This window comes from Puniceibacterium sp. IMCC21224 (assembly GCF_001038505.1).
GTDB lineage: Bacteria > Pseudomonadota > Alphaproteobacteria > Rhodobacterales > Rhodobacteraceae > Puniceibacterium.
In genome coordinates, this window is the sequence record NZ_LDPY01000001.1 from 691026 (window position 1) to 804673 (window position 113648).

The 113648-nt window shown below is 60.0% G+C and carries 104 protein-coding genes, 3 tRNA genes, 3 rRNA genes and 4 pseudogenes (2 of these 114 cut by a window edge); 60 read left to right on the forward strand and 54 right to left on the reverse strand.

The features are described from left to right. From IMCC21224_RS03115 to IMCC21224_RS03125, 3 genes are all read right to left on the reverse strand, one after another. A protein-coding gene (locus IMCC21224_RS03115) for an MBG domain-containing protein (protein WP_082135113.1) crosses the window boundary here: on the reverse strand, window positions 1-1587 show its 5' end (the start). 4116 nt of this gene lie to the left of the window's left edge; only the first 1587 of its 5703 coding nucleotides appear in the window; it begins with the start codon at window positions 1585-1587; its stop codon lies off the left edge, out of view. Then, entirely contained in the window at window positions 1538-3289 is a 1752-nt protein-coding gene (locus IMCC21224_RS03120; protein ID WP_082135114.1) for a ShlB/FhaC/HecB family hemolysin secretion/activation protein, read from the reverse strand. The genes IMCC21224_RS03115 and IMCC21224_RS03120 overlap by 50 nt, the downstream gene beginning before the upstream one ends. A gap of 248 nt (window positions 3290-3537) precedes the next feature. Beyond that, window positions 3538-4272, reverse strand: coding sequence for an IclR family transcriptional regulator C-terminal domain-containing protein (locus tag IMCC21224_RS03125; protein ID WP_197089237.1), 735 nt, complete (start codon window positions 4270-4272; stop codon window positions 3538-3540). 123 nt (window positions 4273-4395) lie between these two features. Here IMCC21224_RS03125 and IMCC21224_RS03130 point away from each other — a divergent pair, with 123 nt between their 5' ends. The 7 genes from IMCC21224_RS03130 to IMCC21224_RS03160 all read left to right on the forward strand — a co-directional run bounded on the left by IMCC21224_RS03130 (window position 4396) and on the right by IMCC21224_RS03160 (window position 11661). After that, window positions 4396-5103, forward strand: a complete 708-nt coding sequence (locus IMCC21224_RS03130) for a 3-oxoacid CoA-transferase subunit A (protein WP_047994108.1) — start codon at window positions 4396-4398, stop codon at window positions 5101-5103. Then, a complete protein-coding gene (locus IMCC21224_RS03135) occupies window positions 5100-5774 on the forward strand; it encodes a 3-oxoacid CoA-transferase subunit B (RefSeq protein ID WP_047994109.1) in 675 nt (224 codons plus the stop codon). Before IMCC21224_RS03130 ends, IMCC21224_RS03135 begins: the two co-directional genes overlap by 4 nt. Before the next feature lie 9 nt (window positions 5775-5783). Then, window positions 5784-6986: a 3-oxoadipyl-CoA thiolase gene (pcaF, locus tag IMCC21224_RS03140; RefSeq protein ID WP_047994110.1), complete on the forward strand. Its 1203-nt coding sequence runs from the start codon at window positions 5784-5786 to the stop codon at window positions 6984-6986. A gap of 126 nt (window positions 6987-7112) precedes the next feature. Next, window positions 7113-8633, forward strand: a complete 1521-nt coding sequence (gene gpmI / locus IMCC21224_RS03145) for a 2,3-bisphosphoglycerate-independent phosphoglycerate mutase (RefSeq protein ID WP_047994111.1) — start codon at window positions 7113-7115, stop codon at window positions 8631-8633. Further along, window positions 8630-9751, forward strand: a complete 1122-nt coding sequence (locus tag IMCC21224_RS03150) for a murein hydrolase activator EnvC (protein ID WP_047994112.1) — start codon at window positions 8630-8632, stop codon at window positions 9749-9751. The genes gpmI and IMCC21224_RS03150 overlap by 4 nt, the downstream gene beginning before the upstream one ends. Window positions 9752-9758: 7 nt before the next feature. Further along, window positions 9759-11096, forward strand: coding sequence for a S41 family peptidase (locus tag IMCC21224_RS03155; protein WP_047994113.1), 1338 nt, complete (start codon window positions 9759-9761; stop codon window positions 11094-11096). 82 nt (window positions 11097-11178) lie between these two features. Further along, window positions 11179-11661 carry an RNA pyrophosphohydrolase gene (locus tag IMCC21224_RS03160; protein WP_047994114.1) on the forward strand — a complete coding sequence of 161 codons (483 nt, stop codon included), beginning with the start codon at window positions 11179-11181 and terminating at the stop codon, window positions 11659-11661. A 25-nt stretch (window positions 11662-11686) separates the two neighbouring features. On the opposite strand, the gene IMCC21224_RS03165 is transcribed toward IMCC21224_RS03160, so the two are convergent. From IMCC21224_RS03165 to zapE, 3 genes and pseudogenes are all read right to left on the reverse strand, one after another. Then, on the reverse strand, window positions 11687-12952 hold the full coding sequence (locus IMCC21224_RS03165) for a lytic murein transglycosylase (RefSeq protein WP_082135115.1): 1266 nt from the start codon (window positions 12950-12952) through the stop codon (window positions 11687-11689). Window positions 12953-13017: 65 nt separating this feature from the next. Further along, on the reverse strand, window positions 13018-13725 hold the full coding sequence (locus IMCC21224_RS03170; protein WP_047994115.1) for a YafY family protein: 708 nt from the start codon (window positions 13723-13725) through the stop codon (window positions 13018-13020). 704 nt (window positions 13726-14429) lie between these two features. After that, window positions 14430-15484, reverse strand: a pseudogene (zapE, locus tag IMCC21224_RS03175) (cell division protein ZapE). A 146-nt stretch (window positions 15485-15630) separates the two neighbouring features. Between zapE and IMCC21224_RS03180 the strand changes: the two are divergent. Next, complete coding sequence (locus IMCC21224_RS03180) at window positions 15631-16869, forward strand: MFS transporter (RefSeq protein ID WP_047994116.1); 1239 nt, start codon at window positions 15631-15633, stop codon at window positions 16867-16869. A gap of 101 nt (window positions 16870-16970) precedes the next feature. On the opposite strand, the gene IMCC21224_RS03185 is transcribed toward IMCC21224_RS03180, so the two are convergent. Together IMCC21224_RS03185 and accD are read right to left on the reverse strand one after the other, a co-directional pair. Further along, on the reverse strand, window positions 16971-18248 hold the full coding sequence (locus IMCC21224_RS03185) for a folylpolyglutamate synthase/dihydrofolate synthase family protein (protein ID WP_047994117.1): 1278 nt from the start codon (window positions 18246-18248) through the stop codon (window positions 16971-16973). After that, window positions 18245-19177 (reverse strand): acetyl-CoA carboxylase, carboxyltransferase subunit beta, encoded by a 933-nt coding sequence (gene accD, locus IMCC21224_RS03190; protein WP_047994118.1) that lies wholly within the window; start codon window positions 19175-19177, stop codon window positions 18245-18247. The genes IMCC21224_RS03185 and accD overlap by 4 nt, the downstream gene beginning before the upstream one ends. 189 nt (window positions 19178-19366) lie before the next feature. On the opposite strand from accD, the gene ilvD reads away from it, so the two are divergent. The 6 genes from ilvD to IMCC21224_RS03215 all read left to right on the forward strand — a co-directional run bounded on the left by ilvD (window position 19367) and on the right by IMCC21224_RS03215 (window position 24139). After that, window positions 19367-21100 (forward strand): dihydroxy-acid dehydratase, encoded by a 1734-nt coding sequence (gene ilvD / locus IMCC21224_RS03195; protein WP_047994119.1) that lies wholly within the window; start codon window positions 19367-19369, stop codon window positions 21098-21100. 2 nt (window positions 21101-21102) lie between these two features. Then, window positions 21103-21441: a hypothetical protein gene (locus IMCC21224_RS26355; protein ID WP_053078877.1), complete on the forward strand. Its 339-nt coding sequence runs from the start codon at window positions 21103-21105 to the stop codon at window positions 21439-21441. A gap of 77 nt (window positions 21442-21518) precedes the next feature. After that, window positions 21519-21815 carry a hypothetical protein gene (locus tag IMCC21224_RS26360; protein ID WP_053078878.1) on the forward strand — a complete coding sequence of 99 codons (297 nt, stop codon included), beginning with the start codon at window positions 21519-21521 and terminating at the stop codon, window positions 21813-21815. 127 nt (window positions 21816-21942) lie between these two features. Further along, window positions 21943-22716: a DUF6478 family protein gene (locus IMCC21224_RS03205; RefSeq protein WP_047994120.1), complete on the forward strand. Its 774-nt coding sequence runs from the start codon at window positions 21943-21945 to the stop codon at window positions 22714-22716. A gap of 16 nt (window positions 22717-22732) precedes the next feature. Next, entirely contained in the window at window positions 22733-23110 is a 378-nt protein-coding gene (locus IMCC21224_RS03210) for a hypothetical protein (RefSeq protein ID WP_047994121.1), read from the forward strand. 114 nt (window positions 23111-23224) lie between these two features. After that, window positions 23225-24139 carry a DMT family transporter gene (locus IMCC21224_RS03215; protein ID WP_047994122.1) on the forward strand — a complete coding sequence of 305 codons (915 nt, stop codon included), beginning with the start codon at window positions 23225-23227 and terminating at the stop codon, window positions 24137-24139. Between the two features lie 5 nt (window positions 24140-24144). Here the strand turns inward: IMCC21224_RS03215 and IMCC21224_RS03220 are convergent, their stop codons facing one another. The 5 genes from IMCC21224_RS03220 to IMCC21224_RS03240 form a co-directional block, all read right to left on the reverse strand. Beyond that, entirely contained in the window at window positions 24145-25467 is a 1323-nt protein-coding gene (locus IMCC21224_RS03220) for an FAD-binding oxidoreductase (protein ID WP_047994123.1), read from the reverse strand. Next, window positions 25464-26282: an ABC transporter permease gene (locus IMCC21224_RS03225; protein WP_047994124.1), complete on the reverse strand. Its 819-nt coding sequence runs from the start codon at window positions 26280-26282 to the stop codon at window positions 25464-25466. The genes IMCC21224_RS03220 and IMCC21224_RS03225 overlap by 4 nt, the downstream gene beginning before the upstream one ends. 85 nt (window positions 26283-26367) lie before the next feature. Continuing rightward, entirely contained in the window at window positions 26368-27258 is an 891-nt protein-coding gene (locus IMCC21224_RS03230; protein WP_047994125.1) for an ABC transporter permease subunit, read from the reverse strand. A gap of 3 nt (window positions 27259-27261) precedes the next feature. Beyond that, window positions 27262-28386: an ABC transporter ATP-binding protein gene (locus IMCC21224_RS03235; protein ID WP_047994126.1), complete on the reverse strand. Its 1125-nt coding sequence runs from the start codon at window positions 28384-28386 to the stop codon at window positions 27262-27264. Window positions 28387-28447: 61 nt separating this feature from the next. Continuing rightward, the gene (locus IMCC21224_RS03240) at window positions 28448-29533 is read right to left on the reverse strand and encodes a polyamine ABC transporter substrate-binding protein (protein ID WP_047994127.1); all 1086 of its coding nucleotides are present in this window, start codon (window positions 29531-29533) and stop codon (window positions 28448-28450) included. Between the two features lie 156 nt (window positions 29534-29689). Between IMCC21224_RS03240 and IMCC21224_RS03245 the strand changes: the two genes are divergently transcribed. Both IMCC21224_RS03245 and IMCC21224_RS03250 read left to right on the forward strand, forming a co-directional pair. After that, complete coding sequence (locus IMCC21224_RS03245) at window positions 29690-30379, forward strand: GntR family transcriptional regulator (RefSeq protein WP_047996839.1); 690 nt, start codon at window positions 29690-29692, stop codon at window positions 30377-30379. Window positions 30380-30430: 51 nt separating this feature from the next. After that, complete coding sequence (locus IMCC21224_RS03250; protein ID WP_047994128.1) at window positions 30431-31834, forward strand: aspartate aminotransferase family protein; 1404 nt, start codon at window positions 30431-30433, stop codon at window positions 31832-31834. Between the two features lie 115 nt (window positions 31835-31949). On the opposite strand, the gene IMCC21224_RS03255 is transcribed toward IMCC21224_RS03250, so the two are convergent. The 4 genes from IMCC21224_RS03255 to pgsA form a co-directional block, all read right to left on the reverse strand. Further along, window positions 31950-32720: an FCD domain-containing protein gene (locus IMCC21224_RS03255; RefSeq protein WP_047994129.1), complete on the reverse strand. Its 771-nt coding sequence runs from the start codon at window positions 32718-32720 to the stop codon at window positions 31950-31952. An 81-nt stretch (window positions 32721-32801) separates the two neighbouring features. Next, window positions 32802-33245, reverse strand: a complete 444-nt coding sequence (locus tag IMCC21224_RS03260; RefSeq protein ID WP_047994130.1) for a molybdenum cofactor biosynthesis protein MoaE — start codon at window positions 33243-33245, stop codon at window positions 32802-32804. Window positions 33246-33249: 4 nt separating this feature from the next. Continuing rightward, window positions 33250-33495 carry a molybdopterin converting factor subunit 1 gene (gene moaD / locus IMCC21224_RS03265; RefSeq protein WP_047994131.1) on the reverse strand — a complete coding sequence of 82 codons (246 nt, stop codon included), beginning with the start codon at window positions 33493-33495 and terminating at the stop codon, window positions 33250-33252. Further along, complete coding sequence (gene pgsA / locus IMCC21224_RS03270; protein WP_047994132.1) at window positions 33495-34160, reverse strand: CDP-diacylglycerol--glycerol-3-phosphate 3-phosphatidyltransferase; 666 nt, start codon at window positions 34158-34160, stop codon at window positions 33495-33497. Before pgsA ends, moaD begins: the two co-directional genes overlap by 1 nt. A gap of 160 nt (window positions 34161-34320) precedes the next feature. On the opposite strand from pgsA, the gene IMCC21224_RS03275 reads away from it, so the two are divergent. After that, the gene (locus IMCC21224_RS03275; protein WP_231582006.1) at window positions 34321-34686 is read left to right on the forward strand and encodes an META domain-containing protein; all 366 of its coding nucleotides are present in this window, start codon (window positions 34321-34323) and stop codon (window positions 34684-34686) included. Here the strand turns inward: IMCC21224_RS03275 and recO are convergent. The 13 genes from recO to folK all read right to left on the reverse strand — a co-directional run bounded on the left by recO (window position 34664) and on the right by folK (window position 44612). After that, complete coding sequence (gene recO / locus IMCC21224_RS03280; RefSeq protein WP_047994134.1) at window positions 34664-35395, reverse strand: DNA repair protein RecO; 732 nt, start codon at window positions 35393-35395, stop codon at window positions 34664-34666. The two genes, IMCC21224_RS03275 and recO, sit on opposite strands and share 23 nt — an antisense overlap. 69 nt (window positions 35396-35464) lie before the next feature. After that, a complete protein-coding gene (locus tag IMCC21224_RS03285) occupies window positions 35465-35803 on the reverse strand; it encodes a DUF1491 family protein (RefSeq protein ID WP_047994135.1) in 339 nt (112 codons plus the stop codon). Then, window positions 35796-36704: a GTPase Era gene (gene era, locus IMCC21224_RS03290; protein WP_047994136.1), complete on the reverse strand. Its 909-nt coding sequence runs from the start codon at window positions 36702-36704 to the stop codon at window positions 35796-35798. Before era ends, IMCC21224_RS03285 begins: the two co-directional genes overlap by 8 nt. Before the next feature lie 80 nt (window positions 36705-36784). Further along, complete coding sequence (locus IMCC21224_RS03295) at window positions 36785-37654, reverse strand: DMT family transporter (RefSeq protein ID WP_047994137.1); 870 nt, start codon at window positions 37652-37654, stop codon at window positions 36785-36787. Next, a complete protein-coding gene (gene rnc / locus IMCC21224_RS03300; protein WP_156178095.1) occupies window positions 37651-38340 on the reverse strand; it encodes a ribonuclease III in 690 nt (229 codons plus the stop codon). Before rnc ends, IMCC21224_RS03295 begins: the two co-directional genes overlap by 4 nt. Continuing rightward, window positions 38337-39173, reverse strand: coding sequence for a signal peptidase I (gene lepB / locus IMCC21224_RS03305; RefSeq protein ID WP_047994139.1), 837 nt, complete (start codon window positions 39171-39173; stop codon window positions 38337-38339). Before lepB ends, rnc begins: the two co-directional genes overlap by 4 nt. Window positions 39174-39340: 167 nt before the next feature. Further along, a complete protein-coding gene (acpS, locus tag IMCC21224_RS03310; RefSeq protein ID WP_047994140.1) occupies window positions 39341-39763 on the reverse strand; it encodes a holo-ACP synthase in 423 nt (140 codons plus the stop codon). Then, window positions 39760-39954, reverse strand: a complete 195-nt coding sequence (locus IMCC21224_RS03315) for a hypothetical protein (RefSeq protein WP_047994141.1) — start codon at window positions 39952-39954, stop codon at window positions 39760-39762. The genes acpS and IMCC21224_RS03315 overlap by 4 nt, the downstream gene beginning before the upstream one ends. Then, a complete protein-coding gene (locus IMCC21224_RS03320) occupies window positions 39951-40703 on the reverse strand; it encodes a pyridoxine 5'-phosphate synthase (RefSeq protein ID WP_047994142.1) in 753 nt (250 codons plus the stop codon). Before IMCC21224_RS03320 ends, IMCC21224_RS03315 begins: the two co-directional genes overlap by 4 nt. A 73-nt stretch (window positions 40704-40776) precedes the next feature. Then, window positions 40777-41430 carry a DUF2062 domain-containing protein gene (locus IMCC21224_RS03325; protein ID WP_047994143.1) on the reverse strand — a complete coding sequence of 218 codons (654 nt, stop codon included), beginning with the start codon at window positions 41428-41430 and terminating at the stop codon, window positions 40777-40779. Between the two features lie 20 nt (window positions 41431-41450). Continuing rightward, the gene (locus tag IMCC21224_RS03330) at window positions 41451-43589 is read right to left on the reverse strand and encodes a bifunctional (p)ppGpp synthetase/guanosine-3',5'-bis(diphosphate) 3'-pyrophosphohydrolase (protein ID WP_047994144.1); all 2139 of its coding nucleotides are present in this window, start codon (window positions 43587-43589) and stop codon (window positions 41451-41453) included. A gap of 34 nt (window positions 43590-43623) precedes the next feature. Further along, complete coding sequence (gene rpoZ / locus IMCC21224_RS03335; RefSeq protein ID WP_047994145.1) at window positions 43624-43977, reverse strand: DNA-directed RNA polymerase subunit omega; 354 nt, start codon at window positions 43975-43977, stop codon at window positions 43624-43626. A 74-nt stretch (window positions 43978-44051) separates the two neighbouring features. Continuing rightward, entirely contained in the window at window positions 44052-44612 is a 561-nt protein-coding gene (gene folK / locus IMCC21224_RS03340; protein ID WP_047994146.1) for a 2-amino-4-hydroxy-6-hydroxymethyldihydropteridine diphosphokinase, read from the reverse strand. Window positions 44613-44755: 143 nt separating this feature from the next. On the opposite strand from folK, the gene IMCC21224_RS03345 reads away from it, so the two are divergent. From IMCC21224_RS03345 to IMCC21224_RS03365, 5 genes are all read left to right on the forward strand, one after another. Further along, window positions 44756-45328, forward strand: a complete 573-nt coding sequence (locus IMCC21224_RS03345) for an NYN domain-containing protein (protein WP_047994147.1) — start codon at window positions 44756-44758, stop codon at window positions 45326-45328. A gap of 240 nt (window positions 45329-45568) precedes the next feature. Next, window positions 45569-46519 carry a 4-hydroxy-3-methylbut-2-enyl diphosphate reductase gene (gene ispH / locus IMCC21224_RS03350; protein ID WP_047994148.1) on the forward strand — a complete coding sequence of 317 codons (951 nt, stop codon included), beginning with the start codon at window positions 45569-45571 and terminating at the stop codon, window positions 46517-46519. A gap of 52 nt (window positions 46520-46571) precedes the next feature. After that, window positions 46572-47165, forward strand: a complete 594-nt coding sequence (locus IMCC21224_RS03355) for a class I SAM-dependent methyltransferase (protein ID WP_047994149.1) — start codon at window positions 46572-46574, stop codon at window positions 47163-47165. Continuing rightward, complete coding sequence (rnhA, locus tag IMCC21224_RS03360; protein WP_047994150.1) at window positions 47158-47616, forward strand: ribonuclease HI; 459 nt, start codon at window positions 47158-47160, stop codon at window positions 47614-47616. The genes IMCC21224_RS03355 and rnhA overlap by 8 nt, the downstream gene beginning before the upstream one ends. Before the next feature lie 126 nt (window positions 47617-47742). After that, the gene (locus IMCC21224_RS03365) at window positions 47743-48366 is read left to right on the forward strand and encodes a trimeric intracellular cation channel family protein (protein ID WP_047994151.1); all 624 of its coding nucleotides are present in this window, start codon (window positions 47743-47745) and stop codon (window positions 48364-48366) included. A gap of 27 nt (window positions 48367-48393) precedes the next feature. On the opposite strand, the gene IMCC21224_RS03370 is transcribed toward IMCC21224_RS03365, so the two are convergent. Then, complete coding sequence (locus IMCC21224_RS03370) at window positions 48394-49572, reverse strand: MalY/PatB family protein (RefSeq protein WP_047994152.1); 1179 nt, start codon at window positions 49570-49572, stop codon at window positions 48394-48396. A 113-nt stretch (window positions 49573-49685) separates the two neighbouring features. Between IMCC21224_RS03370 and def (IMCC21224_RS03375) the strand changes: the two genes are divergently transcribed. From def (IMCC21224_RS03375) to IMCC21224_RS03405, 7 genes are all read left to right on the forward strand, one after another. Beyond that, complete coding sequence (gene def, locus IMCC21224_RS03375) at window positions 49686-50204, forward strand: peptide deformylase (RefSeq protein ID WP_197089159.1); 519 nt, start codon at window positions 49686-49688, stop codon at window positions 50202-50204. After that, window positions 50201-50698 (forward strand): peptide deformylase, encoded by a 498-nt coding sequence (def, locus tag IMCC21224_RS03380; RefSeq protein ID WP_047994154.1) that lies wholly within the window; start codon window positions 50201-50203, stop codon window positions 50696-50698. The genes def (IMCC21224_RS03375) and def (IMCC21224_RS03380) overlap by 4 nt, the downstream gene beginning before the upstream one ends. After that, window positions 50695-51189 (forward strand): peptide deformylase, encoded by a 495-nt coding sequence (gene def, locus IMCC21224_RS03385; protein ID WP_047994155.1) that lies wholly within the window; start codon window positions 50695-50697, stop codon window positions 51187-51189. Before def (IMCC21224_RS03380) ends, def (IMCC21224_RS03385) begins: the two co-directional genes overlap by 4 nt. 49 nt (window positions 51190-51238) lie before the next feature. Beyond that, window positions 51239-52150, forward strand: a complete 912-nt coding sequence (gene fmt / locus IMCC21224_RS03390) for a methionyl-tRNA formyltransferase (protein WP_047994156.1) — start codon at window positions 51239-51241, stop codon at window positions 52148-52150. A 3-nt stretch (window positions 52151-52153) separates the two neighbouring features. Further along, on the forward strand, window positions 52154-52393 hold the full coding sequence (locus IMCC21224_RS03395; protein WP_047994157.1) for a hypothetical protein: 240 nt from the start codon (window positions 52154-52156) through the stop codon (window positions 52391-52393). 62 nt (window positions 52394-52455) lie between these two features. After that, the gene (locus IMCC21224_RS03400; RefSeq protein WP_047994158.1) at window positions 52456-52692 is read left to right on the forward strand and encodes a GlsB/YeaQ/YmgE family stress response membrane protein; all 237 of its coding nucleotides are present in this window, start codon (window positions 52456-52458) and stop codon (window positions 52690-52692) included. A 112-nt stretch (window positions 52693-52804) separates the two neighbouring features. Then, the gene (locus IMCC21224_RS03405) at window positions 52805-53794 is read left to right on the forward strand and encodes a glutathione S-transferase family protein (protein ID WP_047994159.1); all 990 of its coding nucleotides are present in this window, start codon (window positions 52805-52807) and stop codon (window positions 53792-53794) included. 5 nt (window positions 53795-53799) lie between these two features. Here IMCC21224_RS03405 and IMCC21224_RS03410 read toward each other — a convergent pair whose 3' ends face one another. The 3 genes from IMCC21224_RS03410 to smc all read right to left on the reverse strand — a co-directional run bounded on the left by IMCC21224_RS03410 (window position 53800) and on the right by smc (window position 60162). Further along, a complete protein-coding gene (locus IMCC21224_RS03410; RefSeq protein WP_047994160.1) occupies window positions 53800-54165 on the reverse strand; it encodes a response regulator transcription factor in 366 nt (121 codons plus the stop codon). Between the two features lie 808 nt (window positions 54166-54973). Then, entirely contained in the window at window positions 54974-56572 is a 1599-nt protein-coding gene (locus IMCC21224_RS03415; RefSeq protein WP_047996840.1) for a DUF1217 domain-containing protein, read from the reverse strand. Between the two features lie 134 nt (window positions 56573-56706). Further along, window positions 56707-60162, reverse strand: a complete 3456-nt coding sequence (gene smc, locus IMCC21224_RS03420) for a chromosome segregation protein SMC (RefSeq protein WP_047994161.1) — start codon at window positions 60160-60162, stop codon at window positions 56707-56709. A 190-nt stretch (window positions 60163-60352) separates the two neighbouring features. On the opposite strand from smc, the gene IMCC21224_RS03425 reads away from it, so the two are divergent. Then, the gene (locus tag IMCC21224_RS03425) at window positions 60353-60820 is read left to right on the forward strand and encodes a GNAT family N-acetyltransferase (protein ID WP_047994162.1); all 468 of its coding nucleotides are present in this window, start codon (window positions 60353-60355) and stop codon (window positions 60818-60820) included. Here IMCC21224_RS03425 and IMCC21224_RS03430 read toward each other — a convergent pair. The 4 genes from IMCC21224_RS03430 to IMCC21224_RS03440 form a co-directional block, all read right to left on the reverse strand. After that, window positions 60808-61140, reverse strand: coding sequence for a hypothetical protein (locus tag IMCC21224_RS03430; protein ID WP_231582007.1), 333 nt, complete (start codon window positions 61138-61140; stop codon window positions 60808-60810). The two genes, IMCC21224_RS03425 and IMCC21224_RS03430, sit on opposite strands and share 13 nt — an antisense overlap. Before the next feature lie 123 nt (window positions 61141-61263). Further along, entirely contained in the window at window positions 61264-61971 is a 708-nt protein-coding gene (locus tag IMCC21224_RS03435; protein WP_369795987.1) for an HpcH/HpaI aldolase/citrate lyase family protein, read from the reverse strand. Window positions 61972-62239: 268 nt separating this feature from the next. Continuing rightward, a complete protein-coding gene (locus IMCC21224_RS27640) occupies window positions 62240-62395 on the reverse strand; it encodes a hypothetical protein (protein ID WP_156178097.1) in 156 nt (51 codons plus the stop codon). A gap of 194 nt (window positions 62396-62589) precedes the next feature. Beyond that, window positions 62590-63399: a division plane positioning ATPase MipZ gene (locus IMCC21224_RS03440; RefSeq protein ID WP_047994165.1), complete on the reverse strand. Its 810-nt coding sequence runs from the start codon at window positions 63397-63399 to the stop codon at window positions 62590-62592. Between the two features lie 329 nt (window positions 63400-63728). On the opposite strand from IMCC21224_RS03440, the gene IMCC21224_RS27645 reads away from it, so the two are divergent. Next, a complete protein-coding gene (locus IMCC21224_RS27645) occupies window positions 63729-65804 on the forward strand; it encodes a calcium-binding protein (protein WP_053078880.1) in 2076 nt (691 codons plus the stop codon). A gap of 62 nt (window positions 65805-65866) precedes the next feature. On the opposite strand, the gene IMCC21224_RS27650 is transcribed toward IMCC21224_RS27645, so the two are convergent. Next, window positions 65867-66025, reverse strand: a complete 159-nt coding sequence (locus IMCC21224_RS27650; RefSeq protein ID WP_156178099.1) for a hypothetical protein — start codon at window positions 66023-66025, stop codon at window positions 65867-65869. A gap of 142 nt (window positions 66026-66167) precedes the next feature. Between IMCC21224_RS27650 and IMCC21224_RS03450 the strand changes: the two genes are divergently transcribed. The 11 genes and pseudogenes from IMCC21224_RS03450 (at window position 66168) to IMCC21224_RS03515 (ending at window position 77131) form a co-directional block, all read left to right on the forward strand. Then, window positions 66168-67046, forward strand: coding sequence for a polysaccharide deacetylase family protein (locus IMCC21224_RS03450; RefSeq protein WP_047994166.1), 879 nt, complete (start codon window positions 66168-66170; stop codon window positions 67044-67046). A 745-nt stretch (window positions 67047-67791) separates the two neighbouring features. Further along, window positions 67792-69257, forward strand: a 16S ribosomal RNA gene (locus tag IMCC21224_RS03460). Between the two features lie 188 nt (window positions 69258-69445). Continuing rightward, window positions 69446-69521: transfer RNA gene (locus IMCC21224_RS03465), tRNA-Ala, on the forward strand. Between the two features lie 47 nt (window positions 69522-69568). Continuing rightward, window positions 69569-69645 (forward strand) — tRNA-Ile (locus IMCC21224_RS03470). Between the two features lie 430 nt (window positions 69646-70075). Next, window positions 70076-73547: ribosomal RNA gene (locus IMCC21224_RS03475) — 23S ribosomal RNA — on the forward strand. 131 nt (window positions 73548-73678) lie between these two features. Further along, window positions 73679-73793: ribosomal RNA gene (gene rrf / locus IMCC21224_RS03480) — 5S ribosomal RNA — on the forward strand. Together the 16S, 23S and 5S rRNA genes with 3 tRNA genes alongside form the textbook arrangement of a ribosomal RNA operon. 89 nt (window positions 73794-73882) lie before the next feature. Then, a tRNA-Met gene (locus IMCC21224_RS03485) sits at window positions 73883-73959 on the forward strand. 272 nt (window positions 73960-74231) lie between these two features. Further along, window positions 74232-74734: pseudogene (locus tag IMCC21224_RS26910) on the forward strand (transposase); the annotation flags it as partial. 70 nt (window positions 74735-74804) lie between these two features. Further along, window positions 74805-75892 (forward strand): IS3 family transposase gene (locus tag IMCC21224_RS03505; RefSeq protein ID WP_156178101.1). Its coding sequence is split into 2 segments (ribosomal slippage): window positions 74805-75066 and window positions 75066-75892, totalling 1089 coding nucleotides; the frame shifts between segments, so codons are not numbered across the junction. 40 nt (window positions 75893-75932) lie between these two features. Beyond that, window positions 75933-76520: pseudogene (locus tag IMCC21224_RS03510) on the forward strand (IS3 family transposase); the annotation flags it as partial. A gap of 110 nt (window positions 76521-76630) precedes the next feature. After that, entirely contained in the window at window positions 76631-77131 is a 501-nt protein-coding gene (locus IMCC21224_RS03515) for a MarR family winged helix-turn-helix transcriptional regulator (RefSeq protein WP_047996844.1), read from the forward strand. 113 nt (window positions 77132-77244) lie between these two features. Here IMCC21224_RS03515 and IMCC21224_RS26915 read toward each other — a convergent pair whose 3' ends face one another. After that, window positions 77245-80163 carry a calcium-binding protein gene (locus tag IMCC21224_RS26915; protein ID WP_082135116.1) on the reverse strand — a complete coding sequence of 973 codons (2919 nt, stop codon included), beginning with the start codon at window positions 80161-80163 and terminating at the stop codon, window positions 77245-77247. Between the two features lie 449 nt (window positions 80164-80612). Continuing rightward, a complete protein-coding gene (locus IMCC21224_RS03525; protein ID WP_047994170.1) occupies window positions 80613-81497 on the reverse strand; it encodes a LysR family transcriptional regulator in 885 nt (294 codons plus the stop codon). A gap of 97 nt (window positions 81498-81594) precedes the next feature. Here IMCC21224_RS03525 and IMCC21224_RS03530 point away from each other — a divergent pair, with 97 nt between their 5' ends. Further along, window positions 81595-82617, forward strand: coding sequence for a YeiH family protein (locus IMCC21224_RS03530; RefSeq protein ID WP_047994171.1), 1023 nt, complete (start codon window positions 81595-81597; stop codon window positions 82615-82617). 114 nt (window positions 82618-82731) lie between these two features. Here IMCC21224_RS03530 and IMCC21224_RS27655 read toward each other — a convergent pair whose 3' ends face one another. The 6 genes from IMCC21224_RS27655 to IMCC21224_RS03560 form a co-directional block, all read right to left on the reverse strand. Further along, window positions 82732-82941 (reverse strand): aldehyde dehydrogenase family protein, encoded by a 210-nt coding sequence (locus IMCC21224_RS27655; RefSeq protein WP_369795988.1) that lies wholly within the window; start codon window positions 82939-82941, stop codon window positions 82732-82734. Window positions 82942-83195: 254 nt separating this feature from the next. Further along, a complete protein-coding gene (gene flbT / locus IMCC21224_RS03540) occupies window positions 83196-83600 on the reverse strand; it encodes a flagellar biosynthesis repressor FlbT (RefSeq protein WP_047994173.1) in 405 nt (134 codons plus the stop codon). Continuing rightward, window positions 83597-83959, reverse strand: coding sequence for a flagellar biosynthesis regulator FlaF (flaF, locus tag IMCC21224_RS03545; protein ID WP_231582008.1), 363 nt, complete (start codon window positions 83957-83959; stop codon window positions 83597-83599). Before flaF ends, flbT begins: the two co-directional genes overlap by 4 nt. A gap of 106 nt (window positions 83960-84065) precedes the next feature. Next, window positions 84066-85427: a flagellin gene (locus IMCC21224_RS03550; RefSeq protein WP_047994175.1), complete on the reverse strand. Its 1362-nt coding sequence runs from the start codon at window positions 85425-85427 to the stop codon at window positions 84066-84068. 212 nt (window positions 85428-85639) lie between these two features. Continuing rightward, window positions 85640-86047 (reverse strand): flagellar protein FlgN, encoded by a 408-nt coding sequence (locus IMCC21224_RS03555; RefSeq protein WP_231582009.1) that lies wholly within the window; start codon window positions 86045-86047, stop codon window positions 85640-85642. After that, window positions 86040-86345 (reverse strand): rod-binding protein, encoded by a 306-nt coding sequence (locus tag IMCC21224_RS03560; RefSeq protein WP_047994176.1) that lies wholly within the window; start codon window positions 86343-86345, stop codon window positions 86040-86042. Before IMCC21224_RS03560 ends, IMCC21224_RS03555 begins: the two co-directional genes overlap by 8 nt. Window positions 86346-86520: 175 nt before the next feature. Between IMCC21224_RS03560 and IMCC21224_RS03565 the strand changes: the two genes are divergently transcribed. The 3 genes from IMCC21224_RS03565 to IMCC21224_RS03575 all read left to right on the forward strand — a co-directional run bounded on the left by IMCC21224_RS03565 (window position 86521) and on the right by IMCC21224_RS03575 (window position 91102). After that, a complete protein-coding gene (locus IMCC21224_RS03565; protein ID WP_197089160.1) occupies window positions 86521-89898 on the forward strand; it encodes a flagellar hook-length control protein FliK in 3378 nt (1125 codons plus the stop codon). Window positions 89899-89907: 9 nt separating this feature from the next. After that, window positions 89908-90588, forward strand: a complete 681-nt coding sequence (locus IMCC21224_RS03570) for a flagellar hook capping FlgD N-terminal domain-containing protein (protein WP_047994178.1) — start codon at window positions 89908-89910, stop codon at window positions 90586-90588. Between the two features lie 229 nt (window positions 90589-90817). Next, on the forward strand, window positions 90818-91102 hold the full coding sequence (locus tag IMCC21224_RS03575; RefSeq protein ID WP_047994179.1) for a hypothetical protein: 285 nt from the start codon (window positions 90818-90820) through the stop codon (window positions 91100-91102). A gap of 682 nt (window positions 91103-91784) precedes the next feature. Here the strand turns inward: IMCC21224_RS03575 and IMCC21224_RS03580 are convergent. From IMCC21224_RS03580 to IMCC21224_RS03590, 3 genes are read right to left on the reverse strand one after another with little or no spacing between them, the layout of a single operon-like run. Continuing rightward, window positions 91785-92780 (reverse strand): cyclodeaminase, encoded by a 996-nt coding sequence (locus tag IMCC21224_RS03580; protein WP_047994180.1) that lies wholly within the window; start codon window positions 92778-92780, stop codon window positions 91785-91787. Beyond that, window positions 92770-93789 (reverse strand): hydroxyectoine utilization dehydratase EutB, encoded by a 1020-nt coding sequence (gene eutB / locus IMCC21224_RS03585; RefSeq protein ID WP_231582010.1) that lies wholly within the window; start codon window positions 93787-93789, stop codon window positions 92770-92772. Before eutB ends, IMCC21224_RS03580 begins: the two co-directional genes overlap by 11 nt. Window positions 93790-93828: 39 nt before the next feature. Continuing rightward, window positions 93829-94791: an aldose epimerase family protein gene (locus IMCC21224_RS03590; RefSeq protein ID WP_053078881.1), complete on the reverse strand. Its 963-nt coding sequence runs from the start codon at window positions 94789-94791 to the stop codon at window positions 93829-93831. Between the two features lie 112 nt (window positions 94792-94903). On the opposite strand from IMCC21224_RS03590, the gene IMCC21224_RS03595 reads away from it, so the two are divergent. Further along, window positions 94904-96127 carry a CynX/NimT family MFS transporter gene (locus tag IMCC21224_RS03595; RefSeq protein WP_047994182.1) on the forward strand — a complete coding sequence of 408 codons (1224 nt, stop codon included), beginning with the start codon at window positions 94904-94906 and terminating at the stop codon, window positions 96125-96127. 19 nt (window positions 96128-96146) lie between these two features. Here the strand turns inward: IMCC21224_RS03595 and IMCC21224_RS03600 are convergent, their stop codons facing one another. Beyond that, window positions 96147-97070, reverse strand: coding sequence for a rhodanese-related sulfurtransferase (locus tag IMCC21224_RS03600; protein ID WP_047994183.1), 924 nt, complete (start codon window positions 97068-97070; stop codon window positions 96147-96149). A 106-nt stretch (window positions 97071-97176) separates the two neighbouring features. Here IMCC21224_RS03600 and pncA point away from each other — a divergent pair, with 106 nt between their 5' ends. The 7 genes and pseudogenes from pncA to IMCC21224_RS03635 all read left to right on the forward strand — a co-directional run bounded on the left by pncA (window position 97177) and on the right by IMCC21224_RS03635 (window position 105749). After that, entirely contained in the window at window positions 97177-97770 is a 594-nt protein-coding gene (gene pncA / locus IMCC21224_RS03605) for a bifunctional nicotinamidase/pyrazinamidase (RefSeq protein ID WP_047994184.1), read from the forward strand. 101 nt (window positions 97771-97871) lie between these two features. Then, on the forward strand, window positions 97872-100208 hold the full coding sequence (locus IMCC21224_RS03610) for a PAS domain-containing hybrid sensor histidine kinase/response regulator (protein WP_231582011.1): 2337 nt from the start codon (window positions 97872-97874) through the stop codon (window positions 100206-100208). Next, window positions 100145-101434 (forward strand): nicotinate phosphoribosyltransferase, encoded by a 1290-nt coding sequence (gene pncB / locus IMCC21224_RS03615; RefSeq protein ID WP_047996848.1) that lies wholly within the window; start codon window positions 100145-100147, stop codon window positions 101432-101434. The genes IMCC21224_RS03610 and pncB overlap by 64 nt, the downstream gene beginning before the upstream one ends. Window positions 101435-101510: 76 nt before the next feature. After that, a pseudogene (locus IMCC21224_RS03620) lies at window positions 101511-102753 on the forward strand (saccharopine dehydrogenase NADP-binding domain-containing protein). Between the two features lie 67 nt (window positions 102754-102820). Next, complete coding sequence (gene hisC / locus IMCC21224_RS03625) at window positions 102821-103909, forward strand: histidinol-phosphate transaminase (protein ID WP_197089161.1); 1089 nt, start codon at window positions 102821-102823, stop codon at window positions 103907-103909. Beyond that, window positions 103906-104841: a prephenate/arogenate dehydrogenase family protein gene (locus IMCC21224_RS03630; RefSeq protein WP_047994186.1), complete on the forward strand. Its 936-nt coding sequence runs from the start codon at window positions 103906-103908 to the stop codon at window positions 104839-104841. The genes hisC and IMCC21224_RS03630 overlap by 4 nt, the downstream gene beginning before the upstream one ends. Further along, entirely contained in the window at window positions 104841-105749 is a 909-nt protein-coding gene (locus IMCC21224_RS03635) for an extensin family protein (RefSeq protein ID WP_047994187.1), read from the forward strand. The genes IMCC21224_RS03630 and IMCC21224_RS03635 overlap by 1 nt, the downstream gene beginning before the upstream one ends. Before the next feature lie 557 nt (window positions 105750-106306). Here IMCC21224_RS03635 and IMCC21224_RS03645 read toward each other — a convergent pair. Further along, a complete protein-coding gene (locus tag IMCC21224_RS03645) occupies window positions 106307-106864 on the reverse strand; it encodes a TlpA disulfide reductase family protein (protein ID WP_047994189.1) in 558 nt (185 codons plus the stop codon). Between the two features lie 24 nt (window positions 106865-106888). On the opposite strand from IMCC21224_RS03645, the gene argH reads away from it, so the two are divergent. The 5 genes from argH to IMCC21224_RS03665 all read left to right on the forward strand — a co-directional run bounded on the left by argH (window position 106889) and on the right by IMCC21224_RS03665 (window position 111315). Continuing rightward, window positions 106889-108280, forward strand: a complete 1392-nt coding sequence (gene argH, locus IMCC21224_RS03650; protein ID WP_047994190.1) for an argininosuccinate lyase — start codon at window positions 106889-106891, stop codon at window positions 108278-108280. Continuing rightward, complete coding sequence (locus IMCC21224_RS28160; protein ID WP_197089162.1) at window positions 108277-108447, forward strand: hypothetical protein; 171 nt, start codon at window positions 108277-108279, stop codon at window positions 108445-108447. Before argH ends, IMCC21224_RS28160 begins: the two co-directional genes overlap by 4 nt. Beyond that, window positions 108447-108761, forward strand: a complete 315-nt coding sequence (locus tag IMCC21224_RS03655; protein WP_082135117.1) for a DUF2834 domain-containing protein — start codon at window positions 108447-108449, stop codon at window positions 108759-108761. The genes IMCC21224_RS28160 and IMCC21224_RS03655 overlap by 1 nt, the downstream gene beginning before the upstream one ends. A gap of 117 nt (window positions 108762-108878) precedes the next feature. Beyond that, window positions 108879-110117, forward strand: a complete 1239-nt coding sequence (locus IMCC21224_RS03660; protein WP_082135118.1) for an alpha-hydroxy acid oxidase — start codon at window positions 108879-108881, stop codon at window positions 110115-110117. A gap of 1 nt (window position 110118) precedes the next feature. Beyond that, a complete protein-coding gene (locus IMCC21224_RS03665; RefSeq protein ID WP_197089163.1) occupies window positions 110119-111315 on the forward strand; it encodes a LeuA family protein in 1197 nt (398 codons plus the stop codon). On the opposite strand, the gene IMCC21224_RS03670 is transcribed toward IMCC21224_RS03665, so the two are convergent. Next, a complete protein-coding gene (locus IMCC21224_RS03670; protein ID WP_047994192.1) occupies window positions 111272-112225 on the reverse strand; it encodes a LysR family transcriptional regulator in 954 nt (317 codons plus the stop codon). The two genes, IMCC21224_RS03665 and IMCC21224_RS03670, sit on opposite strands and share 44 nt — an antisense overlap. Before the next feature lie 52 nt (window positions 112226-112277). Between IMCC21224_RS03670 and IMCC21224_RS03675 the strand changes: the two genes are divergently transcribed. Beyond that, window positions 112278-113216: a LysR family transcriptional regulator gene (locus IMCC21224_RS03675; protein ID WP_156178103.1), complete on the forward strand. Its 939-nt coding sequence runs from the start codon at window positions 112278-112280 to the stop codon at window positions 113214-113216. A 22-nt stretch (window positions 113217-113238) separates the two neighbouring features. On the opposite strand, the gene IMCC21224_RS03680 is transcribed toward IMCC21224_RS03675, so the two are convergent. Beyond that, window positions 113239-113648: the end of a TauD/TfdA family dioxygenase gene (locus tag IMCC21224_RS03680; protein WP_047994194.1), read on the reverse strand. Its footprint extends 466 nt past the window's final position; the window shows 410 of its 876 coding nt (coding positions 467-876); the start codon falls outside the window, past its right edge; its stop codon occupies window positions 113239-113241.

A 113648-nucleotide genomic window follows, 5' to 3' on the forward strand; every position in this document is an offset into this window, starting at 1 on the left:
CGTGATATTGCCATCGCCGCCGAATTCGTCACCGGGGGCGCCGGTACTGACGGTGACATTGCCCATTTCGAGGTTCACCTCGAGGTCATTGACATTGATGAGGGCCGAGCTGGGCGCGCCGCAGCAATCATCATATGTCACGCCGGAGGGATCGAAATTGTTGCCGTTTTCCAATCCCGGGGTCGTGCCGTCGGAATCCTGGATTGTGACGTCCAGCGGGTCAAGCAGCAGCATGCCTGCATTGCCCTGTGGCGCACGGGTGTCGACCAGCCCGGCAAAGGCCAGCATCTGCTTGCCTGACACTTCGACAAAGCCGCCGTTGCCGCCAGCGTCGCCGCCGCGCGCTTCGATCAAGCCGTCGAACGCAGTGTGCAGGTCGGACCACAGGATGATCCGCCCGCCATCGCCATCCTGATCGGCATTCGCGGTGATGGTGGTGGTGGCATCTACGCTTAGCGTCTGGGCGGTAGGCAGAGCGCCGCCACCCTGATAGTCGCCGCCGATGCGGATCTGGCCACCCTGCGCGCCGCTTGCGTCGATCTCGGCCCCGGCGAGCGCGACATCCTCCCCGGTTATGGTGATGTCACCGCCAGTGGGGCGCAATTGCGGCCGCCGCGAGGTTTCGACCTGGATCCGCGCCCGTTGCGGTTGCGGCGCGCGGGCACGCGTTGTTACGCGGCCTGTGACCTGAACTGATCCGCCGCCGCCGCCCAGAACGATGGCACCATTCTGTACCGAGACCGAGCGCGCCTCGGCCACGCCGCTGAGGTTGATCGCCTGTCGCGCGGCATTGCGCGCGGTGGCCGCGCGCATTTCGATTAGCCCGCCATCCGCTGACACGGTGCCGGCATTTTCGATCAGCGCGCGCATGTCTGCGTCGTCAGAGGCAGACGGAATAGCCACCTGAAGGAACTGGTCGCCTGACACATCCAGCGTTACCAATTCACCCGCAGCAAACCCGATCCGTCCCAGCGGCACCGTCACGACACCCGAATTGCTGACCCGCCCGCCCATCAGCGCCGCATAGCCGCCGCGCCCGATGGTGATACGTCCGGCATTTTCGACCGGGGCTGAGGCACCGTTGCCGTCGAACCGCAGCCGTCCGGCCATGAAATCGTCGTCACTGGTGTCCAGTGTCGAGGCGACAAACCCGCCCCCAGCCGAGATATTGCCATTCGGCCCAATAAAGATGCCGTTGGGATTGACCACAAACACCTGGCCATTGGCCGTCAGGCTGCCGTGAATGCGGCTGTCCGCCGTACCGGTGACCCGGTTCAGCACAGCACTGTTCGAAGACGGTTGAACAAAGCCGACATGCCCACCTTGACCGATGGAAAAGCTTTGCCAGTTGATCACCGCGCGGTCGCTGTTCTGGGTGATGATCAGGCTTTGATTGACGGGCGTGCCGATGCTGGCAGACCCCTGCGCCACAGCGCCGCCGGTTGGCAGCTCGGCCTGGGCAAATACGCTGACAGGAAGCACCAGAATGCAAAGCCCGGTGATCAGGCCTGCCGGATAGATCAGGGGGACTGACCACTCAGAAACGGAAATTCCCCGAAATGCTGAATCGTGTCTCGTCCGAGCCATGATCCCTGTCTCCCTTGGCAAGTTCGATCCTGACTGAATTTGATCGAAATCTGGAATTGGTTTGTGAAATAAGATCGAGGCCGATGCCGTAGGACGAAGCGCCCTCGTGACCATGTTCGACCGCCGTAGTCTGTTCGATGCTGACCGCGCCGACACCTGCGAAAATATAAGGGCTTAGTACCATTGGCGTGCCAGCCATGGTGGTCGGAAACTGCGATGCCAGTTCTGCGCGCAGCAGCCAGCCGCTGTCACCGCGCAGCGACCCGGAATCAAAGGCCGACAAATCACGCGCCCCGGCAATGCTGATTTGTTCCGATGTGACCAGCGGATCGCCGAACGACGTTTGCACCCGCCCTGACAGCGACAGCATCAACCGATCCGCCAGCGACCGCTGATGAAAGCCTGACAGCGTGAGTTTGGTAAACTCGGCATCCGCGCCTTGCCGCGACAGGGGCACCGATCCGGCGGCATCCTCTTTGGTGCGTGCGCCAAAAGCATCGACGCCGTGCGACAGCACCATGCTGCCCTCGGAGACGGCATTGTCATCGTGAATATAGCTGATGCTGGCACTGGCGCGCAGGACGGTAATGTTGTCCTCGTAAATCGGGGTCTCGCTCCCGCCGACGATCAGCGCCTGGTCGTCCTGTTGCCGGTCCAGTGCAACCTGGGTCGTCAGATTGAACTGGCGCGACCGGATCCAGGGATAGATCAGCCGCAGCGACTGGCGGTCAAAGTTGGACCGGGTCGGCGCGGTGCTGTCGTCGGGTGTGGTGTCGCTGGTCGTCAGTTCGACATTCAGCGCCAGTCCCGACGGCCCCAGTGGCATCACGGCACCCACAGCGAAAATCCGGTAGCGGGGATCGGCATCGAGGATCTGATGCGGGGAGGCTGACATGCGGGCATAAAACGATTCGCCAAAGCCCAGCGGGCTGTTGAATTCGACCCCGGCGTTCAGAACGAAAGTGCCCAACTCCTCGGAGGCCAGATTGTCAAAGCCGACAAAGCCAGTGATGGTACGGTATTCGGCGTCCAGCATCACCACAGTGCCGCCGGGTTGCTGGCCCGCCGTCAGGGCCGATCCCAGTGCGACCCCAGCCACATCCCCAGCCAGCAGTAACTGCCGTTCCAGGTCGGGCAAGGCCACGCCCTTTTTGTCGACAAGCGGGGCAGTCAGCGTTGCGATCCGCGCGCGGACATTGTCGGGCAGGCCGGTCGAGTCGACGGTTTCGACAAACCCGTTCACAACTGCGACGCGCAACACTCCGCCATCGCGCAGGCTTTGTTGCGGCAGCACCACCCGCGCCAGAACATAGCCGGCATCGGCATAGGCGGCCTCAAGATCATTCACCGCGTTGAACAGTTCGGACACCGGGATTCGACCAGCCGTCAGGCGCGACTGAAGAGCGGCGTTGGCCGCAGCCATCTGTGGCAGCGGATCATCCAGTTTCACCCCCGACAGCGTAATGCCGATCTGCTCTGCGCCGGCGGGGGCCCGCGCCCCGGTAGCCCCGGAAAACACAATGGCACCGTCAAGGCGCTGTAACTGCGGTTGAAAACTGTCCGGCGTCACGGCGCTGGCACTTTGGGCGCTGGCACTGCCGGGCAACGCCAGACTTATGGCGACGCATTGGGCCAGCATCGTCGCGGCCATGACCGGGCGTCGCAAAACTGCGCGTTGGGGCTGTTGTGATCCGATCACCATGCGGTCGGCTCCATGCGGCAAAGACTTCAAACGTGCGTACTAAAATCGTCGGGACGGACCGCCAGGAATTCATACGGCCTTACGCAAGGCTAGGCGCGTCAATTGCCTTATTGCAAGGGTTTTTTCGGGACTCGTTCACATCGTGACAGTTGTGCCATCGGTCTGCGCACCGCGTCGGGACGATCCGGGCCAGAGTCACTATACTTCTGACCTTGCCGCGCCGTGTCATGGGTTCGGCGGCCTTTCGCCTAGCTTATGACCTGCCTCAGCTCGGTCTGAATTTCACGCAGCTTTTCCAGATAGAGCGATGCAAGACGATCCGCCTGCGCGCGCTGCGATGACAGTCCGATATTGAGTGCGGCAACAATACGACTGTGCGTATCTAACAGCGGAACTGCGATCGAAACCAGACCCGGCTCGACCTCTTGGTCAATCACCGCATAGCCCTGTTCACGCACGATTTGCAGTTCGGCGAATAACGCGTCGGCGGTTGTGATGGTGTTTGGGGTGCGGGCCGCCAGAGGGTGGGACAGGGCGGCAGTGATTGCAGAATCCGGCAGCGCCGCCAGCAAAACCCGTCCCATGGATGTGCAATACGCGGGTAGGCGCGATCCGGGGGTCAGGGAAATCGACATGACTTTGTGTTGCGCGGCACGTGCAACATAGACGATTTCATCGCCATCTAGAATTGAGACCGACAGGCTTTCGCCCAGCTCTTCTGACGATCGGTCCAGCCACGGCTGCACGATTCGGGGCAACGGCATCGTCGCAAGGCAGGCCGTCCCAAGACGCATGATCCTGGGTGTCAGGGTAAAGAATTTGCCGTCGTAATCGGCGTAAGCCAGTTGGGCCAGCGTCAGCAGGCATCGTCGCGCCGTCGCCCGGTCAAGGCCGCTGGCGGCAGCCACCTGCGAGATGGATTGGCGCGGGGTGTCGGCGGTGAATGTTTCGATCACCAAGAGTCCTTTGGCGAGGCCGGTCATGATGTCGCGTTGTTCCAAGGTAATCCCTTTTGTGCGATATGTAAACAAACATCGTATATCGCACAAAAGGGATTGCTGTCGAGCCGAACGTGACTTAACCCGTCGTAAAAGTAGGAGCACCCGATGGACAAAACCATTTCCAGCACCGCTGAGGCGGTGGCGAAAATTCCCGATGGGGCGGTCGTGATGATCGGCGGTTTCGGCGGGGCAGGCGCACCGATCGAGCTGATCCATGCGCTGATTGATCAAGGTGCCAAAGATCTGACTGTCATCAACAACAATGCGGGCAACGGTCGCATTGGAATCGCGGCGATGATTGATGCGGGTATGGTGGCAAAAATGATCTGCTCGTTCCCGCGCTCATCCAACCCGCGGGCGTTCAATGAAAAATACCTCGCCGGCGAAATTGAACTCGATCTTGTGCCGCAGGGCACCTTGGCAGAACGCATTCGGGCTGCGGGGGCGGGAATACCGGCCTTTTATACACCGACGGCTTTTGGCACCGAATTGGCCAAGGGCAAGATTGTGGCCGAGTTCGACGGTAAATCCTATGTGCAGGAACGCTGGCTCAAGGCGGATTTCGCGTTGATCAAGGCCGAGTTGGCCGACCGGCACGGCAACCTGACCTATAACAAGACCGCGCGTAACTTTAGCCCGTTGATGTGTGCCGCGGCGCAGACGACAATCGTTCAGGCGTCAAAAATCGTCGAACCCGGTGCCATCGACCCCGAGCACGTGGTCACCCCGGGTCTGTTCGTCGATCACATCGTCCATATTCCAGATCCGCAGCAGGAAGAAATGCTCATTCGCGCCGAGACTGTATACCCATGACCGAATACAAATTGTCCAACGCACAAATTGCCTGGCGCGCCGCGCAGGACATCGCCGATGGCGATTATGTCAACCTGGGGATCGGCTTTCCCGAAAAGGTGGCGCAATACCAGCCCACAGGACGGCAGGCGATCTTTCATACCGAAAATGGCATCCTGGATTTTGGCCCGTCCCCTGCCGAAGGCGAGGAAGACTGGGATCTGATCAACGCGGGCAAGCGCGCGGTGACGCTGAATCCGGGCGCGTCGTTCTTTCATCACGCTGACAGCTTTGCGATGGTGCGTGGCGGGCATCTGGATGTGGCCATTTTGGGCGCGTTCCAGGTTGCTCAGAACGGCGATCTGGCAAACTGGCGCGTCGGTGAAAAAGGGGTGCCCGCTGTCGGCGGCGCAATGGATCTGGTGCATGGGGCAAAACGGGTCGCCGTGATCACCGATCACGTGACCAAGACAGGCGATCCCAAGCTGGTTGAAACCTGTACCTTTCCGCTGACGGGACTGGCCTGTGTGACGCGGGTCTACACCAGCCTTGCGGTGGTCGACATCGAAGACGGGCGATTTGTCCTGCGCGAAAAGATCCCTGAAATCTCGCTCTCGGCGCTTCAGGATGTGACGGGCGCGACGCTGCATGTTAGCGATGCTGTGACCGACCTCATTACGCCCGAACTCTAAGGAATTCCCATGCAAGACGCCTATATTTGCGATTACATCCGCACCCCGATTGGCCGTTTCGGCGGAACTCTGGCGCCGGTGCGCGCTGACGATCTTGGCGCGGTTCCCCTTAAGGCATTGATGGCGCGCAACGCCGGTGTCGATTGGGATGCCGTCGATGACGTGATCTATGGCTGCGCCAATCAGGCGGGCGAAGACAACCGCAACGTTGCGCGCATGTCCGCCCTGCTGGCAGGATTGCCTGTGTCGGTGACGGGAACGACGATCAACCGCCTTTGTGGGTCGGGGATGGATGCGGTCATCATGGCGGCCCGGTCGATCAAAGCAGGCGAGGCTGAGCTGATGATCGCAGGCGGGGTCGAAAGCATGAGCCGCGCGCCATTTGTGATGCCAAAGGCCACAAGCGCCTTTTCCCGCAATGCCGAAATCTACGACACAACCATCGGCTGGCGGTTTGTGAATCCGCTGATGAAATCGCAATATGGCGTCGATTCGATGCCTGAAACCGGCGAAAATGTCGCCGAAGACTTCAACATCAGTCGCGCAGATCAGGACGTCTTTGCCTTGAACAGCCAAACCAAGGCGGCGCAGGCGCAGGCCAACGGGCGGCTGGCACGGGAAATCACGCCGGTCACTATCCCACAACGACGCGGTGATGCGGTGGTGTTTGAGGCCGATGAACACCCCCGTGCGACCACGTTGGAAAAGCTGGCTAAACTGCCGACGCCGTTTCGCGCCGACGGGTCGGTCACGGCGGGCAATGCGTCGGGTGTGAACGACGGGGCGGCCGCGTTGATTATTGCATCAGCCAGTGCTGCCAAAAAATACGGGCTGACGCCGATTGCCCGCGTGTTGGGCGGGGCGACCGCCGGCGTTGCGCCGCGCATCATGGGGTTCGGCCCAGCACCTGCGTCGCAAAAGCTGATGGCGCGGTTGGGGCTGACTCAGGCGGACTTTGATGTGATCGAACTGAACGAAGCATTCGCGAGTCAGGGCCTTGCCACCTTGCGCGATTTGGGCATTGCCGATGATGATCCGCGGGTCAATCCGAACGGTGGTGCGATTGCGCTGGGTCATCCGCTTGGGATGTCGGGGGCGCGTATCACCGGCTCTGCTGCGCTGGAGCTGTCTTTGACCGGGGGCACGCGGTCGCTGTCCACGATGTGCATCGGCGTCGGACAAGGGATCGCGCTGGCTCTGGAGCGTGTCTGAGGGCGGCCTGGCTGTTGGGATGACGTTGACGATATCACGGCGAAGGGGGCGAATGTCCTCTTAGACATCTCCTGTAACCTCTGCTAGACCGCGCCCAAACCCCTCATACCCCAAAGGGCGCTTCACATGACCACCCCCAGACCCGTAGTCCTCACCATCCTTGATGGGTGGGGGCTGCGCGAGGACACGACCGCCAATGCACCGGCGCTGGCGCGGACACCGACGATGGACTGGCTGATGGCCAACTGCCCGCATGCGCAGTTGATCACCCATGGACCGGATGTCGGTCTGCCGACCGGGCAGATGGGCAATTCCGAAGTTGGCCACACTAATATCGGCGCGGGCCGGGTGGTGGCGATGGATCTGGGGCAGATTGATCTGGCGATCGAAGACGGGTCGTTTTTCAAGAACCCGGCCATTCTTGAGATGATCCAGACCCTGCAGGACAGCAACGGCACCGCGCATCTGATGGGCGTGGTCAGTGATGGCGGGGTGCATGGACACCTGAACCACATCTTTGCGGCGGCCAAGGCGATTAGCCAGACCGGCGTGCCGGTGCTGATCCATGCGATCACTGATGGGCGCGACGTGGCCCCTAAATCGGCGGACGGCTTTATTGCCAAGCTGCAAAAACGTCTACCGCAGAATGTCGGCATCGCGACGGTGATCGGGCGGTACTATGCGCTGGACCGCGATAACCGGTGGGAACGGGTGCAGACCGCCTATGATGCCATCGTCAACGGCAAGGGTGATCACGCCGACACTGCCCGAGACGCGGTAAAACAGTCGTATGCCGCTGACAAGACGGATGAATTTATCCCGGCTACAGTGATCGACGGCTATGATGGTATCCGCGAGGGCGACGGCCTTTTCTGTCTCAACTTTCGCGCGGATCGTGCGCGCGAAATTCTGGCGGCCATCGGCGCGCCCGACTTTGACGGCTTCGACCGTGGGCCAAAACCGCCGCTGGCCTCACTTCTGGGGATGGTGGCGTATTCGGATGCCCACGCGGGCTATATGGCCACGGTGTTTCCAAAACGGGAACTGCACAACACGTTGGGCGAATGGGTGGCAAAGCAAGGCAAGACGCAATTCCGCCTGGCCGAAACTGAAAAATATCCGCATGTGACCTTTTTCCTCAATGGCGGTAAGGAAGCGCCAGAACCGCACGAGGACCGGCTGATGCCGAAATCGCCAAAGGTAGCGACCTATGACATGCAGCCCGAGATGTCCGCCGAAGATGTGACGCAAGCCTTTGTTGCGGCTGTAGAAAAGGGCTACGATCTGATCGTGACAAACTATGCCAACCCCGACATGGTTGGGCATACCGGCGATCTCAAGGCCGCGATCAAGGCCTGCGAAACCGTCGATGCCGGGCTGGGCCGGGTGTTAGAGGCGGTTCGTGCTGCGGGTGGCGCGATGATTGTCACAGCGGATCACGGCAATTGCGAAACCATGGTGGATCCCGAAACTGGCGGACCGCACACAGCGCATACGCTGAACCCGGTGCCCGTGGTGCTGTTCGGCGGGCCGAAAAAGGCCAAGCTGCGCAACGGGCGGTTGGCGGATCTGGCGCCGACGCTTCTGGCATTGATGGGGCTGGAACTGCCCGCGGAAATGACCGGAGTTAGCCTGCTTAAACCATGATACGCGTCGCCGCCCTGTTGACCCTGCTCGCCAGTCCGACGCTGGCGCAAAGCCCGGCCGAAGCCGCGCGTGCGGCAGCCGATCAGCTTGAGGCAGCCTCAATCAGGCTGGACGCGGCGGATTCGGCGCGCGACCGGGTTCGGGCGCTGACCGAAACGGTGCGCGCCTACGAAAGCGGGTTGGGCGCGATGCGCGACGGGTTGCGCGACGTAGCGATCCGCGAAACCGAACTGACCCGCGATCTGCGCAGCCGCGAGACTGAGGTGGCGCAGCTTTTGGGTGTGCTCCAAAGCCTTGGCCGGGCGCAGGTGCCCGAAACGCTGTTGCATCCTTCGGGTCCGCTGGGTACGGCGCGGGCCGGTATGCTGGTCGCGGCGGTCACGCCGGGCCTCGCGCAACAGGCCAGCGATCTGCGCGCGGATCTGGACGAAATCACGACCCTGCGAAAATTGCAGGAGGATGCGGTGCGTACCCTGCAAGAGGGGCTGAGCGGTGTGCAGGACGCGCGGACCGAACTTAGCCAGGCGCTGGCCGACCGCACCAACCTGCCCCGCCGTTTTACCGAAGATCCGGTGCGCACCGCGATCCTGATTGCCGGGACTGAAACCCTCGAAGGGTTTGCCAGCGGGCTGAGCCAGATGGCGACTGATGAGGCCGACGGCTCGCTCCCTTCTATAGACTCGCGCAAGGGCCAGCTGGCGCTCCCGGTCGCGGGCCAGATCCTGCGCCGCGCCGGGCAGGCGGATGCCGCCGGTGTGGAACGTCCGGGCATCGTCCTTGCCACCCGGCCCCGCGCGTTGGTGACCACGCCGACTTCGGCGACAATCCGGTATCGCGGGCCGTTGCTGGACTATGGTCTGGTCACAATTCTGGAACCGCAGACTGATTTGCTGTTCGTTCTGGCGGGCATGGACACCGCCTTTGGCGAGATCGGCGAGGTGCTTCCGGCGGGGTCGCCGGTCGGACTGATGGGGGGGGACGAGGCGGAAACCGGCGATATCCTGTCACCTGTCCGTGATAGGGCTGGAACTGTCCGACCGGAAACGCTCTATATAGAGGTCAGACAGGGTGATACGTCCGTGGACCCGCTGACGTGGTTCTCAACCGACAAGGGATAATACTAGCATGAAGAAATTCGTCATGGCCGCCGTGGGTGGCACGCTGGCCGGGATTCTCGCGACCACCCAGCTTGTGGGACCACTTCTGGCGCAGGAAAGCACGCGCACCACCAGTGTTTACGAACAGCTCGACCTGTTCGGCGATATCTTTGAGCGGATTCGCGCCCAATATGTCGAAGAGGTGGACGAAGGCGAACTGATCGAGGCGGCGATCAATGGTATGCTCACCTCGCTTGATCCGCATTCCAGCTATCTGTCGCCCGACGATGCCACCAACATGCGGGTGCAGACCCGTGGCGAGTTCGGCGGTCTGGGAATCGAAGTCACGCAGGAAGAGGGCTTTGTCAAAGTTGTTTCGCCGATCGATGGCACCCCGGCGGATGAGGCGGGGATCGAGGCGGGCGATTTCATCACCCATGTCGATGGAGAATCGGTTCTGGGCCTGACGCTGGACGATGCCGTGGATCTGATGCGTGGCCCGGTCGGGTCCGAAATCATCATCACCGTGGTCCGTGAGGATCAGCCCGAACCGTTCGACGTGTCGATCATCCGTGACACTATCAAACTGACGGCAGTGCGCACCCGGCTTGAGGGCGAGACGGTGGTTCTGCGCGTCACCACCTTTAACGATCAGACCACACCGAACCTGATTTCCGGGCTGGAGGAGCAAGTCGAGGCCGCCGGCGGCATGGATAACGTCAACGGCTTTGTTCTGGATCTGCGCAACAATCCCGGCGGTCTGCTGACGCAGGCGATCAAAGTCTCGGATACCTTCCTTGAAAAAGGCGAGATCGTTTCGACCCGTGGCCGCAACCCGGCTGATGGCGACCGCTACAACGCCACAAGCGGCGATCTTGCCATGGGCAAGCCGATTGTGGTGCTGATCAACGGCGGCTCTGCCTCGGCATCCGAGATTGTAGCAGGCGCGTTGCAGGATCATCGCCGCGCGATCGTTGTCGGCACCAAGAGTTTCGGCAAAGGGTCGGTCCAGACGGTGATGCCACTGCGCGGTGACGGTGCTATGCGCCTGACCACGGCGCGGTATTACACCCCGTCTGGCCGGTCGATCCAGAACCTTGGCGTGTCGCCCGATATCGTTGTGCAGCAGCCGCGCGCCAAGCTCGCCTCGGAAGAGGAAGAGCCCGGCACAACCCCCGCCACCCGGTCCGAGGCCGATCTGCGCGGAAGCCTGAACAACGACAGCCTGACCGACGACGAGATCCGCCAGATCGAGGAAGATCGCGCCAAGGTCGAAGCCGCCGCCGCCCTGCGCGAAGAGGATTACCAGATGGCTTATGCCATCGACATTCTCAAAGGTCTGTCGGCACTGGGTCCGAAAGAGTAAACCTGCACTTCGGGGCGGCCGCAGAAATGTTGCTGCCCCGACCGCATTTTCACGCCGCGACGACACCAAAAGGCTGCGACAGATGACGCCCCAGGAAATCGCCAAACTGCCCTACCGTAAATGCGTCGGTGTGATGCTGCTGAATGCCGATGGACATGTGTTTGTCGGTCAGCGGATCGACAACGACACCCCGGCCTGGCAAATGCCGCAGGGTGGCGTCGAAAAAGGCGAGGCGCCCCGCGATGCCGCCTTGCGCGAACTGTGGGAAGAAACCGGCATAGTCGCGGGTCTTGTCACGGTCGAGGCCGAGACCTCAGACTGGATTCCTTACGATCTGCCACATGATATTGTGCCCCGAATCTGGAAGGGGCGCTATCGCGGGCAGGAACAGAAATGGTTCCTGCTGCGGTTTCAGGGTCAGGATAATCAGGTCAACATCGCCACTGATCACGCGGAATTTTCCGAATGGCGCTGGCTGCCACCGACCGATCTGGTGGCCAATATCGTGCCCTTCAAACGCGAGGTTTACACCCGCGTTCTGGACAGCTTTGCTCCACATCTCTGAGGCTTTGGCAAAGCGGCGCTACGACCTAGCGTAACCGCGCCAGCAGTGATTGCGATGCGTAGCCGTCGGGCGCGACACCTTCGGATTTCTGAAACGCCCGCACTGCTGCGATGCTGTTAGGCCCGATCCGACCATCCACACCCTTGGTGTCGAATCCTCTTGCGGTCAGAAGACTCTGCAATGTTTGGCGGTCATCAAAATTAAGTGCGGGGTCGTCGCGCGGCCACTCGGCACGGATCGCTTCGCCGCCCCGAATACGATCGGACAAATGCCCGACACCGATGACATAGGCATCAGCCGCGTTGTATCGCGCAATCACCGAAAAGTTGGAAAAGATCAGAAACGCCGCCCCCCGCGCCCCGGCGGGCAAAAGGACCGACGCGGCGCCGTGATCGGCCACCGGCTTGCCGTCCATGTCGACAATCCCGTCTTTCGCCCATTCACTGGGAAGCCTGACGTTGTCGCGTCGGGCCTGGGCATAGTCAAACCCGTCCGGCAACTTCACCTCGACGCCCCAGGGCTGCCCCTGTTGCCATTTGTACCGCGCCAGATACGCGGCAGTCGAGGCAAGCGCATCGGTAGGATCATCCGACCAGATATCGCGTCGTCCGTCGCCGGTGAAATCCACCGCCAGCGCCTCGAACGAGGTGGGGATGAACTGGGTGTGCCCCATGGCACCGGCCCAACTGCCGGTCATGTTTTCCGGCGTGGTATCGCCGTTTTGCAGAATCTTGAGCGCAGCAACCAACTGCTGTTCAAAGAATGTGCCGCGCCGTCCGTCATAGGCCAGCGTCGCGAGAGAGCCGATGATCGGCAGGTCACCCCGGAATGATCCATAGGCCGATTCCATGCCCCAGATCGCGACGACGACCTCTTTTTCGACGCCATATTTTGCTTCGATGCGATCGAGAACGGCGCGGTACAGACGCAGCGCATCCTTGCCACCGGTGACACGGGATTCGGATGCGGCGCGGTCAAGATAGTCCCAGATCGACCGGGTAAATTCCGATTGGTTGCGATCACGTTCGACCACCTCGGGGTTGTATCTGGCGGTTCGGAAGGCGCGATCAAAGACCGTGGCACTGACGCCAGCGTCCAGCGCGCGACCCCGGAAACCACGCACCCAGGCGTCAAAACCGGGGTTCGGAACGGCCACCGGGACAACGGGTGTGGTGGTTTCCGCGCTGGGCCGGGGCAGTGGCCGGGTTGAGGTCTCGACCGTGTCGGCGCCACTGGTGCCGGAATACATCAGGGACGCGGCCACAGCCGCGGCGACAAAGCGAAATACCATATCAGTGACCTGCTGCTTTACCTGTTTTCCGCAGCTTACCCCGATTCCGCCTGTGTCGAAAGCTCTCAACCAGGTGGGTCGCAAGAACCCGCCATCGCTGAAATACTGTCCATATAGGTGCGAAGCAGCGGAATCCGCTGGGGTCGAAAACTGCGCCCCGTCAGCTTCAGATCGGACATCCGGTCTAGCCGAAAGGCGCGGAAATCCTGACGCAAGAGACAAAATGCCATCAGGCAATGACTGGCCTCGAACAGGGTGATCGAAAGCGGCTGCACCTCGCGCTGGGTCTTGCTGGCTGCGGCATCACTGTAGCCAAAGGCCACTTGTTCTTCGTCCCAGGCGGCGCGCCGCAGGGTGCGCACGTCAATATTCGGCGCGGCGGGTGGGACAAAGCGGTGAGCGTGCAGCACGGCGTGGCGCAGCCGATGGGCCTGCCGCGCAGGAAGGCGCGCGCGCAGTTTTGACATGGCGCTCGTGGCGGCTTCGGTCAGCGCAGCGTCACCAACGGCCTGAACCTCGCGCAGGCCCAGCACCAGGGCCTCGATTTCTTCGTCGTCAAAGCCGAGCGGCGGCAGGTGCGCGTCCTCGATCAGCGTGTAGCCAAACCCCGCCGCGCCGTCGATCACCGCCCCCAGCGCGCGCAAAGTGTCGATATCCCGATAGAGCGTCCGTTCGGACACCCCGGTTTCCATCGCCAGAGCCAAAGCCGTGGCCGGGGCAGGTAAACGCCGCAGCGCCTGCATCAGTTGAAAGAGTCGTTCGGTACGGGCCATGGTTGGACTATGATGCCTCATCCTGACGGTTTCTGACAGTACGAGCGTATCCTCAGCGTCAGATTTCGAAAGGAGTGGCACCGATGATGACGCTGCACACAGTTGGTCCGGGACGGGATGAACCCTCAATTAGCCAGTTCCACCTCAAAGCAGGGTGCTGGATTGTTCGATCTGGGCAACGATTTGACAACCTGGTTCCTCCTCGGCAGGAGTCCGGAGGGGGAAGATGCGTGAAGCAGATGAAACCAGAGGGTCCCGGTTCAGCGAGCTTGATCCTGAGGATTGCATTCCGGCCCCATTCGCTGCGCAAGATCCGGCAGGTGGTCGATGATGCGCTTGCCGATCTTTATGAAGATAGCACGTGTCGGCGTCGCCATGTCTGCTGCGATTGTCGCTGTCAGACTTAGAAAATCCGACCGCAAGTTCTACTGCGGATGTCTATTTGCATTCCTACAGGTTGGGGGCATCACTATATGTTGACGCAGCGTGCTTGTGCTGTCTATAAAAGTGGAAGTCCGCATATCAAGCTTTTTTCGACGCACCTATTCCGGTCATCTCAGCCGTTATCGGCACAGATGAAACCCCACTGGCACCCCGGTGCCAAGCACCGGCCGATACGGTAAACAGGCAGAACGCCACAAAAACGAGCAGCCATCTGGGGTCCTTCGGGACCCCTCTTTTTGCGGCGGTTATGCTCTGGGCGATCAGCGCCCCCAGCCGTCACTTTGCATTTCGCGCAATCGGCTGGCGGTACGGTCGAACTCAAACGCGCCCACCCCTTCGACATACAGCATTTCCGGATCTGCCGCCGCGCTTACGATCAGTCGAACGCGCGCCTCGTACAGCGCGTCGATCAGTGTCACGAACCGTTTGGCTTCGTTGAAATTCTGTCGCCCAAGTTGGGGGACATTCTCGATGATCAGCACCCGCACGGTTTCCGCCAGCTTGAGATAATCCGCCGGACCCAGCGCCCGACCGCAAAGGTCAAAGAACTGCGCCCGTGCCACGCCGTTGGAAAATTGCGGCAGCTCCACTTCGCGACCCTGTACATGCAACACCAACGGTTCCGCGTGCCCGTCTGACAGCGCCTGCCAGACGCGCCCGATTTCGGCCCGCGCCTCGGCATTGGCGGGGGTGAAATAGACCTGCGCACCGGCAAGTCTGTCCTGCCGGTGATCCTTGGGCGAGGCCAGTTCGCGTACCTCCAGCCGCTCTTTGACCAGTTCGATGAATGGCAGGAACAGCTGCCGGTTCAACCCGTTCTTGTACAGTTCGTCCGGCACCCTGTTTGAGGTTGTGACAACAACACAGCCAACCGAAAACAGCTGCTCGAATAGGCGTCCGACGATCATTGCATCAGTGATATCAGTGATTTGCATCTCGTCGAAGGCGAGCAGTCGAACAGATTCAGCCACCCGTTTGGCAACCGGTTTGATCACATCCTCGGTGCCTTTCTGGCGCTCCTGATGCATCTGGGCGTGCACCTCTTGCATAAAGGCGTGGAAATGCACCCGCCGGGCGGGCACGTTCAGGGTTTCAACGAACAGATCCATCAGCATCGACTTGCCGCGCCCGACCCCCCCCCAAAGGTAAAGCCCCTTGGGGGGGGCGGGGCCTTGCGAAACAGCCCCTTTTTGACCGGCTGGGCCAGCGCCGAGCGGATTCTCTCGAACGCGGGCAAAGCGGCCTCTTGCGCGGGGTCGCGCGCCAGCGCGCCGCTGGCGACGCGTGCCTCGTATTCTTTCTGAACAGTGCTCATGCGCATGGGATACCGCGCCCGCACGTCATTGTGTAGCGCCGCGGCGCGCTATTCATCAATTTCCCTGATGTGATACCCCACCAATTCCGAATTGACGCCACATGGCGATTGCGAAACAACCTACTCCTGACAAAAGGAGCCCCCGGATGCAGACCCGCACGCCATTGTTCACGCCTGTCCTGATCATGGGATGCGCGATCATCCTGGTATCCTTTGCCATTCGCGCCAGCTTTGGGGTGTTTCAAATCCCGATTGCCGAAGAATTCGGTTGGTTGCGGACTGAATTCAGCCTGGCCATCGCGATTCAGAATTTGGCCTGGGGGGTGGGGCAACCGATTTTCGGTGCAATTGCGGAAAAGATCGGTGATCGCAAGGCAATCTTTCTGGGTGCGCTGTTCTATGCCGCTGGCCTTGTCCTTTCGTCCAGCGCCGTCACCCCCGAAGGGCATCAATTCTACGAGATCCTTGTCGGGTTCGGCATTGCTGGCACGGGCTTTGGTATCATCCTCGCCATCGTGGGGCGCGCCAGTTCAGATGAAAACCGGTCGATGAGTCTGGCAATTGCGACCGCTGCGGGCAGTGGCGGGCAGGTGTTCGGTGCGCCGCTGGCGGAATGGATGCTGGGTTTCATGACCTGGCAATCGGTGTTTATTGTCTTTGCTGCGGCGATTCTGCTGGCCATGGCTGCGTTGCCGATGATGCGTGCGCCCCAAGCCAGCCGGGCCGAACTTGAGGAGACCCTGACCCAAATCTTGGGCCGCGCCGCCAAAAGCCCAAGCTATGCGTTGATCTTTATCGGCTTTTTCAGCTGTGGTTACCAGCTGGGCTTTATCACCGCGCATTTCCCGGCATTCGTGACCGAGCTGTGTGGCCCGATCGCGCCCGGCGGCATCCTGCACGGGCTGGGCATCACGACCACATCAGCGCTTGGCGCGGTGTCGATCTCGCTCATCGGGTTGTCAAATATCGTCGGAACGCTGACGGCCGGTTGGCTGGGTCAGCGGTATTCCAAGAAATACCTGCTTGCCGGTATTTATACTGCGCGGACGATTGCCGGTGCGCTGTTTATCCTGCTGCCGATCACACCGGCTTCAGTGATCGTGTTTTCGACCGTGATGGGCGCGCTCTGGCTGGCCACTGTGCCGCTAACGGCTGGACTGGTCGGGCAGATCTTTGGTCTGCGCTATCTCGCCACGCTGTATGGGATCGTGTTTTTCTCGCATCAATTGGGCAGCTTTATGGGCGTGTGGCTGGGTGGACGGCTCTACGATGCGACCGGCGGGTATGGCGCGGTGTGGTGGATCGGTGTTGGTGTCGGGGCGCTTAGTGCCATCGTGCATCTGCCCATCCGCGAGCGCCCGACAGCTGTGGCCGCGCCAGCCTGAGAGGTTCGGCGCGCAAAGCTGAGATGAGCCAAGCGCGCATTAGGCATGTGACAATCGCATCATTGCCAGTCTGTGGCCGATTGCGGTGCCGCCGACAGGGGCTATGCACCATTTTCGCGTAGGACATGGCCAGCCAGATAGAGCGATCCGCAGATCAGCACCCGCGCGCGTGGGGCGCGCGCGTTGATCGTGCTCAGCGCGTCACGCACGGACTTGGCCGTTTCGGCGGCAAAGCCAGCCTCTTGCGCAATCCGGGCGGTTTCTTCGGCTGGCAGAGTCGCAGCTTCGCCGGGGATCGAAACCGCGGTCAGGCTGTCCGCAACATGGGCAAGCGGGGACAGATAGCCGCGCACGTCCTTGGTGTTGAGCATGCCACAGATCAGATACGTGGGGCGGGCAGGCAACTGTGCCAGATGTGCGGCCAGCGCGTCGCCTGCGGCGGGGTTGTGACCGCCGTCAAGCCAGAGTTCCGCTTGCGGTGCCAGATCCGCCAGAGCACCTGTGCGCAGCCGCTGCATACGGGCGGGCCAGTCTGCGTGGGTTACAGCGGCTTCGCAGGCTTCCTCGGGCGCGCCAAGATGGCGCAGTGCCGCCAGTGCCGCGCCCGCGTTCATGTATTGATGCGCGCCGGGTAAGTTGGGCAGGGGCAGGTCCAGCAACCCGGTTTCGTCCTGATAGATCAGCCGCCCGCGTTCCTCACAGGCATGCCAATGCTGGCCATGCGCCAAAAGCGGCACACCAAGTCGGGCAGCCTGCGCCTCGATCACCGCCATGCCGTCGTCAGTTTGCGGACCGACGACGCAGGGTACGCCGCGCTTGAGGATCCCCGCCTTTTCAAAGGCGATCTTGGATACGGTGTCGCCAAGATAGCTTTCATGATCCATCGACACCGGGGTAATGATGGTCAGCGCGGGTTTGGCAACAACGTTGGTGGCATCGAGCCGACCACCAAGACCGACCTCAAGCAGCGTGTAGTCCGCGGGTGTGCGGACAAAGGCCAAAAGTGCTGCGCAGGTCGTGATTTCGAAATAGGTGATCGGGTCGGACCCGTTGGCGGCGTAACATTCGTCCAGTACATGCGCTAGGTCGGGCTCGGCAATCAGAGTCCCGGCCAGGCGGATGCGTTCGTGAAACCGTGTCAGATGCGGCGAGGTATAGGCGTGGACACGCAGATCCATCGCCTCGAGCCCGGCGCGGATCATCGCCTGTGTCGATCCCTTGCCATTGGTTCCGGCGATGTGGATGACTGGCGGCAGTTTTTGTTCCGGGTGATCCAGCGCCTCAAGCAGACGCCAGACGCGGTCTAGCGTAAGATCAATGATCTTGGGGTGCAGCGCCATCATCCGGTTCAGGATGTGGTCCGAAGAAAACACCGTCATTTTTGCGCTGGAGCAACCGACACTTTCGCCTCGTCGGCGTCATTGTCGGTGGGTGCAGGCAGATCACCGGCAATTGGCGGTGGCAGTCGCATCAGCATCCGAATGATCGAGATCAACTCGTCCCGCATTTTGCGCCGGTCGGTGACCCGGTCCAGCATGCCGTGTTCCAGTAGATATTCGGCGCGCTGGAACCCCTCGGGCAGCTTTTCGCGGATCGTCTGCTCAATCACGCGGGGACCGGCAAAGCAGATCAGCGCATTCGGCTCGGCAATCTGGACGTCCCCCAGCATGGCGTAAGAGGCGGTGACGCCACCAGTGGTCGGATGGGTCAATACGACGATATAGGGCAGGTTTGCTTCGCGCAGCATCTGGATCGCGACGGTCGAGCGGGGCATTTGCATAAGGCTCAGGATACCCTCCTGCATCCGGGCACCACCAGCGGCGGAAAAGAGGATGAGCGGACGCTTGAGCCGAACCGCCTCTTGCGCGGCCTTGACGATGGCGTTGCCCACATACATGCCCATTGAGCCTGCCATGAACGAAAAATCCTGCGCGGCCGCAACGATGGGCGTGCGCCCCATGTCGCCCGTGACGACCAGCATCGCCTCTTTTTCGGCCGTGGATTTCTGCGCGGCACGCAACCGGTCAGGATATTTCTTTTGATCGCGGAACTGTAGCGGATCGGCCAGCGGTTCGGGCACGGCGACATCGTGAAAAACGCCGCCGTCGAACAGGGCGAGGAACCGTTCGCGCGGGGTGATCGCCATGTGGTGCGCGCAGTTCGAACAAACCCAGAGATTGTCGCTGAGTTCGCGGTGAAACAACATCGTGCCGCATTCATCGCATTTCGACCAGAGGTTCTCGGGCACTTCGCGGCGCGAGAAAATCGAGTTGATGCGGGGGCGGACGTAGTTCGTGATCCAGTTCATGCCGTTCTTTCCCGGGTCGCCAGAATATGGCTGACTTAAGCGGGTGTCGTAGGAAATGCAATGCAGGCAAGGCGGTCTGGTCGCACCAGGGGCCACGCTGGTGGCGCAGGCAGTGTGATATCCGACTTGTGGTGACGGGGGGGCTTGGGTATTCCGGGGGGCACAACCGATTTTCAGGGAGGGCAGGCCATGCTCAAGCGTCCGTTCGACAAATCCAAATTGCCCAGCCGCCATGTGACCGAGGGTCCGGCCCGCGCGCCGCACCGGTCATATTACTACGCAATGGGCATGTCCGAGGCCGAGATTCATCAGCCTTTGGTCGGTGTCGCCACCTGCTGGAACGAGGCCGCGCCCTGTAATATTTCGCTCAACCGGCAGGCGCAGGCAGTTAAAATGGGGGTCAAGCAGGCCTTTGGCACCCCGCGTGAATTTACTACCATCACCGTGACGGACGGTATTGCCATGGGTCACGAGGGCATGCGCTCCAGCCTCGCCAGCCGCGAGGCGATTGCCGATACGGTCGAACTGACCATGCGCGGTCATTGCTACGACGCCATCGTGGGTCTTGCCGGGTGCGATAAATCCCTGCCAGGCATGATGATGGCCATGGTGCGACTCAACGTGCCATCGGTCTTTATCTATGGTGGGTCGATCCTGCCGGGGCGGTTGCATGGTAAGGACCTGACGGTACAGGATGTCTTTGAAGCCGTGGGCAAGCATCAGGCTGGCAATTTCTCGGATGAGGAACTCGAAGAGCTGGAGCGTGTCGCCTGCCCGAGTGCCGGAGCCTGTGGTGGTCAGTTTACCGCCAACACCATGGCCTGCGTTTCCGAGGCGATTGGTCTGGCGCTGATGAACTCATCGGGTGCACCGGCACCTTATGAAAGCCGTGATCAATATGGCGAGGCATCGGGCCGCGCCGTGATGGATCTGATCGAAAAGAACATCCGGGCGCGCGACGTCGTGACGCTCAAGAGCCTTGAGAACGCTGCGCGGGTTGTGGCCTGCACCGGTGGGTCGACCAATGCCGGGCTACATCTGCCGGCGATCGCGCATGAGGCCGGGATTGATTTCTACCTTGACGAAGTCTGCGAGATCTTCCGCGACACGCCCTATTTCGTCGATCTCAAACCAGGTGGCGCCTATGTTGCCAAGGATCTGTACGAGGCGGGCGGTGTGCCGGTCGTGATGAAGGAATTGCGCAAGGCCGGACTGCTGCACGAGGATTGCATGACCGCCTCGGGGAATTCCATCGGCGAAGAACTGGACCTGATCACGCGTGAGGCTGACGGCAAGGTAATCTATTCTGTCAGCGCGCCGATCAGCAAAACCGGCGGTGTTGTGGGCCTGAAGGGCAACCTTGCCCCGGCTGGGGCCATCGTCAAGGTCGCAGGCATGAGCGCGGAGGAGCAGGTCTTTACCGGCCCGGCGCGTGTCTTTGAATGTGAGGAAGACGCCTTTGAGGCCGTAAAGGCGCGGCAGTACAAAGAAGGCGAAGTTCTGGTGATCCGCAACGAGGGCCCTGCGGGCGGTCCTGGCATGCGCGAGATGCTGGCCACGACGGCGGCATTGTCGGGTCAGGGTGTCGGCAAAAAGGTTGCTCTGATCACCGACGGGCGCTTTTCCGGCGCGACACGCGGGTTCTGTGTGGGCCATGTCGGTCCCGAGGCGGCGCATTGCGGGCCGATTGCCCTGCTGAAAAACGGCGATGTCATCACCATTGACGCGGTCAAAGGTAACCTTTCAGTTGATCTGAGCGAGGAAGAGCTTGAGGCGCGCAAGGCGTCCTGGGCCGGACCGCGCGATACGATCTATGCCAGCGGTGCCCTGTGGAAATACGCGCAGCTCGTCGGAGAGACTTACAAGGGCGCAGTCACGCATCCCGGCGGCAAGGCGGAAAAGCACGTCTACATGGACCTCTGACCATGCGCTGGGCGGGCCCTGCTTTGGCGGCGGTTGTCCTGCTCGGGATGGCGGGCTGTTCTCCGGTGCCCGACAGTGGGGCTCCCAAAGCGGCGGCCCCGACTGCTGTGGTACAGGCCGCCGCACCCGCCAAGGGGTTTCTGGGCGGCCTGTTTTCACCCAAAAACCCCGAAGCCGACGCCCAAGGGGAAAGTCACAAAGGCGCGGTTCCCTTCGTCAGGGTGAAACTTGCCGGCGGTGCGGTCGTGCTCAGTGGTCCGACGGGCTATTGCATCGACCCGGCGACGTTGCAGGCGCGGGGGGGCGTGGTTTTGCGGTTCTGGCCAGTTGCCGGATTCTGAGCGGGGGCGAGGCCGGCCCCCCGGTTCCCCCAGTTCTGATCACCGTGACGGTTGGTGCGCGTGGTACAGGCACGGATGTGCCCGAGCCGCAGACCCTTGCTGCGGTGTCTGATGCGCCGCTTCTGTCCGGGAGTGAGAGTGACGGTCTAAGCCTGGCGCTGTTGGCCGAGGGGGGCGCGGACGTGTTTGAGGGTGGAGATCCGAAATTCTGGCGCGGGGCCTTTGTTCTGGGGAACCGGCTGGTCGCGCTGGCTCTTTATGCGCCGCAGGGCAGCGGGCTGACTGGGGACGCGGGTGGCGCGATGTTGCAACAAGTGCATTCCCGAATCCTGTCTGAAAGCCCAGGGGGCAAATCCAGGTCACCGGGCGGATAATCGGCGATAGCGCGGTTTGCTGGGGCAAAGACTTTTGTGACACTAATCCCTTGCCAAGACGAGGTCGGGCGCCAGACAATGTCGTCGACCTTGGCGACAGGCGGTTCACTGGGAAAGACAGGCACGGATGACGCGGCAAAGCGATGGTATGATCGAACGGTTGATGCGGCAGGGGGCGTTGCGCCGTTGGGCACGGGCCGCGCATGATGCCGAGTCAACGGATTTGCCTGACCTCGTGAACCAGCGCGACACGGCGCGCCAGCTTAGGGTCCATCTCGACAAACTGATCCACTTGGCCGATACGCGCCTCGCACAGCCACTCATCGGCACCCCATCGGTTTCGCAGCCGCACGGCGTCGACTGGGCGTGGCGGCCAGAGCTTTGGTGCGCACCACTGGCGCAGCAGGGCCTGTCCCCGGTTCCATCAAAATCTCGGCTTGGTGACGAGGTGACGCTGTTCCACGATTGCGGGTTTTGCGAACTGACGCTGCGCCAGATACGCAACGCGCGCGCGGCAGACCAGGCGGCCTATGGACTGTGCATGGATGTGTTCCATTTTGACGGATCGTATCTGTCGCTGTCTGTGGATCTGCCTATGGCGGCGTCGCTGGATCTGCGACGCCAACATTTGATCCGGATCGAGACAATTGTCGAGATGGAAGCGCCGCTCAAGGTATTTGCCAGGCTCAACATCCGGCACGGCCCGAATACCGAACAGATTGTGCGCGAACTGGCATTGAATGCGGCCGAAAATCAGGTGGAATTTGATCTGGCCTATAGCAAGCTGAACGAGAAACGCGCCGACCGGATGTGGCTCGATCTGATTTTTGAGGCACCGCAGATGAATCAGGTGGTGTTGCGGGATCTGACGTTCAGCCGCAGACTGCGTGCCGCGCTATGACTAGGGGAGCAGGGCGATGACAGGTTTCACACTGACCAAGACACGGTTTCAAGAAGGTGTCTGGCAGGGGCTTTTGGCGGCAGCGGACGCTCCCTGCGAGCCGCCTGAAATCACAGTCACCCTTCTGGATAAGCCGTTGCACGGTGTGATTGTGAACCGCACCCCTGAGGCAGGACGCTGGTTGGTCGAGGTTCCCGTACCGACAGAAGCAATCGGTGATGGTGCGCAGATCTTTGTGATCCGGGACGCTGCATCCGACGTGGTTCTGAACAGTTTCACATTGCTGTCAGGTGAAGGGTTGGCCGATGATCTGCGGCCCGAGGTCGATCTGCTGCGCGCCGAACTGGACATGTTGAAGCGGGCCTTTCGGCGCCATTGCAACGAGGCGGGATAGACTCCGCTTTCACATGGTGCGCCACGTTCCGCGCGATATTGTGCAATTGGTCGTAGACATTGACCATTTCGGGCGCGCGGTGCAGGGTGCGCGCATCCCTCTCAAGGAGCCCCCATGTCCCCGCTGCGTGGCATCAGCCTAAAGCTGACATCCGTTTTCTTGTTCATCATCATGGCGTCGCTGATCAAGGCCTCCTCGGACCGTATTCCAGCCGGTGAGGCGGTGTTTTTTCGCTCGTTCTTTGCCATGCCGGTGATCTTGTTCTGGTTGTTGATGCGCCATGATCTGAGCACCGGGTTGCGGGTTCAGAATCCGGTTGGGCATTTCTTGCGCGGTGTGATCGGGGTGTCGGCGATGGGTACCAGCTTTGCCGCGCTGGCGTTGCTGCCGCTGCCCGAGGTGACGGCCATCGGCTATGCCGCGCCGCTGCTGACAGTGCTGTTTGCTGCCGTTCTGCTGGGCGAACGGTTGCGGCTTTTCCGGTTGACGGCGGTCGGGATCGGACTCGTCGGGGTGCTGATCATCCTTTGGCCGCGTCTGACACTTGACGAGGTGAACACCGCCGCGCAAATCGGTGTCGCTTTGATCCTGTTTTCCAGCGTGCTGCGGGCGCTGGCGCAGATCCAGATCCGGCGGCTTGTGGCGACGGAACAGACATCGGCCATCGTGTTCTTCTTTTCGCTGACGGCGACGGGACTGTCACTCATAACCATACCGTTTGGCTGGGTGCTGCCCACGCCGGGCGAAGCCGCGATGCTGATCTCGGCAGGTCTGATCGGCGGTCTGGCGCAGATCATGCTGACCTCGGCCTACCGCGAATCCGAAGCGGCGGTTCTTGCGCCGTTTGACTACGCGTCGATGCTTTTTGCGCTTTTGATTGGCTATGTGGTCTTTGCCGAGGTGCCGACCCGGTCGATGCTGCTGGGCGCGGCGGTGGTGATTTTGGCGGGTGTGTTGATCATTTGGCGCGAACGGCAGCTGGGGCTAAAGCGCGGCAAGGCCCGTGCCGGACTGACGCCGCAGGGCTGACCCGGTTAACGATCCAGAAGGCCCGCAGCGACATAGGCTGGCGCCAGAAGTAGACGCCGGTAGCGTCCCAGCGGGAATCGTCCCGGCGGCGCCTGCATTGCCATCGGGTAGGGTGATTTGGGGTCTTGCCCCCGGACCAGATCGGCCAGAATACGCCCGGTCAGCGTCGCCATGGCCACGCCGTTGCCATGATATCCCAGCCCGGCAAAGACACCCGGAAGCGCGGGCACCGGTCCGGCAAAGGGTGTTAGATTGGCCATCAGGCAAACCAACCCCGACCAGTCGTGCGTGATCTCGATTTTGGACCAGGCGGGAAACATGGCATTGAATTCTACACGGATACGGCGGCGGATCGCGGCCTCGGCCCGTGGCGTGGCGCGCAATCCGCCGCGCATGCCGAACAGGAACCGATTGTCGGGCAGTCGACGAAAATAATGCAGCAGGGTGCGTGTGTCATAGGCCATTTGATCCGATGTCCAGCCTTGGGCCTCTTGTTCGGCCGGTTCCAACGGTCGGGTGACAAGCACGCTGGATTGCACTGGCAGGGTACGACTGCGCAGCCAATCTGGCACATCCTCTGAGGAATAGCCGTTGGTGGCAAGAATGACGCGACGGGCCGAAACGTTGCCTTGCGGTGTTGTCAGGATGGTTCGATCCCCGTCCTGACGCAACGCTTTCACGGCACTCTGGGCGTGCAGCGCGGCGCCAGCCTTTTGCGCGGCAGCGGCGACTCCCGAGTGATATTTGCGCGGGTTGAGGGCGAATCCGATTGGAATGGTCAGACCACCGTGGAATGTCCCGCCCAGCCCATATGCGCGCAGATCCTTGGCTTTGATAAGCGTTGGCGTCACACCGAAATCTTGCGCGATCTGATCCGCCTCGGCCCGCAATCCGGCCATGGCGCGGGGGGTGTGGGCAAGGATGGTTTCGCCATTCGAATGGGTGTCCGCGTCGATGTTGTGTGTACTCAGCAGATCGGCGACCAGATCAACCGCTGCGCGCTCGGCCATGTGCCATTCTGCCAGACCGGCATCGCCGAACCGGCGGCGCAATAGGGCGCGCGGGGCCTTGGCACCACCCAGGCAGCAAAATCCGCCATTGCGGCCTGAGGCTCCGAAACCGGGGGTCTCGGCCTCGAGCAATGTCACCTGAACACCGGCGTTGGCCAGATGCAGTGCCGCCGACAAGCCGGTGAATCCTCCGCCCACAATCGCGACGTCGGTCGTGGTACTGCCGGGCAGAACGGGCCAGTCGGGTTGCGGCGTTGTCTCTGCCCACCAACATCCCTGTTGCGATGCATACGCGGCTGGTTCGTAGATTCGCTTCATTGCGTGCGGGCTGCGGCCTGTTCGTCGCGTTGCTGCGCCACCGATGCGCGTTTGCTGATCAGCGATGCCGTGATGACGCCAACAGTGACAATGGCAATCATGATGGTGGATAGTGCGTTGATCTCGGGTGAGACACCAAGCCGGACAGCCGAAAAGATCTTGATCGGCAGGGTGGTGGCTGATGGACCCGTTGTAAAGCTCGCGATCACCAGATCATCAAGCGACAGGGTGAAGGCCAGCAACCAACCAGAAACGACGGCGGGCGCGATGATTGGAAGCGTCACCAGCCGGAAGGCGTCAAACGGCGAGCAGCCCAGATCCAGCGCGGCCTCTTCCAATGAGGTGTCAAAGCTGGTCAGGCGTGAAGATACGACGACCGACACATAGCACATCGCAAATGTGGTGTGCGCCAGCACGATGGTAAAGACACCGCGATCAAGGCCAATACCGATAAAGAGCAGTAAGAGTGACAGGCCAGTGATGACCTCTGGCATGACCAGCGGCGCATAGATCATGCCAGAGAACAGCGTGCGCCCGACAAATCGACCCGATCGTACCAGCACATAGGCGGCCATGGTGCCAAGGACGGTGGCGAGCGTGGAACTGAACACCGCGACCTTGATTGTCACCCAGGCGGCATCAAGAAATTCCTCATTGTGCAACAGTTCACCGTACCATCGTGTTGAGAACCCTGCCCAGACGGTCACGAGTTTAGAGGCGTTGAAACTGTAGATCACGAGTATGATCATCGGCAGGTAGAGAAAGGCGAAGCCAAGCGTCAGAGACGTTGCGTTGAACCAGGAAAAGCGTTTCATTGTGTCGCCTTTATCTGAACTTGGCGGGACCAAGAGTTTTGAAAAAACTCTTGGTAAAAGTTTTTGGCAAATTTTTGGGTGGCGTTCATCCCTCAGCCTCGCGCTGTTTCTGTTCGTTGCGTTGGAACAGGATGATGGGGATGATCAGGATCAGCAGCAGGATGATCGCGACCGCCGACGCCACCGGCCAGTCGCGGTTCGAAAAGAATTCTTCCCACAGCACTTTGCCGATCATCAATGTTCCCGAGCCGCCCAGAAGCGATGGGATCACAAATTCACCCAGTGCAGGAATGAAGACCAGGAAACAGCCAGCGATGATGCCATTCTTTGACAGCGGTATGGTCACCAGCCAGAACGCCTGTGCGCGCGAACATCCCAGATCCTCGGCCGCCTCTAACAGCGATTCATCGAGCTTTTCCAGCGCTGAATAGATCGGCAGGATCATGAAGGGCAGATAGGTGTAGACGATCCCGATATAGACCGCCGTGTCGGTATTCAGGATTGTCAGTGGTGTTGAAATCACCCCCAGCCCCAGCAACAACTGATTCAACAGCCCTTCGGTCGACAGAATCCCCATCCATGCGTAGACCCGGATCAGGAACGAGGTCCAGAATGGCAGGATGACCAGCATCAGCAGTGTTGGCCGCCATTCGGGCGCGGCGCGCGCCATGGCATAGGCCATCGGATAGCCCACCATCAGCGTCAGGACCGTCGACAGGGCAGCGATCTGAAGCGAACTGAGGTATGCCTTCCAATACAGGTCATCCGTGGTGAGGAACCAGAAATTTTCCAGGTCCAGATCGCCGAAAAAGGCGCGGACGCCCTCCCACCCGGCGGCAAGATCGAGTTGTGGCATATAGGGTGGGCGCGCCAGTGCCGTGTCCGACAGCGAAATCTTGAGGACAATCAGAAACGGGATCAGGAACAGGCACAGCAGCCACAGATACGGCAGTGCGATCAGAACAAAGCGGCGCATATCCTAGCGCTCCAACAGGACACCGGCGGTGTCAGTGAAGGAGAGCCAAACTTCATCCTCCCAGGTGATATCGCGGCGGGACAGGCGGCGGGTGTTGGCGGTTTGCGCCTTCATCATCGTGCCGCCGGGCAGTTCGACGTGATACGTCGAGAGGTTGCCGAGATAGGCGATGTCGATCACCCGTCCGGGCAGCACATTGGCCGCGTCGTTTGGCCGCTCGGTCGAAATAGTTACCTTTTCAGGCCGGATCGCAAAATGGCAGGTCTGACCTGGGGTGAAATGATGCGAGGTGGTGCCCTGAATCGGCGCCTGGCCCTCGGCCCAGGCGATGGCAACCTTGTCACCGGTCTGGCTGGCGGCACCTTCGATGATGTTCACGTCACCGATAAAGTCGGCAACATAGACCGATTCCGGCGCTTCGTAGATCACCGATGGCGTGGCAACCTGAATTAACCGACCCTCATCCATCACCGCCACGCGCGAGGCGACGGTCATCGCCTCTTCCTGATCGTGGGTGACGATGACAAAGGTAGTGCCGGTTTTTTCCTGGATGTCCATCAATTCGAACTGGGTGTCCTGGCGCAGCTTGGCGTCCAGCGCCCCCAAAGGTTCGTCCAGCAACAGCAGTTTGGGCGCTTTGGCGAGTGACCGGGCGAGGGCGACGCGCTGCCGTTGCCCCCCCGAAATCTGATGAGGTTTGCGTTTGGCGAATTTCGACAGCCGGGTGAGGCGCAGCATCTCTTCGACGCGCTCGGAAATCTCGTCCTTGGAGGCGTTTCCACGACGCAGGCCAAAGGCGATGTTGTCCCAGATCGACAGATGCGGAAACAGCGCGTAGCTTTGGAACATCATATTGACTGCGCGTTTGTTCGGCGGGATCGGGGCGATGTCCTGACCGGCCAGCAGAATGGTGCCGCTGGTCGGATTTTCGAACCCGGCAAGCATCCGCATCATTGTCGTTTTGCCGCAGCCCGAAGGACCAAGCAGGGCAAAGAACTCTTTCTCAAAAATATCGAGGCTAAGGTCGTTGATGGCGGTAAAATCGCCAAAGCGTTTGGTTACCCCCTTGAACTGGATCAGGGGTTTTTCGGCGGGATCGTCCCAGGGGGCAAATACCTTTTGGCTCATCACTCTATCCGGCAAAGAGAAAGGCCCGCGCGGGGTATCGCGCGGGCCGGAATGTATCGGCTTAGGTGCCGGATTTGACTCTGGTCCAAAGGCGCGTGACCACGCGCTGGATTTTGGGGTCATAGGGCGAGACGGTGTAGAGGTTCTTGATGGTCTCTTCGCCGGGATAGATCGCCGGATCGCCGATCACATCTTCGATCAGGAATTCCTGCGACGCTTTGTTGCCGTTGGCGTAGTAGACATAGTTTGATGCCGCCGCCATGTTCTGCGCGTCCATGATGAAGTTCAGGAACTTAAGCGCGCCATCAGGGTTCGGTGCATCGACCGGGATCGCCATTTGGTCGAACCACATCAGCGCGCCTTCCTTGGGCGCGTTAAAGACAACCTCGACCCCGTTGTCGGCTTCGGCGGCACGGTCGCGGGATTGAAGGATGTCACCCGACCAGCCGAACGCCACGCAGATGTCGCCATTGGCCAGCGCGTTGATGTATTCCGAACTGTTGAACTTGGTCACATATGGCTGAACCTTGACCAGGACTTCGCCGGCCAGCTCCAGTTTTTCGGGGTCCTTGCTGTCGGGGTCTTCGCCGATAAATTTCAGCGCGGCAGGGATCATCTCGGTCGGGGCATCAAGGAAATAGACGCCGCAGGTGGCCAGCTTTTCCATGTTTTCCGGGTTGAACACCAGCTCGAGCGAATCGAGCGGCGCATCTTCGCCCAGAACCTCGGTCACTTTGCTGACGTTGGCGCCAATGCCGGTGGTGCCCCACATATAGTTGATCGAATAGGCGTTGCCGGGGTCGTATTGGACGGTGCGCTGTTCGATATCGGCCCACATATTCGCGATATTGGGCAGCTTGGATTTGTCGAGTTCCTGGAACGCGCCGGCCATGATCTGACGCTGAAGGAAGGTGCCTGTCGGCACCACAACGTCATAGCCCGACCCACCGGCCAGCATCTTGGTTTCCAGCACTTCGTTGCTGTCAAACACGTCGTAGATCAGGTCGATCCCGGTTTCGGACTCGAACTTGGCCAGCAATTCTTCGTCGATATAGTCGGACCAGTTGTAAACGCGGACCTCTTCGGCCTGAACCGCCGCTGCGGTCAGGGCGAGGGTCGCTGTGATACTCAGCAGAGGTGTTTTCATCGTTTGCTCCCGTTGATCTGGGGATATTGTTCCCCTCTGATCTTGAATTTGATCAAATATTGCCGACTATGGCAACAACAAGATGTTTTCATGCCGCAGGGACCGGTGCAAGATGCAGGTTCACCAAGGTTAGGCGGCGCCGGTCGGGGTCATGTGATGAATTTGCGGGCAGAACACGAAGAGTCGGCCGACAGCGCGGGGGTCCCTGTGCATGAACAGGTCTACCGCGCCCTGCGTAAGAAAGTGCTGTTCGGAGAGTTGGAGCCGGGGCAGGCCGTGACGATCCAGGGACTGACACAAAGCCTGGATGTCGGCATGACCCCGGTGCGCGAAGCCTTGCGGCGTCTGACTGCCGAAGGCGCGCTGGAGTTTCAGGGAAATCGACGGATCTGCGTGCCTGTACTGGACCGGTCAGCGATTGACGAGCTTACCGTGGCACGCCGCGCGCTTGAACCTGAACTGGCGCGCATGGCTACGGCACGCATCACCAGCGCCCAAGTTGCGGCCCTGCGCGACTGTGATGCCCGGCTCGACAGGGCGATCGCGCGCGGCGATGTGCGTGGCTATCTCGAAGAGAATCACGACTTTCATGCGGCGATCAACGGCATAGCACAGGCCCCGATCCTGACCGCGCTCGTCGAAGGGCTGTGGCTGCGCTTTGGCCCGTCGTTGCGGGTGGTTTGCGGATTGTTTGGCACGCGAAATCTGCCCGATATGCACAAAGATCTGATCAATGCCTTTGAATTGGGCGACCCGGTGGCAGCCGCCCGCGCGATGGAGGGGGACGTGGTTCAGGGAATGGATCAGATCCGCGCCGGTCTGAGTGATTCGATTGACACGGAATAATTTGATCATATTCTGGCGCCAACTTCCCACTGATAGTGAAAGGCGCATGTCATGACGCTGATTTCGACCAATATGCCGACCGCAGAGTTGCAGGCGCTGGACACGGCCCATCACATGCATCCCTTTACCAATAACGCGGAACTGGGGGCCAAGGGTGCGCGGATTATCACCCGTGCTGATGGTTGCTGGCTGAACGACAGCGACGGAAACCGCATCCTTGACGGGATGGCCGGGCTGTGGTGCGTCAATGTCGGCTATGGCCGCAAAGAGTTGGTGGATGCCGCTGCACGTCAGATGCAGGAACTGCCGTTTTACAACACGTTCTTTCAGACCAGCCACGTGCCAGCCATCGCCTTGTCTGCCAAACTGGCTGAGCTTGCTCCGGGTGATCTGAACCATGTGTTCTTTGCCGGATCGGGATCCGAGGCGAATGACACCAATCTGCGGATGGTGCGCACGTACTGGGATCTGAAGGGCAAGCCGGGCAAGAACATCGTGGTTTCGCGTTGGAACGCCTATCATGGTTCGTCGGTCGGCTCTGGTTCGCTGGGCGGTATGAAGGGGATGCACGCCCAGGGTGGTATGCCGATCCCCGACATCCACCACGTCGGTCAACCGAACTGGTGGGCCGAAGGCGGCGACATGACGCCCGACGACTTTGGCCGGATGCGGGCCCGCGAACTGGAAACAGCGATCGAGGAATTGGGTGCCGACCGAGTCGCCGCTTTTATCGCCGAACCGGTCCAGGGTGCGGGTGGCGTGATTATCCCACCGACCACCTACTGGCCCGAAATCCAGCGCATTTGCGACGCACATGATATCCTGCTGATCGCGGACGAGGTGATCTGCGGCTTTGGCCGGGCCGGCAACTGGTTCGGTTCGCAGACCATGGGGATCAAACCGCATATCATGACCATCGCCAAGGGGTTGTCGTCGGGCTACATGCCGATTGGCGGTTCGATTGTCTGCGACGAGGTGGCCGAGGTGATCGGCAACGCCGAATTCAATCACGGCTACACTTATTCCGGCCATCCGGTGGCCTGTGCCGTCGCGCTCGAGAATCTGCGTATTCTGGAAGAAGAGCAGATCATCACCCGTGTTCAGCAGGATACTGGCCCCTATCTCAGGGAAAAATTCGAATCCCTGACAGAACATCCGATGGTCGGCGAGGCGCAGATTGTGGGCATGATGGGCTCAATCGCCCTGACCCCGGACAAGGCGTCGCGCGCGGTCTTTGAGGCCGAAGAGGGCACGGTTGGCTACATCTGCCGCGAGCGCTGCTTTGCCAACAATCTGATCATGCGCCACGTGGGGGACCGGATGATCATCTCTCCGCCGTTGGTCATCTCGAAATCCGAGATTGATACCCTGATCGAACGCGCCTGGAAATCGCTGGACGAAGCCTATGCGACGCTGCGCGAACGGGGGTTGTTCAAGGCGCGCCCGGCTGCCTGACCGGCGGTTGCATGACCCCTCTGGCGATGCAAGCCTGCGTCGCCAGATGTGCCAGATGCCTGGCCTGCGGGCGCATCGAAACAGCAACAGGGGCAACGCCACGACCGCTGAGCGCTTAGACGCGACCTTTGACCCTTTCATAGCGTTGGCGCGCAATCTCTTCGTGGCGCTCGGCCTTGCGATCCTCGGCCAGGGCGGTTTCGACATAGTCGAGATGGGCCTCGACTGCGACGCGTGAGGCGGCGGGATCGCGCGCCTGCAAGGCCACATTGATGGCACGGTGCTGGTCCAGAAGGGCGGATCGGGTGGTACGCTGTTTGAACATGATCTGGCGGTTGTAGAACACGCCTTCGCGCAGCAGCTGGTACATTGACCGCATCATGTGCAGCATGATCACGTTATGGCTTGCCTCGATGATGGCAAGGTGGAAATCGGCGTCCAGTTGGGCCTCGTCTGTCGGGTTGCGTTTGGAATGGGCAGTTTCCATTTGTTCAAACACGGTCTGGATCACCTGAAGGTCAGTATCAGACCCCATTCGCGCTGCGCGTTCCGCCGCCAGCCCCTCCATGTCGCGGCGAAAGGAAAGGTAGTCAAAGACGGCTTCGTCATGGGATGCGAACAGCGTTATCAGCGCATCGGAAAACGCCGACCCAAGGACGTCCGCGACAAAGATCCCGGCCCCCGCGCGGCTGGTTAGCAGGCCCCGGTCAGACAGGTCGGCCAGGGATTCGCGCAGTGAAGGGCGAGAGACGCCGAGGCGTTCGGCCAGTTCCCGCTCGGCTGGAAGGCGCTCGCCGGGGCGCAGAATGCCCCGCAGGATCAGCTTTTCAATCTGGCGGGTAACTGCAACAGAGAGCTTTTCGGGCTGGACACGATGGAACGGCATGACGGTATCCTTGCGGGCACATCAGGATTCATAGGATGTGCCCGGATTTTGTGCAAGCGTACGCCCCCCCGCGCACAGGCGCTACCAACGGTTCAGGGCGTCCTCGTCGTCGGCCTTGGCCGCGACCCAATCCGCGGCCTTGGTCCCGTGTTCCTTTTTCCAGAACGGCGCGCGGGATTTGAGGTAGTCCATCAGGAAATCCGCCGCTTCAAAGGCATTGCGGCGGTGCGGTGCGGCGGTGGCAACCATCATGATGCGATCGCCGGGGGCAAGCCGACCGTAGCGGTGAATCACCAGCACATCCCCCAATGACCAGCGTTGCACAGCCTCTTCGGCGATAGTGGTCAGGGCCTTTTGAGTCATGCCTGGGTAGTGTTCGATCTCCATCATGCTCAGATCACCCTGCGCCACGTCGCGCACCACGCCGGTAAAGGTCACGATTGCGCCCATGTCTGTGCGGGCGGCGGCGAATGTATTGGCCTCTGCGCCCAGATCGAACGGCGCCTCCTGCACGACAATCCGCATTCGTCTAACCCCCGGTCATCGGGGGGAAAAACGCCACTTCGCGCACACCGGCCAGCGACGCATCAAAATCGGTCAGTTCCTGATCGACGGCGACGCGTAACGCAGAGAGATCGCTGAACGCTGCGGCATAGCGGTCTTCGCGCGCGATCAGTTCAGTGACAAGATCAGCGACGGTGGCGGCTTGGGTGTCTATACGCTCTTTCGGGAGACCGATGCGTTCGCGCACCCAGGCAAAATACAAAACATCCATCAGTGATCCTCTCTCAGATAGGGGCGCGCCTTGAGCAGGTAGTCACAGCCGGTGATCAGCGTCAGCGCTGCTGCGATCCACAATAGCACCAGACCGACATGCCCGGCCCAGACCATGCCCAGTTCTTTCCACCAGAGGCCGTGCAGGTCCTCGACCCGGCCGGCCATAATATCCGTGAACATCTGGGGATCCATGCCCCAGGCGGACATACCCAGATAATGTTCGAACACCCCTTGGGCAAACAGAACGGCAATCGCGATCATCTGCAACGTGGTCTTCCATTTGGCCAGCTTGGTCACCTTGAGCGTGCCCGCGGTGTCGCCCAGGTATTCGCGCAGACCCGAAACAAACACCTCGCGGAACAGGATGAAGGTGGCGGGCAGGACCAGCCAGGGCGACATTGAGGAATAGCCGACAATGACCATCAGCGCGATCACCACCATCGCCTTGTCTGCGATGGGATCGAGCATGGCACCGACTTTGGTTTGTTGACTCCAGGCGCGGGCAAGGTAGCCGTCGAACCAGTCGGTGATTGCCGCGCTGACAAACAGCGTCAGGGCGAACCAGTCGGCATAGGGGCGTTCAAAATACAGGAACATCACGGCAACCGCCGGGGCCGCAGCCAGGCGAAGCGCTGTCAGGATATTCGGAACCGTCCATGTCATGAGACGTACCTAGCGCGTATCGCAGGCACAGGGAAGATAGTGCAGAAGCGTAGCCCCAGCCAACGGCGTAAGGCGGCTGAAACCAGTTTTCGCGGTTTCACATGGCCGGTTTAGGCGCTAGTCCTGCGCCATGTGGCGAGCCCTTTTCCTTTGTAGCCTGATGCTGTCTGCCTGCGCGGCGGACGAGACCGTGTTTTCCTATGGCGCCGGTGAGCGAACCTGGGAGTTGCAGGCCGTCAATGGGGCGCCGTTTCCGGCCAAGGTTGCGCTGATGTTTCCACGGCCGGGCCGAATCGAAGGTCAGGGACCGTGCAACAGGTTTTCCGCTGCGCAGAGGGTGCCTTATCCGTGGTTCGAAGCCGGTCCGCTGATTGTCACCCGTCTTAGCTGCCCAGATCAGCAGGCCGAGGCGCAGTTTCTAGATCTGCTGTCGCGGATGGAGTTGGCCCGCGTCGATGGGGATCGCCTGATTCTGTCGGTCTGGGACGGGGACGAGCTGGTTTTTATCCTGCGGCCTGACGACTGATTCGGTCGACCAGCGCGGCGCGCGCGCTGGGCAGGGGCCGATCCCCCAGCGCGGATGCCAGACGGCTGTGCATGAAATGCCCGGTGGTGCTAAGCGCAGTTAGCACTTCGTCGTCCGGCCCCCTCCCCAGACCCAACATCACTGGCGGCAGCGGCAAAAGCCGGTCTGCCCATTCCCCCGCACCTGACGCTGACACCGCGCGGCCCGTTTTGGGCGAAACATAAATCAGTTGGTCGTTGCTGCCATTGGCGGCGCAGGCCGTCAAATCAAGGCCAAAGCCCATCTCGTCCAACAGAGCCATTTCCCACCTCAGATAGGCCAGTGGCCAGATATCCGGCTGCCCCAGCAGGTCGAGAAGAGCCTCGGTCCGGGTATAAAGGCGCGGATGCGCCTCGCGTTCGGGCAGGCAAAACGCCAGCAGGGCGGTCACGGCGTTCAGCCCGGCCAATGACAGACGGTCGCCCATGGCCTGCGCTGCGCGGCTGCGCTGGGGTTCGACCGTGAAGCTGCCGATGTGATCTTCGAGCCGGGCACGCCAGCTAAGGTCAAGTTGCGCACCGGGTTGCAGGATCGGTGCGATCCGGCGCGATGTGGCCCCCCGTAGCACACCCGCATGACGACCGCGCTGGGGTGTGAACACCTCTAGTATGGCTGAGGTTTCGCCATGCCTGCGGGTGCAAAGAAGTATACCGGTGTCGCGCCAATCCATAAGGTCAGAGTGTGTGGGATCGCCACCCAGCGCAAGGGGCAGAACGGGGCGCGTCTGATCGGCAGAAGATCAGTCAGACAGGCCGGGCTGGTCCAGTAAATGGCGTCCCTGCCGATCCTCAACCTCGATCACCCAAAGGTCGGGGTCGGTGCGGCGCTGGCGGGCGATGGTTTCGGCCATCTCAGCCTCGGGACCATGGGCCATCTCGACCCACTGGCGCCGATCCGACATCAAATCAAAGCTGCGGGAAAAGATCTGCGCCTGACCGTCCAGCGTATTGAGTGTGACCAGAACCGCGCCTGCCGTGTCATCGCCATGTGCCACCACAAAGGCAGGAATGTCGTACAGCGACAAGCGACGCATATAGGCCTGCACCCAAAAGCTGGCCGACAGCCGTGGTTCAGACATTGCCGTCCTTGAAGTTCAGGCCCATCTCCGAATACCGCTCGGATTCCTCGAGCCACTTTTCCCGTACCTTGACCTGAAGGAACAGGTGAACCTTGCGGCCTAGAAACTCTTCTAACTCGGCGCGGGAGGCTTGTGATACCGCCTTGATCGTCTCACCCCTGTGGCCTAGCAGGATGCCTTTGTGACCGTCGCGGGCAACGTAGATCACCTGGTCGATTCGGGCGGTACCGTCATCGCGTTCGGTCCAGTGATCGGTTTCAACGGTCAGTTGGTAGGGCAGTTCCTGATGCAGGCGCAGGGTCAGTTTCTCGCGCGTGATCTCGGCTGCGATCATCCGCATCGGCAGGTCGGCGATCTGGTCCTCGGGGTATAGCCAGTGCCCCTCGGGCAGCTCTGCTGCCAGCCATTGCTTGAGATCGTCAACGCCGTAGCCGCGTTCGGCCGAAATCATAAAGGTTTTGGCAAAGGGGTAGCCTTCGTTCATTTTCTGGCTGAGTTCCAGAAGGACCTCGGCCTTGACCTTGTCGATCTTGTTGATGGCGAGGGCGACGGGGCGACGCGCACCCAGATTGGAAAGCCCTTTGAGAATGCTTTCGACACCCTTTGAAATGCCGCGATGTGCCTCGATCAGCAGAACCACGATATCGGCATCGGCGGCCCCGGACCAGGCGGCGGCGACCATGGCGCGGTCAAGCCTGCGGCGCGGTGCAAAGAGGCCAGGGGTGTCAACCAGAACGATCTGGGTCTCATCCTCGATCGCGACGCCGCGAATGCGGGCGCGGGTGGTCTGGACCTTGTGAGTGACGATGCTGACCTTGGCGCCGACCATGCGATTGGTCAGGGTGGATTTGCCCGCGTTGGGCTCTCCGATCAGGGCGACGAATCCGGCGCGATGGGTCATGCGGTGTGTTCCCGAGTTGCGAAGACGCGGATATAAGCGAATTCCGGCGTCAGGGCCAGAGGTTGAAATAGAACCGGACGTCAGGTGCGTTGACGCAGGCCATCGCGCCATAGCGAATAGATCCCCGACGCCATGATCAGCGCGGCACCGGTCAGGGTCAGTATGTCGGGCCGTTCGCCAAAGACTGTGACGGCGATGATCAATGCTACGATAAGACGACTGTATCGGAACGGCGCCACCACCGATACCTCTCCGGCGCGCATCGCGGCTGTCAACGCGGTATATCCCACCACGCCGCATGTCGCGGTGCCACATAACAGGGTCGCCGCGCGCATATCGGGTAACGTCGGCGCGCCGGGTTCGAAGCAAAGGATGACGAGACCGGCAAACGTGACCACCGCGAACCCCAGCAGGCCAAGCTGCGCGCTGTGTACTTCGGGCGGTGCGGTGCGGGTTGCAAGGTCGCGGCCGGCAAAACCGATCATGCCCAGCAGAGCAAAGACGGCGTTCGGCTCAATCCCGGCTGGCGACGGCCGGATGATAAGCATGACCCCGGCGAATCCAACTGCCATGGCGATCCAACGCCGAGGGCCGATCGTTTCGCCCAGGACAATCGCCGCGCCCAGCATCACCATCAGCGGTGCCGCCTGTAGAATTGCCGAGGTCGTGGAGAGTGGCGTGTAAGCGAGGCTAAGCGCGAAAAACAACCGGCCAAGGATTTCAAAGCCAGTGCGGATCAGCAGGCCCCGGCGCAGATAGGCTGGATGCCAGAGCGGCACCTGCCGGGAGCGCGCGACAGCAATGCAGATGGCGAGCGCGAGCAACCCGAAAATCACCGTGCCCATGCCGGCCGAAACCGATGATGTGGCGAGCTTGAAAAATGCGTCCTCAAGGCCAAAACCCAGCATGGCCAGCAGCATCCAGAGGCTGCCCCGAAAGTTGTCTGTCATGATGTCGGCGGCTCGACCCGATCAAGCAGCGCCTTGGCTGCGGCCTGTTCGGCCTGACGTTTTGAGCCGGCGGTTGCTTCGGCGCCGGTGCCGTCGGCTAGTTCGGCCCGGATGGTAAAGACCGGCTCGTGGTCAGGGCCGCTGCGGGCAGTCTCAAGGTAGCGGGGCGGCTGTTGGCCGCGCGCCTGAGCCCATTCCTGCAGCGAGGTTTTGGCGTCACGGGCGTCGTCGTCGACGGTGCTGATGCGGGCGCCCCAGAGCCGAAGGATCAGCGCCTTGGCAGTGTCGAATCCGGCATCGAGATAGACGGCGGCAATCAGCGCCTCCATGGCGTCGCCCAGCAATGCCATTTTGCGCCGCCCACCTGACAGCATCTCGGAGCGGCCAAGTTTGAGGGCGGCACCAAGGTCGATCTGGCGCGCGACATCAGCGCAGGTCTCTTTGCGAACAAGGGCGTTGAAGCGAGGGGCCAGCATCCCCTCAGAGGCGGCGCGATCCCCGTCCAGCAATGCCTCGGCCATCACCAGCCCCAGCACGCGGTCGCCAAGAAATTCAAGCCGCTGATTGTCGTCGCGACTGGGCCCGGACATCGACGCATGGGTGACCGCGCTGCGGATCAGCGCGGGCCGCGTAAAACGGTGGCCGATGCGCTCTTCGAGCGCCTTGATTTCGGCCGAAAGTGTCAACTGATACCCTTGAAGAACCGGTCCGCGCGCCATGTCCAGAAATACAGCATCGACCGGCCGGCCGAAGAGAACATGATGCGGTCGGCCCGGCCAACGATATTTTCGTAAGGCACAAACCCGACGCCACCGACAAGTGTCGGCACTCTGCTGTCCGAGGAATTGTCGCGGTTGTCACCCATAAAGAAATACTGCCCTTCGGGTACCGTAAAGACCGGCGTGTTGTCCGATCCTTGTGTGCCGATGTTCAGAATATCGTGGCTGACCCCATTAGGCAGCGTTTCGGTAAAGCGCGGCTTTTCACAGACGCCACCCTCTCCGACGGGGCCATTGGCACAGCGCGGGCGGTGGCCCTGCGGACCCTGCGGTTCGGAAATCTCTTCGAAAACGCCGGCCTGTTCGACCGTGGTCGGAGTGCCGTTGATGATCAGGACACCATTCGTGACCTGAACGGTGTCGCCGGGCAATCCGATCAGACGCTTGATAAAATCACGACCCGTGACCGGATGGCGAAAGACCACCACATCGCCGCGTTCGGGATCGCCGCCCAGGATTCGGCTGTTGTCGCCATCTAGAAACCCACAGATATCGGCGGCGTCGATGTCGATGCCAATCCCGGGAAGATAAATCGACGGGCAAGATGCGTAGGAATAGCCATAGGCCATCTTGTTCACGAAAAGGAAATCGCCGATCAGCAGCGTGTCCTTCATCGAACCCGAGGGAATCCAGAACGGCTGAAAGAACAGCGTGCGGAACACTCCCGCGATCACCAGCGCATAGACCACCGTCTTGACTGTTTCGATAAAGCCGTTCGGCTTGGCGGCCTGAGATGCCATCACTATTGTCCTCTGATCGCGTTTGCGCGCTTCATGCGGCTGGCGGTGGCCGGAGTCAACCCGCGGCTCTGTCGCAACACCCGGCGGCGAGGCCAGCCAGAAATCCCGTGCACCATCGCTTTGGATTGCTCATATGCGGCAGACACGCGACGTGTTGTTCGCCTGAGTCAATTGCTGCCATCTTCGGCGTCGCTCAGGGGGCGTGCTTCGATCACCACAAATGCCTGAGCCCAGGGATAGTCATCTGTCAGGGTTACATGAATGATCGCTTCGTGCCCGGGCGGTGTCATGTCGTTCAGTCTTGTTCTGGCCCAGCCAGTCACGGCCATCACCGGCTGTCCCGTTCGCAGGTTCTCGACGGCCATGTCGCGCCAGGAAATACCCATGCGCAAGCCAGTTCCCAATGCCTTTGAGCAGGCTTCCTTGGCGGCCCAACGCTTTGCATAGGTACCCGGTGTGTCGGCGCGGGACTCAGCTTTGCGTTGCTCGATTTCTGTGAAAATGCGATTGCGAAAGCGGTCGCCGAACCGGTCCAACGTTGCGGCGATGCGGTCGATATTGGTCAGATCTGTGCCGATGCCAAGAATCATCGGGCAGGTTCAACGGCAAAAGCGAAATGGGAACCGATGCCTGAAAACGCGGTGGGTACAGCCATTCCTCCCTCGGCTTGCCTTTGCGCGCTGAATCTGCGACCCGCGCCAAAAGTTTTGACAAAACTTTTAAAAAAACGTTTGCCAAGATTTTTTTCGAAAATCTTTGTGGCGGAACGCTTTGGGGTCATGCCCGTGCGGCGTCCATGAGGCGGCGCATTTCATGGATTGCGGAGGCGAGACCGCGAAAGATAGCCTCACCGATCAGGAAATGTCCGATATTAAGCTCCATGACCTCAGGGAATGCCGCGACCGGTTTCACGGTCTCAAATGTCAGGCCATGGCCCGCGTGCACTTCGAGTCCCAGACTCTGCGCGAAGGTAGACATCTCGCGCAGCTTTTCCAGTTCGCGGTCTCTGGTTGAAAGGTCACCCTCAGCGTGGGCGTCACAATATGCGCCGGTGTGTAACTCGATCACCTGGGCGCCAATGCGGTGTGCGGCTTCGATCTGGCGCTGATCCGCTGCGATAAAGATCGACACCCGACAGCCAGCGTCGCGCAGTGGCGCGATGTAATGCGCCAGTCGGTTCTCGTCCCGTGCGACTTCCAACCCACCTTCTGTGGTGCGTTCTTCGCGTTTTTCCGGCACGAGGCAGACGGCGTGTGGTCGATGCCGCAACGCAATTTTCTGCATCTCGGCTGTGGCGGCCATTTCAAAATTTAGCGGAACCGTCAGCACCTGCATCAGACCTTCGATGTCGGCATCCGAGATGTGGCGGCGATCTTCGCGCAGATGCGCGGTAATGCCATCGGCACCGGCCTCTTGCGCCAGCTTGGCGGCGCGCAGCGGATCGGGGGTGGCACCGCCGCGGGCATTGCGCACGGTGGCAACGTGGTCGATATTGACGCCAAGGCGCAGGGGGTCGGTTGGCTGAGTCATGGCTGTGCTCCCGAAAGGGGTCGTGTCTTGTGGCCCGGTTCTGATGGTTGTGCGGGACCAACTATTCGGCAACTTAATCCGCAGGCGGTCCGCCGTCAGCCTGTTTTTTCTTTTTCTTCAACGCGGCCAGTTTCGCCTTGAGCGTACCCTTGCGCCGTTTCTGATAAACGCGGATCACTGGCACGGACAGGTAATACGCGATCAGAGCCGCGACGAGGCCTGGAATGATACCGCCGATCAGGTAGGGAAAGAACACCTCGTGATAGAACACCCGCAGGGCGGTCCAGTCGGTATCGCCATGAGTGAACAGCGCGCAGAAATTGGCGCCAAGGTCGTGCCCGGCCTGGACGAATTTCCGCCCGAGTGAGACGTGCAAAGTCGGGTCGCGGTGCTGGCCCAGCAGCCAGTTCCCGGTCTGCATCGCGATCACCCCAATTGGAACATAGGTCAGCGGGTTGCCAAAGAATGTCCCCAGTAGCGACGCAAGGACATTGCCACGCATGATCCAGGCCAGCGTCGCGGCAACAATAAAGTGCAACCCGTAAAAGGGGGTGAAAGTCGTGAAGACCCCGGCAAATATGCCGCGCGCGATCTTTTCCGGCGGATCGGGCAGGCGGCGCAGGCGATGCTGGACATATTGCGCTGCGCGCGCCCAACCGCCACGCGGCCACAGCGCATGCAGCGCGACCTGCCAGATCGGCCGTCTGTCCCGGCGCTTGAACACCACCTGTTCCTGTCCTTCCCGCTCTATTCCGCCGCTGTCGGCACTGCCGCCAGTGTCGGATCGCGGCGGCGGATTACACTCGCCACATCCCGCTCCGCTTCAAGCGCGGACGTCAGCGAATGCAGATGTCCGGCATCGCGCATATCCACATCAAGCACGACACGGTAAAAGTCCGGTTTGCGATCAGCGAATTGCATGTCTGAAATATTGGCCTTCTGCTCACCGATCAATGTGCAAATTCGTCCCAGCACACCAGCGTCGTTGCCCATCGTCAGTTCCAGAGTCACCGTATAGCCAGCGGGGTGCGACCCTTCGGCCCAGTTCAGGTCGAGCCAGCGGGTCGGCTGATCTTCGAAATCGACAAGCGCGGCGCAGTCGATGGCATGGACGATGACGCCGCGCCCGCGCTGGGTGATGCCGACGATTCGTTCGCCCGGCAGAGGCTGACAGCATAGAGCGCGGGTGAACCCCTGGCCGTGTGACAGGCCGACAACGGCGCGCTTGGGTTCAACTTCGTTGGTATCTCGCGGCGCAAGGTCGGGGTACACCGCCTGAACAACTTCGCGGGTGGTAAGTTCGGCACTGCCCAGCCGGGCGAGCAATTCGTCGGCATCCTCTAGCCGCATGGTTCGAGCGGCCCGTTCCAAGGCTTTGTCACTGGCTTTCTTGCCAACATTCTCAAACGCAGAGCGCGCCAGCTCATGCCCCAGCTTGATATAGCGTTCGCGATTTGCTTCGCGCAGGGCGCGGCGGATTGCGGATTTTGCTTTGCCGGTCGTCGCGATGTCAAGCCAGGTCGCTTGCGGGGTTTGACCTTCGGCCACAATGATGTCGACAGACTGGCCGTTCTTGAGCCGGGTCCACAGCGGTACGCGCAGCCCGTCCACCTTTGCGCCCACACAGCCCGACCCGATTCGGGTGTGGATGGCATAGGCAAAATCCAGGGGCGTGCCGCCGCGCGGCAGCTTCACCACATCGCCTTTGGGGGTGAAACAGAACACCTGATCGGTATACATTTCCAGTTTGACGGCCTCAAGAAAGGCGTCGTGGTCTTCCTCGCCGTCGAACTGCTCGGTCAGCGAGGCGATCCATTTTGCGGGATCGACTGCAAACGGGTTCACCGAGCGGACACCGTCGCGGTACGACCAATGCGCGGCTACACCGGTTTCGGCGACATCATGCATCTGCCGGGTGCGGATCTGCACTTCGACCCGCTTGCCGTCGCGGCCTGAAACCGTTGTGTGGATTGATCGGTAGCCGTTGGATTTGGGCTGTGACACGTAATCCTTGAACCGGCCCGGCACAGCGCGCCAGCGCTGATGGATCGCGCCAAGCGCCAGGTAGCAATCCATTTCCGACCGGGTGATGACGCGAAAGCCGTAGATATCGGAGAGGCGGGAAAACCCCATCTCTTTTTCCTGCATTTTGCGCCAGATCGAATATGGTTTCTTGGCGCGGCCAAAAACTTCGGCCTCGATCCCTGCCTTGTCCAACTCGCCGCGCATGTCCGACGTGATCCGGTGGATCACATCGCCGGCTTCCTTTTGCAGCGTGATGAAGCGGCGGATGATGCTGGCGCGACCTTCGGGATTGAGGACGCGAAAGGCCAGATCCTCAAGCTCTTCGCGCATCCACTGCATGCCCATCCGGCCGGCAAGCGGGGCAAAGATGTCCATCGTCTCGCGCGCTTTTTGGATCTGCTTGTCCTGGCGCATCGCCTTGATCGTGCGCATGTTGTGCAGACGGTCGGCCAGCTTGACCAGAATCACCCGCAGGTCGCGGGACATGGCCATGAACAGCTTGCGGAAATTCTCGGCCTGCTTGGTCTCGGAACTGGACAGTTGCAGGTTTGTCAGCTTGGTCACGCCATCAACCAGAACGGCCACCTCGTCGCCAAACAGGCGCGACACTTCGGAGTAGGTGGATTTGGTGTCTTCGATGGTGTCGTGCAGCAGCGCGGTCACGATGGTGGCATCGTCCAGTTGCTGTTCTGTCAGAATCGCGGCGACCGCTACGGGATGGGTGAAATAAGGCTCACCCGAATGCCGCAGCTGGCCCTCGTGCATCTTGCAGCCATAATCATAGGCTGCATGGATCAGTTTGGCATTGGTTTTAGGATTGTAGTTGCGGACGAGAGCGACAAGATCTTCAGCAGAGATCATGGCGTGTCCTAGCCTAAGTCCGCCGGACAGGGTGTCAGCCCTGTCCCTGCGCCTCCATCAGAGCGCGGAGGAGCTTTTCCTCGGACATATCGTCCTCGGCGGGTTTGTCGGGCTCGGATCCCATCAAAAGCGCCATGGCGTCATCTTCGGGCTCGTCGACTTCGATCTGGGTCTGGTTCGATTCGATCAGACGTTCGCGCAGTTCGTCGGCTGATTGGGTCTCGTCAGCGATTTCGCGCAAAGCCACGACGGGGTTTTTGTCATTGTCGCGGTCCACCGTGATGGCGGCACCAGCGGCCACTTCACGCGCACGATGCGCGGCGAGCATCACAAGCTCGAACCGGTTCGGAACCTTGTCAACGCAATCTTCTACCGTAACGCGGGCCATCTGCCACTCCTCGGGTCGTCGTCAGAAAGTCAACACGTATCGCGCGCACAAACCAAGTACAAGAGCGGAATCCCCTAGAGCGACACAACGTCGCCGCGCGCCGCAGCAGGAAGCGCGGCGCAGAGCTGGGCAACGGTGCGTCCCAGCGTCGGATGCATCCATTCTGCCGCAACATCGGCCAATGGCACAAGCACGAATGCACGATCCTGGATCCGGGGGTGTGGCAAAATCAGGGTCTGCGGCGCGCGTAGCACCTGTTCATTCGGGTCAAGTGCGCGCCATGCCGCCTGTTCCGCCGTGTCGGGCAGCACAAGCCCGCCGATTCCCAGTAGATCGAGATCAAGCACCCGCTTGCCCCAACGTTCTTTCCGCTCGCGCCCAAAGGTTGCTTCTATTTTGTGCAATGACGCCAATACCTCTTTTGGTTGCAGGGTCGATTGCACAACCATAGCGGCATTAACATAGTCCGGCCCGGCCCCCGAAGGGAAGCAAGGCGTTGAATAAAAACGGCTAATTCGACGGACTTTGAATCCTTCCGTGGCGCAGGCATGAACGGCAGCGGCCAATGTTTCCGCAGGGTTACCTGCGTCTGAGCCAAGGTTGGACCCCAGCGCGATCAAGATATCTTGTTCCATTTCGTATATGTGGGTATCCTCTGACGGATAAACTGCGGGTTGAACCCTCTGAATATAAGATTATTTGTGCCAAGCTGGCATGACTGTCCCCGATATCACTCACGGACTAGGGTGGCAGACAGCGATTATCGAAAGGACATTTGATGTTTTACAAGGACGAACGGCTCGCGCTGTTCATAGATGGTTCCAACCTGTATGCGGCCGCAAAGGCACTTGGGTTTGACATCGATTACAAGCTTCTCCGACAGGAGTTTGTGCGCCGCGGCAAGATGCTGCGCGCTTTCTACTACACGGCTTTGCTGGAGAACGACGAATATTCTCCGATTCGGCCATTGGTGGACTGGTTGCACTATAACGGCTTCACGATGGTTACAAAGCCGGCCAAGGAATACACCGACAGTCAGGGCCGACGCAAGGTCAAGGGCAACATGGATATCGAACTTGCGGTCGATGCGATGGAACTGGCACCGCGTGTCGATCATATCGTGTTGTTCTCGGGTGACGGCGATTTCCGCCCTCTGGTCGAAAGCCTGCAGCGTCAGGGCGTTCGGGTGTCGGTCGTGTCGACGATTCGCAGCCAACCGCCAATGATAGCGGATGAACTGCGTCGCCAGGCCGATAACTTTATCGAACTGGACGAACTGCGGAACGTGATTGGCCGTCCCCCGCGTGAGGCTGTGCCTGAGCGCAGCTTTGAAGTGGCCAGCAGCAGCTGATTGTCACGCGCCGGACCGGTCTCGTGGGGATGCGGTCGGTTCGGCGCGATCATTTTGTAGCAATCATGTCCGTCATTCTGGCGGTAACAATTGCTCATCCGAATTGAGCCCGTTGAGGTTGTGTGATGCCGCAATAGCGCAACGCAATATCACGTCGAGAGCTTTCGACCTTTGCACGTAATCTTGACACTGGACCTCTGCCTGCACCGATATTAGGTCAGATGGCAAAGGAGTGCCGCCATGACCAAGCCACCGCTGACCCTTTACATGGCCGCGCCGCGTGGGTTTTGCGCCGGCGTGGACCGTGCGATCAAGATCGTTGAGTTGGCGTTGCAAAAATGGGGCGCGCCAGTCTATGTCCGCCACGAAATCGTGCACAACCGCTATGTGGTCGATGGTTTGCGCGACCGTGGTGCCGTGTTTGTCGAAGAGCTGGACGAATGTCCGCCGGACCGGCCGGTGATCTTTTCCGCCCACGGTGTTCCCAAGGCAGTCCCGGCCGAGGCGTCCCGTCGCGAGATGATCTATGTCGATGCAACGTGCCCGCTGGTCAGCAAGGTGCATATCGAAGCAGCGCGCCACGCTGAAAACGGTCTTCAGATGGTGATGATTGGCCATGCGGGCCACCCCGAAACCATTGGCACCATGGGACAGTTGCCGCCTGGTGATGTGCTGCTGGTCGAGACGGTGGCTGATGTCGCTACCCTGACTGTACGCGATCCGCTGCAACTGGCGTTTGTCACCCAGACCACGCTGTCTGTCGATGACACGGCGGATATCGTTGCTGCCCTTCAGGCGCGGTTCCCGGCGATCGTTGGCCCGCACAAGGAAGACATCTGTTACGCCACTACCAACCGCCAGGAGGCGGTCAAGGCGATGGCGCCCGCATGTGACGCCATGTTGGTGGTTGGTGCGCCAAACTCTTCAAATTCGCAACGGTTGGTCGAGGTCGGACGCCGGGCCGGCTGTGCCTATGCGCAACTGGTGTTGCGGGCGGCGGATATTGACTGGCGGGCGCTCGATGGCATCCGGTCCATCGGCATCACCGCCGGCGCCAGCGCCCCCGAGGTGCTGATCAACGAGGTGGTCGATGCGTTTCGTGCCCGATACGCGGTGACAGTCGAACTGGTCGAGACGGCGCAGGAGAATGTCGAATTCAAGGTGCCGCGCATCCTGCGAGTCCCTGCATGACCGGCCCCTGCGGGGCGATTCTGTCGTCATGCCAGAGTGTCGGGGCAGTGGAATGAGCGTCGACCTCGCCACGATTGCAGTCTACGATGCGCGGGCCGACGAATACACGCGCATCATGACGCGCGATGGACCGGACGCGACCCTGAAAGCCTTTATTGCGGCGTTGCCAAACTGCGCGCGGGTGCTTGACCTTGGATGCGGACCCGGTCGGGCGGCGGGGCACATGGCGGCGGCGGGTCTGCGCGTCGACGCCATGGATGCCTCTGCTGAGATGGTGACGCTGGCGGCGCAAGTCCCTGGAGTGACGGTATGGCAGGGCACCTTTGACGATCTGGTGGCCGAGGCGGTCTACGACGGGATCTGGGCCAACTTCAGCCTGTTGCATGCCTTGCGCGGCGACCTGCCCCGCTATCTGGCAGCGATCGCCAAGGCGCTAAAACCCGGCGGCAAGCTACATGTCGGGATGAAACTGGGCACCGGTGAGGCGCGCGATAAGGTGGGGCGGCGCTATACCTATGTCACGGACGACGAGTTGACCGGTCTGTTGCGCGATGTCGGGCTGCGGGTACACCGCAGGCAATTCGGCGCGGGCAGGGGGCTTGACGGCGCTATGTCCGACTGGATATGCGTCACAGCCCATGACTGAGTTGATTGCCTATACTGACGGTGCCTGTTCTGGCAATCCCGGCCCCGGTGGCTGGGGCGCGTTGTTGCAAGCCATCGAGGGCGGAGCCGTGGTCAAGGAACGCGAGCTTAAGGGCGGTGAGGCCGGTACCACCAACAACCGAATGGAGCTGCTGGGGGCGATTCACGCGCTCGAAGCGCTGGCGCGCCCGACGACAATCACGATTGTGACCGACAGCGCCTATGTCAAGAACGGCGTGACCAGCTGGATCCACGGTTGGAAGCGCAACGGCTGGAAAACGGCGAACCGCAAGCCGGTCAAGAATGTGGAATTGTGGCAACGACTGGACGAGGCGCAGGCGCGGCATAACGTGACCTGGAAATGGGTCAAAGGCCATGCCGGCCATCCCGAAAACGAGCGCGCCGATGCATTGGCGCGTGCGGGCATGGCGCCGTTCAAGCCGGGCGGCTGACGGTAAAGGGGCTGCCCGGATCTCTGAGAGCCGAACTGACCCGATGGCGAAACGAAACCTGAAATCCGCTGCGTTCAACTTAACCCAAGGCCGACACATAACGACGACGCGCGAGGATTCTGGTCAATGAGCCTATTCACCCTGCTCGATTATGCCTCGGTTCTGGTCTTTGCGCTAACCGGCGCGTTGGTGGCCAGTCGGGCGCAGCTCGACATCGTGGGGTTCTGCTTTTTCGCCTGTCTGACGGCAGTGGGGGGTGGCACGGTGCGGGATGTGTTGCTGGACCGCGATCCAGTGTTCTGGATCGGGCAGCCGGGATATCTGGGCGTCGCCTGCGGTGCCGGGGTGTTGGTGTTCTTGACCGCGCATCGATTCGAGAGCCGCTACAGGGTGCTGCTGTGGCTGGATGCCTGCGCTTTGGCCGTCGCAGTTGCGGCAGGGTCCGGTGTTGCGCAGACGATGGCGCAGGCGGCACCGGTGGTGGTGGTGATGGGCATGGTGACGGGTTGCATGGGCGGGTTGATGCGCGATGTGGTGTCGAACGAGGTGCCGCTGGTGCTGAAGCAAGGCGAGCTGTATGTCACCTGCGCGTTTGCGGGATCTGTCGCGACGGTCATTGCGCATGCATGGGGCGCCGACGCCAGCGTGGCGGCAATGGCCTGCGCTGCGGTGGTCTTTGTGCTGCGGGCAGGGTCGATGATCTTTGGTTGGAGTTTGCCGGTCTACAAGTCGCGCCCGCCCCGGATCTGAGGCGGGTCGCATCGCGCAGGTTGTCGACTATTGCAGGTCGGCAAAGGCCGCTTGCAGACGTTTGCCTGCTTCGATCACGCGGGCGCGCGATGTGGCAAGGTTCACGCGCACGAACGTCTCGCCACCGGCGCCAAAGCTTGGGCCGGGACTGACCGCGATGCGGGCGTCGTCCCGGACACGGGCGGCAAAGTCGTCATAGCTCATCCCGGTGCCTGAGAAATCCACCCACGCGAGATATGTTGCCTGAAGCGGCAGGGATCGCACGCCGGGGATCGCATTCACGAGCGCGTCAAAGCTTTGACGGTTTCCGTCCAGATGCGCGATCTGCTGATCGACCCAGGCGGCACCAGCCGGGGAATAGGCCGCGGTGATCATTTGAATTGCCAGCATCCCTGGCTTGTAGTCCAGCGTGGTTTGACGTTTTTGCATCGCAGCGCGCAGATCCGGGTCAGCGATGATCATGTTGCCAGTGCGTTGGCCGGCGATGTTGAACGTTTTGGAGGCGGCAGTCAGCGTCACCAGACGCGGGCGCGCATCCGGGGCGGCGATATCCATCGGCACAAAGCTGTTGCCGGGAAAAACCAGGTCATGGTGAATTTCGTCCGAGATCAGCAGCAGATCGTTGCGTGCGGCAAAATCGGCGACGGCGCGCAGTTCGTCGGGGGTCCAGACCCGGCCCGAGGGATTCTGCGGCGAACACCAGATCAAGATCTTTTCGCGCCCGCTCAGGCGGCTTTGCGCATCGTCGAGGTCCAGCATGTAACGATAGCCGTCACGCGCCAGCGGGCATTCGACCAGTTCGCGTCCGGCCCGCGCCACCTTGTGTGCGAATTCGTGATAAACCGGCGAAAAGATCACGACGGAGTCACCCGGATCGCTCCAGACATCGAGGCATAGCGCGATGGCGTTGCCCAGCCCCTGGGTCGTCACGATCCAGTCGGTGTCGATGCTCCAGTTGTGGCGGGTCTGCATCCACCACTGGATTGCACTGGTGTATTTCGCGTTGTCCGAGTGGTAGCCAAAAATCTGATGGTCAAGCGCGGCGCGCAGCGCATCCAGAACACAGGGCGCTGTGGGATAGTCGGAATCCGCGGTCCACATGGCCAGGCCATCTGAGGGAGAGACATCGAACAGCGGCTCCATCAAGTCCCATTTGGAACTGCCAGAGCCACGGCGGTCGATATCTAGGTCGAATGGGCTGGTCATCAGTATTTACCTCAGCTGCACGTTTTCCGGGACGTTAACGGCTGTGCGCGCAGGTGCAAGATGCGGCGGGGCGGGATATTGCGCGCAGGGGCGGCTTGTCCTAGATGGAAGGCATGAAACGGCATATTCTCCTGCACCCCGATCCGCGCCTCAAGAAAGTGGCAGAGCCTGTCGACGATCTGTCGGACGGGCTGCGTAACCTGGCCGACGACATGCTTGAGACAATGTATGACGCCCCCGGCATCGGTCTGGCCGCGCCGCAGGTCGGTGTGATGAGTCGGCTGATCGTGCTGGATTGCGTCAAATCGGACACCGAAGCACCGCGCCCGCTGGTGATGTTCAATCCCGTGGTGCTGTCCTCCTCGGATGATCGCAATGTCTACGAAGAGGGATGCCTGTCGATCCCGGACCATTATGCCGATGTCGAACGCCCTGCCGACGTGCGTGTCGGCTGGATTGACCGCGACGGCACCCCGCAGGAAGAGGATTTTTCCGGCCTCTGGGCAACATGCGTGCAGCACGAGATCGACCATCTCGAAGGCAAGCTGTTCATCGACTATCTCAAGCCGCTGCGACGCCAGCTGATCACCCGCAAGATGGTCAAGCTCAAGCGCGACCAGGCGCGCGCATGAGCGTGCTGCCAATTCTGGCCTGGCCAGACGCGCGACTTAGCACGGTCTGCGTGCCGGTGGTCCACGCCGCTGATGTGGCCGATTTGGTGCACGATATGTTTGAGACAATGTATGCCGCCCCCGGTCGCGGGCTGGCGGCGCCGCAGGTTGGCGCGTTGGTCCGGGTGTTTGTGATGGATACAGGCTGGAAAACCGGAGAGAAGACTCCGCTGGTTTGCATCAATCCCGAAATCATCACAGCGTCCGAGACGGTGGCCGAAGGCGACGAAGGATGTCTTTCGATCCTCGGTGTCACCGCCTGTGTGACGCGACCGACGGAAATAACGCTGGCGTTTACAGATGTTGATGGGGTTCGCCAGCGGCGCGACATGACAGGGTCCGAGGCGATCTGTGCGCAGCACGAACTGGATCATCTTGACGGGCTGGTCACATTTGACCGGCTCGGGGCGCAGGCCCGCGCGGCGTTGATCGCGCAATACGAGGCGCGCGTATGACGGCACGGCGCTGCATCCCCTGGCCGGATCGGCGCTTGCGTCAGGTGGCGATGCCGGTGGATGTCATCACCGATGCCGTGCGTGCGCTATGGACTGACATGATCGACACAATGGATGCGATGCCGGGCGTCGGGCTGGCGGCGCCGCAGCTCGGAGAGATGCTCCGCCTGGCGGTTGTTGACGCCTCTGAGGCGCGCGGTCAGTCCGTGCGCATGGCCAACCCGGAAGTGTTGCACGCGAGCGTCGAATTGCGCGGTCATGATGAGGGCAGCCCGAATCTCCCCGGTGTCTGGGCCCGGATCGAACGCCCCCGCGCCGTGACTGTTCGGTTTCTGAATGCGGATGGCGAAGTCGAAGAACGTGACTTTGTCGGACTTTGGGCAACAAGCGTTCAGCACCAGATCGACCATCTGAACGGGCGGATGTACTTCGATCATCTGAGCAAGATCAAGCGGGACATGCTCATCCGGCGGGCGCGCAAATCGGGCTGATCCTGCGGGCGCAATGGCCCCACGCGGCGGATTTCAAGAGAGGTAGGGCATGCGGCTGATTTTCATGGGAACGCCCGAGTTTTCGGTGCCGGTGCTCGACGCGCTGGTCGCGGCGGGACACGAGGTAGCGGCAGTGTATTGCCAACCGCCACGCGCCGCCGGGCGCGGCAAGGGGTTGCGTCGGACCCCGGTGCATGAGCGGGCGCTGGATTTGGGGTTGGACGTGCGCCATCCGGTCAGCCTGCGCGTCGCCGAGGCGCAGGCCGAATTTGCTGCCTTGGATGCCGAAATCGCTGTTGTGGTGGCATATGGTCTGATCCTGCCGCAGGCGGTTCTGGCCGCGCCGGAGCGGGGCTGCCTGAATATCCACGCGTCGCTGTTGCCGCGCTGGCGTGGGGCAGCACCGATTCACCGCGCCATTATGGCTGGGGATGAAGAAACCGGGGTTTGCATCATGCAGATGGAGGCGGGGCTGGACACCGGGCCAGTGCTGCTGAGTCAATCGGTGGCGATTGCCGTCGCCGAAACCACCGGCACATTGCATGATCGGCTAAGCGTGATGGGCGCGCGGTTGATTGTCGATGCGCTGGATCAGCTTGACGTGCTTGAACCGCAGGTCCAACCTGAAAGCGGCATGACCTACGCCGCAAAGATCGACAAGGCCGAGGCAAAGGTGGACTGGACTCGCTCTGCCGTGCAGGTTGACCGGCAGATCCGGGGGCTTGCGCCCTTTCCTGGTGCCTGGACTATGATCGCGGGAGAGCGTGTCAAATTGCTGGGATCGGAACCGATGCATGGGTCGGGAACGCCGGGGCAGTTGGTGGATGACGGATTTGCCGTAGCGTGCGGCGAGGGTGCGGTGCGGATCACGCGGGCGCAACGCGCCGGGCGTGGCGCGCAGGATACCACTGAATTCTTGCGTGGTTTGCCGCTTACGGCTGGCGGCATTATCGGAGGGTAGGGCATGTTTCCAGTGATGATCGGTACGGTGGTGATCGCGGGCATCGTCGGCTACGTCTCTGAACGAACGCGGTTCACCCGGAATGGCGTGTTACAAAGCATCATCATCTGCGTTGGCGGTGCCTTTCTGGCCTATTTCGTGCAGCTGATGTTTGGCATCGGCTTTCGGTCGCCGGGCTTGAATGCGGTCGCGGCTTCGGTCGGGGCGCTGGCGATCGTGCCGACGCATTGGCGCAGGCGGTGAGGGTCACAGGGCCAAGGGACCAGTTCCGAGCTTGCCAACGGACGTGACAGAAGGAGTGAACGATGCCGATACTAGGGCTTGTGATCATCGGCGCGGCGGCGGGGTTTCTGGCCACGCGGCTGATGCGGATCGAGGCGGGGATATTTGAAACCATACTGATCGGAATGGGCGGTGCGCTGATCGGGACGCTGATCCTGCGGTTTATATTGGTTCTGACCGGGATGGCTGCCGGTCTGGTGGGGGCGGTGCTGGGGGCACTTGCGCTGATCTGGATCTGGCGGGCGGTCTTCCGCCGCTAGGCGGCTTAGCAAATTGAGTTGTGCGATATTGCAGAGATTGCTGCGCTCAACGGGGGATTTGCGATCCGGCTGCACAGCTCTACGTTACATGGGTAGCAAGAGGAGATGTGTAATGGGACTGCTGGTAGACGGCGTCTGGCAAGACAAATGGTACGACACCAAGAAATCAGGCGGGGCGTTCGAACGTTCAGCGGCCCGGTTTCGCAACTGGATCACCGCAGATGGCGCGCCCGGCCCGTCAGGTAAGGGTGGCTTTGCCGCCGAAAGCGGGCGGTACCATCTCTACGTCAGCTACGCCTGCCCCTGGGCGCACCGCGCGTTGATCTTCCGTGCCCTCAAAGGGCTGGAGGATCATATCGGTATCTCGGTGGTGCATCCCGACATGCTGGGCGATGGCTGGACCTTTGCAACGGATTTCGACGGCGCGACGGGCGACAGTCTCTATGGTCTGCCATTTGCACGCGACATTTACCTCAAGGCAGATCCGCAAATGTCGGGCCGTGTGACGGTGCCGATCCTCTGGGACAAAGAGACTGAGATGATCGTCTCGAACGAGAGCGCCGAGATCATTCGCATGTTCAACAGCGCCTTTGATGGGATCACAGGTAACCATGACGATTACTGGCCAGTGGCGCTGCATGATGCAATCGAACCGGTGAATGAACGTATCTATGACTCGCTGAATAACGGTGTTTACAAGGCTGGCTTTGCCACCACACAAGACGCCTATGATGCGGCAGTCGATCCACTATTCGATACCATGGACTGGCTCGAAGCGCGGCTGAAACAAAGTCGTTATCTGATGGGTGACCAGGTGACCGAAGCTGACTGGCGCCTCTTCACCACGCTGATCCGGTTCGACAAGGTGTATCACGGGCATTTCAAATGCAACCGGGCGCGGTTGGTCGATTTCCCGAACATCTGGGCCTATACAAAAGAGGCGTATCAATGGCCGGGCATTGCCGAGACAGTGCATTTCAACCATATCGTGCGGCACTATCACTATAGCCACGACACGATAAATCCGAACCGGATTATCCCTATCGGGCCAGATCTGGACCTGGCAGCGCCACACGGGCGTGACCGGCTCAGGGCCGCCTGACCGAATTAGGTCGGCGCAGCTGCGTAATGTTCGACCATTGCCGCCAGATCCGCTGGCGGCGTGGCGCTGGGCACAAACGCACACGCGTTTGGGCAGACCTGAAAAATTGATCCATCAGAAAAAAACGATGTATTGGTGACAAAGATGACCCGCGTATCGGGGTGGCGATAGCTGGCATAATCCGCAACAGAAAACGCGCTGCCTTCTTTCAGCACGAGATCCATGACGATGATATCAAAGCGTTGGTTCTGCAGCTGGCCAATGGCGCCGTCTTGATCTGTCACCAAAGTCACAGTTTGACCCTGGCGTTCCAGGTGGCGCTGCCAGAGCGCCCCCAAATCAGCGCGGCTTTCGACGATCAAGACGTTCACTCCACCACCTCTGCTGGAATTGTCGCGGCGAGTATTCAAATTAAATAGTCCCTTAGCCATCTATACCCGAATTCCGAAACCGAGATAAGGATATGTAACGATCATTTGACAGTCGCGGAGTTTCGCCTAATTCCTTGATTGTCCGGCAGCGAAATTTGAGGCGCGCTCCACGGAACTGGCAGAGTGGTGCTGAATAGGATATTGGAATATTGGTAGAAAATATGTCCAAGCGTATCGCTCGCACTATTTGGTATAGTCTTTGGCGATACCGATTGCAGTGTGCGATTTCGAGATTTGTCAGAGGCTTCTCGCAAATCGCTCAATCGTGCGGATTGCATCCCGAGGTCGGGTCGCGCGATGATTGAGGGAGGCCGTGTAAACCGACGGTCTGAACCGGTACGAGACGGGGTTGGAGACATCGCAAGCCATGAGAAAATGACGGGCGCCTGAGCTTCGGCCTCTTGCCCAGTGAGGACATGCTCGGGTCGATTCCGGCGCCACAATGGACCGGCCCGCACGCGGAACCGAGTTTTCTAGGGTACGCCGAGTGGTACCAGAGCTGTTTCTTTGAGTTGCCGTCTGACCGTTTCGCCGCACGGCTGAAGGCTGCACACATCAATTTGGCGGGCCGCTCTGATCTGCAGTGGGACTAGGCGCAGATGACAGAGCTGCAACGGACGCGGGGCACCCTTGCCGCAGACAGATAAGCCGCGCCGCGAAAACTCAACAGAAACTGAGGTTGCTCGCGGATCTTTGACTCGCAGTCACACTGCTGAGCCGCCTCTGAGTACGGCCCGTCGGTGATGTGTCAGCCCGAGAGCAGAGCAAGCACAATCGCGGCATTGGACGACGTGCCGCCAATCGCATCCTGACTGCTGGCCCCCAGAAAACTGCGGCGTAACTTGTCGAGCTTGTCTAGGTCGGTGAAGTCCGACACGTTGGTAGTGCCGAAAAACTGATCTGCACGTTCCTTGAACACCTTGAGCTGCTGATCAAGGTCGATGGCCCCAAAGCTCTCTGGCAGGCGCAAGGCGGTTTCAAAAACCGTTCGAAGGGATGTTGTCGCCATGACCGAAAACCACTGAGAATCAGTGGAACCGCCACGCGACACCAAGTCGTTCAGATCGCGTTCCAGCGATAGGGCGATCCGCATATTCGTGTCGGATTCGCCGATCCCGATTTCAAACTGACGGTCGATGTAGTTGCTGGTGATTTGTTCGGCAAAGCCGTCCGGGTATGTGCGGGTGGTCACCTCGTCACGAAATGGAAACGCTTGGGCGAAGGCACTATAGCGCCGATCAGGGAAAACATTGATTAATGACGTCGGACTGTTCGGGTCAGAATCGACAATACGCCGCGCGAAATCGAGCTTTCCTGCACCTTGCGGCAGGTCGAAGAAGGACATGGTGGCAAGGGTCAGGCTGACATCGTCAAAGAGGTCGTCGGGCGTCTCAATCGGCGTAGTGCGGGCATCAAGTTTGGCAATCAGCTTGGCCGTGGGGCTGTCCTCGATGTCAGTTTCAGTATCGCCAAAGGCAAATGCCTTGGACAATGCGAGGTAGCGTCTGTCGTCAAGCTGTGCGGCAAAGGAACTGGTGTCGTAAGTATCCGATTCGAGGACGCTCAGCAGAAATCCGGGCTTGTCTGTTCGCGCGTAGTCCCGATCCAGCCCAAAGATTTCTAACGCGCTCTGAAGCAGGTCGGGCGAGTCCAGCAGATCCTGTGCAGACTGCAAGTCGGGCAGTTTGTCGGCGAACAGAGCGGCAAAGCCGTAGAGGCTGCCATTTCTCTGGTCTTTGGACTGAAAATCAAAGGCCTGCGCCAGTTCGACATAGCGTTTGTCGGAGAGCTTGTTTGCAAACGATGTAGCATCGTTAAGATCCGACGTCAGAACCTTTTGCAGGAAAAAGGTGTTGTTGCGGTCCGATTCGAGCCCGAAAGTGCGCAGTGTGGCCCGCAGCAGACTGGGATCGGACAACAAGTCATCGGCGGTTGTCAGCGCGGCGAGCTTGTCGGAAATCACAGATGTCTCGTCCGGCGTATCGACCTTTGGCCCGCTGGTCCCGGCAAAGTTAAATGTCTGAGCCAGGGCGAGATACCGTTTGTCAGCCAGCCGGTTGGCAAGCGATGTACTGTCCGAAAGATCGGAATCCAGCACCTGTTTGATAAAGGCGCGGTTGTTGATGTCGTCGTCGAGTCCAAAGGCACCAAGAGAGACCCGCAAAAGATCGCGATTGTCCATAAGCTGCTCGGATGTCTGGATTGACTGGATCTGTTCGGCAAACTTTTCCTTGTCGCGCGTGATCTGCGGCGATTTCGCAAAGGCCGCCTGTTGCTGCGCGCGTGTGCGTTCCAGAAATGCCCAACCTGTGAGCCCGGTTCCGGACACGATGGGGGTGTAGGTCATGATGGCTCCGATGCCAGAAGACGACTCAGCGATGGCGGTGCTAAGTTCCAGTCTGGTGGATCTTGGCACGGCCATCGCTGAGGATAGGCATGCGGTCTTAACAAACTCTTGCGTGTCGTCGGTCGGCCAGAGCTTTACGCGACCAGTGTTTCCGCGCGTTTCAGGTCTACCGAGACCAACTGACTGACGCCCTGTTCCTGCATTGTCACGCCAAACAGCCGGTCCATGCGGCTCATCGTGACAGCGTGGTGAGTGATGATCAGGAACCGGGTGTCGGTACGGCGGCACATTTCGTCCAGCAGGTCGCAGAACCGCGTCACGTTGGCGTCGTCCAGTGGCGCGTCCACTTCGTCCAGCACACAGATTGGCGCCGGGTTGGCCAGGAACACCGCAAAGATCAGTGCCATCGCCGTCAGGGTTTGTTCGCCACCCGACAGGAGCGAAAGGGTCGACAGCTTTTTGCCCGGCGGCTGGCAGAGGATTTCGAGTCCTGCCTCCAGGGGATCGTCGGATTCAACCATCACCAGATTGGCCTCACCACCATTAAAGAGGTGGGTAAAGAGCAGCCGGAAGTTGCTGTTCACCTGCTCAAACGCGGTCAAAAGGCGCTCGCGGCCCTCGCGGTTGAGGCTGGAAATTCCTGCGCGCAGGGTCCTGATTGCCTCTTCGAGATCGGCCTTTTCCGCGATCAAGGTGTCGTGCTCGTCCTGCACCTCTTTGGCATCCTCTTCGGCGCGTAGGTTTACGGCACCAAGGGCATCGCGCTGGCGTTTGAGCATGGCAACTTGCGCGTCGATGGAATCAGAGCCGGGCATGGCTTCGACATCGGTGTCAAGTTGGGTCAGCAACGCTTGCGGCGTCGTTTCCTGATCCTCGCGGATGCGGTCGACCGCGTGGGCAACGGTGTCGCGGGCGGCCTGTGCGCGGGCGTCAGCGGCGGCGCGCGCTTCGCGGGCGTCCGATGCCGCCCGTTCGGCATCCCGTTCGGCTGCAATGGTGGTGCGCAGGGTGCCTTCGGCGGCGTTGAGCGCCTCAATCGCGGCTGCGCGGCGCGCTTCTGCGGTGGCCATCGACGCACTCAGGTTTTCACGTTGTGCTGCCAATTCGGTCGGTACGGCGCGGGCGGTGGCCAACTCGGCCTCGGTGTTGGCGAGACGGTCGCTGAGTTCGGTGCTGCGGGACCGGGCGGTGTCCAGGCGGTGACGCCAGCCGCCAAGATCCTTGGTCACCTGCTGGGTGCGCGCCGTGCGGGCATCGCCTTCGCGGCGCAACTCGTCATGCGCCGACCGACGCGTCATCATGATCATACGCGCCGCCTCGACAGTCATCTTGATGTCCTCGACCTGCCCGCGGGCAGTGTCGAGATCGCCCAGATCGGCCACTGCCCGTTTCGCCTCAATCACTTGGTTGCGGGCCTGTGTGGCATCATCCTCGTGTCGCGACACCGCGAGGCCCAGGCTTTCGACTTTGCCTAGCGCCATGTTTCGCTCGGCTTCGGCCCGACCGGCGGCGCGGGTGGCCTGGGTCAGCGCGGCATCCGCCTCGCGGCGCGCCTCGCGGGCGACCTTGTCGGCGCGGGTGAGGTCGGCAAGGCGGGCGGTCAGCGTATTGTGGGCGTCGCGGGCACCGTCCATTCGGGCGGTTGCGCGGGTCATTTCCTGTTTTAGCTGTTCCAGACGATTGAGCTGTTCCAGACGTAGCGCGGCGGCTGAAGGCGCATCTTCTGCCCAGGCGCGAAACCCGTCCCAACGCCACAGGTCCCCTTCGACGCTGACCAGCCGTTGTCCAGGTTTTAGCCGCGGTTGCAGGCGCAGGCCGTCATCGGCCTCGACCAGACCGATCTGGGACATCCGGCGGGTCAGAACCTCGGGAACCGAAACGTGCTGGCTGAGCGCGGTAATGCCCGCAGGCAGGGGTTGGGTTTCGTCATAGGCGGCCAATACCGTCCAGCCCGAAGGGCCATCACCATCAACCTGAGGCGCACGTAGATCGTCTGACAGCGCCGCGCCCAGAGCTTTTTCAAAGCCCTGTTCGACCTGAAGCCGATCAAGGATCTGCCCGCCTTCGGCAGTGTCGCGATCGAGCAGGCGGGCCAGCGCCGAAACTTCGGCACGCAACGCATTGGCCTCGCCTTCGGCCTCGGACCGTTCAGCGCGGGCATCGGCCTCGCGGGACTGGGTCTCAGCGCGGGCAGTTTCGGAATCGGCCAGCAGTTTTTCGGTACGGTCAGCCATGGTCTGGGCGCTTTGAACCGTGGACTGTGCCCCGGCCATCGCGGCGCTGGATTGTTCGACCGTGGTCTGTGCGGCGGCCACGGCTGCGCGGGCGCGGGCTGCCTCACCCTCTGATCGTTCAAGCATCTTTTGGTTGTCTGACAGGAACCGGTGTGCGGACTGATGGCGCGCGGCCAAACGGGCTACATCCTCGGTTAGTTGACTCAGGTCGCCCTCGCGGGCCTGAAGCACTCCGGCGGCGTCGCGCGCGGCTTCGCTGGCATCTAAGAGCCGGTCCTCATGGCCTTCGGACGCTTTGGCCAGTTCGTCGGCCTCCGCTTCGAGACGCTCGATCGTTTCGCCAGCGTCGCGGTTGAGTCCGGTCTCGCGTTCCATATCGGCGGCCATCTGGGCAATGCGGCGTTCCAGTGTGGCAATCGTGTCCGCGGCATGCTTTTCCTGATCGGCGAGCGTGTCGCGCTGAACGCTGAGGCGTTGCAGCACAGCGGCGGCGATTGCTTCTTCCTCGCGCAGGGGCGGGAGAGCAGCGTCGCTGGCTTCATGGAGACGGGTCGCTTCGCGCGCTGTGGATTCGGCGCGTGCGGCCTGAGTCGTGGCCTCGCGCAGGACAGCTTCGGCACGCAGCCGGCCCTCTTCGGCATCGCGCCAGCGACGATAGAGCAGCATCCCCTCGGCCTGCCGCAATTCGGTTCCAATGGCGCGATAGCGCGCGGCCTGGCGCGCCTGTCGCGCAAGGGTCGCCAACTGCGCGGCAAGCTGTTCGACCACATCATCGACACGCAGCAGATTTGACTCGGTATTGTTGAGTTTCAGCTCTGCTTCGTGACGTCGCTGATACAAGCCCGAGATGCCGGCGGCCTCTTCGAGGATGCGGCGGCGGCTTTTGGGTTTGGCGTTGATCAGCTCGGAAATCTGGCCCTGACGGACCAAAGCGGGCGAATGTGCCCCGGTCGAGGCATCTGCAAAGAGCATCTGCACATCGCGGGCGCGCACCTCTTTGCTGTTGGTCTTGTAGGCCGAGCCGACGTCGCGGGTGATGCGGCGCACAATGTCGAGTTGGTCACTATCGTTGAACCCGGAAGGTGCTAGCCGCTCGGAATTGTCGATGGTCAGGCAGACTTCGGCAAAGTTGCGGGCAGGGCGCGACGCGGCGCCGGCAAAGATCACATCCTCCATCCCACCGCCGCGCATCGCAGTGGGGCGATTTTCGCCCATAACCCAGCGCAGCGCTTCAAGCAGGTTGGATTTGCCGCAGCCATTGGGCCCAACAACGCCAGTCAACCCGTCCGCGATGATCAGGTCGGTCGGATCCACAAAGCTTTTGAAGCCGGTCAGTCGGAGTTTAGAAAAACGCACGTATTCTGGGCCTGTTGATTCTGGTTTGCCGATCAGTGTGCGGGTTTGCAGGGGGGCGAGTCAACGGATTTGGCCCGTATTTGGTTGAGGGGCATACCTTATCCACAAGATATTGCGACGTATGGGGGGCTTGCCTTTTCCCCGATGGCCGGCAAAATATTCTTGTATGCCAGTGGGACGGGATAAGGCCATGATGTTGAGAATTGCACCGGTGTCACCGCGCGACACGCGTGTTGGGCGATTGCTCCAGCAAAGCCAGGATCTGATGCGCAGCTTGTTTGCGCCCGAGGAAAACAACTTTCTTGAGATTGAGGCGCTCTGCGCGCCGGAAATCACACTGTTTGCTGCAGAACAGGACGGACGTCTGTGGGGCTGCGCCGCGCTGCGCCGGTGTGATGGCTATGGCGAGGTCAAGTCGATGTTTGTGGACCCCGAGGCCCGCGGTCGTGGGGTCGGCGCGCAACTTCTGGCGCATCTCGAAGCCGAGGCCAAGGACGAGGGGCTGGTTATGCTGCGATTGGAGACTGGGCGTGGGCTGGATGCTGCGGCGCGGCTTTATGAAGCACGCGGGTTCGAGGAATGTGGACCGTTCGGGGGCTACAAGGCGATCCCGGCAAGCCGATTTTTCGAAAAGATACTGGCGCTTCAGCCTTTGTAACACTCGAGTCCGGCACGACCTAGGCCAGCACGGCTGCCCAGGTCAATGTCCAAGACGTCACAATAGAAACTGACCCGCCGTTTCGGTTTTGGTGGTGGCCTGGCGCCGTCACACGACAGGCCTACGATCATCATCGCAGGATCACCGCGGATCCAGCGCGGTGTGCAGCCGGTTGCGCGATGCGCGGCTAGGCCTGCTTTGCGCGCGACCTGGGGGAATTTGGGCAGGAATTCGGGGTTGGTGCGGGTCGCTTCAACCAGTGGTCCGTTGATGCGAAGCACAAACGCGCTATCCTCGACCACCATCGTCTGAGAGGGCAAGCCACGAAATCCGGGACCGGCCGTGTTGCAGGCCGCGAGTAAGAGCAGAGAGAGAGAGAGCAGGCCGCGCATACCGCATTTATGCGCGACTTGATTAACGAACGGTTACTTAGTCAAAGATTACTAGGCGATACGTTGCGTCCATTTGGACGCGAGATCTGCCAGCAGGCGGCCAAGCATCACCACATCTGCGCCGACGGCGACAAATTGCGCGCCATTGGCGAAATGCTGATCGATGGCGGCATCGGGAAAGTCGATGATGCCCGCAGGCTTCCCCGCAGCAGTGATCCGGCGCAGGGTGTCGGCGACAACGTCCAGCATGACGGGGTTGTTCATGTCATTGGTATAGCCCATGTCGCAGGCCAGATCGGCAGGGCCGACAAAAACGCCATCCACGCCATCGACGGCCATGATTTCGTCTAGCGCCTCGACGGCGGCGCGGGTCTCGATCTGGACGATAAGGCACATCTGGTCATTCGCGCTGGCGGAATAATCGGCGATGCGGCCGAAATTCGACCCGCGCCCCAACACATGACCCATGCCGCGGATGCCGTCGGGCGGATAACGCATGGCGCGGACCAGCGCCCGTGCGTCTTCCGCAGAATTCACCATTGGGATCAGCAGGGTCTGTGCGCCTGCGTCCAGAACCTGCTTGATCAGCCAGGGCTCTGACATCGGCAGTCGCACGATGGGAGCGGTAAATGGCGACACAACTTGCAATTGCCGTGTGACTGAAGGCAGGTCGTTTGGGGCGTGCTCACCGTCAATCAGCACCCAGTCGAAGCCGGACCGCGCGACCACCTCTGCGGCATAAGGATCGCACAATCCCATCCAGCATCCGATGCTCCGGTATCCTGATAAAAGTGATGTTTTGAAAGTGTTTTCTGGCGCAGCCATGGAGTTTTCCTCGTTCTTGTCTGTGGCGTCGGGTAAAGAATCCGCGCGGTATAAAGTTCATGCTACTGTGCTATTGGCAACCCAAAACTTATATTTATGGCAGGAAGAATGCGCTTAGGAAGCTCCAGGATAAAAGGAGAAGTGTCGCCACTATGAGTTGTTGCCGTTTCACTCTGTCCTGCGGCGAACGCAGCCAAAGCGATCACTGGTGCAATGCAGCGCCCGGCCCGGGAACGCTGTGACCAGTCTGCCGGATGGCACGGCGACGCAATTCAAAAAGAGTGTGGAACATCAGCCAGCCCCAAACGGCAAAGATCACCGCACTGATTGCCAATGACAGGATCTGGGGCGGTGTCATCGGCTCCCCTCATCGGATTTCAGCACCGCACAAGCCTGCGACATGCGCGTCGGCGAAAACGAAGCGATATGAAGTTTGATCCGCTTGAGAATGTGTGTCGTTGCATCACCGCTGTCCTCTTTCCCTAGACTCAGGGTGGGGCGCGGTCGCTTCTCTGACAAGCCCTAGTTGCCGGGGCTTGCCATGAAATAATGTCAGAATGTAACGGTCACGCCGGGCAGATTCAGCGACTTGATCAGATCGCGTAGTTCCTGCCGCGCAGCAACATTCGAAATGTTGAGCTGCTTGACGCCCAGGTCCTTGAGATCGAGCAAGGTCAAGCCGCGCGGGAACAGTTCGCGAAACACTACACGTTCGGAAAATCCGGGCGCGATGCGAAAACCGATCCGTTTGGCCAGACGCTCGAGCGCCTTTTCCATCTTCATTTTATTGACCATGTTTTGCGCCCCCAGTCGGTTGCGCAGCACGATCCAGTCGATCGGTTGCAGTCCAGCCTGCGCGCGCAGCTGGCGGGCATTCCAGACCATCTCGGAGTAGACTGACGGACCTTTGATCTTGTCCCCCGATGCGTCCACGTGAGCCAGCAGATCAAAATCGACAAAACTGTCGTTGAGCGGTGTGATCAGCGTGTCGGCCAGGGAATGCGCGACCTGGCTGAGCCGGGTGTGCGAGCCGGGGCAGTCGATCAGGATAAAATCGCTCGATGTTTCAAGCTGCGCAACCGCGGCGGATAGCCGGTGGTCAAAGGCATTCTCGCCGGGCTGCAGGTCGGCAGTTTCGATGTCGGGCAGCTCGATGTAATTGGGCCCGGGCAGATCAAGCCCCTCGGACGCAAGATAACTGCGACGGTTGTCGGTGTAGCGCCCCATGGTGCGTTGCCGCAGGTCCAGGTCCAGCGCGCCGACCCGATGGCCCATTCGGGCGAGCGCAGTTGCCACATGCATCGAGACGGTCGATTTGCCCGCGCCGCCTTTTTCGTTTCCGACAACGATGATATGTGCCACGTCCGGTTCCTTGATCCTAATCCCACATGTTCGTCTGTGGTGCGTTGGGCACTACAGTATATGGTGGCGAGGGCAGTGAAAAGACCGGGAAACGCGCAGATCCGCGCGTTGTGTCACTCCTGCCGCAGATCCGTCATAGGCACAGTTCCCTGCTTTGAGGTATGGGATTCGGAAGCCGCCAAGAAAATGAGCAAAGTTGCGTCAAAATAACTTTTCAGATCGAAATTTGGTCATTATCGTGCGCGGATACACCGGGGGTGCCTCAGTTGCACCTGATCCGGAAGCGGGTCTTTTGTTCTTGTCAAAGGTTTTTGAAATAGGAGATTTTTATGCTTGTTGCCGCCGGAACACCGTTTGACCTTGGGGCTATTGCACTGGGGGGTACGCAAGGCGAAGTCGCCCTGCTCGGGAATGGAAATCTATTTGTGGTATGGGCCAATACCGTCAATCCCCTGCTGCCTGCCCCCGGTACGGATGCAGAGGGGACAACAGTTGTCGGGCGCATCTTCTCGCCGACGGGCACAGCGGTTACGGATGCCTTTCAGATCAACATGACCGAGCCGTTCTTTCAGCAACACCCTGAAGTTACGGTCTTGAACAACGGTAATGTGGTTGTCGCCTGGACGGACACGCCCTTTGGGGCTGCCCAGACGGATGCCCAGGCTCGGATCTATGCGCCAGATGGTTCGCCTGTGACAGATGAATTCCTGCTGGCGAGCATCACCGACGGGGATCAGCGTATCCCGCAGGTGGCGGCGACACCGGATGGCGGTTTTCTCGCCGTGTGGAATGACGGTCGGGCAGAATCCTTTGGCCAGTATTTTGACGCGTCCGGTGCGCCTTTGGGCGCCGAATTTGTCGTGCCTAACGATTTTGGCGAACGGTTGTCGTCGCTGGTCGTACTTGACGATGGTAGTGTGCGCTACATCGTGGCCGAGAAGTTGTGGACAAGCGACGGGTCGCTCTTTGAAAGTGGCGGCTACACCTATTTGAATGTCTCATCGACGAGCACATTCAACAATATCTATGAGGCGCTGTTTGACACTGCGATGACCCAGTTGACCGGGACCCGGTACGCGACCGCTGGTGTGGTAGAAACCTCTGACGGGATCTATCAGGTCTGGGCGAGGGTGCGCGATGCATCGAACTTTGACAATCTCATCCAGCCCGAGTCGACGGAGACCGGGGTCTACGTCGCGCTTAGCAGCGACATCCCCCCGATTGCCGGCGCCTTCAAGGTCGAAGTGGATCTGGCCCCGCTTAGCAATGGCGGTTTTGTTGCCGTCTGGGCGCAATTGTCGCTGGCCGAGGATGGCTTTAATCAGGAAGTCGAAGTGCGGGCGCGTGTTGTCGGCCCGGATATGGCGCTGATCGGTGATGAGGTGACGCTGTATACCGATTCAACCGCGACCGGGATCCAGGTGCAGCCGTTTGTCACCGAAATGGCGAATGGTCAGGTCTTTGTAGGGTGGAGCGATACCAGCCTGGAAGTGAGCGATGTTCCATACACCTTGGTTGGCAACATCTTTGATGTCGAAGGGGTGGAATTTGTGCCGCCGGGCAGCACCACCGAGCCGACAGAGTATAACGACACGCTGATCGGCACCGAAGGTGACGATGCGATTGCCGGGATGGGGGGTGATGACCTGCTGTACGGCTTGGGGGGGAACGATTCCATCGCGGCCTCATCTGGCCGTGACACGGTGTACGGCGGTGACGGCGACGATCAGATCGGTGGAGGCACAGAAAACGACAGTATCAACGGCGGCGCTGGCAACGACACGATTGGGTCAGGGCAGGGCGACGACGTTGCAGATGGTGGCGATGGAGATGACATCGTCAACGGTGGTGCCGGGGACGATACGCTGAGCGGCGGTGCCGGGGATGATGTCATGGGCGCCAGCTTTGGTGCGGATGTGCTGAACGGCGGCAGCGGCAACGACGACATGGGTGGCGGCACCGGATCCGATCGGATCGACGGCGGTGAGGGGAATGACAGTATCGGCGGCGGTGAAGGCAACGACACAATTGATGGCAGTGGCGGGGACGACTTCCTCGCCGGGGGCGGTCGGCATGATTATGTGAACGGCGGCACCGGCAATGACACCATCAATGGTGGTGCTGGCAATGACACCATGTCTGGTGCCGGGGGCGACGATGTTTTTGTCTTCAATAGCTTCAGCGATGGCGAGATGGACGTCATCAACAATTTCGAAGATGGCGCGGATAGCTTCCGCATGACTGGCGTGGAAAATGCACCGGGCACCGGTTTGGCTGGCAAGGTTGCGGCGCTGAACATCACCGATATACAGGGCGGCGTCCTGATGACCTACGAGGGCCACACCATCGAAGTGCAAGGGATTACGGCAGCGGATCTGACGGCTGAGGATTTCGTATTCGTCTGAGTCGGTCCGCTATCGCGCGGCAGACGGGACATGCTTCGGGTGGTTTGCGCGCAGCCTCCGTTTCAGAATGGCATCTGGACGATTGACGTATGGAGCGGGGTCTGTCCATCGCCGATACGGGCGAGGGTTTTGGCCTTAGGTGCGGTTTTGTGAAATCGACCACCCTGCGCGGTAAAGATGGCCAGCACACCGAGCATGCGCCGTAGTTTCAAACTGTGCATTCTTCTTCGCCTCGCCGCTTAGAAACCGTGTTGTGTCAGGCAGACATTGGCGCGCTGCGGTGACGATGCATCCAAAACCTGTGGACAGACCGTGCAGGGCCTTTCACCTTGGCATTCTGGATATACCGAGACGGGGAATGCGATGAAACTGCCGGACCACGGCCGCTATGATTTTCAGCCGATCACCCTGAGGCCGGATTTCGACTGGCCGGGAGGGGCGCGGCTGGCCGTCTATCTGGGGATGAACCTAGAGTGCTTTGGCTTTGGTGATGGGTTGGGGGCAGAGCTGGCCAATGGGGGGCCACAGCCCGACGTGCTGAACTATGCTTGGCGTGATTACGGGAATCGGGTGGGCGTTTGGCGCATGCTTGATCTTTTTGACCGGCTCGGACTGCCGTGCACCGCGCTGGTCAACTCTTATATGTATGACGCCGCGCCGGGTGTTGTCGAAGCGTTCCGCGCCCGCGGTGACGAGATCGCCGGACATGGCCGTAGCAATGCTGAACGTCAGGGCGGCCTGGATGAGGTTGCCGAGGCTGGTCTGATCGCCGAAGCCACCGCACGGATCACCCGTGAAGAAGGGCAGGCGCCGCGCGGTTGGTTGGGGCCCTGGATTTCGCAAAGCAGGGTGACGCCTGATTTGTTGCAGGAGGCCGGATATGAATATCATCTGGACTGGTGTCATGACGACCAGCCGGTTTGGATGCGGACACGCTCCGGACGGATCCTGTCGGTTCCCTACCCCCAAGAACTGAACGACATCCCTCAAATCGTCGGGCGCAAGCGTGAGGCAGCAGAGTTTGCCGATATGATACTTGATGCCTTTGACGTGCTCCTGAAAGAGAGTGAACAGCGCCCGCTGATCATGGGGATAGCGCTGCACACCTATATTATGGGGCAGCCGCATCGCCTGAAGCATCTGGCAAGGGCGCTGAGCGATATGCAGGCCAACGCGAATGGGCGCGTCTGGTTCACCACAGCAGGGGCGATCAGCCAGCATTTTCACGGCTTGGGGATATGATCAGAAGAAACAACACCGATCTGTGAGCAGATTCGGGTGAATCAAAGCCCCGGTACGATTTATTTTGCGCTTCTGAGGCGAATCCGGGGCCTGAATCGCGAGAATCTGCCCCGAGTCGGCGACTCGATCCTGGGATTTTGCCCCAAAAAGCGGTGGATGAGGGCCGCAGAGCCCAGCATGGATGATCAAAAATTCACTATTTTTCACGTGTTTCCTGAGGAAAACGACAGTTTTGTGAATTTCTTCAAAAAAGTGCTTGCGGGTCCCAGCTACTAGACCTAAAAGCCCCCTCACCGGCGGCGCTGAGGTGCTAACGGGACGCCGGACGGGGCGGACGGGACGGGGTGGCGCAGGTCACCGAGGTTGGTTCGGATCGGAAGGCGGCGACGGAAATTAGAGGTATTGCAGGCGGGGCGCGCCGAAAGTTAGGGCGCATCTTGGTTTGTTTTTGTCTCGTGCTCTTTGACATTGCTAATATCTGAAGAGATATGTGGGCGGTTTGGTTCAATCGATGAACAGACGCTGCATATCGCGCTAGTAGGGGCAACCCGATGATCTAGTGTCAGCTTCACTGTTTGACGGACTTCGGTTTCCAATGGAAACTGATGTACATCAGACAGAAGACTGTTCTTTGGTTTTAACGTTTTATTATGAGATGGCGGGTGACTGTTATCGATTAGTGAAGCGGTGAGACAAAGAACGATGTGCAGAGGTTCGAACGTCAAGGATAAGCAGTAATGCTTTTCAACTTGAGAGTTTGATCCTGGCTCAGAACGAACGCTGGCGGCAGGCCTAACACATGCAAGTCGAACGGCACCTTCGGGTGTAGTGGCGGACGGGTTAGTAACGCGTGGGAACGTACCCTTTTCTACGGAATAGCCTCGGGAAACTGAGAGTAATACCGTATAAGCCCTTCGGGGGAAAGATTTATCGGGAAAGGATCGGCCCGCGTTAGATTAGATAGTTGGTGGGGTAATGGCCTACCAAGTCTACGATCTATAGCTGGTTTTAGAGGATGATCAGCAACACTGGGACTGAGACACGGCCCAGACTCCTACGGGAGGCAGCAGTGGGGAATCTTAGACAATGGGCGCAAGCCTGATCTAGCCATGCCGCGTGTGTGATGAAGGCCTTAGGGTCGTAAAGCACTTTCGCCAGAGATGATAATGACAGTATCTGGTAAAGAAACCCCGGCTAACTCCGTGCCAGCAGCCGCGGTAATACGGAGGGGGTTAGCGTTGTTCGGAATTACTGGGCGTAAAGCGCGCGTAGGCGGATTAGAAAGTATGGGGTGAAATCCCGGGGCTCAACCTCGGAACTGCCTCATAAACTACTAGTCTAGAGTTCGAGAGAGGTGAGTGGAATTCCGAGTGTAGAGGTGAAATTCGTAGATATTCGGAGGAACACCAGTGGCGAAGGCGGCTCACTGGCTCGATACTGACGCTGAGGTGCGAAAGTGTGGGGAGCAAACAGGATTAGATACCCTGGTAGTCCACACCGTAAACGATGAATGCCAGACGTCAGCAAGCATGCTTGTTGGTGTCACACCTAACGGATTAAGCATTCCGCCTGGGGAGTACGGTCGCAAGATTAAAACTCAAAGGAATTGACGGGGGCCCGCACAAGCGGTGGAGCATGTGGTTTAATTCGAAGCAACGCGCAGAACCTTACCAACCCTTGACATCCTAGGACCGCCAGAGAGATTTGGCTTTCTCGTAAGAGACCTAGTGACAGGTGCTGCATGGCTGTCGTCAGCTCGTGTCGTGAGATGTTCGGTTAAGTCCGGCAACGAGCGCAACCCACATCTTTAGTTGCCAGCAGTTCGGCTGGGCACTCTAGAGAAACTGCCCGTGATAAGCGGGAGGAAGGTGTGGATGACGTCAAGTCCTCATGGCCCTTACGGGTTGGGCTACACACGTGCTACAATGGCAGTGACAATGGGTTAATCCCCAAAAGCTGTCTCAGTTCGGATTGGGGTCTGCAACTCGACCCCATGAAGTCGGAATCGCTAGTAATCGCGTAACAGCATGACGCGGTGAATACGTTCCCGGGCCTTGTACACACCGCCCGTCACACCATGGGAGTTGGGTTTACCCGAAGACGGTGCGCCAACCTGTTCGCAGGGGGCAGCTGGCCACGGTAAGCTCAGCGACTGGGGTGAAGTCGTAACAAGGTAGCCGTAGGGGAACCTGCGGCTGGATCACCTCCTTTCTAAGGATGATCCTAGATTGATAGCTTGCTATCAACGTGGATCACTTAGCATGGTTTCTACCTTTGGAAACCAAACATCATACGGGCCAGGCCGTCCTCATATCTCTTCAGAAACGCTAGGTTCCGCATGGATCCTGCCCTAGGTAGCCGTAAGGCAATAGGGTGGATATCCGCGGAATTCCGGGCAAGGGGCCTTAGCTCAGCTGGGAGAGCGCCTGATTTGCATTCAGGAGGTCAGGAGTTCGATCCTCCTAGGCTCCACCACGAATTTGGCGACCCTTCCAACTGATGCGCTGATGGCCCTTAAGAATGGGTCGGTAGCTCAGGTGGTTAGAGCGCACGCCTGATAAGCGTGAGGTCGGAGGTTCAAGTCCTCCTCGACCCACCATTCTTCTTCGATTAGATCGTTAAGCACTGTTAAGTGTTTAACCGTCCAATCGGACGAATTGACATCGTATAGAGAGATACAAAATCAACACTGTTTGATCACCCGAGTATGGGAATGATCTCAGTGGGGAGCAAAGGCCGCAAGGCTGATGCGAGCAGGACTTTAGGTTGTTTCCTCGACCGAACCCCTGTCTGCCTCGCTGAAACGAACAGAGTTGTCCAAGTCAAGTACACTAACCCGGTTCAACATTCGCACGGATGTTGGGCCACTGCGATTTAACCATCGCAAAAGTTCAGACCAAAGGGTCTGAGCGGGAAAAGTATGCTTTTGATTAGTGTCACAGGGAAGTCAAAAGGCTCTGTGACCGCAGTAAGAGCGCTCAAGTAGCAACGCAATAGCGGTGTAAAAGAGCCTAGCTTTTACTGGATCAAATCAAGCGCGAAAAGGGCGTTTGGTGGATGCCTTGGCAGTAAGAGGCGATGAAGGACGTGATACTCTGCGATAAGCCATGGGGAGCTGAGAATAAGCTTTGATCCATGGATTTCCGAATGGGGCAACCCACCTGACAGTTTGTTATAATAGCCTTCGGGCTGCTTATAATGGGCTGAAACAGGTACTTATTACCTGAATACATAGGGTTTTAAGAGCAAACCCGGGGAACTGAAACATCTAAGTACCCGGAGGAAAGGACATCAATAGAGACTCCCCTAGTAGCGGCGAGCGAACGGGGACCAGCCGAGTCCTGAGAGTGACCAGAACGACCTGGAAAGGTCGGCCATAGCGGGTGACAGCCCCGTATGGGAAGCTCAATGGAACGTATTAAGTAGGGCGGGACACGTGAAATCCTGTTCGAAGATCGGAGGACCACCTCCGAAGGCTAAGTACTCCTTACTGACCGATAGCGAACCAGTACCGTGAGGGAAAGGTGAAAAGCACCCCGACGAGGGGAGTGAAACAGTACCTGAAACCGAACGCCTACAATCAGTCGGAGCTTGACTGGACTCTAATAACAATCTGGGCCATGAGATTGTCCTGTAGAAACGGCTGGAAGAGAGCAGAAGTACTGTTCTCCGGCAGCGAAGCGATAGGACGAGAAACATGGCTGACGGAACTTTTGCAGTGCTTATGCTGATAGCCGGACTGACGGATATGGGCATGAATCATTGCGGCACGGAGGCAGGATGCCTTGGCAAGTCGGAAACGACCCCAAGGCTGGCAATCTCCGCAGGCCAGGTTCTGGAGCGGCGCGCCAAAAGCGCCTCTGAAGTCTATCTGCGTTACGATCTGGGCCGCAAACGTGGGCCATTTGGAAATGCGGTTGGACTTTCGGTGGGTGAGCATGGCGAAACCTGGGTGGGCTTTGGCTCAACCTATACCTACCAATTCGGACGCAGCCCGCTCTATGCGGAACTGCATGCAATGCCGGGTCTTTACGCCGATAATGGCGGATTTGACCTTGGCGGACCGGTCGAATTTAGATCGGGAATTGAGTTGGGTTACGAAGGCCGGGAAGGCTGGCGCTATAGCGTCAGTTACGATCACCGGTCCAACGCAGGGATCTATGACATCAATCCGGGAATTGAGACCGTTCAATTCCGGGTGAGTGTCCCGCTTAAGTAGAAGATTATTATTAGTGTCCAGTCTTGTGACGGCGTACCTTTTGTATAATGGGTCATCGACTTGGTCTATCTAGCAAGCTTAAGCCGTTAGGTGTAGGCGCAGCGAAAGCGAGTCTTAATAGGGCGTTGAGTTAGATGGATCAGACCCGAAACCGAGTGATCTAGGCATGACCAGGATGAAGGTAAGGTAACACTTACTGGAGGTCCGAACCCACACCTGTTGAAAAAGGTCGGGATGAGTTGTGCCTAGGGGTGAAAGGCCAATCAAACTCGGAGATAGCTGGTTCTCTGCGAAATCTATTTAGGTAGAGCGTCATCCGAATACCCCGGGGGGTAGAGCACTGGATGGGTAATGGGGCCCCACAGGCTTACTGATCCTAACCAAACTCCGAATACCCGGGAGTACTAGATGGCAGACACACAGCGGATGCTAACGTCCGTTGTGAAGAGGGAAACAACCCTGACCTACAGCTAAGGCCCCTAATTCATGGCTAAGTGGGAAAGCAGGTGGGACGACCAAAACAACCAGGAGGTTGGCTTAGAAGCAGCCATCCTTTAAAGATAGCGTAACAGCTCACTGGTCTAAATAAGTTGTCCTGCGGCGAAGATGTAACGGGGCTCAAGCCATGAGCCGAAGCTTAGGATGCCGTAAGGCATGGTAGCAGAGCGTAGTGTGACATAGTTCCATGTCTCTTTTGCCTCTTTCGGGAGGTATTGGAGACGCGGAGCTTTCTGTGAAGCTGGCGCGTGAGCGATCCGGTGGAGAGATCACTAGTGAGAATGATGACATGAGTAGCGACAAAGAGTGTGAGAGACACTCTCGCCGAAAGTCCAAGGGTTCCTGCTTAAAGCTAATCTGAGCAGGGTAAGCCGACCCCTAAGGCGAGGCCGAAAGGCGTAGTCGATGGGAACCAGGTTAATATTCCTGGGCCAGATGGAAGTGACGGATCTCGAAGATTGTTCCTCCTTATCGGATTGGAGGGGCCGTTGAGAGGTTCCTGGAAATAGCTCCATCGCTAGATCGTACCCTAAACCGACACAGGTGGACTGGTAGAGAATACCAAGGCGCTTGAGAGAACTATGTTGAAGGAACTCGGCAAAATACCTCCGTAAGTTCGCGAGAAGGAGGCCCGGTTTCTAGGCAACTAGAGGCTGGGGGCACAAACCAGGGGGTGGCGACTGTTTACTAAAAACACAGGGCTCTGCGAAGTCGTAAGACGACGTATAGGGTCTGACGCCTGCCCGGTGCCTGAAGGTTAAAAGGAGGGGTGAGAGCTCTGAATTGAAGCCCAGGTAAACGGCGGCCGTAACTATAACGGTCCTAAGGTAGCGAAATTCCTTGTCGGGTAAGTTCCGACCTGCACGAATGGCGTAACGACTTCCCCGCTGTCTCCAACATAGACTCAGCGAAATTGAATTGCCTGTCAAGATGCAGGCTTCCCGCGGTTAGACGGAAAGACCCCGTGCACCTTTACTACAACTTCACACTGGCATTAGGCCGAACATGTGCAGGATAGGTGGTAGGCTTTGAAGCGTGAACGCCAGTTTGCGTGGAGCTTCCCTTGAGATACCACCCTTGTTCTGCTTGATGTCTAACCGCGGTCCGTTATCCGGATCCGGGACCCTGTGTGGTGGGTAGTTTGACTGGGGCGGTCGCCTCCTAAAGCGTAACGGAGGCGCGCGAAGGTTGGCTCAGAGCGGTCGGAAATCGCTCGTTGAGTGCAATGGCAGAAGCCAGCCTGACTGCAAGACTGACAAGTCGAGCAGAGACGAAAGTCGGCCATAGTGATCCGGTGGTCCCAAGTGGGAGGGCCATCGCTCAACGGATAAAAGGTACGCCGGGGATAACAGGCTGATACTGCCCAAGAGTCCATATCGACGGCAGTGTTTGGCACCTCGATGTCGGCTCATCTCATCCTGGGGCTGGAGCAGGTCCCAAGGGTACGGCTGTTCGCCGTTTAAAGAGGTACGTGAGCTGGGTTTAGAACGTCGTGAGACAGTTCGGTCCCTATCTGCCGTGGGTGTAGGATACTTGAGAGGAGTTGCCCCTAGTACGAGAGGACCGGGGTGAACGAACCACTGGTGGACCAGTTGTCGTGCCAACGGCAGTGCTGGGTAGCTAAGTTCGGACAGGATAACCGCTGAAGGCATCTAAGCGGGAAGCCCCCCTCAAAACAAGGTATCCCTGAGGGCCGTGGTAGACCACCACGTCGATAGGCCGGAGATGTAAGCGCGGTAACGCGTTCAGTTGACCGGTACTAATGGCCCGATAGGCTTGATTTGATCCAGTAATAGCCAGGTTTGGCTCGCTGGAACAAAAGCATACACACCAAGTGGAACGACTTGGACAACGTTGATTGAGGAAAACAACCCTGTCGAGTGCGCAAGCATCCGATGTTCAGGGATTTATTTGGTTTGGTGGTCATAGCGCGAGCAAAACACCCGGATCCATTCCGAACCCGGCCGTTAAGTGCCGTAGCGCCGATGGTACTGCGTCTTAAGACGTGGGAGAGTAGGTCACCGCCAGACCTAATAAGTCCCTGAACAAATGTGTATCTCTCAACGATGTTCAGCGATATCGCCTTGGCATATCCAAAATCGGAGCGCCATAAAACTGTCGCGGGATGGAGCAGCCCGGTAGCTCGTCAGGCTCATAACCTGAAGGTCGTAGGTTCAAATCCTACTCCCGCAACCAAAAACTTTGACTTAACAGTCGCTTAGAAGCCGCCCTACCGGGCGGCTTTTTGCGTTCAAACATTTCGGAAGCACTGCGGAAGCAAGAGGGCGCGCAAGGCTGCGAATGTATGCGCAGTGACGATCAAAGAATCCGACTCAAAGCCGCCGCTGTGTCGGATGCCGCCACCCATGAGCAATTCAGCTTTGTATCGCAGCTGTCCGGTAATCCCCCCCGAAAGTAAGGGGCTGCGGAAGTAGAATTTTCTCGGCAAGATGCATGAGGAGATTCAGATGAAGATGACGAGATACAGTGAGCCGCAGATCCTTGCGATCCTGCGCCAGGCCGAAGGCGGTGTTCCGGTGGCCGAGCTTTGCCGCGAACATGGTATGAGCACAGCGTCCTTTTACAAATGGCGGGCGAAGTATGGCGGGATGGATGCTTCAATGATCGCGCAGACCAAGGCGCTTGAAGACGAGAACCGACGCCTGAAGAAGATGTTCGCAGAGTTGAGCATGCAGAACGAGTTGCTGAAGGAAGCCCTTGGAAAAAAGTGACTGGGCCATCTCAGCGACGAGAGATGGCCGCAACGGCGGTAGAGCGACGCGGGGTCAGTGTCGCCGTGGCGTGCCGCACCTTTGGGGTTAGCGAGACCTGCTATCGCTACAGCCCGCTTCTGAGCGATGAGAACGAACAGATTGCCGATTTGCTTGTCGGGCTGACGGATACGAGGAAGACTTGGGGCTTCGGACTTTGCTATCTGCACCTGCGCAACGTCAAAGGTCATCCGTGGAACGGTAATCCCCCCCGAAAGTAAGGGGCTGCGGAAGTAGAATTTTCTCGGCAAGATGCATGAGGAGATTCAGATGAAGATGACGAGATACAGTGAGCCGCAGATCCTTGCGATCCTGCGCCAGGCCGAAGGCGGTGTTCCTGTGGCCGAGCTTTGCCGCGAACATGGTATGAGCACAGCGTCCTTTTACAAATGGCGGGCGAAGTATGGCGGGATGGATGCTTCAATGATCGCGCAGACCAAGGCGCTTGAAGACGAGAACCGACGCCTGAAGAAGATGTTCGCAGAGTTGAGCATGCAGAACGAGTTGCTGAAGGAAGCCCTTGGAAAAAAGTGACTGGGCCATCTCAGCGACGAGAGATGGCCGCAACGGCGGTAGAGCGACGCGGGGTCAGTGTCGCCGTGGCGTGCCGCACCTTTGGGGTTAGCGAGACCTGCTATCGCTACAGCCCGCTTCTGAGCGATGAGAACGAACAGATTGCCGATTTGCTTGTCGGGCTGACGGATACGAGGAAGACTTGGGGCTTCGGACTTTGCTATCTGCACCTGCGCAACGTCAAAGGTCATCCGTGGAACCATAAGCGGGTCTATCGCATCTATTGCGCGCTGGAACTGAACCTGCGGATTAAGCCCCGCAAACGGCTAAAGCGGGATAAACCCGACGCGCTGGCGGTACCCGAGGCCCCCAACATGACCTGGTCGATGGACTTTATGGCCGACAGGCTGAGCGACGGTCGTCAGTTTCGACTGCTGAACGTGCTGGACGACTTCAACCGCGAAGGGCTTGGCATTGAGGTCGACTTTTCATTGCCTGCTGAACGCGTGATCCGGAGCCTCGATCGCATCATCGAATGGCGTGGCAAGCCCGGCACGATCCGGGTCGATAATGGCCCTGAATACATCAGCATCAAGCTGCTGGAATGGGCTGAGAAACAAGGTGTTACCCTCCAGCACATCCAACCAGGACAGCCCCAGCAGAACGCCTACATCGAACGTTACAACCGCACCGTCAGGAATGAATGGCTGGACCAACACATCATCGAAAACATCGAGGAGGCCCAAGACTTCGCCACGCAATGGCTCTGGACTTACAACAACGACCGCCCGAACATGGGCATCGGCGGCATCACACCCGCACAGAAACTGAAAATGGCCGCGTAAGTTCTACGGCTGCACCCCATTAAAAATGGGGGGATTACCGAACCATAAGCGGGTCTATCGCATCTATTGCGCGCTGGAACTGAACCTGCGGATTAAGCCCCGCAAACGGCTAAAGCGGGATAAACCCGACGCGCTGGCGGTACCCGAGGCCCCCAACATGACCTGGTCGATGGACTTTATGGCCGACAGGCTGAGCGACGGTCGTCAGTTTCGACTGCTGAACGTGCTGGACGACTTCAACCGCGAAGGGCTTGGCATTGAGGTCGACTTTTCATTGCCTGCTGAACGCGTGATCCGGAGCCTCGATCGCATCATCGAATGGCGTGGCAAGCCCGGCACGATCCGGGTCGATAATGGCCCTGAATACATCAGCATCAAGCTGCTGGAATGGGCTGAGAAACAAGGTGTTACCCTCCAGCACATCCAACCAGGACAGCCCCAGCAGAACGCCTACATCGAACGTTACAACCGCACCGTCAGGAATGAATGGCTGGACCAACACATCATCGAAAACATCGAGGAGGCCCAAGACTTCGCCACGCAATGGCTCTGGACTTACAACAACGACCGCCCGAACATGGGCATCGGCGGCATCACACCCGCACAGAAACTGAAAATGGCCGCGTAAGTTCTACGGCTGCACCCCATTAAAAATGGGGGGATTACCGTTCAAGCCGAACTAATACACCAAGTTCTTCTGATTGCGGCGTCGCCGCGCTTCATGCGATGGTGCGCGTCATGACATCCGCGCCCAATGACAGAATCGATGACAGCCTGATCGCGTTGCGGCGTATTTTGCGCGCGACCGAGCTGTTTGCCCGTGATCTCGCTCAGGCCGCGGGGGTCACGCCGGCGCAGATCAGGGTGCTGCAGATCGTCGACGAAAAAACCAGCGCCACACCCAAGGGGCTTGCCACTCAAATGGGGGTGACACAGGCTACAGTCACCGCGCTGGTCGACAAGCTGGTCGCGCAGGGTCTGGTCGAGCGGGTCCCGTCCGAGCTCGACCGGCGTCAGACCAATGTGGTGGTGACGGAGCAGGGCCGCAGCCGGTTGAAAGATGCGCCCGATGCGCTGCAGCAACGCTATGTGCGTGCTTTTGCGCGGCTGGCAAATTGGGAGCAGGCTCAACTGGTTTCGTCGCTGGAACGCGTGGCTGATATGCTGGACGCCAAACATATCGACGCCTCACCCGTGCTGACGACTGGCGACCTTCATGTTGGCAAGCAGAAGGACTAGAAATTACGGCCAGCATTCGGTCTGTATCAGCTGTCTTCAAGTGCGAAAAACGACAAAGGCCGGACCCGGTGCCCCCGATCCGGCCTTTGTCTTATTTGCAGCTTTTGGCGATGTCAGCCCAAGAACAGGAAGTCGTCCACCCCGAGGTTTGCTGCGTCGACGCCGGTGATGCTTATCGTGTGACTGTTGAAGTTCAGAGTGACGCCCGACGCGGTGGCGGTGCCAGCGGCGCCGTCAATGTCGATGACGGCGTCGGTGATGTTCAGCGCATCGACCTTGCCCTGAAGCCCCCGGCCCGTCACGCCCGCAAGGCGGAGGATGTCCAGGCCGTCCTCGAAGTTCAGGATCAGGTCGCTTTCACCGTCTACCAGCTCGTTGAAGATAAACAGATCTTCGCCCGCGCCACCGTCCATCGTGTCATTGCCCGCGCCCCCGTTCAGCCGGTCGTCACCCGCGCCGCCAAAGATCAGATCATCGCGGCCACCCCCGGCAAGGAAGTCATCGCCATCGCCGCCGTCAACCGTGTCGTCGCCTTCGCCACCGCCAATGCTGTCATTGCCGACGCTGCCGGTCAGGCTGTCACGTCCGGTGCCGCCACCGAGACTGTCGTCACCTTCGCCGCCGTCTACGGTGTCATCGCCGAACGAGGCGCCCATGGTGTCATTGCCTGCACCACCGCTGGTGAAATCATTGCCGGGGCCGCCGTTGACGACGTCGTTGCCATCACCGCCGTCCATCACGTCGTCGCCCTGACCGCCGCCCATGGTGTCGTTGCCGCCGCCGCCGGTCATCGTGTCGTTGCCGGTGCCACCGCCCATGTTGTCGTCGCCGTCACCGCCGTCTTCTGTGTCGTTCCCGTCCGAGCCAGAGATCCGGTCATTGCCAGCACCGCCGTTGATGGCGTCATCGCCGTCGCCACCTGACAGAACGTCGTCGCCACTGCCGCCGACAAGGCTGTCATCGCCAATATCACCTGCAAGCGTATCGTTGCCCGGCCCGCCCGAAAGCGTGTCATTACCGGTGCCGCCCAAGGTGCTGTCATCGCCAGTGGTGCCGGTATCGGTCACTGGCGGCTCTGTTGGTTCTGTCGGCTCCGAAGGGGCAACCGGCAGCCCACCCGCGCTGCCAGCACCACCCGAGGCCCGCGTTGGCGTCGGGTCGAGCATCACGGTCTGGTCGGAAAACCGGATTTCCTCGATTGATCGCAGCTCAACCTGATACTCGGGCAGCAGTTCGAGTTCTTTCGTCTGGTAGTTTTCAATGTATTGCTGAAGCAGATAGTGGTCGCCCATCAGTGTAAGCACGAAATTTTCGGCAGGCAGAACGATATCCACAACATCGGTGCCCAGACCGCCGTCGACACTATCGAGCACGTTGGTGTTGTAAAACGAGATCGTATCGTTGCCTTCTTCGGCATGCACATCGCGACTGCCCGAGATGGCATCGTCACCCAGCGTCCCGATCACCGCGTCCATGCCCCGGACATTGTTGTCGTCGCCTGACACCAGCGGGGTCGTCATGGTCGAATAATCGGTGGTGTCATACCCCGAACCACCACTGCCGCGCAGCTGACCAAACTCTTCTTCGCGGACAAAACGGTCGTCACCCGCCCCGCCGAACCAGCTGGCTTCGCTCTGGATATCGGCGCCGTTCTGATAAAAGATATCGTCGCCCGCGAACCCATAAATCGTGTCCGTCCCGTCTGTGGCCAGAAACGTATCATTCCCGGGCGTGCCAAAAATGCTGTCAGGCCCATCCGTCACCACATCACTCGGCAGCCGGTCAATCGTGACAACTGTGCCGAATATTTCGTTGGTGCCCGGCCCATTGCGGTCGGTCGTGTCGGTCCAGCCGATGAACAACTGGCCATTCGCGCCTGCGCTGATAAAGGGCGGCGCAATACTGGTGCCCTGAACGCCGGTGGCGATGGTCTGTACCTCTGACACCGGAACAAGTGTCGGATCAATCAGCTGCGCGAACAGGCTGAATTCCGGTGCCGCCTCGGTTCCGCCCGAGACCTGCGTCCAGACCACCGCAAAGGCGCCATCGGGCAAGATGGTGATCGCGGCGGCCGGATCAGGCCCAAAGAACCCCAGATCGCCGACATCGGCGCTCAGCGTCGCGGTATACTCAATCGCATCCGCGGACTGGACCAGATCGGTGCGTGTGGCGGGGCGCGGCGTGCCGTCCGGAAATGGGTCGGTATTGAATGACGCCTGCGTGCTGGCCTCAAGCAAATGTACCTGGATGCCGCCGCTTCCGATTCCAACAAACGCGACCCTGCCGTCGCCCAGGCCAAAAGCATCATCGTTGAACCCGCCGGTGCGGCTGTTGCCGGTAAACCCGCCATAGCCGCTCATTGTCGGATCAAACACCCCGGCTGAGCGCTCATAGGTATCGAGGTTAAAGGTCTGTTGGCCGACCGCAGAGAGGTGGAAAATATCATTCCCCAGCGGTACCAATTCACTATCCTCAGAGGTGCTGTCACTGCGCAGATAAAACTCTTCGCCGATGGGCGCGCCTGAGGCGTCAAACCGCTGACCGTACCAGATTTCCGACGTGTTTGAGATGCGCCCATCCGACCACGTGGCGACAAACCCACCGTCAGATGTGGGGGCGACCTGCGGAATGCGCTGATCGTTCTCGGTGGTCGAGGCAAGCTGGATTTCGCCCGAAACGGGCACGCCGGCCGGGGTGATCACACGGCCATACGCCTCGACCGCGCCATCCGCGATCGCGGGGCCATCGGTCCAGACCACGGCCAGATTGCCGCCAGTCAGAACCGTGATATCCGGCTGACCCTGTCCAGAGGCGGCCAGAGATTCATTTACCTGAAAGACATCGCCGCGTGCGCTGCCGTCAGCATTAAACGTCCGTCCCAGAACGGCGGTGAACTGTTCGTCCGTGACATTCGGGATCGGGAACAGCGACGTAACAAGCTGCGTCCAGACCACCATAAATCCGCCGTCCTGAAGCGTAACAACTTCGCCGTTATTGGAACCGGCACCGACGGGCGCAAGAGGTTGTGTCATTTATATATACCTTAGATTTTCAATTGTTGTCAGTCATCTCGAATGGCGCGATCAAATATCCTGCATGCGTGTCGCCCGATGGATGCGACCTGTGCGATCCAGTCGGGCCGGTCGGCCTGAAAGATTGGCGGATCGTTTAAATCTACCGTGGAAAAATATATCCTAGAGCGCGGCTCGCGTGTCAATATCTGAGTAAATACCGGGCAGGTTGCCTATGTTCAAATCACCTGTGACAGCTTTGGAGGTGGGCGAATTCATTCAGCTTGATCCGATTGAGACACGGCCCGTTAAAGCTGTGATCAACAGGCCGCTGCAATAGCCGATACGTGGGATAGTATTCCGTCGATTGAAGGGATGTGCCCGTCGCGTCTCAGCATGGGACCGGGTGTTTCGGACACCCTGCGGCGTTCCGCCACGCGCGCGGTTTTTCCTCAGACGCGAAGAGCAGATCAGATCGCGAAAGTGTCAAGGAATGCCGTCATCGCGCGGGTTCGAAACCGGCGTGGATCGGTCAGGACACTGAAGTTGCGGCGCGGTTTGTCCGCCCACGTGACCCGGCGCACGGCAAAGGCGCGTTTATGTGCCAGGCGCATGGATCGCCACGATAGCATCGCGATGCAGTTGCCAGACCGGATCCCGCCCAGAATTGCCTCGTTTGTGGGAAGCTGCAGCAATACCCGCAGATCACCGACCGAAAGACCCATGCTTTTCAGGTGCTGCTCCATCACCATGCGTGTCCCTGACCCGGGTTCGCGAAGCAACCATTGCAGCGATCGGTAATCATCTGCATCCAGCCGGGGCTTCCTCGCCAGCGGATGGTTGCGGGGCAGGACCAGCACAAGTTCGTCGTGACCGACTTTGCGGATTCTTAAATCGCTTGATGGCATGCCGCCTTCGATAAACCCGACATCGGCAGTGCCATCAACCACCGCCTGGGCGACCTCCTGCGTGTTGCCGGGGTGCAGGCTCATGTCCACGAGGGGCCAGGCCCGGTGCATCGTCATCATCCTGGGTGTCAGCCAATAGCTGACGATGGTTTGGCTGGCCCAGATCCGCAGCGCGCCCCGTGGCTCTTGTGACAGGTTCAACATCAGGGCCCGCGCGGAACTGGCCTCGTCCATGACCTTTTGGCCCGCGTCGATCAGAAGCTGACCAGCTTCGGTCAGAACGATACCGCGCCCGATCCGGTCGAACAACTTTACATCATACTGCCGCTCGAGCGTGGCGATGGCTGCGGAAACCGCCGATTGTGTCAGGTTCAGTCGCTCTGCCGCGCGGGTCACGTGGCAAAGCTCGGCCACCGAGAGGAAAATGCGGAGTTGTTCCAGTGTCATGCTGAATCATAAGCACAACCGAACGAATATAGCAATCTAATCAATTGGAGTTGTTGTTGTGATCGCGCGATACCGTTCACAACAAAAGGATGGTGTCATGACAACGGAAACCTTAACGCAATCGGTGTGGCTGGACCGTCTGGCGGTTCTGCTGCCCGGCCTGGCTGTCAGTTTCGCGCTGGCCCTTGGCGGCACGATGATTTGGAGGCTGGGCGGTCAGCCGGCCTTGCTGAGCCCGATGGTGCTGGCCATGGTTGCGGGGATCGCCATGCGCAACACGGGTGTCGCGGGGCCGCGGTTGTCTCCGGGCACCAAGATCGCGCTGCGCCCGATCCTGCGGACCGGGATTGTGTTGCTCGGCTTTCGCCTGACATTGGGGGATTTGGGCGGATTGGGGCTGTCGGCGCTGGCGATGATCATAGCTCTTGTGGCCATGACTTTTGTGCTGATCCGCCGGATTGGCCGCTTGCTCGGCGTCAGGTCCGAGTTGAGCGAGTTGATCGCTGCAGGCACGTCGATCTGTGGCGCGTCTGCCGTGCTGGGGATGAACACCGTCACCCGCGCGCGCGACGAAGACGTGGCCTATGCGATTGCCTGCGTCACGATTTTCGGATCGCTGTCAATGCTGATCTTCCCGGGGCTTCAGTCCGCGCTGGGGTTTGACGATGCAACATTTGGTCTGTGGGTCGGGTCGTCGCTGCATGAGGTGGCGCAGGCCGTAGGCGCCGGATTTTCTGCAAGCGACACCGCAGGAGAAACCGCGACGATTGCCAAACTGAGTCGGGTTATCCTGCTGGCGCCGATGATCCTTGGCCTCGGGCTGCTGCGCGACAAAGGAAGAGGCGAGGCCACCGGTCAGTCGGTTCCCTGGTTCGTCATCGGGTTTCTCGCCGTTGTGATCCTGAATACTTTTGTTCCAGTGCCGCCGGTGGTTATCGATCTGCTGCTGGCCTTGTCAACGTTCATGCTGTCGATGGCTCTGGCGGCCATGGGGTTGGAAACCAACATCTCCCATCTGCGCCGGGAAGGGGTACGCCCGCTGATACTGGGCGCGTTCGGCTGGGTGTTTATCAGTGTGTCGGCGGCAATCGGGGTTTCCATCCTGATCAGACTGGGTTGATCGTCCGGCCCGGAGGATTTTGAACTCATCGGCTGGCGCGCGCTGCCATTCACCAAACATGCGCGTGACGGTTCTGTGGATGTTGTAGGATTTCAACCCTTCCGCCCCCCGTCCTCAAATACCACTGTGGTCAGCATGGCGCTGGCGGGGGGCGTCGGACTCCTTGAGGATGATTGCGCAGCCTGTCGCCAGCGCCGTACTGATCTTGCGCGCGGGTGAGTTGATCCGGAAATTCCACGAGGCGAATCCGGTGACGACGCCGTTCGTTTGCGCCCCATTCGATGAATTCCGCCCCTCGCACCACCTCGGTGCCGGCCTCAACAATCGGTTTGCCCTGTTCCAGTGCGATCGCTCGCGCGATACGTTCCGCCCGCTAGAGGGTCCGTAGACAGCAAATCGCAGCTTAGGCCAGTGCCCGGATTTCGCGAGGGTAGCTCACACATCCGCAAAACCTAGACATCAAAGCCAGATCGGTTCTTCCTAAATCTGATCTATCAGATGCCAAGTCTGACAAGCAGTTCGACTGCACATAGTTGTTCGAGACCAGGCTCACTTCAAGTCATAGGCGGGTTTGCGCGCTACGCTGAATCCGTTGCCAGCAGCCGATCTTCTCGCGGGATCAGCGCGCGCAATGACTTGAGGCACAGATAGAACTGATCATTGATTAAGGCGTCCGTCGCTTCAGACAGAAGGTTGCGACTGTCACTATCGGTCAAGATGCGGCTTAGCTCTTCAATTTGCCGAAGCAGTTTCTGACGGGATTCAGATGGATCTGCGTCACCGGTCAGAACCAACTGTGTTGCGTAGCAGATCCGACGTACAGGGGTACGCGCGTCCTTGGGATGGATAGCATCGCGAAGTCGCAAGATGTTGGCATTTGGTGAAACGATCGATAGGCGGCTGCGACGATCGCCATTTTCAATAACGGCACCATTGATCAGTACCCGCTCTTTAGGGGCGAGTTTTAGGACAAGTCCACTCATCTGTTTGCCCTCCGGCCGCTCAGCCCCTTAAGAATGGCGGTATTTATTTCGAGGATCGGTCCGACTTTGGCATTTCCGGCCAGCACATTGCGGGTATGTTCCTGCATGAACTCAGCCAGATAGAAGATCCTGGCCCGCAATTCCGGCGGCAGGCCATTTTCCTCAGCACTGACATCTGCAGCAAGGACGGTCCACAGACGGCGATTGTCGTGCAGTGCTGCTACAAGCTGCGGAAAGGCGCGCTTCCCCTGCTGTGCCGCCTGTTTGATTCGATAGGTTACGCGGGCGATGATTTCGTATTCCGTGCCGCGATCCGTCCGGGTGGAGGAGGCGGTATCTGAGTAGGCGCGTTGCGCCATTGAATGCGCGTTCACGACACATCCTTCCAAGCAGGGCCAAATTTAAATGATTCAGGGCGGGAAACGGAAATCGGAGGCCGCGTTGCGACGGCCCCCGAAGGACCGGTTACCGGAACAGTGACAGAAGCTGCTGCGGAGCCTGATTGGCAATCGACAGGGCCTGAACACCCAGCTGCTGCTGCACCTGGAGCGCCTGGAGACGGGCGGATGCCTCCTCCATGTCGGCGTCAACCAGCGAACCGATGCCGGACTTGAGCGAGTCGGTCAGGCTGGAGACGAATTCCGACTGCGTTTCGATACGGCCCTGGGCCGAGCCGAAGGCGGCGGCCGAGTCGATCGAAGTTTGGATCAGATCCTCGATCACGATCAGCGCTGCCTTTGCGCTGTCTTCGGTGCTGACGTCCAAATCGGCCATCTGATCCAAACCGCCGCCGGATGTACCGCCGGAGGTTACGACAAAGTCCGTGGCAGCGAACGCCGCTGCGCCAGCCACACCGGAGTTGTTGGTGATGGTCAAGGTGGCGGTCGAGTCGCCGTCATTCGAGTAGCTTGCGGCGTAGTCGTCCCCATACCCGGCTTTGGTCAGAGCGACGTTGATCTGGGACGCCATGCCTTTGGCGATATCTTCTGTGGTGTCACCGGCCTTCGCCACATACGAGACGGCAGCCGTGATGTCAGTGCCCGCCGCAACCGAAAGTTTGTCAAAGCCAGTAGCCGCAAAAGTGTATGTATCACCGGCGAGGACGCGGGCGCCACCACGCAGCGTGTTTGTGACATCGCCGTTGATAGCGAACGTCACTGTGGACCCAGCCGGTGCGGCAAGCGTTGCTGTGCTGCTCGCAGCTGCGGTTGTGTTGATTGTCGTGGCAGATGCCACGACGGTGCCCGCGACCTGAGCTGTCTGGCTCAGCGACTGCTTCGTTATACCAATGGAGGAAGAGGCCACCCCACTGCCCGAGCGATCCAGAGACGACAGGATATTGACCGTGCCACTGTTGCTGTTTTTGATTTGCTCGGCGATGGTATTGGTTGCGGAGGTTCCGGCCGGGGTCACATTTTCAAGATCAAGGAGACTCAGGCCATTGAACTGCGCGGCGCCGGTGACCGATCCGATCTGATCCCGCAAAGCGGTGATGTCAGCCTGGATTTTGACACGGTCTACGTTGGATTCCTGTGCCGCAACGATCTTGCCTTTCATCTGGGTCAGAAGGTCTGTCACAGTTTCTGCGGCCGAACGAGCCACAGCAACGGTCGATTCACCCAGATTGAGGCTGTCCGTGATCCCTTTGAAGCCCTGTACGTCCGATTCCATGACCTTGGAAATCGCCCAGATCGCCGAGTTGTCCTTGGCGTTCGCAATGTTCTTGCCGGTCGAGATCTGGTTCTGGACTGTGCCGAGGTTGGAGTTGATGGATTTCAGCGTCTGAAGCGCAACCATTGCGCCATTGTTGGTCAGCATGCTTGACATGTCGTTTTAATCCTTGCAGTTCGTTTGGCGCTTTTGCGCCTGGTTTGGATGTCGCCGTTCGAGGCGTTTGAACGGGTCTTCTGACACCTGCAAAAACCGCGTTGCGACCCCTGCGCCACCCCTCTGGATGCCTTCTCACCTTGCGCTTTCCAGTCCTAACGGAGTGCTAATCGCCACCAGCCGAATTGCATGGATTTTAGTCAAACCTGACCTTATGCGCGCTTCTCCAGCCTGCTCAGATCCGGAGCAGCAATAGACGATTTGCGCCCATGCTCATCATAAGTGTCCAGAGATTTGCGCAACTGGCGCAGTGTGCCGAGTCGACTGGCGACGTTGCGGATACCTTCTAGCGCGTGATCGAACAGAACCTGGTTGCGCCCTAGCTTGATATGTAGCGGCTGCAGATCTTCTTTGATTGGGGCGTCGGCATTTTTGAGGGCGTCGATCAGGGCTTCCTTGCGTCGCATCAGCGTGTCGACTTGCAAAAACTCGCCAGCCAGTAGAGCGACCCGTTCCTCTTCTAGCAAGGTGTCGAGCGCGTCCATAATTGTGGTGATGTCCTGGGCGGATTCCGATCCGCTGAGTTCTGAGGGGTTGGACGTGTCAGTTGTATTATTCATGGTCTCTGTCCTTTAGTGAATGATATAGCGACTCGGCCAAGCCGATGCCGCCCTTTGCCACCATGGCGCGCGCCTGTTCATCGCGCAGGAAAGAGGCAAAATGCTCCTCTCCCTCGCCGCCACCGAACGTGTCGCTGACTTCTCCTAGACCAGCGGTCTTGAGCATCTCGCTCAGGAACGTCGCTTCAAGGCTCCGAGCGGCGGACCACAGCGATGCGTCACGTTCGCTTTGGCCTGTAGGCGCGCCCGGCGTTGTGCGCGACCGTGGCGTCAAGGGGGGGATCGGGGGCAGGTCCATCTGGTTCGCTCCAATTCGAGGCAATTTCAGGATTAAGCGTCAGAGTCGGTAAAGAACTGGTAAGGATGTTGCCGCTATCCCGGTGTCCACGGAAGAATTCCTGGGAGCGATCATGTTGAGCAGTCTCACTGCCCTGTTGTCACGGGGCCTATTTGCGGCACCCGCAGACACACCGATGCCAGAGCCCGAAGGCGAGGCGTCGGGGTTCGCGGGCATCTTTAGCGAGCTTGGCGGGCAGTCGTCCAATCCGGAGAGTGGTCTTTCCGAGGAAACCGTTCCCCACCAGAAGCCATCGGATGTGGTTTCTGTCGAAGTGCGGACCGAGGCGAAATTCGCGACAGGGGATACAGTCGGCGCAGAGTACAATGAGAACAGCGACGATCCAGAGATTGGTCCTCGGGTTACACTGCCGATGCCGCCGGAATTCGGGCTGCAGCCAACGGCATTGCCGCCAAATCAGCCGGGTGGTGCCCCCAGAGTGCTGCAGCGGGATCTGATCGGGATGCCCATCCAACCCAATGATGTGGATGAAGAAACGCCCACCGTTATTTTGCCTGGCGGTCGGGCACGACCCGAAAGCACCGCAGAAAATAGCCCCGCAACATTGTCCCCCCAATCCTTGGAGGCGCAAGCGCCCGTGAAGCGGATGCTCGATCTCTCTGAGGTCAAAGCGCAGGGTTTTATCGCCGCGGATCTATCAGCTGCGCCGGTGTCTGGCAGGGATGGTGCAGATCTTCAGAGGTCTTTTTCGGGCGAGATAAGGCGGAAACCGTCGATGTCAGGCCGACACGGCGCGCCGACACACACCGATAGTGCTGCAAACCGGTTGCGTGAAACCGCCGAATCTCAGGCGGTTTCTGAGACGACTGAAATGCTGCGTTCGGGCAGCAAGTCGTCGGATGAAAATGCGACTCGCCAGAATATTCGTGTCGTGCGTGATCCGCATTACGTAACATCGCGACCGGCAGCGACCCGTAGTGATGGCCTACCACCCGCCATAGCCGATTCTATCCCGGACCAATCCGACTTTTCGCATGGCCAGTCTTCGAGTTCGAAATCCACTGGCGGCGATCCATTGAACGCCAAAACCGAACCGAAACGTCCGGAAATCTCCGTACCTACGCATATCGCGCACGACCTGCGCCGGCCGCCATTTCGGACGCCGTCTGAGATGGCTCAAGAGTCGGCGCAGGGCGAGGAAAAAAGATTTACTGATAGATTCGTTCCAGATCGCCCCCAAGTTGGGGTGAAAGCGGCGCAAAGCCTGATAACCACCACGCGCGGAAACGTGCCGGAGGGCAGAGCCGAACCGGCAGCTCAGCTTCGCCACGAAGGCATTCCAGAATTGCGATCGGCATCTGCGGACATCACGTCAGCAGCTGGTTCGCGCTCATCGCCACTTCGGGCAGAATCAGCGTCGCCGTCTCTGTTGGTTCAGGGGACAGGATACAGCCAAAGCGGAGCCCCAGATTCTCCACAGATCACGCGGGATTCGAGTTTCGTCTTCACTTCTGAAACGAAGGAGAGGGTATCGAAAACCCGACCTAACGCATACTTGCAGCGCAGCCCAGGTATCGACACAGGCCAGCCGCGGCTGCCACAGGACGTTGCAACGTTGGTACGGCAGCAAGGTTCAGTCCGCGGCGCTCGGACGTCTTTTTTGGAACCGTTGAATGGTGCGCAGCCACCCCAGGCACGGGCGACCACGATGGAACTACAGATATTGGGCGAATCGCAGATTCAATCGCCCAAATTGTCAGCGCAAGCGCAACCGTTTCGTTCCAAAGGCAATGCGCCCCCCGCCGTTGATAAGGCGTCGGTTCAAACGATTCGTGAACCCATTGATCGAGTGGGGGCGGTCCCCCGCGCGTCGTCAGAAGCGTCGACTTCCGAGAGAGGTTCAGGTGCGCCTGTGGCGCTTGTGAAAAATGGCGGGTCAGCGGCAGTTCATTCCGAAAGGGCTGCAACGGTTCACGCACTGGCCCCCCAACCTTTGGCGGAACCGAACCGTGACACTGGCGCGATTCTTGACGCCGGGAATTCCGTTTCCAGGCGGGCGACGCCAAGGATTGTAGATCGCGCGACAGTAGATCGACCCAAGCCAATCGAACCCTCTGCTATAGCAGGGTCGCGCCCGCCACTCATTGTCCCGACGCTCGATAGCAATCAAGTCGAAGCCTGGCGACCGGTGGTGACGCCGACAGCGCGCTGGCGTCCGGTTGAGGCTCATCCGCAGATTCAGCGCGATGTGGCGACTGAATCCGAATTGCCGACGGTCCAAATCACTTCAAACGTCTACGGCAAGAGTGCCTTGACCGCCAAATCAATACCTTTGGAGCTGGCCAAGCCTGATCTGCTTGAAACGGAAGTGATGAATGTTGCAAAGGAAGGTCGAAGGATACCGACTGTCCCAGGCTTGGGGCTGATTTCAGAGGAGCTAAACCAGCCAGCGTCTGGAAACGACGTTCGCCCGGCTGGCAAAGAACCTGTCGCAGATGTCAGGATCGCGTCGGAACAGGTGCACATGAAGGCGGCCGCTACATCACGGGTAACGGTAGATACTCCTGACGCGACGCCAACGCGCGGCGGTGGCACTACGGCTTCTATCGCAGTAAACGCGGAAAGTTCGGGACGATCTTCAGACCGCAGAAACAAGACCGAAACATCGGTTCCTAGTCGCCCCGCTCCGGCCGTTGCAGCGCATAGCATTTCGCATTCAGATGTCCTGTCTACACCCGATCGGAGCACAGCCGCGTTGCCGATGCACCCCGATGCACGGCCGTCAGCACAACCGGACACCGCAGTAAATACGACCTCAGTGACGTCGTCCGAAGCGACGGAAAACCGCAGACCGCTCCTGTCCGAGAGTGATTCGGATCGGGTGCGGGCGACCAACCGCGACATCGACGTTTCGGTGGCATCCCGCCCCGCGGACTCGCCGGATATCAGAAAGCGGTGGCAACCGCGCATGACTCAGGCGCAGGCGCCGGTACAGGCAGGGATTCCTGCCCCGATTACAGAATCCGAGGCGACGCAGAGTCCAGAGCCAAAAAGCCGCGATGAAGATGCGGGTCTGCAATCTCTGGGCCTTTCGACCACCGAGGGGCGAAGTGGTGCATCCGCATCCGCGCCGGTTGTGGCGGCATATTCACGCCACGATACCTCTGGCGCTGTCCTGCGGCAGCTGGTTGAGGCGGCTACGCTGCTCAAGGATGGGCCTGTGGAACTGCGCCTCAACCCCGAAGAGCTGGGACGGGTCAGAATGCAGATGGTGACGTCTGATCAGGGAATCGTGATGAACATCACTTCGGAACGCCCCGAGACGTTGGACCTTTTACGTCGCAACATCGACCAACTGCAGCGTGATTTGACGCAACTGGGATATACCAGCGTTTCCTTTTCGTTCGGCCAGTCCGGACAGGGCGGGACGAACTTGGGCGCTCAGAGAGATTCAGAGGCCGAGGCGTCAAATACCCCCACCAGCGTCGCCCCCCCGCCGCAAACATCTCAGCCCGTTGCGCATATCAGCGACGGCCTCGACATCCGCTTGTAAGGAGCCAACATGGAACTGACCCAGATCCCCCCCGCCTATAGCGCCACCAAATCCATGACGACCACGAAACAGGCAACGGAGGCCTCTGGCTCGACCACGCTGAGTTCGGATTTCGAGACGTTTCTGCGCATGCTGACCGTTCAGATGCAGAATCAAGATCCTCTGAACCCGGTCGATTCCTCGGATTACGCAGTGCAATTGGCAACATTCTCGTCGGTTGAGCAGCAGGTGTTGACCAACGATCTGCTCAGTAGCCTGAGCTCGGCACTGACTGGCGGCTCCATGCAGAAACTTTCGGGATGGATCGGAATGGAAGCGTTGGCCCGTGCGCCGGTCGAATTCGCGGGTAGTCCGGTCAATTTGCGTCCCGAATTTGCCTCTGGGGCCGACGCGGCGGTGCTTGTGGTGCGCGATGCGTCTGGCGCCACAGTACAGAGGCTGACACTCGATCTCTCAGAGGATTCAGCGCAATGGGCCGGTGTCGATGACAGCGGCACACTCTATCCCGCAGGAATCTACCGGTTTGATGTGGAAAGCTACCAGAACGACAGCCTGGTAGATACGACTATCGCGCCGGTTTTCAGCCGGATCGAAGAGGCGCGGATCAGCGGTGATGTCGTACTCTTGCGGCTATCGGATGGCACAGAACTCGAATCGTCACTGGTAACAGGCTTGCGTGCGTCAGACTGATTGCATCATAGCGGTTGACCAAATGTGCGTTTGCATCAATTCACCCGACGCCGGATGTCATCGCGGGCGCAGGTATGACATGGCACCGTGTTTCGGCATCGTTTCACAGCCAGGGGTTTGATTGGCCCACAATGCGTCTTCCTATGCTTTGGACGGATATATTAGGGATATATTCACCGCTTTCGCCGGCCCGCACCCCACCAATCCAGTTGAGGACCTGAACTAGGAGGTGAAACGTTGCGCAGTTGGCGCCGGGATATTCCCGAACGCGGCCTTTGTCCTACACTCGATCAGCATCGTCCTGTTCAAGGAGAGCGACGAATGGCAGACATCGAACCGTCACAAGATGGTCGAGGCATTTGCCCAGATCGACGGCGATGAGATTCCCCCATTCTCAGCACAACCACAAAAGCCGACCGATCATAGGCACGGTCCGTCCGAGAATTTACACCGGCTGGACGGAAGGGGCCGGCATTTGCCCTCACTTGCGTCAGAAAGCCTTGTCGTCGCCTGAGTCGCGCGGTGGCCAGTCGCCCTTTCTGAGGTTCCTGCACGATGCGCTGGCCGTCAGCCGCCCGCCGAACACCGGATGCATTCGAGCAATGTCATTCCTCAACGCCACTCTGCTGATGACAAACCAGTGTATAACCGGAATCGCATCGCAGTCTCGGACATCGAATAGGATGGAATCCCAAGTCGAGGATCCCGCAGGTGGCTCGGGTGGGGCGATGGCGTGAAGTCGTCAGTCAATTAGGTGTCCCAATACTTAGAGGCCCGCGAAAATTTCACGATGACTGCAGGCCGATCTGGCGAAGGATATAATCTGGATCTTCTGACAAACTCTCGGCATTCGAAATCGTGAAGCCTGACCCGGGGGTGCGCCGTGGCAGCCAGTCTTTGTCAGCGAGCCCGACGCAGGCAGACACACGGGTATCTCAGCGTGAGCGGCAGCCACCTGTTAAGATTTATACTGGCCCGGCATCGTTTGCCTGCTTGCCACAACGGGGTCGGACAGGTTTTGATGCATGGGGCGACGGGATGTATCGCCCACCAGTGCGCCAGCTTGGCCGCGGTTGCTTCCTGCGCCAGCGTGGGCTGTGCCATGCGCTTGCCCGCCAAAGATCAGCAGGTTGCAAGCCGTCGCTTGTGCCAATGTTCTAATCGCGGAGGCGCCAATCAACCCCCAAAGGTGGGTTTCAGTCCGACAAGTGGCGAGCCGTCGTATCAATTCGAACCGACTGGCCAAGGACGTGGCTGGCTATGGCCGTGTCCTGAGCGCCGGTGCCAGTCAGATCGGCGATCGTGATCGCCTGTTGATCAACTCGGCCCGGCACCTGGCCAACAATGATCGTACCGAGTTCTGGCGGCGGCGCTTTGGTCCAGAGGCCGGCCGCCAGCGCGGATCGAAATTCACCCAGGACTTCGACCTGTGACAGCCGGTCCGCCGCGTAGAGGTCGGCGCGGACAAGCGCCTGTGGCGCTATCTCGTTCTTGTCCGGCGCGTCGGCGCCCATGGCGGTGACATGCAATCCCGGATGCAGCCATTCCGCCTGAAGAACCGGTGCGCGGGCCGGAGTGGTCGTGATCACAAGCTGCGACCGCATGACGAGCTCCTCCGCATCGACCACGGCTTGGGCGGGGATGCCAAGAGTGCGAGACAGATCATCGGCGCAGAGCGCGGCCTTGTCGGCGTCCCGTCCCCAGACCAGCGCCTGAGTGAACGGGCGGACCAGATGTGCCGCTTGCATCTGCAATCGTGCTTGCAGACCGGTCCCGATCACGCCCGCCGTAGAGACGTCTGCCGGGGCCAAATGTCGCGCTGCCACGGCACCAGCGGCGGCAGTCCGCAGATCCGTCAGATAGCCATTGTCGAGCAGCACCGCCCGAACCTGACCAGTGTGTGCAGAAAACACCACCATCAGCCCGCTCAGGCTGGGCAGGCCCAGCGCGGCATTGCCAAAGAAACCGGTGCTGATCTTGATCGCAAAACTGTCAAAGCCGGGGATGCAGGCGGTCTTGATATCCACCTCGCCGTTCTGCGTGGCAAGGTCCATTGACAGCACCGGCGGCATAACCACGCCGCCCTGCGCCAGCGCCACAAACGCCCGTTCGATCACATCGACCAGCCCGAGATCAAGCGTGACCGCCTTGCGCAGGTCAGCCTCGGTCAGGATGCGGATGTCATCCGGCATAGGCGCTTCCTTTTATCGTTACGTCACCCAGGGTCACATCCTGCCCGGTCACGATCCGTGACAGCATCGGCATATCCAGATTGCGCCCCGTCAGGATCGTCCCGAGCGGGCCACTCGGTGCGACCTTGCCGGCCTGAACCGCGGCGATGCCGACGACACTGGCACCTTCGGCGATTATACGTTCCTCGTAAAACAGGGTTTGTAGCGCGCGATAAATCTCGTCCTCGGACACCAGCACCACATCGTCCAGAAAGTCGCGGCACATCGGCAAGGTCAGCCGGTTGCCCGCGCCGATGCCGCCTCCCAGGCTGTCGGCCAGACTGGCGACTTCGGTCACGCCGACCGGGTGCCCGGCACGAATGCTTTGCTCCATTGCGGCACCGCGATCCATGCTGACGCCGACCAGCCTGATCCCGGGTTTCAGCGCCTTGGCGGCACAGGCAACCCCCGCCGCCAGACCACCGCCAGAAAGAGGAACCAGCAGGGTTTCGAGGTCTGGCACCTGACGCAGCATCTCGAAGCCGATGGTGCCTTGTCCTGCGATCACATTCGGATCGTCAAAGGGCGGAATTTCGACCAGCCCTTCTTGGGCGACCAGCCGCAGGCATTCCGCCTGCGCATCGTCCTGAGAGGTGCCGGTAATGCGAACCTCTGCCCCAAGGGCGCGAATGCCGTCGATCTTGGTCTGTGGCACAAGGGCGGACATGCAGATCACCGCGCGCAGCCCTGTCCGGGCCGCAGCCCAGGCGACGCCGCGCCCGTGGTTGCCAGTTGAACAGCAGGTCACGCCTGTTACCGTGTCCGGCAGGGTCGCGACAGCATTGACCGCACCACGGAGTTTGAAAGCACCGATGGGCTGAGCGGTTTCCAGCTTGAGCCAGAAGGGCTGTCCGTAGGTGGTCTGCATATAAGGCGATGGCACCATGGGCGTATTGTCAGCCACACCGCGCAGCACATGCGCCGCGCGTAAAATGTCAGCCGGTGTCACCAAGGGCGTGGGCGTTGTCACGATGCCTCTCATAGTCACAACAGATACCCAGACAGACGATCAGGCATCCGGCGCAATCTCGATCTCGAGTTTCTGAAAATAATCGCGGCCCGGCTCACACAGGCTTTGTTCCAGCGCATCGGTGCCAAACGCCACCGGCATCCCCTGCGCTTCAAGACAGATCCCGGCAAACGGTGCATGTGGGGGGCCGGGCAGCGGGCTGCCATGTGGCCCGAGCGTGTTCGAGGTATAGAGCTGAAGACCACGTTCCTGCGACCAGAGCCGCAGACGCATGCCGTTGGGGGCGGTGACCTCGGCCTTGGGCTGTGTCGTCTGGTTCAGCAGCAGATTGCCGTCCCATCCAGCGCGCTCTTGGTCGGCATCTTCGAGCCGCTTGGGCGTGCGAAAGTCATAACGTGTGCCATCGACCGGGTCGATCCGGCCCATCGGCATGTTGTCGGCGGCATTGGGGGTGTAGGTGTCGGCGTCAATACGCAGGACGTGATCGCGTACCGTGCCGTTGCCCATCAGATTGAAATAAATGTGCTGGGCCAGGTTGATCGGCGTCTTTTGCGACGGCGTGCCCGTCATAATGTAGGTCAGACGGTGCCCATCAAGCCGCATTTCGACGCTGAAATCGACCGCCCCCGGATATCCCTGATCCAGATCTGTCGAGTGGTGGCGCAGCAGCACGGCGCGGGCGCCGTCCCGGTCCATTTGCCAGTTGCTCAGGCCCAGCCCACCGGGGCCGCCGTGAATATGGTTCGGGCCTGAATTGGCGGGCAGTCGGTAGGTGGTTCCGTCGATGTCAAACCGGGCGTTGCGGATCCGGTTCACGACGCGCCCGCAGACTGTGCCCATGGCAACTGGGTTGGTGCGGTAATCCTCGGGGTTGGCGTAGCCCAGTACGACATGGGTGTCGCCGACCTGCCAATCCTGCACTGCGCAGCCCATTGACAGGACAGCGATACGCACATCGCCATCCTGCAGAACGTGGCGTTCGATCGGGGTGTCTTGGGTCATCTGCGCTGCTCCTGCTGTCGCTGCTACACTGTGCCCGAAGCGAGGCGACGTCAAACCGTTGTGGTCGCTTTCCGGCTATACCATCCGCGGCAAAGCGGCATAGGGTGCGCGCATGAGCACGACATCTATTTTTGACAGCCGCTATTCCTGGATTCGTCTGGGTGTGACCCTGTTGATTGCCGTCATGGGCAATGTCGGCATGTGGGCGATCATCGTCATCATGCCAGCGGTCGAGGCCGAATTTGGTGCAGGCCGGGCCGAGGCGTCGCTGCCCTATACCACTACCATGATCGGCTTTGCGCTGGGCAACCTGCTGATTGGTCGCGCGGTCGACTGCTGGGGCATGAGCCTGTCGTTGATCGGCGCGGCGTTGTTGATCGCGGCCAGCTATGCCGCGGCGGCGCTGAGCCCTTCGATCGCTGTGCTGAGCCTGGTGCAGATTGCCGTCGGATTTGGCACGGCGTCCTGTTTCGGGCCGCTGATTGCCGACATTTCACAGTGGTTCATGGCGCGGCGCGGGATTGCCGTGGCTGTCGCCGCATCGGGGAACTATCTGTCCGGGGCGATCTGGCCGGCGCTGCTGGGCTGGTTTGCGGCAGACGCCGGATGGCGCTGGATCTACTCGGCGCTGGCGGTGCTGACGCTGCTGATCATGCTGCCGCTGGCCCTGCTGCTGCGCCGCCGGGTTCCCGAAGACGCGACGCAGGCCGCCGAGGCCCAAGCCTCGACTCGTGCCCGCGCCACCGGGTTCACACCGCGCCAGTTGCAAGTGATGCTGGGGCTGGCAGGCGTTGGCTGTTGCGTGGCGATGTCGATGCCGCAGGTCCATATCGTCTCGCTCTGCGTTGATATGGGGTTTGGCGCGGTTGCCGGAACCGAGATGCTGTCACTGATGTTGCTGGGCGGCGTGGTGTCGCGACTGATATCGGGTGTGATGGCGGACCGGTTGGGCGGCGTTCGCACGTTGCTGATCGGCTCCACGCTGCAATGTCTGGCGTTGTTTCTTTACCTCCCTGCAGGAGGGTTGGTGTCGCTCTATATGGTCAGCCTGGTGTTTGGGCTGAGCCAGGGCGGAATCGTGCCCTCGTATGCCCTGATCGTGCGGGAATATATGCCCGCCCGCGAGGCCGGCGCCCGCGTCGGATTCGTTTTGATGATGACGATCATGGGCATGGCGCTGGGCGGTTGGATGTCAGGTGTGATCTATGACGTGACCGGTAGCTACGAATGGGCGTTCCTGAACGGCATCGCCTGGAACGGCCTGAATATCGCTATCATGATCGTAATCCTGTTGCGCGGGCAACGGGGGCAACGGCTGAACGCTTCGGTTGCGTGATCAAGAGGCCGGGCTGGACCTAACGGGTATCGTCGGGGATATCAGCGTGCAGATGCCGTTCACCGCGCCCTTCGGCAAGGCGGATCTGTTTTTGCCGTTCCCTAAACCGGGCCTTGTCCGCGTCGGATGTCTTGTCAGCGCACAGGTGGCAGGACACGCCCACCTCGTATTCGGGGCGGTTGCGATCTTTGGGTAGGATCGGCAGGCGGCAGGCATGGCACAGCAGATGCGGCCCCTCGCTTAGGCCATGTCCGACCGAAACGCGGCCATCAAAGACAAAGCAATCGCCCTGCCATGTGCTCTGATCCTGTGGCACCTCTTCGAGGTATTTCAGGATGCCGCCCCTGAGGTGGTACACCTCGTCGACGCCTTGCCCCAGAAGATAGTTGGTGGATTTTTCGCAGCGAATGCCGCCGGTGCAAAACATCGCGATGCGTTTGTTGTGAAATCGATGTTTGTTCGCCTCCCACCAGGCCGGGAAATCCCGAAACCGTTCGGTTTGTGGGTCGATCGCGCCGTCAAACGTGCCGATGCTGACCTCGTAGGCGTTGCGGGTGTCGATCACCGCCACATCCGGTGCGGTGATCAGCGCGTTCCAGTCTGCCGGATCAACGTAATGCCCGGTCCCGGCCAGCGGATCGACATCCGGCTGCCCCATGGTCACGATCTCACGCTTGAGCCGGACCTTCAAGCGGGCGAATGGGCGATCCTGCGCGGTCGATGTTTTCCAGTCCAGCGCCTCCAGCCCCGGCAGGGTCCGCAGATGCGTCAGAACCGCGTCAATTCCGTCCGCTGGCCCCGCTATGGTTCCGTTGATCCCCTCATGCGCCAGCAGCAGCGTGCCGGTCACATTCTGCGACTGGCAGAACGCGTGCAGCGGCGCCTGCCATGCGGCGGGGTCCGGGATGCGGGTAAAATGATAGAGGGCGGCGACCTTGAACATGCCAGCGATCTAAGCTGACGGATCGCCGGGATCAAGCCTGCCGACACCAGCTTGACCGTTGCCGCCGCGATGCCTACCCCTGAGGCACCGCATAAGGGAGACGGATATGCAGGCGCTGATCGTGATTGACGTCCAGAATGATTTTTGCCCCGGCGGTGCTCTGGCCGTGGCCGAAGGCGACGAGGTTGTCGCACCGATCAACGCCATGATGGCGGATTTTGACGCGGTGGTTCTGACACAGGATTGGCACCCGGCGGGCCATTCGTCCTTTGCCAGTCAGCATCCGGGCAAGGCCCCGCTGGAGTTAACCGAGATGCCGTATGGGCCGCAGGTGCTTTGGCCCGACCATTGCGTTCAGGGATCAAAGGGGGCGGAATTTCATCCGGACCTGGACACCCACCGTGCCGATCTGATTATCCGCAAGGGATTCCGCGCCGCGATTGACAGCTATTCGGCGTTTTTCGAGAATGACCGCCAGACGCCGACGGGGCTGGACGGATATCTGCGGGCGCGCGGCATCGACACGCTGACGATGGTGGGCCTCGCAACGGATTTTTGCGTCCATCATTCAGCGTTGGATGCTGTGCGGGCTGGGTATGCTGTCACTTTGGTGCAATCCGCTGCGCGCGGTATCGATGTTGGCGGTTCTTTGGCGGCAGCACTGGCTGAAATGCGCAGCGCCGGTGTGGCCTTGTCCTGAGTCGTTGCCGAATTCTTAACTCCCTGCGGGGTACTCGGGTAAGCATGTGAATATCCGGGGTCTGATGTATGGCGATTGCCGCTCCTTCAGTTGACGCACGCATGGCAGCTTTTGAGGCGCGTCATTCGCCCGAGGGTCTGATCTTGCGTTATGCGCACGGGCGGCAGGCGCATTTCGTTGCACGGCAGGTGCTGACGGTTGTCGGGTCTCTTGCACTGGCGATTCTGGTGTCGCCCCATATTGGCATTCTAGTGCTGAGCCTCGCCCTGCTGGGCGAGGGCGTCGATTGGATTGTGCTGCGCCAGGTACCGAATTTCATTGCCAAGGGTTGGGAGTTTCGGCGGATCGAACAGATCACCGGCGGTTCGGCGGCGTTTCAGGCGCTGACCATTGCGGCCTGCGTGCTGTTCACGCTGCTCGCGCTGCCGGACTCGGATCCTGACTTTTTCGCGTTGGCGTTTCTGAGTGGGGCGGCGATGGACGCCGGGCTGGCTTATCCGTTTCATCCCCTAGCTGCGCGATTCCGGCTATGGATCTATGCTGGAACCTGTTGCGCGTTTCTGAATATTGAATTTGCGCTTTCCAGGTCTCTCGATGCGCATCACGCCTACAATTTTCTGGCGGTCTCCATGATGATCTACATGGTGCGGATGTTTTTGACGTTCACGATCCGCAGCTTTGAGCGCAACCTGCACCACAACCGCGAGTTGCTTCAAAGCGCCTGGAACTTGGAGATTGCGAATAGCGAATTGCACGACACTCAGCGCGAGGCGCGGCAATTGTCGCTGGTGGCACGACATGCCAACGACAGCGTGGTTATCTCCGGATTGGATGGGGCGATCCTATGGACCAACGCCGCCTTTACCCGGATAACCGGTTACTCGGCGGCTGAGGCAAAGGGTTGCAGTATCGGTGATCTGCTCAACGGACCTGAGACATCGCCGGACACCATTCGCAGCATTCGCGAGGCGAACAGTGCCGGTCAGCCGATCCGATCCGAGATTCTGAATTACAGAAAGGATGGGCAACAGATCTGGATCGATTCCAACTCCGTGCCAGTCAGGGGAGAGGACGGCGCAGTCGATGTGGTTGTCGCCATTGAGCGCAATGTGACTGACGCCAAAGAACATGCCAGACAGCTGGCCGACGCAATGCACAAGGCACAGGACGCCGCCCGCGCCAAGGCCGCGTTCCTCGCCACGATGAGCCACGAAATTCGCACGCCAATGAATGGTATCATTGGCATGGCGGATCTGCTGAGCGACGCGGATCTGAGCGAGGAGCACCGTCAATACCCCGCGATCATCCGGACCTCGGCCGGCGCGTTGCTCAAGATCATCGATGATATTTTGGACTATTCCAAACTTGGTGCCGACAAGATGCGGGTTGAGTCGACGCCATTTTGTCTTGCGGCCTGTATTCGCGATGCAGCACAGGTACTGCGGTCTGCCGCGCGCGAGAAAAAATTGTATCTGGACATAAGCCACGACAGTGCGCTGCCTGATCCCGTCCTGGGCGATGCTGGGCGGCTTCGCCAAATCCTAATAAATCTGCTGGGCAACGCGGTCAAATTTACGACCAGCGGTGGTGTCACATTGCGGGTCACCTCGACGCCCGAAGCGCAGGGATACCGGATCGATATTCGCGTCACCGACACTGGCTTTGGCGTCGCACCCGAAAACGCAGAGCGGATTTTCGAGCAGTTCGAGCAGGTTGATACCCAGACGACGCGCGCCTTTGGTGGTACCGGACTGGGGCTGGCAATCTCGCGCGAGTTGGCACAGCGCATGGGGGGCGATCTCAGTCTGGACGTAGATCACGTCGGTCCGGGGGCAGCGTTTGCGCTACGGTTCCGGGTTGGGCATACCAGCCGTGATGCCGACGCTGCCGGACAGACGACTTCCCAACCCGCAGTCTCGGGGACCCGCTATACACACAGCCTTGCCGGGCTCAGGCTGTTGGTGGCCGATGACAATGGCACCAACCGCCTGTTGATCGAGCGCTTCTTAAAGGATTTGCAGATCGACCTCAGTTTTGCCTGCGACGGGCACGAAGTTCTGGGACTAGAGCAAGAGCTTCGGCCCGATGTGATCCTGATGGATATTTCGATGCCCGGTCTCGACGGGTTAGCTGCGACACGGGTGCTGCGGGCGCGCCAGCGGCCACAACCCCGCATCGTGGCACTGACGGCAAACGCTTTTGAATCCGATCGAGTGGCCTGTCTTGCGGCTGGCATGGATGATTTCCTGTCAAAGCCGGTCCGCAGGTCGCAACTGATCGAGGCGTTGCACCGGAACTGGCGGGCGGAGAAACCGCTTGGAACCCACCCGCCGCATGACGTATCACGGCACGGATCAACGCATGAGGCCTCTCAGTGGATATCGCAACCCGTGTCTGGAACCATAAATGGAAAATCGACCCGATCGTCCGGTCCCTGATTGACACGGATTTTTACAAGCTGCTGATGTGTCAGTCGGTGTTCCGCAATAATCGGGACACGCAGGTGACGTTCAGCCTCATAAACCGGTCAACGGATATACCGCTGGCGCGGCTGATCGATGAGGGTGAATTGCGTGAACAGCTTGACCATATCCGATCGCTGTCGCTGACACGTGGTGAATCGACCTGGATGCGCGGCAACACCTTTTATGGCAAACGCCAGATGTTTCGCCCGGATTTCATGGACTGGTTCGAAAACCTGTCGTTGCCGCCCTACCACCTTGAGCGGGTCGGCGATCAGTATGAACTGACGTTTGAGGGGGCCTGGCCAGAGGTCATGCTATGGGAAATTCCGGCTCTTGCTGTGTTGATGGAGCTGCGTGGTCGCGCCGTTCTGAATGACATGGGGCGGTTCGAACTACAGGTGCTCTATGCCCGCGCCATGACCAAGCTATGGGAAAAGGTTGGGCACCTGCGCGATGTCCCCGATCTGCGTATCGCCGATTTCGGAACGCGGCGGCGGCATTCCTTTTTGTGGCAGGACTGGTGTGTTCAGGCGATGACCGAAGGGCTGGGCCGCCGCTTTACCGGGACATCCAACTGCCTCATCGCCAAGAATCGCGATCTTGAGGCGATCGGCACCAACGCCCATGAATTGCCTATGGTGTATGCCGCAATGGCACCTGATGATGCCGCGTTGTCTCGCGCGCCCTACGATGTTCTGGCCGACTGGCACGAGGAACACGAAGGCAATCTGCGGATCATTCTGCCCGACACATTTGGCACCGACGGTTTCCTGCGCAACGCGCCGGACTGGCTGGCGGGCTGGACCGGAATGCGCATCGACAGCGGCGATCCGGCCACAGGGGCAGAGCGCGCAATCCGCTGGTGGCAGCAGCGCGGCGAAGATCCGCGCGATAAACTGGTGATCTTTTCCGATGGTCTGGACGTGGACAAGATCCTCGAACTGCACAAACAGTTTCTGGGGCGCGTTCGTGTCAGCTTTGGCTGGGGCACTCTTCTCACCAATGATTTCCGGGGGCTGACTCCGGATGACCGGCTTGCGCCCTTTAGTCTGGTTTGCAAGGCAATCTCGGCGAATGGAAACCCCACAGTGAAATTGTCAGACAACCCCCGCAAGGCGATGGGCCCTGCCGATCAGATTGCCCGATACAAGCGCGTGTTCGACGTCGGTACGCAGCAGGAATTCGAAGTGGTCGTCTGATCCGACAGGAACTGCCGTTCCTTTTGGCGACATGACACTCTAGGACGCGTCCCGAACGCACCCCAGAGGGGATGACATGACCCAGACTTACCCAGTTTATGGGCGCATCGACGGCCCCATCGTGATGATTGGCTTTGGTTCGATCGGCAAAGGCACCTGGCCGTTGATCGAACGGCATTTTGACTGTGACGCCAACAAGTTGACGGTGATCGAACCGAATGCCGGGCAGGCCAATTTCTTGCGTCAGCATGGGCTGAACCATCTACAAGTGGCCATAACCAAATAAAACTATCGCGAGGTTTTGGGAGAGTTGTTCAGGGAGGGCAGAGGGTTCTGCGTCAACCTGTCGGTAGATACCTCCTCGCTCGATTTGATGAAATATTGCCGCGAGCTGGGTGTGCTGTATATCGATACGGTGGTCGTACCTTGGGCCGGATTCTACTTTGACACTCAGAACAATGACGAGGCGACTGGGCCAAGCTGCTGCAAACGCTTGGCGTCAAGGGTGTCCATATTGCGGAACGTGACACGCAGGCCCGCCGTCTGCCCCGCCCGCGCAATGTCTTTGTGAACACCTGGTCGGTCGAGGGGTTTATATCCGAAGGGTTTCAGCGCGCCGAACTGGGCTGGGGCACGCACGAGACCTGGTTTCCCGAGAACGGCCATTCCTATGACACTGGCTGTCAGGCCGGAATATGGCTGGATCGACCCGGTGCGATCACCCGCGTGCACACGTGATGTCCGACCCCTGGTCCGCAATTCGATTATTTGCTGACCCATAACGAAGCGATCTCGATCTCGGACTATTTCACCGTGGGGGCCGCGGCCGCGCCCGAGTTCCGTCCGACCTGCCACTATGCCTATCATCAGTCGGACGCCGCCGTGCTGTCCCTGCACGAGATGTTCGGTTCGGGCCGCCAACAGACCAAACACCACATCCTGACCGATGACGAGATCGCCGAAGGCATCGACGAGCTTGGGGTACTGCTGTTCGGCCACCGGAAAATGCGCTTTGGTATGGGTCACGTCTGTCGAATGCGGAAAGCCGCGATCTGGCACCGTACTAGAACGCCACGGGCCTCTAGGTCAGTTCCGCCGTGCTGGCTGGTATGGTTTGGGCGCTTGAAAACCCGAATGCCGGGATAGTTGGGACGGACGAGATGGATCACGCGCGCTGTCTTGAGGTGCAAAAACCCTATCTTGGCCCGGTCGAAGTGCATTATACCGACTGGACCCCGCTTCACGACCGATGGGAGTATTTTCCCGAAGATATTGATAAAAGTGACCCGTGGCAGTTTCGCAACGTGCTGGCAACCTGACCAGCCCGGGCACTTGCTGCTTTTCACGCCCGCACCTGCCCGCTAAGCACGGCGGACAAGGAGACCCATGATGACGACCATTCAACCGCAGCCCGGCATACTCGACATTACACCCTATGAGGGCGGCAAGGCCGTGGTGGGTGGCGTGTCGAACGTCGTCAAGCTTAGCTCGAACGAGAACCCGTTTGGTCCCAGCCCTGCCGCGAAAGAGGCGGTGCAGCGGTCGGTTCACGAATTGCACCGCTATCCGTCGACCGATCACGCGGCGCTGCGCACGGCGATCGCCGAGGTTCACGGGCTGGACGCGGGGCGCATCATCTGCGGCGTCGGCAGCGACGAAATCCTGCACCTGATCTGCCAGTGTTATGCCGGGCCGGGGGATGAGGTGATCCACACCGAACATGGTTTTGCGATCTACCGGATTTGCACGCTGGCGACTGGGGCGCGCCCTATAGAGGTTGCGGAACAGGAACGTGTCACCGATGTTGACGCGATTCTGGCAGGCTGCACTGAGCGGACAAAACTGGTGTTCATCGCCAACCCGAACAACCCCACCGGCACAATGATCGGCATGGCCGAGATCGAGCGGCTGGCCGCGGGCATTCCGCCGGAGGCATTGCTGGTGCTTGACGGGGCCTATGCCGATTATGTCGAAGGGTATGATGGCGGGGCGCGGTTGGTTGAGTCGCGCGACAACGTGGTGATGACCCGTACGTTTTCCAAGCTATATGGCCTGGGCGGAATGCGTGTCGGGTGGGGCTATGCGCCGCAGGCGGTCATCGACGTGCTGAACCGTATTCGCGGCCCGTTCAACCTGTCCAGCACCGCGCTGGCGGCCGCCGAAGCGGCAATCCGCGATCAGGCCTATGTCGAAAAATGCCGGGCCGAGAATACCAAAATGCGCGCCTGGCTCTGCGAGGCGCTGGCCGAACACGGCGTGCCGTCCGACACCTCGACCGCGAATTTTGTGCTGGCCCGGTTCGGGTCCGTCAAAGAGGCCGAGGATTGCGATACTTTCCTGCAAAGTCAGGGGCTGATCGTGCGGCGGGTGGCAGGCTACAAGCTGCCGCAAGCGCTGCGTATCACCGTGGGGGACGAGGCGTCGTGCCGTCGCGTTGCCCATGCCGTGGGATTGTTCAAGGCGGGTCAGCGATGATCCTGGAAACCACGCAACAGGTCTATGGCAAGGTCGCGCTGATTGGCCTTGGCCTGATCGCCTCTTCTATGTTCTGGGCGATGAAACGGCGCGGCGTTGCCGGTAGCGTGTCGGGCTATGCAAGGTCAGAGGCAACCCGCGACACCGCCCGGCGCATCGGGCTATGTGATGTTGTGTGCGACACCGCGATTGCGGCAGTGGCCGATGCCGATCTGGTGGTGCTCGCCGTGCCGGTTGGCGCGATGGGGGCTGTCGCGCAACAGATCGGGCCGCATCTCAAACCCGGCTGCACCGTCACCGATGTCGGATCGGTCAAGAAAACCGTGATCGAGGCGGTCGCGCCGCATCTGCCGCAGGGTGTCCATTTTGTGCCCGGTCATCCGCTGGCCGGGACGGAACATTCGGGACCGGAATCGGGCTTTGCGACTCTCTTTGACAACCGCTGGAGTCTGCTTGTCCCGGTCGAAGGGACGGATCCGGCTGCACTGGATCGGTTGCGGCTTTACTGGGAACGGTTGGGCGCGAATGTCGACGTGATGGATGCCGAACATCATGACCTTGTTCTGGCAGTGACCAGTCACACGCCGCACCTGATTGCCTATACGATGGTGGGTGTCGCCGACGATCTGGGCCGTGTGACCGACAGCGAAGTGATCAAATATTCCGCCGCCGGGTTCCGGGATTTCACCCGGATCGCCGCGTCGGACCCGACGATGTGGCGCGATGTGTTTCTAAACAACAAAGAGGCAACGCTCGAGATTCTGGGAAGGTTCACCGAGGAATTATTTGCCCTGCAACGCGCCATCCGCACTGGCGACGGCGATCACCTGCATGACTATTTTACGCGGACGCGGGCGATCCGGCGTGGTATCATCGACGCGGGACAGGACACGGATGCCCCCGACTTCGGGCGCACCAAATTGGAGCGCTGATGCGGTTTTACTTGTGGTTTCTAGTGGTTGTGTCGCTGACAGGCCCGGTTTTCTCAAAGGCACCAGAGGTGTCGATACGACCGATCCTGCGGGGTGGCGCGGCGCCGGTTGAAGCGGACAACGTGCTTGCCACCCCCTCACTGGCGAAAATCCGCCCTCATTTGCGTCCGATCCAGACCAAAGGTGTGCTGGCAGATAACCTCGCTCAGGCGCTGGCGTTACAAAATTTGCCCGCCTACGTGGCGGTGCCGCAATCCGAAACCGAGGCCGAGCGGCTGGCCTTTGCCACCCTGTCGCCACAGGCCATCGGTAGCGCTCTGCGCCCGTCGTTGCGGCCCAAGTCGATGGTGGAAAAGGTCATGGCCAAACGGCGCGCGCGCCAAAAAGGCGCGGTTTGCGGTGACCCCGACCTACAGGGCGAAGCCGTTGGCTATGTTCCGGGCCGGATCAATGGCTGCGGTATCAAGGACGCGATCAGCCTGCGCTCGGTCTCGGGTGTGCCGCTTAGCCAGCATGCGCAGATCGATTGCACTACGGCCAAGGCCCTCAAGACCTGGGTGAACAAGGGGCTGAAACCTGCGGTTGGCAGCCGGGGTGGTGGTGTCCTTGGGTTGCGGGTGGCGGCGCACTACGCCTGCCGTCCGCGCAACAACCAGAGCGGTGCCAAGATTTCGGAACACGGTCGCGGGCGGGCCATCGACATTTCGGGTGTGACGCTGCGCGACGGATCTGAAATCACCGTGCTGGGCGGCTGGGGGTCGAAACGCGATGGCGCAGTTCTGCGCAAGATGCACAAGGCGGCCTGCGGGCCGTTCGGCACCGTTCTCGGGCCACAGTCAGATCGGTTCCATCAGGACCATTTCCATTTTGATACAGCGCGTTACCGCAGCGGTGCCTACTGCCGGTGATCGCGCGACTGCTGGCTGGGTTAACGATCGGCCAGACGTGATTCTGCCCGGCATCGGGTATCTGGAAACACTTGTGCGGGGATCGCGAAATTAGGCGCAATTCAGGCAACATTATGGCGAAAATGTGGCGATGCGCTTGCGGGTGACCGCCTGTCATCGCAATGTCCGGCATATGGGCGGGGGCCCACTTACCGGAGAAGACTTGATGCACGCAACCTGCCTGACTGCTCTGATCGCCATATTCACCCTGTCGCTACAAGCGGGGCAAACGTGGTTCCAAAATCAGAGCGTGGCGGACAGGAGCCCGGTGTCATCTTGTTCTGCGCGGAATATCGACCCCGCGATTGAAGGCAGCTGCGACGGCACAAATTCCGTTCAGCCAATTCCCGGAAAATGGACCGTGGGGCCGGGGGCGGGCGCATTGCCCGACCGGCCCCAGGATCCGGCGGGCGTGCAACGTCCCGTCAAGATCAAAACCAACGATACACCGACGCAGCGGCCTGTTCGTATGATTATCCGGCGCAGTCAACTCAGGACGGTGTGACGCGGGCTGCGTGTCACATGGTCTCGAGCAGGCTTGATAGCACCGCCTGAGCACTGTCCGACGCCCAGTCTGCGTCGCCTTGCAAACGGGCGATTTCCTGACCTTCGGGGTTCAGGATCACTGTAATCGGCAGGCCGAGCACACCCATTTCCCGCGACAACAGCGATTTTGGATCGCGGTTCAGCGGCAGGCTGGTCACGCCAATCTCGGCAAAGAATGCCTTCATCGCCGGGGGCGGGTTGCGGCCTGTTGCAATGGTCACCACCTCAAAACGGTCGCCGCCCAGCAGATCCTGCAATTCGGCGAGTTGGGGCATCTCCTCGCGGCAGGGTGCGCACCAGGTCGCCCAAAAATTCACCAGCACATATTTACCGGCATAATCCGCCAGGGTCAGCGGCGCGCCGTCAAAGGTTTGGAATTCGGCGGTTCCGGCCGGTTTCGGTTCCGAATGGAAGTTCAGCTTTTTCATGTCCCCGTCGCGCAGGGCGGCGGCGGCACTGATGTCGGCAGAGGCCGGGTTTGCAAGCATGACAGCGCCGGTATAGATGAGCGCGAGAAGAAACCGTTTCATTTTGCCTCCGAAGGGCCGTTTAAAATGTCTGACACAACCTCGAACCAGATGTGGGGCGGCCGCTTTGCCGCTGGCCCGGATGCGATCATGGAGGCGATCAACGCCTCGATCGGATTCGATCAGCGGATGGCGGCACAGGATATCGCCGGATCAAGGGCCCATGCCGCCATGCTGGCATCCACGGGCATCGTGCAGGCTAGCGATGTCGACGCGATCCGGAAAGGCCTGCTCACGGTCTTGTCAGAGATCGAGGGCGGAACCTTTGAATTTTCCACCGCGCTCGAAGATATCCACATGAATGTGGAGGCGCGATTGACTGCGCTGATCGGCGATCCCGCAGGGCGGTTGCATACTGCGCGGTCGCGCAACGATCAGGTGGCGACCGATTTTCGCCTCTGGGTCCGTGATCAGTTGGACGCGGCCGAACAGGGGCTGAAGGCACTGATCCGGGCGCTGCTGGGTCAGGCCGAAGCTGGCGCGGATTGGGTTATGCCCGGCTTCACCCATTTGCAAACCGCACAACCGGTGACCTGGGGCCACCACATGATGGCCTATGTCGAAATGTTTGGCCGCGATCTGAGCCGGGTCCGCGATGCCCGCAAGCGGATGAATGAATCGCCCTTGGGGGCGGCGGCCCTTGCCGGTACGTCGTTCCCCATCGACCGGCAGATGACAGCCGAGGCGCTGGGCTTTGACCGTCCGATGGCGAATTCCCTTGATGCAGTGTCGGATCGTGATTTCGCGCTGGAGTTCCTGTCCTGCGCCTCGATCTGCGCCATGCACCTGTCGCGCTTTGCCGAAGAACTGGTGATCTGGTCCTCGGCGCAATTCCGCTTTGTCACGCTGTCTGATCGGTTCTCGACCGGGTCGTCGATCATGCCGCAGAAAAAGAACCCCGACGCCGCTGAACTGATCCGCGCCAAGATCGGGCGTATCTTTGGTGCCAACGTGGCGCTGATGATGGTGATGAAGGGGCTGCCACTGGCCTATTCCAAGGACATGCAAGAAGACAAGGAACAGGTCTTTGATGCCGCCGACAACCTGATGCTGGCGCTGGCCGCGATGGAGGGGATGGTCCGCGATATGTCCGCCAACCGCGATAGCCTCGAGGTGGCTGCCGCCAGCGGTTTCTCGACCGCGACGGATCTGGCCGACTGGCTGGTGCGCGTGCTTGATCTGCCATTCCGTCAGGCGCATCATGTGACTGGCGCATTGGTCGCGTTGGCGGAAAAGCAGGGCTGCGATCTGCCGGAACTGACGCTGAGCGATATGCAGGCTGTACATGCGGGGATCACTGACGCAGTGTTCGAGGTGCTGGGTGTACAAAATTCCGTCGCCAGCCGCACCAGTTATGGCGGTACAGCCCCGGTGCGCGTGCGCGAACAGGTGGCCCGCTGGCAGGAGAGTCTGGGATGAGATGTCTGGCCATATTAGCTCTGCTGACCTTGGCTGCATGCGGCGCGGATGGTGAGCCGGTCCAGCCGCAATATTCCGGAAATGTGACTGTCGGTTCGGGCGGGGTGCGTGTCGGCGGCGGGGTTGGTGTGCGTCAGGGGCCATTCTCGGTGGGTGTCGGATTCTGATGCCTTTGCGGTACATTTGGCTGGCGCTGGCGCTTTGGGGCGCGGTGCATCCGATGTACTGGTTCATCAGCTTTCTCGCCCATAATGGCGGGAGTATGAACGCGCTGATCGAGGCCTGGTATGTCAATGCCTCGGCGACGGGACTTGCCTGGGATCGGATCATCGCCGCCATTGTCCTGACGCTTTGGGCGATTGCCGAAGTGTCCGTGCGGCGCAATTGGCCGGCATTGATCGCGATTCCGGTGACATTTTGCATCGGCGTTGGCTGTGGCTTGCCGCTCTATCTTTATTTCCGTTCGCGCCCCATCGGCTGAACCGTGTCCGCGGGGCGAACTGAACGTAATTCGATCTCGTTATGCCCATATAAGTACTCTGAATTTTCCGGGTCGGCCGTCATCGTCTAAGGTCGGGTGAACCATTCAGGGTCCGGTATGAAAGACACTCAGAACGACGCAGAGATTCGGGGCATCGCCGCCCAGCCGCAGGCTGGCGGGTATACTGTGAGCAGACGGATCAGCCGCGCCCACAACATTGCTGATCTGCAAAGGGCGGCATTGCGTCGTCTGCCACGGGCGATTGCCGATTTTATCGACGGCGGTGCCGAAGATGAAGTTACATTGCAGCGCAACCGGCAGGCATGGGCCGAACCCAGGTTTGCGCCGCACATTCTGACAGATGTGACCGAGGTTGACCTGACGACGCGCATCCTCGATTCTGAGTGGGCGCAGCCGTTCATGATCGGGCCGACCGGAGCTGCGGGGTTTCTGTGGCCCGATGGAGATCTGGCGCTGGCCCGGGCGGCTGCCAGCGCAGGCGTACCGTTCGCCCTGTCGACCAGCGCAAACATTTCCATCGAGGCCCTCAGAGCCTCGGTTGACGGATCACTCTGGTTCCAATGCTACATCTTCAAGCAACGTGATTTCAGTGACGCGCTCATCGCGCGCGCCCTTGCCGCAGGGTATGATGCTCTGGTGATTACGGTGGATTTCCCCGTTGGCGGTAATCGTGAGAGGGATCACAAAAACGATTTCACCATGCCGTTCCGCTTTACCCCGCGCATTGTCTGGGATTTTGTGATTCATCCACGCTGGTCGCTGTCGATCCTGCGGCACGGCACACCCCAGCTGGCGAATTTGCAGGGGTTTGCGGCGTCAAATGATACTGCGACCGTCGCCTCTTCGGTTGGGCGAAACTATGACGCGGCGTTCAACTGGGACGATCTTGCCCGCATCCGTGACCGTTGGCCGCGCAAGCTGATCGTCAAAGGCGTGGTGCGGCCTGATGATGCGGAACGGTTGATTGATCTCGGGGTGGACGCCATCGTGGTGTCCAACCATGGCGGTCGCCAGTTGGACGCTGGAATCGCGACACTGGATGCCTTGCCTGGTGTCGTTGCGGCTGCGCGGGGTCGGGTGCCGGTCCTGATTGACGGTGGCATCCGGCGCGGCAGCGATATCGTCAAGGCGATCGCGCTTGGCGCGTCCGGTGTGCTTTTGGGCCGAGCGACGTTGTTCGGCCTGGCGGCGGGCGGGTCGGTGGGCGTGGCCCGTGCGCTCGACATTCTGCGCAGCGAAGTGAAGCGGACGATGCAGTTTTGCGGCGTGACCCGTGTTGCTGACATCGGGCCAGACATCCTCGCCCCAGCGCGAGGGATAGATAATGGAGACTGACATGACCGACACACCCGAAAACGGCCGCTGGCCCAGCCCGTTCAACGCCGAAGCGAACCACAGCATCACGCCTGACCGGAAAATCCTGTTCGCTGACTGCACCCTGCGCGATGGCGAACAACAGGCCGGTCTGGTACTGAACCGGTCCGAAAAGATCACGATCGCCAAGGCATTGGACGCGCTGGGCGTGCATGAGATCGAGGCGGGCACCGTTGCCAGCAGCGACGAAGATCGCGCCGCCATCGAAGAACTGGCCGGGATGGGTCTGCGTCCGCATATCAGCGTCCTCTGCCGTGGCATGGAAAAGGATATTGACGATGCCAAGGCATTGGGATGCTGGGGTGTCCGGCTCAGTTTTCCGGTCAGCCCGATTGAGAGGAAATACAAGCTCAAGGGGATAGCCGATGACGCCTATCTGGCCCGCGCCAAAGAGCTGACCCATTACGCCAAGGACAAGGGGCTTTACGTTGTGTTCAGCCCCTATGACACCACCCGCGCCGATCTGCCGTTTCTGCGGCGCTTTGTGCGCGAGATGGAGGCCGAAGGCACCATTGACCGTCTGCGAATCGTTGACACAACTGGCTGTGCGCTGCCCGGCGCAATCACGCGCGTCGTCAGCGAAATCCGCGAACATGCGCCGACCATGCCGCTCGAAATTCATTGCCACAACGATTTTGGCCTGGCTTGTGCAAACACTTTGGCGGGCCTCGAGGCCGGGGCGGATTACGTCTCGGGAACGATCAACGGGATCGGAGAGCGTTCGGGCAATGTTGCCAACGAAGAGGTCGCGATGGCGCTTGAGGTGCTGTATGGCTATTCCACCGGCTTGGATCTAAAGCGATTCACTGAAACATCGAAGCTGATCGAAGATCTGACGCGGGTCAAATTGTCGGTGAACAAACCCGTCGTCGGTCAGAATTCGTTTCGCCATGAGGCCGGGATGGTGATCGCCGGATTGCTGAAAAACCCCTACACCGCCGAGGCATATGATCCGTCCCTTGTCGGGCAGCAGCGTTCAATCGTGGTCGGTAAGAAAAGCGGCCTGGCATCCATCGCCCACAAGGTCGACACGCTGGGCCTGACGGTCAGCGAAGATCAGTTTCCCGCGATCCTTCAGAAGGTCAAGGAAACGTCGGTCAGCCGTCACGGCCCGGTCACGGACGACGAATTCCGGGAAATTGCACTGGCCGCTGGTTGACTTTGACCGGGCGGTGCGGCGTTAGCCGATCCCGGTTGGCCACCAGATGGTCGCGAAAGGCCTGCGCCGCGGGGGATAGCGCGCGCGCAGGCAACCGGACGAGATCAAGCGCGCGGAACGCCCGTGGCGTCAGTGGTCGCCCGATCAGGTCGCGCGATTGTACCAGCGAAAGTGACAGTCGCGGGATCACCGACAGGCCCAGCCCTTCGGCGACCATCGCGCCGATGGTGGTGATGTGGCCGACTTCGTATTCCGCGCTCATGACCTGCCCGGCACGGACAAATCCGTCTTCGATCAACCGCCGTACCGGCGATTGCCGGGTGACCGCGATAAAGGGATATTGCGCCAATGCGGCCCAATCAACGGCCGACGAGAGGGACAGGGGGTGCCCGCGCGGGCACAACATGATCAGATCATCTTCGGCCATTGGATCGGTCGCCAGATCGTGTTCCCCCGGCGCAAGGCTGGTCAGGCCCAGATCGCAGGTTCCATCCCGCACCATGTCGGCGATGGTCGACGCCATGCCATCGTAAATCAGCACCTTGATGCCGGGATGGGCGGACTGAAATTCCGCCACCATCATCGGCAGAAACCCCGAGGTGATCGACGGCACTCCGGCCACGGTCACATGCCCATGATCCATCGTTGCTGCCGATTGCAGATTGGTCACCGCGCGTTCCAGTTCCTCGGCCAGGCGTTCGGCGGTTTTCAGGAAATCGCGCCCGGCCCGTGTCAGGCTGACTCCTTTTGGGCTGCGGTCGAACAGGACCACGCTGACGATCTGCTCCAGCGTCTTGATGGCCTGCGTCACGCCGGGCTGGGTCATGTTAAGGGCTGACGCGGCGCGCGTGACAGAGCCATAGCGCGCCACCGCGACAAAGGCCCTGAGATGACGTTCAGACAGCGACATCTGGCGGCCCTTTCATTGAGGTGTGGGCAGGGTTCACTTGACAGGTGTTCCGGTGAATACTCTGGCCACCACAGGGGGCGGTACGGCAAACATGGATCATTTGCGAGAGATGGAAACATTTGTGGCCGTGGCGCAAAGCGAAAGCTTTACCCATGCGGCGCGCCAACTCGATACGTCGCGGTCCACGGTGACGCGGATCGTTGCAGGGCTTGAGGCCCGCCTGGGCACCCGGTTGCTGGTGCGCTCGACCCACGATGTGAGTTTGACGGCCGCAGGTGCACTGTTTGCCCGCGAGGCTGCTGATATCCTGTCGCAGGTTCAGCGGCTTCACGACATGATCGAACAGGAACAGGCCGGCATGACCGGTGAAATTCGGATCGGCGCGCCACCGTCGTTCGCATCGCTGCACTTGCAATCCGCGATCAGCGACTTTCGTGCGCAGTACCCCGGTGTCAATTTCGAAATTACTGCGGATGACGGATCGCTCAACATCGTGCGCGAGGCGTTGAATTTTTCGATCCGCATCGCACCGATCCTGCCGGATATGGCCCATGTTGCCCGGCTTTTGGTGCGGGTGCCGCAGGTGCTGGTTGCGGCACCCGCGTATCTTGATCGTCACGGCACGCCGCGCACGGTTGCAGAGCTGGCTGACCATAACTGCCTGTTGCATCGTATCAAATCGCCCGCTGGCGTCTGGACATTCGACGAAGAACTGTCGGTCCGGGTTCGCGGGGCCTTGTCCTCGAACCTGGGTGAGGTCCTTTTGGGCGCAGCCATCGCGGGCGAAGGGGTGTCCATCCATCCCACCTACATGATCGCCGAGGCACTGCGCACCGGCGCGCTGATCCGGATTTTGCCCGACCACCGCGCCGAAGAAATGGCAATCTATGCCGTCTATGCCGAACGGCATTTCAGGCCGGAACGCGAGCGCGCCTTCCTTGATTTTCTCAAGGGCTGGCTGCGCGCGCGATCCGGCTGGTTTCTGGATTGATCGCGCAATCCGGACATATGGATCAGGCGACCTTTGCAAGGACCTTGTCCGCCATCACCTGACACCGTTTTATCAATCGCGGCGTGTCCGGGCCATAATCAGCGACGGCGTTGTGAATGGTGCCGAAATTGTCCCACATCAGCACGTCATTTTCGGACCAGAGGTGTTTGTAGCAGTATTTCGGCTGCAACTGATGCCGAAATAGAAAGCTGAGGATCTCGTCGCTCTCGGTCTTGTCCATGCCGTCAATCTGCACCGTATAGCCGGGGTTCGCGTAGAGCACCTTGTCGCCGGTGATGGGATGCGTCAGGAAAATCGGCTGCGACACCGGGGGCTTTTTCGCCTTCTGTTCCGGGGTCAGCGGCGGACGCGACGACCCTTTTTCGCGCCGCATGTTTTCCCAGAACTTGTTGAAATCATGGGTTGCTGTCC

Coding starts and splice junctions, on each gene's coding strand:
- IMCC21224_RS03220 (WP_047994123.1), bottom strand. CDS start 25,467: ATGAAGCGAATCTACGAACCAGCCGCGTATGCATCGCAACAGGGATGT.
- IMCC21224_RS03590 (WP_053078881.1), bottom strand. CDS start 94,791: ATGACCCAAGACACCCCGATCGAACGCCACGTTCTGCAGGATGGCGAT.
- IMCC21224_RS03555 (WP_231582009.1), bottom strand. CDS start 86,047: ATGAATAATACAACTGACACGTCCAACCCCTCAGAACTCAGCGGATCG.
- IMCC21224_RS03550 (WP_047994175.1), bottom strand. CDS start 85,427: ATGTCAAGCATGCTGACCAACAATGGCGCAATGGTTGCGCTTCAGACG.
- IMCC21224_RS03205 (WP_047994120.1), top strand. CDS start 21,943: ATGACGCGGCAAAGCGATGGTATGATCGAACGGTTGATGCGGCAGGGG.
- IMCC21224_RS03435 (WP_369795987.1), bottom strand. CDS start 61,971: ATGGGATTGTGCGATCCTTATGCCGCAGAGGTGGTCGCGCGGTCCGGC.
- IMCC21224_RS03530 (WP_047994171.1), top strand. CDS start 81,595: ATGACAACGGAAACCTTAACGCAATCGGTGTGGCTGGACCGTCTGGCG.
- IMCC21224_RS03515 (WP_047996844.1), top strand. CDS start 76,631: ATGACATCCGCGCCCAATGACAGAATCGATGACAGCCTGATCGCGTTG.
- IMCC21224_RS03645 (WP_047994189.1), bottom strand. CDS start 106,864: ATGAAACGGTTTCTTCTCGCGCTCATCTATACCGGCGCTGTCATGCTT.
- hisC (WP_197089161.1), top strand. CDS start 102,821: ATGATGACGACCATTCAACCGCAGCCCGGCATACTCGACATTACACCC.
- IMCC21224_RS03165 (WP_082135115.1), bottom strand. CDS start 12,952: ATGGTATTTCGCTTTGTCGCCGCGGCTGTGGCCGCGTCCCTGATGTAT.
- IMCC21224_RS03330 (WP_047994144.1), bottom strand. CDS start 43,589: ATGATCTCTGCTGAAGATCTTGTCGCTCTCGTCCGCAACTACAATCCT.
- pcaF (WP_047994110.1), top strand. CDS start 5,784: ATGCAAGACGCCTATATTTGCGATTACATCCGCACCCCGATTGGCCGT.
- IMCC21224_RS03210 (WP_047994121.1), top strand. CDS start 22,733: ATGACAGGTTTCACACTGACCAAGACACGGTTTCAAGAAGGTGTCTGG.
- IMCC21224_RS03660 (WP_082135118.1), top strand. CDS start 108,879: ATGAAAGACACTCAGAACGACGCAGAGATTCGGGGCATCGCCGCCCAG.
- IMCC21224_RS03260 (WP_047994130.1), bottom strand. CDS start 33,245: ATGCGGATTGTCGTGCAGGAGGCGCCGTTCGATCTGGGCGCAGAGGCC.
- era (WP_047994136.1), bottom strand. CDS start 36,704: ATGACCCATCGCGCCGGATTCGTCGCCCTGATCGGAGAGCCCAACGCG.
- IMCC21224_RS03365 (WP_047994151.1), top strand. CDS start 47,743: ATGAGCCTATTCACCCTGCTCGATTATGCCTCGGTTCTGGTCTTTGCG.
- IMCC21224_RS26355 (WP_053078877.1), top strand. CDS start 21,103: ATGCGCTGGGCGGGCCCTGCTTTGGCGGCGGTTGTCCTGCTCGGGATG.
- ispH (WP_047994148.1), top strand. CDS start 45,569: ATGACCAAGCCACCGCTGACCCTTTACATGGCCGCGCCGCGTGGGTTT.
- folK (WP_047994146.1), bottom strand. CDS start 44,612: ATGGAACAAGATATCTTGATCGCGCTGGGGTCCAACCTTGGCTCAGAC.
- IMCC21224_RS26915 (WP_082135116.1), bottom strand. CDS start 80,163: ATGACACAACCTCTTGCGCCCGTCGGTGCCGGTTCCAATAACGGCGAA.
- IMCC21224_RS27650 (WP_156178099.1), bottom strand. CDS start 66,025: ATGCACAGTTTGAAACTACGGCGCATGCTCGGTGTGCTGGCCATCTTT.
- IMCC21224_RS03240 (WP_047994127.1), bottom strand. CDS start 29,533: ATGAAAACACCTCTGCTGAGTATCACAGCGACCCTCGCCCTGACCGCA.
- IMCC21224_RS03185 (WP_047994117.1), bottom strand. CDS start 18,248: ATGACGGTGTTTTCTTCGGACCACATCCTGAACCGGATGATGGCGCTG.
- IMCC21224_RS03170 (WP_047994115.1), bottom strand. CDS start 13,725: ATGGCCCGTACCGAACGACTCTTTCAACTGATGCAGGCGCTGCGGCGT.
- argH (WP_047994190.1), top strand. CDS start 106,889: ATGTCTGACACAACCTCGAACCAGATGTGGGGCGGCCGCTTTGCCGCT.
- IMCC21224_RS03560 (WP_047994176.1), bottom strand. CDS start 86,345: ATGGACCTGCCCCCGATCCCCCCCTTGACGCCACGGTCGCGCACAACG.
- flaF (WP_231582008.1), bottom strand. CDS start 83,959: ATGGCGCAACGCGCCTACTCAGATACCGCCTCCTCCACCCGGACGGAT.
- acpS (WP_047994140.1), bottom strand. CDS start 39,763: ATGATTCTTGGCATCGGCACAGATCTGACCAATATCGACCGCATCGCC.
- lepB (WP_047994139.1), bottom strand. CDS start 39,173: ATGGCATCTCAGGCCGCCAAGCCGAACGGCTTTATCGAAACAGTCAAG.
- IMCC21224_RS03255 (WP_047994129.1), bottom strand. CDS start 32,720: ATGCCGTTCCATCGTGTCCAGCCCGAAAAGCTCTCTGTTGCAGTTACC.
- IMCC21224_RS03275 (WP_231582006.1), top strand. CDS start 34,321: ATGCTGTCTGCCTGCGCGGCGGACGAGACCGTGTTTTCCTATGGCGCC.
- IMCC21224_RS27640 (WP_156178097.1), bottom strand. CDS start 62,395: ATGACACCGCCCCAGATCCTGTCATTGGCAATCAGTGCGGTGATCTTT.
- pgsA (WP_047994132.1), bottom strand. CDS start 34,160: ATGACATGGACGGTTCCGAATATCCTGACAGCGCTTCGCCTGGCTGCG.
- IMCC21224_RS03135 (WP_047994109.1), top strand. CDS start 5,100: ATGACCGAATACAAATTGTCCAACGCACAAATTGCCTGGCGCGCCGCG.
- rnhA (WP_047994150.1), top strand. CDS start 47,158: ATGACTGAGTTGATTGCCTATACTGACGGTGCCTGTTCTGGCAATCCC.
- IMCC21224_RS03400 (WP_047994158.1), top strand. CDS start 52,456: ATGCCGATACTAGGGCTTGTGATCATCGGCGCGGCGGCGGGGTTTCTG.
- IMCC21224_RS03570 (WP_047994178.1), top strand. CDS start 89,908: ATGGAACTGACCCAGATCCCCCCCGCCTATAGCGCCACCAAATCCATG.
- IMCC21224_RS28160 (WP_197089162.1), top strand. CDS start 108,277: ATGAGATGTCTGGCCATATTAGCTCTGCTGACCTTGGCTGCATGCGGC.
- IMCC21224_RS03250 (WP_047994128.1), top strand. CDS start 30,431: ATGACGCTGATTTCGACCAATATGCCGACCGCAGAGTTGCAGGCGCTG.
- IMCC21224_RS03405 (WP_047994159.1), top strand. CDS start 52,805: ATGGGACTGCTGGTAGACGGCGTCTGGCAAGACAAATGGTACGACACC.
- IMCC21224_RS27645 (WP_053078880.1), top strand. CDS start 63,729: ATGCTTGTTGCCGCCGGAACACCGTTTGACCTTGGGGCTATTGCACTG.
- IMCC21224_RS03120 (WP_082135114.1), bottom strand. CDS start 3,289: ATGGTGATCGGATCACAACAGCCCCAACGCGCAGTTTTGCGACGCCCG.
- IMCC21224_RS03415 (WP_047996840.1), bottom strand. CDS start 56,572: ATGACCTACACCCCCATCGTGTCCGGAACCGGGCTCACAGGTTGGGCA.
- IMCC21224_RS03285 (WP_047994135.1), bottom strand. CDS start 35,803: ATGTCTGAACCACGGCTGTCGGCCAGCTTTTGGGTGCAGGCCTATATG.
- IMCC21224_RS03665 (WP_197089163.1), top strand. CDS start 110,119: ATGACCGACACACCCGAAAACGGCCGCTGGCCCAGCCCGTTCAACGCC.
- IMCC21224_RS03225 (WP_047994124.1), bottom strand. CDS start 26,282: ATGAAACGCTTTTCCTGGTTCAACGCAACGTCTCTGACGCTTGGCTTC.
- moaD (WP_047994131.1), bottom strand. CDS start 33,495: ATGGATGTTTTGTATTTTGCCTGGGTGCGCGAACGCATCGGTCTCCCG.
- def (WP_047994155.1), top strand. CDS start 50,695: ATGACGGCACGGCGCTGCATCCCCTGGCCGGATCGGCGCTTGCGTCAG.
- IMCC21224_RS03295 (WP_047994137.1), bottom strand. CDS start 37,654: ATGACAGACAACTTTCGGGGCAGCCTCTGGATGCTGCTGGCCATGCTG.
- rpoZ (WP_047994145.1), bottom strand. CDS start 43,977: ATGGCCCGCGTTACGGTAGAAGATTGCGTTGACAAGGTTCCGAACCGG.
- IMCC21224_RS03125 (WP_197089237.1), bottom strand. CDS start 4,272: ATGACCGGCCTCGCCAAAGGACTCTTGGTGATCGAAACATTCACCGCC.
- flbT (WP_047994173.1), bottom strand. CDS start 83,600: ATGAGTGGACTTGTCCTAAAACTCGCCCCTAAAGAGCGGGTACTGATC.
- IMCC21224_RS03595 (WP_047994182.1), top strand. CDS start 94,904: ATGAGCACGACATCTATTTTTGACAGCCGCTATTCCTGGATTCGTCTG.
- IMCC21224_RS03525 (WP_047994170.1), bottom strand. CDS start 81,497: ATGACACTGGAACAACTCCGCATTTTCCTCTCGGTGGCCGAGCTTTGC.
- IMCC21224_RS03180 (WP_047994116.1), top strand. CDS start 15,631: ATGCAGACCCGCACGCCATTGTTCACGCCTGTCCTGATCATGGGATGC.
- IMCC21224_RS03355 (WP_047994149.1), top strand. CDS start 46,572: ATGAGCGTCGACCTCGCCACGATTGCAGTCTACGATGCGCGGGCCGAC.
- IMCC21224_RS03320 (WP_047994142.1), bottom strand. CDS start 40,703: ATGACTCAGCCAACCGACCCCCTGCGCCTTGGCGTCAATATCGACCAC.
- def (WP_197089159.1), top strand. CDS start 49,686: ATGAAACGGCATATTCTCCTGCACCCCGATCCGCGCCTCAAGAAAGTG.
- IMCC21224_RS03160 (WP_047994114.1), top strand. CDS start 11,179: ATGACGCCCCAGGAAATCGCCAAACTGCCCTACCGTAAATGCGTCGGT.
- IMCC21224_RS03425 (WP_047994162.1), top strand. CDS start 60,353: ATGATGTTGAGAATTGCACCGGTGTCACCGCGCGACACGCGTGTTGGG.
- IMCC21224_RS03670 (WP_047994192.1), bottom strand. CDS start 112,225: ATGTCGCTGTCTGAACGTCATCTCAGGGCCTTTGTCGCGGTGGCGCGC.
- IMCC21224_RS03315 (WP_047994141.1), bottom strand. CDS start 39,954: ATGACCCCAAAGCGTTCCGCCACAAAGATTTTCGAAAAAAATCTTGGC.
- IMCC21224_RS03230 (WP_047994125.1), bottom strand. CDS start 27,258: ATGCGCCGCTTTGTTCTGATCGCACTGCCGTATCTGTGGCTGCTGTGC.
- IMCC21224_RS03370 (WP_047994152.1), bottom strand. CDS start 49,572: ATGACCAGCCCATTCGACCTAGATATCGACCGCCGTGGCTCTGGCAGT.
- accD (WP_047994118.1), bottom strand. CDS start 19,177: ATGAACTGGATCACGAACTACGTCCGCCCCCGCATCAACTCGATTTTC.
- IMCC21224_RS03345 (WP_047994147.1), top strand. CDS start 44,756: ATGTTTTACAAGGACGAACGGCTCGCGCTGTTCATAGATGGTTCCAAC.
- recO (WP_047994134.1), bottom strand. CDS start 35,395: ATGGATTGGCGCGACACCGGTATACTTCTTTGCACCCGCAGGCATGGC.
- IMCC21224_RS03655 (WP_082135117.1), top strand. CDS start 108,447: ATGCCTTTGCGGTACATTTGGCTGGCGCTGGCGCTTTGGGGCGCGGTG.
- IMCC21224_RS03150 (WP_047994112.1), top strand. CDS start 8,630: ATGATACGCGTCGCCGCCCTGTTGACCCTGCTCGCCAGTCCGACGCTG.
- IMCC21224_RS03450 (WP_047994166.1), top strand. CDS start 66,168: ATGAAACTGCCGGACCACGGCCGCTATGATTTTCAGCCGATCACCCTG.
- IMCC21224_RS03565 (WP_197089160.1), top strand. CDS start 86,521: ATGCCAGAGCCCGAAGGCGAGGCGTCGGGGTTCGCGGGCATCTTTAGC.
- ilvD (WP_047994119.1), top strand. CDS start 19,367: ATGCTCAAGCGTCCGTTCGACAAATCCAAATTGCCCAGCCGCCATGTG.
- IMCC21224_RS03630 (WP_047994186.1), top strand. CDS start 103,906: ATGATCCTGGAAACCACGCAACAGGTCTATGGCAAGGTCGCGCTGATT.
- IMCC21224_RS03235 (WP_047994126.1), bottom strand. CDS start 28,386: ATGAGCCAAAAGGTATTTGCCCCCTGGGACGATCCCGCCGAAAAACCC.
- IMCC21224_RS03155 (WP_047994113.1), top strand. CDS start 9,759: ATGAAGAAATTCGTCATGGCCGCCGTGGGTGGCACGCTGGCCGGGATT.
- IMCC21224_RS03215 (WP_047994122.1), top strand. CDS start 23,225: ATGTCCCCGCTGCGTGGCATCAGCCTAAAGCTGACATCCGTTTTCTTG.
- def (WP_047994154.1), top strand. CDS start 50,201: ATGAGCGTGCTGCCAATTCTGGCCTGGCCAGACGCGCGACTTAGCACG.
- IMCC21224_RS03600 (WP_047994183.1), bottom strand. CDS start 97,070: ATGTTCAAGGTCGCCGCCCTCTATCATTTTACCCGCATCCCGGACCCC.
- IMCC21224_RS03245 (WP_047996839.1), top strand. CDS start 29,690: ATGAATTTGCGGGCAGAACACGAAGAGTCGGCCGACAGCGCGGGGGTC.
- IMCC21224_RS03635 (WP_047994187.1), top strand. CDS start 104,841: ATGCGGTTTTACTTGTGGTTTCTAGTGGTTGTGTCGCTGACAGGCCCG.
- gpmI (WP_047994111.1), top strand. CDS start 7,113: ATGACCACCCCCAGACCCGTAGTCCTCACCATCCTTGATGGGTGGGGG.
- IMCC21224_RS03610 (WP_231582011.1), top strand. CDS start 97,872: ATGGCAGCTTTTGAGGCGCGTCATTCGCCCGAGGGTCTGATCTTGCGT.
- IMCC21224_RS03130 (WP_047994108.1), top strand. CDS start 4,396: ATGGACAAAACCATTTCCAGCACCGCTGAGGCGGTGGCGAAAATTCCC.
- IMCC21224_RS03395 (WP_047994157.1), top strand. CDS start 52,154: ATGTTTCCAGTGATGATCGGTACGGTGGTGATCGCGGGCATCGTCGGC.
- IMCC21224_RS03580 (WP_047994180.1), bottom strand. CDS start 92,780: ATGCCGGATGACATCCGCATCCTGACCGAGGCTGACCTGCGCAAGGCG.
- fmt (WP_047994156.1), top strand. CDS start 51,239: ATGCGGCTGATTTTCATGGGAACGCCCGAGTTTTCGGTGCCGGTGCTC.
- pncA (WP_047994184.1), top strand. CDS start 97,177: ATGCAGGCGCTGATCGTGATTGACGTCCAGAATGATTTTTGCCCCGGC.